This window comes from Pseudomonas sp. TWP3-2 (assembly GCF_049897765.1).
In the GTDB taxonomy this organism is placed as follows: Bacteria; Pseudomonadota; Gammaproteobacteria; order Pseudomonadales; family Pseudomonadaceae; genus Aquipseudomonas.
Window position 1 is genome coordinate 339,070 of the sequence record NZ_JAFCWW010000002.1, and the last position, 112,966, is coordinate 452,035.

At 60.3% G+C, this 112,966-nt stretch carries 102 protein-coding genes, 1 other RNA gene and 3 pseudogenes (2 of these 106 running past the window's edge); 65 read left to right on the forward strand and 41 right to left on the reverse strand.

Annotation, left to right across the window (positions count from 1 at the left end):
- The 4 genes from ACP7EE_RS04710 to ACP7EE_RS04725 form a co-directional block, all read left to right on the forward strand.
- A protein-coding gene (locus tag ACP7EE_RS04710) for an acyltransferase family protein (protein WP_426233758.1) crosses the window boundary here: on the forward strand, positions 1–1,680 show its 3' portion. The gene continues 276 nt to the left of window position 1, outside the view; only the last 1,680 of its 1,956 coding nucleotides appear in the window; its start codon lies beyond the left edge, outside the window; its stop codon occupies positions 1,678–1,680.
- 79 nt (positions 1,681–1,759) lie between these two features.
- A complete protein-coding gene (ubiD, locus tag ACP7EE_RS04715) occupies positions 1,760–3,226 on the forward strand; it encodes a 4-hydroxy-3-polyprenylbenzoate decarboxylase (protein WP_420647461.1) in 1,467 nt (488 codons plus the stop codon).
- The gene (locus ACP7EE_RS04720) at positions 3,226–4,194 is read left to right on the forward strand and encodes a CDP-6-deoxy-delta-3,4-glucoseen reductase (protein ID WP_426205331.1); all 969 of its coding nucleotides are present in this window, start codon (positions 3,226–3,228) and stop codon (positions 4,192–4,194) included. Before ubiD ends, ACP7EE_RS04720 begins: the two co-directional genes overlap by 1 nt.
- 219 nt (positions 4,195–4,413) lie before the next feature.
- On the forward strand, positions 4,414–5,085 hold the full coding sequence (locus ACP7EE_RS04725) for a gamma-glutamylcyclotransferase (RefSeq protein ID WP_426205330.1): 672 nt from the start codon (positions 4,414–4,416) through the stop codon (positions 5,083–5,085).
- Here the strand turns inward: ACP7EE_RS04725 and glpT are convergent.
- From glpT to ACP7EE_RS04740, 3 genes are all read right to left on the reverse strand, one after another.
- Positions 5,058–6,410, reverse strand: coding sequence for a glycerol-3-phosphate transporter (glpT, locus tag ACP7EE_RS04730; RefSeq protein WP_420647458.1), 1,353 nt, complete (start codon positions 6,408–6,410; stop codon positions 5,058–5,060). The genes ACP7EE_RS04725 and glpT overlap by 28 nt on opposite strands.
- A 269-nt stretch (positions 6,411–6,679) precedes the next feature.
- Complete coding sequence (locus ACP7EE_RS04735; protein WP_426233759.1) at positions 6,680–7,018, reverse strand: hypothetical protein; 339 nt, start codon at positions 7,016–7,018, stop codon at positions 6,680–6,682.
- Between the two features lie 172 nt (positions 7,019–7,190).
- The gene (locus ACP7EE_RS04740) at positions 7,191–8,168 is read right to left on the reverse strand and encodes an NADPH:quinone oxidoreductase family protein (protein ID WP_426205328.1); all 978 of its coding nucleotides are present in this window, start codon (positions 8,166–8,168) and stop codon (positions 7,191–7,193) included.
- A 150-nt stretch (positions 8,169–8,318) separates the two neighbouring features.
- Here ACP7EE_RS04740 and ACP7EE_RS04745 point away from each other — a divergent pair, with 150 nt between their 5' ends.
- Positions 8,319–8,726 (forward strand): flagellar basal body-associated protein FliL, encoded by a 408-nt coding sequence (locus tag ACP7EE_RS04745; protein WP_426205327.1) that lies wholly within the window; start codon positions 8,319–8,321, stop codon positions 8,724–8,726.
- Positions 8,727–8,882: 156 nt separating this feature from the next.
- Here ACP7EE_RS04745 and ACP7EE_RS04750 read toward each other — a convergent pair whose 3' ends face one another.
- The gene (locus ACP7EE_RS04750) at positions 8,883–9,335 is read right to left on the reverse strand and encodes an EVE domain-containing protein (protein WP_426233760.1); all 453 of its coding nucleotides are present in this window, start codon (positions 9,333–9,335) and stop codon (positions 8,883–8,885) included.
- A gap of 196 nt (positions 9,336–9,531) precedes the next feature.
- Between ACP7EE_RS04750 and ACP7EE_RS04755 the strand changes: the two genes are divergently transcribed.
- The gene (locus ACP7EE_RS04755; protein ID WP_420647453.1) at positions 9,532–9,687 is read left to right on the forward strand and encodes a hypothetical protein; all 156 of its coding nucleotides are present in this window, start codon (positions 9,532–9,534) and stop codon (positions 9,685–9,687) included.
- Between the two features lie 35 nt (positions 9,688–9,722).
- On the opposite strand, the gene ACP7EE_RS04760 is transcribed toward ACP7EE_RS04755, so the two are convergent.
- The 4 genes from ACP7EE_RS04760 to ACP7EE_RS04775 all read right to left on the reverse strand — a co-directional run bounded on the left by ACP7EE_RS04760 (position 9,723) and on the right by ACP7EE_RS04775 (position 11,141).
- On the reverse strand, positions 9,723–10,328 hold the full coding sequence (locus ACP7EE_RS04760; protein WP_426205325.1) for a 5-formyltetrahydrofolate cyclo-ligase: 606 nt from the start codon (positions 10,326–10,328) through the stop codon (positions 9,723–9,725).
- Positions 10,329–10,408: 80 nt separating this feature from the next.
- Positions 10,409–10,587: non-coding RNA, 6S RNA (ssrS, locus tag ACP7EE_RS04765), on the reverse strand.
- 30 nt (positions 10,588–10,617) lie between these two features.
- Complete coding sequence (locus ACP7EE_RS04770; RefSeq protein ID WP_426205324.1) at positions 10,618–10,935, reverse strand: cell division protein ZapA; 318 nt, start codon at positions 10,933–10,935, stop codon at positions 10,618–10,620.
- Positions 10,932–11,141: a TIGR02449 family protein gene (locus ACP7EE_RS04775; protein ID WP_157712350.1), complete on the reverse strand. Its 210-nt coding sequence runs from the start codon at positions 11,139–11,141 to the stop codon at positions 10,932–10,934. The genes ACP7EE_RS04770 and ACP7EE_RS04775 overlap by 4 nt, the downstream gene beginning before the upstream one ends.
- A 120-nt stretch (positions 11,142–11,261) precedes the next feature.
- Between ACP7EE_RS04775 and ACP7EE_RS04780 the strand changes: the two genes are divergently transcribed.
- From ACP7EE_RS04780 to gcvP, 10 genes and pseudogenes are all read left to right on the forward strand, one after another.
- Positions 11,262–11,822 (forward strand): YecA family protein, encoded by a 561-nt coding sequence (locus ACP7EE_RS04780; RefSeq protein ID WP_420647450.1) that lies wholly within the window; start codon positions 11,262–11,264, stop codon positions 11,820–11,822.
- A 27-nt stretch (positions 11,823–11,849) separates the two neighbouring features.
- Positions 11,850–13,184, forward strand: coding sequence for a Xaa-Pro aminopeptidase (gene pepP / locus ACP7EE_RS04785; RefSeq protein ID WP_426233761.1), 1,335 nt, complete (start codon positions 11,850–11,852; stop codon positions 13,182–13,184).
- A complete protein-coding gene (gene ubiH / locus ACP7EE_RS04790; RefSeq protein WP_426233762.1) occupies positions 13,181–14,368 on the forward strand; it encodes a 2-octaprenyl-6-methoxyphenyl hydroxylase in 1,188 nt (395 codons plus the stop codon). Before pepP ends, ubiH begins: the two co-directional genes overlap by 4 nt.
- Before the next feature lies 1 nt (position 14,369).
- Positions 14,370–14,504: pseudogene (locus tag ACP7EE_RS04795) on the forward strand (tetrameric acyl-CoA thioesterase); the annotation flags it as partial.
- A 9-nt stretch (positions 14,505–14,513) separates the two neighbouring features.
- Entirely contained in the window at positions 14,514–15,731 is a 1,218-nt protein-coding gene (locus tag ACP7EE_RS04800) for a 2-octaprenyl-3-methyl-6-methoxy-1,4-benzoquinol hydroxylase (RefSeq protein ID WP_426233836.1), read from the forward strand.
- A gap of 107 nt (positions 15,732–15,838) precedes the next feature.
- Positions 15,839–16,843, forward strand: coding sequence for an extracellular solute-binding protein (locus ACP7EE_RS04805; RefSeq protein ID WP_426205321.1), 1,005 nt, complete (start codon positions 15,839–15,841; stop codon positions 16,841–16,843).
- Positions 16,844–17,088: 245 nt separating this feature from the next.
- Entirely contained in the window at positions 17,089–18,705 is a 1,617-nt protein-coding gene (locus ACP7EE_RS04810) for an ABC transporter permease (RefSeq protein ID WP_426233763.1), read from the forward strand.
- Between the two features lie 156 nt (positions 18,706–18,861).
- The gene (gene gcvT, locus ACP7EE_RS04815) at positions 18,862–19,944 is read left to right on the forward strand and encodes a glycine cleavage system aminomethyltransferase GcvT (protein WP_420647445.1); all 1,083 of its coding nucleotides are present in this window, start codon (positions 18,862–18,864) and stop codon (positions 19,942–19,944) included.
- Between the two features lie 50 nt (positions 19,945–19,994).
- A complete protein-coding gene (gene gcvH / locus ACP7EE_RS04820) occupies positions 19,995–20,378 on the forward strand; it encodes a glycine cleavage system protein GcvH (protein ID WP_420647444.1) in 384 nt (127 codons plus the stop codon).
- A 132-nt stretch (positions 20,379–20,510) separates the two neighbouring features.
- Positions 20,511–23,384, forward strand: a complete 2,874-nt coding sequence (gcvP, locus tag ACP7EE_RS04825) for an aminomethyl-transferring glycine dehydrogenase (protein ID WP_426233764.1) — start codon at positions 20,511–20,513, stop codon at positions 23,382–23,384.
- Positions 23,385–23,574: 190 nt separating this feature from the next.
- Here the strand turns inward: gcvP and ACP7EE_RS04830 are convergent, their stop codons facing one another.
- The 3 genes from ACP7EE_RS04830 to ACP7EE_RS04840 form a co-directional block, all read right to left on the reverse strand.
- A complete protein-coding gene (locus tag ACP7EE_RS04830) occupies positions 23,575–23,892 on the reverse strand; it encodes a DUF2388 domain-containing protein (protein ID WP_420647442.1) in 318 nt (105 codons plus the stop codon).
- A gap of 68 nt (positions 23,893–23,960) precedes the next feature.
- Complete coding sequence (locus tag ACP7EE_RS04835; protein WP_426233765.1) at positions 23,961–25,745, reverse strand: GspE/PulE family protein; 1,785 nt, start codon at positions 25,743–25,745, stop codon at positions 23,961–23,963.
- A 90-nt stretch (positions 25,746–25,835) separates the two neighbouring features.
- Positions 25,836–26,174, reverse strand: coding sequence for a hypothetical protein (locus tag ACP7EE_RS04840; protein ID WP_426233766.1), 339 nt, complete (start codon positions 26,172–26,174; stop codon positions 25,836–25,838).
- A gap of 126 nt (positions 26,175–26,300) precedes the next feature.
- On the opposite strand from ACP7EE_RS04840, the gene ACP7EE_RS04845 reads away from it, so the two are divergent.
- A complete protein-coding gene (locus ACP7EE_RS04845) occupies positions 26,301–26,765 on the forward strand; it encodes an Lrp/AsnC family transcriptional regulator (protein WP_426233767.1) in 465 nt (154 codons plus the stop codon).
- A 124-nt stretch (positions 26,766–26,889) separates the two neighbouring features.
- Here the strand turns inward: ACP7EE_RS04845 and ACP7EE_RS04850 are convergent, their stop codons facing one another.
- On the reverse strand, positions 26,890–28,260 hold the full coding sequence (locus ACP7EE_RS04850) for an inorganic triphosphatase (protein ID WP_420647438.1): 1,371 nt from the start codon (positions 28,258–28,260) through the stop codon (positions 26,890–26,892).
- Between the two features lie 156 nt (positions 28,261–28,416).
- On the opposite strand from ACP7EE_RS04850, the gene argE reads away from it, so the two are divergent.
- Entirely contained in the window at positions 28,417–29,574 is a 1,158-nt protein-coding gene (gene argE, locus ACP7EE_RS04855) for an acetylornithine deacetylase (protein ID WP_426233768.1), read from the forward strand.
- Positions 29,575–29,709: 135 nt separating this feature from the next.
- Complete coding sequence (gene argA / locus ACP7EE_RS04860; protein ID WP_420647436.1) at positions 29,710–31,008, forward strand: amino-acid N-acetyltransferase; 1,299 nt, start codon at positions 29,710–29,712, stop codon at positions 31,006–31,008.
- A 134-nt stretch (positions 31,009–31,142) separates the two neighbouring features.
- Here argA and tauA read toward each other — a convergent pair whose 3' ends face one another.
- Positions 31,143–32,129 carry a taurine ABC transporter substrate-binding protein gene (gene tauA, locus ACP7EE_RS04865; RefSeq protein ID WP_426233837.1) on the reverse strand — a complete coding sequence of 329 codons (987 nt, stop codon included), beginning with the start codon at positions 32,127–32,129 and terminating at the stop codon, positions 31,143–31,145.
- 368 nt (positions 32,130–32,497) lie between these two features.
- On the opposite strand from tauA, the gene ACP7EE_RS04870 reads away from it, so the two are divergent.
- The 9 genes from ACP7EE_RS04870 to coaA all read left to right on the forward strand — a co-directional run bounded on the left by ACP7EE_RS04870 (position 32,498) and on the right by coaA (position 40,734).
- Positions 32,498–33,859 (forward strand): OprD family porin, encoded by a 1,362-nt coding sequence (locus ACP7EE_RS04870; protein WP_426205313.1) that lies wholly within the window; start codon positions 32,498–32,500, stop codon positions 33,857–33,859.
- A gap of 294 nt (positions 33,860–34,153) precedes the next feature.
- Complete coding sequence (locus tag ACP7EE_RS04875) at positions 34,154–34,792, forward strand: peroxiredoxin (protein WP_426233769.1); 639 nt, start codon at positions 34,154–34,156, stop codon at positions 34,790–34,792.
- Positions 34,793–35,005: 213 nt separating this feature from the next.
- The gene (ssuE, locus tag ACP7EE_RS04880) at positions 35,006–35,599 is read left to right on the forward strand and encodes an NADPH-dependent FMN reductase (RefSeq protein ID WP_420647433.1); all 594 of its coding nucleotides are present in this window, start codon (positions 35,006–35,008) and stop codon (positions 35,597–35,599) included.
- A 91-nt stretch (positions 35,600–35,690) separates the two neighbouring features.
- Positions 35,691–36,656 carry a sulfonate ABC transporter substrate-binding protein gene (locus ACP7EE_RS04885; RefSeq protein WP_426233770.1) on the forward strand — a complete coding sequence of 322 codons (966 nt, stop codon included), beginning with the start codon at positions 35,691–35,693 and terminating at the stop codon, positions 36,654–36,656.
- 25 nt (positions 36,657–36,681) lie between these two features.
- Positions 36,682–37,830: an FMNH2-dependent alkanesulfonate monooxygenase gene (gene ssuD, locus ACP7EE_RS04890; protein WP_426233771.1), complete on the forward strand. Its 1,149-nt coding sequence runs from the start codon at positions 36,682–36,684 to the stop codon at positions 37,828–37,830.
- A gap of 9 nt (positions 37,831–37,839) precedes the next feature.
- Complete coding sequence (gene ssuC, locus ACP7EE_RS04895; protein ID WP_426233772.1) at positions 37,840–38,622, forward strand: aliphatic sulfonate ABC transporter permease SsuC; 783 nt, start codon at positions 37,840–37,842, stop codon at positions 38,620–38,622.
- Positions 38,619–39,425, forward strand: a complete 807-nt coding sequence (gene ssuB, locus ACP7EE_RS04900) for an aliphatic sulfonates ABC transporter ATP-binding protein (RefSeq protein ID WP_426233773.1) — start codon at positions 38,619–38,621, stop codon at positions 39,423–39,425. The genes ssuC and ssuB overlap by 4 nt, the downstream gene beginning before the upstream one ends.
- A gap of 27 nt (positions 39,426–39,452) precedes the next feature.
- Positions 39,453–39,668: a TOBE domain-containing protein gene (locus tag ACP7EE_RS04905; RefSeq protein WP_003229256.1), complete on the forward strand. Its 216-nt coding sequence runs from the start codon at positions 39,453–39,455 to the stop codon at positions 39,666–39,668.
- Positions 39,669–39,780: 112 nt separating this feature from the next.
- On the forward strand, positions 39,781–40,734 hold the full coding sequence (gene coaA, locus ACP7EE_RS04910) for a type I pantothenate kinase (protein WP_426205307.1): 954 nt from the start codon (positions 39,781–39,783) through the stop codon (positions 40,732–40,734).
- 3 nt (positions 40,735–40,737) lie between these two features.
- Here coaA and ACP7EE_RS04915 read toward each other — a convergent pair whose 3' ends face one another.
- Together ACP7EE_RS04915 and ACP7EE_RS04920 are read right to left on the reverse strand one after the other, a co-directional pair.
- The gene (locus ACP7EE_RS04915; RefSeq protein WP_426233774.1) at positions 40,738–41,379 is read right to left on the reverse strand and encodes a TetR/AcrR family transcriptional regulator; all 642 of its coding nucleotides are present in this window, start codon (positions 41,377–41,379) and stop codon (positions 40,738–40,740) included.
- 227 nt (positions 41,380–41,606) lie between these two features.
- Positions 41,607–42,983, reverse strand: coding sequence for a glutamine synthetase family protein (locus ACP7EE_RS04920; protein WP_150604743.1), 1,377 nt, complete (start codon positions 42,981–42,983; stop codon positions 41,607–41,609).
- 726 nt (positions 42,984–43,709) lie between these two features.
- Between ACP7EE_RS04920 and ACP7EE_RS04925 the strand changes: the two genes are divergently transcribed.
- The 7 genes from ACP7EE_RS04925 (at position 43,710) to ACP7EE_RS04955 (ending at position 52,074) form a co-directional block, all read left to right on the forward strand.
- Positions 43,710–45,068, forward strand: coding sequence for a glutamine synthetase family protein (locus tag ACP7EE_RS04925; RefSeq protein WP_426233775.1), 1,359 nt, complete (start codon positions 43,710–43,712; stop codon positions 45,066–45,068).
- A gap of 57 nt (positions 45,069–45,125) precedes the next feature.
- Entirely contained in the window at positions 45,126–46,490 is a 1,365-nt protein-coding gene (locus ACP7EE_RS04930) for an aspartate aminotransferase family protein (RefSeq protein WP_426233776.1), read from the forward strand.
- Positions 46,491–46,663: 173 nt separating this feature from the next.
- A complete protein-coding gene (locus ACP7EE_RS04935) occupies positions 46,664–47,776 on the forward strand; it encodes a polyamine ABC transporter substrate-binding protein (protein WP_426233777.1) in 1,113 nt (370 codons plus the stop codon).
- A gap of 187 nt (positions 47,777–47,963) precedes the next feature.
- On the forward strand, positions 47,964–49,061 hold the full coding sequence (locus ACP7EE_RS04940) for a polyamine ABC transporter substrate-binding protein (RefSeq protein ID WP_420647421.1): 1,098 nt from the start codon (positions 47,964–47,966) through the stop codon (positions 49,059–49,061).
- Between the two features lie 66 nt (positions 49,062–49,127).
- Positions 49,128–50,270, forward strand: a complete 1,143-nt coding sequence (locus ACP7EE_RS04945; protein ID WP_420647420.1) for an ABC transporter ATP-binding protein — start codon at positions 49,128–49,130, stop codon at positions 50,268–50,270.
- A 35-nt stretch (positions 50,271–50,305) separates the two neighbouring features.
- Entirely contained in the window at positions 50,306–51,187 is an 882-nt protein-coding gene (locus tag ACP7EE_RS04950) for an ABC transporter permease subunit (RefSeq protein ID WP_426233838.1), read from the forward strand.
- Positions 51,184–52,074 carry an ABC transporter permease subunit gene (locus ACP7EE_RS04955; protein WP_426205302.1) on the forward strand — a complete coding sequence of 297 codons (891 nt, stop codon included), beginning with the start codon at positions 51,184–51,186 and terminating at the stop codon, positions 52,072–52,074. The genes ACP7EE_RS04950 and ACP7EE_RS04955 overlap by 4 nt, the downstream gene beginning before the upstream one ends.
- Before the next feature lie 147 nt (positions 52,075–52,221).
- Here the strand turns inward: ACP7EE_RS04955 and ACP7EE_RS04960 are convergent, their stop codons facing one another.
- Entirely contained in the window at positions 52,222–52,863 is a 642-nt protein-coding gene (locus ACP7EE_RS04960) for an HD domain-containing protein (protein ID WP_426233778.1), read from the reverse strand.
- A gap of 307 nt (positions 52,864–53,170) precedes the next feature.
- Between ACP7EE_RS04960 and ACP7EE_RS04965 the strand changes: the two genes are divergently transcribed.
- Positions 53,171–54,136, forward strand: a complete 966-nt coding sequence (locus ACP7EE_RS04965; RefSeq protein WP_426233779.1) for a GlxA family transcriptional regulator — start codon at positions 53,171–53,173, stop codon at positions 54,134–54,136.
- Positions 54,137–54,345: 209 nt separating this feature from the next.
- Here the strand turns inward: ACP7EE_RS04965 and ACP7EE_RS04970 are convergent, their stop codons facing one another.
- Together ACP7EE_RS04970 and ACP7EE_RS04975 are read right to left on the reverse strand one after the other, a co-directional pair.
- The gene (locus ACP7EE_RS04970) at positions 54,346–56,754 is read right to left on the reverse strand and encodes a penicillin acylase family protein (RefSeq protein ID WP_426233780.1); all 2,409 of its coding nucleotides are present in this window, start codon (positions 56,752–56,754) and stop codon (positions 54,346–54,348) included.
- Positions 56,755–56,857: 103 nt separating this feature from the next.
- Positions 56,858–57,436 (reverse strand): DUF6436 domain-containing protein, encoded by a 579-nt coding sequence (locus tag ACP7EE_RS04975; protein WP_426205298.1) that lies wholly within the window; start codon positions 57,434–57,436, stop codon positions 56,858–56,860.
- A 100-nt stretch (positions 57,437–57,536) separates the two neighbouring features.
- On the opposite strand from ACP7EE_RS04975, the gene ACP7EE_RS04980 reads away from it, so the two are divergent.
- The gene (locus ACP7EE_RS04980) at positions 57,537–58,484 is read left to right on the forward strand and encodes an alpha/beta hydrolase (RefSeq protein WP_426233781.1); all 948 of its coding nucleotides are present in this window, start codon (positions 57,537–57,539) and stop codon (positions 58,482–58,484) included.
- A 497-nt stretch (positions 58,485–58,981) separates the two neighbouring features.
- On the opposite strand, the gene ACP7EE_RS04985 is transcribed toward ACP7EE_RS04980, so the two are convergent.
- Positions 58,982–59,734 carry a hypothetical protein gene (locus ACP7EE_RS04985; RefSeq protein ID WP_426233782.1) on the reverse strand — a complete coding sequence of 251 codons (753 nt, stop codon included), beginning with the start codon at positions 59,732–59,734 and terminating at the stop codon, positions 58,982–58,984.
- A 108-nt stretch (positions 59,735–59,842) separates the two neighbouring features.
- On the opposite strand from ACP7EE_RS04985, the gene ACP7EE_RS04990 reads away from it, so the two are divergent.
- Both ACP7EE_RS04990 and ACP7EE_RS04995 read left to right on the forward strand, forming a co-directional pair.
- On the forward strand, positions 59,843–60,475 hold the full coding sequence (locus ACP7EE_RS04990) for a 2OG-Fe(II) oxygenase (RefSeq protein ID WP_426233783.1): 633 nt from the start codon (positions 59,843–59,845) through the stop codon (positions 60,473–60,475).
- 1 nt (position 60,476) lies between these two features.
- Complete coding sequence (locus ACP7EE_RS04995) at positions 60,477–60,962, forward strand: DUF523 domain-containing protein (RefSeq protein ID WP_426233784.1); 486 nt, start codon at positions 60,477–60,479, stop codon at positions 60,960–60,962.
- Positions 60,963–61,080: 118 nt separating this feature from the next.
- Here ACP7EE_RS04995 and ACP7EE_RS05000 read toward each other — a convergent pair whose 3' ends face one another.
- On the reverse strand, positions 61,081–61,665 hold the full coding sequence (locus tag ACP7EE_RS05000; protein ID WP_426233785.1) for a transporter substrate-binding domain-containing protein: 585 nt from the start codon (positions 61,663–61,665) through the stop codon (positions 61,081–61,083).
- A 135-nt stretch (positions 61,666–61,800) separates the two neighbouring features.
- Between ACP7EE_RS05000 and ACP7EE_RS05005 the strand changes: the two genes are divergently transcribed.
- On the forward strand, positions 61,801–62,226 hold the full coding sequence (locus ACP7EE_RS05005; protein WP_426233786.1) for a DUF4399 domain-containing protein: 426 nt from the start codon (positions 61,801–61,803) through the stop codon (positions 62,224–62,226).
- 62 nt (positions 62,227–62,288) lie between these two features.
- On the opposite strand, the gene serA is transcribed toward ACP7EE_RS05005, so the two are convergent.
- The gene (gene serA, locus ACP7EE_RS05010; RefSeq protein WP_150602030.1) at positions 62,289–63,518 is read right to left on the reverse strand and encodes a phosphoglycerate dehydrogenase; all 1,230 of its coding nucleotides are present in this window, start codon (positions 63,516–63,518) and stop codon (positions 62,289–62,291) included.
- 204 nt (positions 63,519–63,722) lie between these two features.
- Here serA and ACP7EE_RS05015 point away from each other — a divergent pair, with 204 nt between their 5' ends.
- The 4 genes from ACP7EE_RS05015 to ACP7EE_RS05030 all read left to right on the forward strand — a co-directional run bounded on the left by ACP7EE_RS05015 (position 63,723) and on the right by ACP7EE_RS05030 (position 68,071).
- Positions 63,723–65,117: an FAD-binding oxidoreductase gene (locus tag ACP7EE_RS05015; protein ID WP_426233787.1), complete on the forward strand. Its 1,395-nt coding sequence runs from the start codon at positions 63,723–63,725 to the stop codon at positions 65,115–65,117.
- A gap of 37 nt (positions 65,118–65,154) precedes the next feature.
- Positions 65,155–65,820: a fumarylacetoacetate hydrolase family protein gene (locus tag ACP7EE_RS05020; RefSeq protein WP_420647409.1), complete on the forward strand. Its 666-nt coding sequence runs from the start codon at positions 65,155–65,157 to the stop codon at positions 65,818–65,820.
- A 298-nt stretch (positions 65,821–66,118) separates the two neighbouring features.
- Positions 66,119–67,048 (forward strand): SdiA-regulated domain-containing protein, encoded by a 930-nt coding sequence (locus ACP7EE_RS05025; protein ID WP_426233788.1) that lies wholly within the window; start codon positions 66,119–66,121, stop codon positions 67,046–67,048.
- Positions 67,049–67,153: 105 nt separating this feature from the next.
- Positions 67,154–68,071, forward strand: a complete 918-nt coding sequence (locus ACP7EE_RS05030) for an SdiA-regulated domain-containing protein (protein WP_426233789.1) — start codon at positions 67,154–67,156, stop codon at positions 68,069–68,071.
- Between the two features lie 145 nt (positions 68,072–68,216).
- Here the strand turns inward: ACP7EE_RS05030 and rpiA are convergent, their stop codons facing one another.
- Complete coding sequence (gene rpiA, locus ACP7EE_RS05035; RefSeq protein ID WP_426205288.1) at positions 68,217–68,891, reverse strand: ribose-5-phosphate isomerase RpiA; 675 nt, start codon at positions 68,889–68,891, stop codon at positions 68,217–68,219.
- Between the two features lie 148 nt (positions 68,892–69,039).
- Here rpiA and ilvA point away from each other — a divergent pair, with 148 nt between their 5' ends.
- Both ilvA and ACP7EE_RS05045 read left to right on the forward strand, forming a co-directional pair.
- Positions 69,040–70,554 carry a threonine ammonia-lyase, biosynthetic gene (gene ilvA, locus ACP7EE_RS05040; RefSeq protein WP_420647405.1) on the forward strand — a complete coding sequence of 505 codons (1,515 nt, stop codon included), beginning with the start codon at positions 69,040–69,042 and terminating at the stop codon, positions 70,552–70,554.
- Between the two features lie 39 nt (positions 70,555–70,593).
- Positions 70,594–71,019 carry a DUF2269 domain-containing protein gene (locus ACP7EE_RS05045; RefSeq protein WP_426205287.1) on the forward strand — a complete coding sequence of 142 codons (426 nt, stop codon included), beginning with the start codon at positions 70,594–70,596 and terminating at the stop codon, positions 71,017–71,019.
- A 111-nt stretch (positions 71,020–71,130) separates the two neighbouring features.
- On the opposite strand, the gene ACP7EE_RS05050 is transcribed toward ACP7EE_RS05045, so the two are convergent.
- A complete protein-coding gene (locus ACP7EE_RS05050; protein ID WP_426205286.1) occupies positions 71,131–71,787 on the reverse strand; it encodes an HAD family hydrolase in 657 nt (218 codons plus the stop codon).
- A gap of 143 nt (positions 71,788–71,930) precedes the next feature.
- On the opposite strand from ACP7EE_RS05050, the gene ACP7EE_RS05055 reads away from it, so the two are divergent.
- Positions 71,931–72,410, forward strand: coding sequence for an RNA pyrophosphohydrolase (locus ACP7EE_RS05055; RefSeq protein ID WP_060543982.1), 480 nt, complete (start codon positions 71,931–71,933; stop codon positions 72,408–72,410).
- Between the two features lie 22 nt (positions 72,411–72,432).
- Positions 72,433–74,712 (forward strand): phosphoenolpyruvate--protein phosphotransferase, encoded by a 2,280-nt coding sequence (ptsP, locus tag ACP7EE_RS05060; protein ID WP_426205285.1) that lies wholly within the window; start codon positions 72,433–72,435, stop codon positions 74,710–74,712.
- Positions 74,713–74,836: 124 nt separating this feature from the next.
- Here ptsP and ACP7EE_RS05065 read toward each other — a convergent pair whose 3' ends face one another.
- The gene (locus ACP7EE_RS05065; RefSeq protein ID WP_426233790.1) at positions 74,837–75,583 is read right to left on the reverse strand and encodes an NRDE family protein; all 747 of its coding nucleotides are present in this window, start codon (positions 75,581–75,583) and stop codon (positions 74,837–74,839) included.
- A gap of 129 nt (positions 75,584–75,712) precedes the next feature.
- On the opposite strand from ACP7EE_RS05065, the gene ACP7EE_RS05070 reads away from it, so the two are divergent.
- The 3 genes from ACP7EE_RS05070 (at position 75,713) to ACP7EE_RS05080 (ending at position 78,412) form a co-directional block, all read left to right on the forward strand.
- Positions 75,713–76,495, forward strand: a complete 783-nt coding sequence (locus ACP7EE_RS05070; protein ID WP_426233791.1) for a sulfite exporter TauE/SafE family protein — start codon at positions 75,713–75,715, stop codon at positions 76,493–76,495.
- Between the two features lie 79 nt (positions 76,496–76,574).
- Complete coding sequence (lgt, locus tag ACP7EE_RS05075) at positions 76,575–77,390, forward strand: prolipoprotein diacylglyceryl transferase (protein WP_420647399.1); 816 nt, start codon at positions 76,575–76,577, stop codon at positions 77,388–77,390.
- A gap of 50 nt (positions 77,391–77,440) precedes the next feature.
- Positions 77,441–78,412: a thymidylate synthase gene (locus ACP7EE_RS05080; protein WP_426233792.1), complete on the forward strand. Its 972-nt coding sequence runs from the start codon at positions 77,441–77,443 to the stop codon at positions 78,410–78,412.
- A gap of 137 nt (positions 78,413–78,549) precedes the next feature.
- On the opposite strand, the gene cadR is transcribed toward ACP7EE_RS05080, so the two are convergent.
- A complete protein-coding gene (gene cadR, locus ACP7EE_RS05085; protein WP_426233793.1) occupies positions 78,550–78,999 on the reverse strand; it encodes a Cd(II)/Pb(II)-responsive transcriptional regulator in 450 nt (149 codons plus the stop codon).
- A gap of 85 nt (positions 79,000–79,084) precedes the next feature.
- Between cadR and ACP7EE_RS05090 the strand changes: the two genes are divergently transcribed.
- From ACP7EE_RS05090 to ACP7EE_RS05120, 7 genes and pseudogenes are all read left to right on the forward strand, one after another.
- Entirely contained in the window at positions 79,085–81,340 is a 2,256-nt protein-coding gene (locus ACP7EE_RS05090; RefSeq protein WP_426233794.1) for a heavy metal translocating P-type ATPase, read from the forward strand.
- 16 nt (positions 81,341–81,356) lie between these two features.
- Positions 81,357–82,220 carry a LysR family transcriptional regulator gene (locus ACP7EE_RS05095; protein ID WP_426233795.1) on the forward strand — a complete coding sequence of 288 codons (864 nt, stop codon included), beginning with the start codon at positions 81,357–81,359 and terminating at the stop codon, positions 82,218–82,220.
- Positions 82,221–82,478: 258 nt separating this feature from the next.
- A complete protein-coding gene (locus tag ACP7EE_RS05100) occupies positions 82,479–83,555 on the forward strand; it encodes a putative 2-aminoethylphosphonate ABC transporter ATP-binding protein (RefSeq protein WP_426233796.1) in 1,077 nt (358 codons plus the stop codon).
- Complete coding sequence (locus tag ACP7EE_RS05105) at positions 83,555–85,279, forward strand: putative 2-aminoethylphosphonate ABC transporter permease subunit (RefSeq protein ID WP_426233797.1); 1,725 nt, start codon at positions 83,555–83,557, stop codon at positions 85,277–85,279. Before ACP7EE_RS05100 ends, ACP7EE_RS05105 begins: the two co-directional genes overlap by 1 nt.
- A 40-nt stretch (positions 85,280–85,319) precedes the next feature.
- Complete coding sequence (locus tag ACP7EE_RS05110) at positions 85,320–86,345, forward strand: putative 2-aminoethylphosphonate ABC transporter substrate-binding protein (protein ID WP_426233798.1); 1,026 nt, start codon at positions 85,320–85,322, stop codon at positions 86,343–86,345.
- A gap of 182 nt (positions 86,346–86,527) precedes the next feature.
- Positions 86,528–87,691 carry a TIGR03364 family FAD-dependent oxidoreductase gene (locus ACP7EE_RS05115; RefSeq protein WP_426233799.1) on the forward strand — a complete coding sequence of 388 codons (1,164 nt, stop codon included), beginning with the start codon at positions 86,528–86,530 and terminating at the stop codon, positions 87,689–87,691.
- Between the two features lie 17 nt (positions 87,692–87,708).
- Positions 87,709–87,816: pseudogene (locus ACP7EE_RS05120) on the forward strand (phosphohydrolase); the annotation flags it as partial.
- A 127-nt stretch (positions 87,817–87,943) separates the two neighbouring features.
- Here ACP7EE_RS05120 and ACP7EE_RS05125 read toward each other — a convergent pair.
- Together ACP7EE_RS05125 and ACP7EE_RS05130 are read right to left on the reverse strand one after the other, a co-directional pair.
- Positions 87,944–89,320: a GTPase/DUF3482 domain-containing protein gene (locus ACP7EE_RS05125; RefSeq protein ID WP_426233800.1), complete on the reverse strand. Its 1,377-nt coding sequence runs from the start codon at positions 89,318–89,320 to the stop codon at positions 87,944–87,946.
- Positions 89,313–90,692, reverse strand: coding sequence for a DUF2868 domain-containing protein (locus tag ACP7EE_RS05130; RefSeq protein ID WP_426233801.1), 1,380 nt, complete (start codon positions 90,690–90,692; stop codon positions 89,313–89,315). The genes ACP7EE_RS05125 and ACP7EE_RS05130 overlap by 8 nt, the downstream gene beginning before the upstream one ends.
- Before the next feature lie 85 nt (positions 90,693–90,777).
- Here ACP7EE_RS05130 and ACP7EE_RS05135 point away from each other — a divergent pair, with 85 nt between their 5' ends.
- Positions 90,778–91,290 carry a dihydrofolate reductase gene (locus ACP7EE_RS05135; protein ID WP_426233802.1) on the forward strand — a complete coding sequence of 171 codons (513 nt, stop codon included), beginning with the start codon at positions 90,778–90,780 and terminating at the stop codon, positions 91,288–91,290.
- A gap of 104 nt (positions 91,291–91,394) precedes the next feature.
- On the opposite strand, the gene ACP7EE_RS05140 is transcribed toward ACP7EE_RS05135, so the two are convergent.
- The gene (locus tag ACP7EE_RS05140) at positions 91,395–92,786 is read right to left on the reverse strand and encodes an L-cystine transporter (RefSeq protein WP_420647387.1); all 1,392 of its coding nucleotides are present in this window, start codon (positions 92,784–92,786) and stop codon (positions 91,395–91,397) included.
- A 239-nt stretch (positions 92,787–93,025) separates the two neighbouring features.
- Here ACP7EE_RS05140 and ACP7EE_RS05145 point away from each other — a divergent pair, with 239 nt between their 5' ends.
- Positions 93,026–94,081 (forward strand): haloacid dehalogenase-like hydrolase, encoded by a 1,056-nt coding sequence (locus tag ACP7EE_RS05145; RefSeq protein WP_426205273.1) that lies wholly within the window; start codon positions 93,026–93,028, stop codon positions 94,079–94,081.
- Positions 94,082–94,286: 205 nt separating this feature from the next.
- Here ACP7EE_RS05145 and ilvD read toward each other — a convergent pair whose 3' ends face one another.
- The 5 genes and pseudogenes from ilvD to ACP7EE_RS05170 form a co-directional block, all read right to left on the reverse strand.
- Complete coding sequence (ilvD, locus tag ACP7EE_RS05150; RefSeq protein WP_420647385.1) at positions 94,287–96,128, reverse strand: dihydroxy-acid dehydratase; 1,842 nt, start codon at positions 96,126–96,128, stop codon at positions 94,287–94,289.
- Positions 96,129–96,384: 256 nt separating this feature from the next.
- Positions 96,385–97,550 (reverse strand): annotated as a pseudogene (locus ACP7EE_RS05155) (MFS transporter).
- Between the two features lie 58 nt (positions 97,551–97,608).
- Positions 97,609–98,571 (reverse strand): diiron oxygenase, encoded by a 963-nt coding sequence (locus ACP7EE_RS05160; RefSeq protein ID WP_426205271.1) that lies wholly within the window; start codon positions 98,569–98,571, stop codon positions 97,609–97,611.
- The gene (locus ACP7EE_RS05165) at positions 98,568–99,641 is read right to left on the reverse strand and encodes a SagB family peptide dehydrogenase (protein ID WP_426233839.1); all 1,074 of its coding nucleotides are present in this window, start codon (positions 99,639–99,641) and stop codon (positions 98,568–98,570) included. The genes ACP7EE_RS05160 and ACP7EE_RS05165 overlap by 4 nt, the downstream gene beginning before the upstream one ends.
- A 425-nt stretch (positions 99,642–100,066) precedes the next feature.
- Complete coding sequence (locus tag ACP7EE_RS05170) at positions 100,067–101,263, reverse strand: class I SAM-dependent rRNA methyltransferase (protein ID WP_420647382.1); 1,197 nt, start codon at positions 101,261–101,263, stop codon at positions 100,067–100,069.
- Between the two features lie 266 nt (positions 101,264–101,529).
- Here ACP7EE_RS05170 and ACP7EE_RS05175 point away from each other — a divergent pair, with 266 nt between their 5' ends.
- From ACP7EE_RS05175 to ACP7EE_RS05185, 3 genes are all read left to right on the forward strand, one after another.
- On the forward strand, positions 101,530–102,342 hold the full coding sequence (locus ACP7EE_RS05175; RefSeq protein ID WP_426233840.1) for an HDOD domain-containing protein: 813 nt from the start codon (positions 101,530–101,532) through the stop codon (positions 102,340–102,342).
- A gap of 12 nt (positions 102,343–102,354) precedes the next feature.
- The gene (gene mutM / locus ACP7EE_RS05180) at positions 102,355–103,167 is read left to right on the forward strand and encodes a bifunctional DNA-formamidopyrimidine glycosylase/DNA-(apurinic or apyrimidinic site) lyase (RefSeq protein ID WP_420647381.1); all 813 of its coding nucleotides are present in this window, start codon (positions 102,355–102,357) and stop codon (positions 103,165–103,167) included.
- Positions 103,168–103,237: 70 nt separating this feature from the next.
- Positions 103,238–103,561 (forward strand): multidrug transporter, encoded by a 324-nt coding sequence (locus ACP7EE_RS05185; protein ID WP_426233803.1) that lies wholly within the window; start codon positions 103,238–103,240, stop codon positions 103,559–103,561.
- A gap of 150 nt (positions 103,562–103,711) precedes the next feature.
- Here the strand turns inward: ACP7EE_RS05185 and ACP7EE_RS05190 are convergent, their stop codons facing one another.
- The 5 genes from ACP7EE_RS05190 to ACP7EE_RS05210 form a co-directional block, all read right to left on the reverse strand.
- Positions 103,712–103,963: a YfhL family 4Fe-4S dicluster ferredoxin gene (locus tag ACP7EE_RS05190; protein ID WP_420647379.1), complete on the reverse strand. Its 252-nt coding sequence runs from the start codon at positions 103,961–103,963 to the stop codon at positions 103,712–103,714.
- Between the two features lie 102 nt (positions 103,964–104,065).
- Positions 104,066–104,545: a pantetheine-phosphate adenylyltransferase gene (gene coaD / locus ACP7EE_RS05195; protein WP_123426410.1), complete on the reverse strand. Its 480-nt coding sequence runs from the start codon at positions 104,543–104,545 to the stop codon at positions 104,066–104,068.
- Between the two features lie 115 nt (positions 104,546–104,660).
- On the reverse strand, positions 104,661–106,256 hold the full coding sequence (locus ACP7EE_RS05200; RefSeq protein ID WP_426233804.1) for a GMC family oxidoreductase N-terminal domain-containing protein: 1,596 nt from the start codon (positions 106,254–106,256) through the stop codon (positions 104,661–104,663).
- 41 nt (positions 106,257–106,297) lie between these two features.
- On the reverse strand, positions 106,298–106,843 hold the full coding sequence (locus tag ACP7EE_RS05205; RefSeq protein ID WP_426233805.1) for a twin-arginine translocation pathway signal protein: 546 nt from the start codon (positions 106,841–106,843) through the stop codon (positions 106,298–106,300).
- Positions 106,844–106,867: 24 nt separating this feature from the next.
- Positions 106,868–108,298 (reverse strand): coniferyl aldehyde dehydrogenase, encoded by a 1,431-nt coding sequence (locus tag ACP7EE_RS05210; protein ID WP_426233806.1) that lies wholly within the window; start codon positions 108,296–108,298, stop codon positions 106,868–106,870.
- 147 nt (positions 108,299–108,445) lie between these two features.
- Here ACP7EE_RS05210 and ACP7EE_RS05215 point away from each other — a divergent pair, with 147 nt between their 5' ends.
- Positions 108,446–109,117 carry a TetR/AcrR family transcriptional regulator gene (locus tag ACP7EE_RS05215; RefSeq protein ID WP_426205266.1) on the forward strand — a complete coding sequence of 224 codons (672 nt, stop codon included), beginning with the start codon at positions 108,446–108,448 and terminating at the stop codon, positions 109,115–109,117.
- Positions 109,118–109,145: 28 nt separating this feature from the next.
- Positions 109,146–110,000 carry a sulfurtransferase gene (locus ACP7EE_RS05220; protein ID WP_426205265.1) on the forward strand — a complete coding sequence of 285 codons (855 nt, stop codon included), beginning with the start codon at positions 109,146–109,148 and terminating at the stop codon, positions 109,998–110,000.
- Here ACP7EE_RS05220 and ACP7EE_RS05225 read toward each other — a convergent pair.
- The 3 genes from ACP7EE_RS05225 to ACP7EE_RS05235 all read right to left on the reverse strand — a co-directional run.
- Positions 109,919–110,986, reverse strand: coding sequence for a hydrolase (locus ACP7EE_RS05225; RefSeq protein WP_426233807.1), 1,068 nt, complete (start codon positions 110,984–110,986; stop codon positions 109,919–109,921). The genes ACP7EE_RS05220 and ACP7EE_RS05225 overlap by 82 nt on opposite strands.
- 191 nt (positions 110,987–111,177) lie before the next feature.
- Entirely contained in the window at positions 111,178–111,789 is a 612-nt protein-coding gene (rsmD, locus tag ACP7EE_RS05230) for a 16S rRNA (guanine(966)-N(2))-methyltransferase RsmD (RefSeq protein WP_426233808.1), read from the reverse strand.
- A protein-coding gene (locus ACP7EE_RS05235; RefSeq protein WP_426233809.1) for a M16 family metallopeptidase crosses the window boundary here: on the reverse strand, positions 111,789–112,966 show its 3' portion. The gene runs 310 nt beyond the window's last position; 1,178 of the gene's 1,488 nt are visible here — the last part of the coding sequence; its start codon lies off the right edge, out of view — the gene reads right to left on this strand; it ends in the stop codon at positions 111,789–111,791. Before ACP7EE_RS05235 ends, rsmD begins: the two co-directional genes overlap by 1 nt.

The following is a 112,966-nucleotide window of genomic DNA, read 5'->3' on the forward strand; positions in this document are numbered from 1 at the left end:
TTGCTGACCGCCAAGGATTTCTCCGAGCTCGGGCGCACGGTTCGCTATCAGTCGCTGTTCATCTCGAACATTCTGTTCATGCGCGAGGACGGCTACTTCCAGCCGGCCTCGGACTTGAAGCCGCTGCTGCACACCTGGTCGCTGGCGGTGGAGGAGCAGTACTACATTTTCTTCCCGCTGCTGATGGTGGTGCTCATGCGCTACATCCGGCATTGGCGCTGGATGTTGTTTGCCGTGCTGCTGGTGTCGTTCGGGCTGAACATTGGCTACATCGAGCGCAAGCCGGACTTCGCGTTCTTCTCGTTGCCGACGCGTGCCTGGGAATTGCTTTGCGGGGCGATGCTCGCAGTGACGCCTGCGCCGAAACAGGCGCTGCGGCCGTGGCTGCCGCAATTCGTCGGTCTGGCAGGCCTCGCGGCGGTGTTGACGGCGGTGTTCACTTTTGACAAAGGCACGGTGTTCCCGGGCTGGGCGGCGTTGCTGCCGGTGCTCGGTACTACCGCGCTGATCTGGTCAGGTGCGCAAGGGCCGACCTTGACCGCACGCTTGCTGAGCATGCGTGCGCTAGTGTGGGTCGGCTTGCTGTCGTACTCGCTGTATCTGTGGCACTGGCCGATCTACGTATACGCCAATGCGATTTCGATCGACGGCATCCAGCCGCTGGAGGCGCTCGGCTGGATCGCGCTGGCGCTGGGCCTGGCTTGGCTGAGCCTGCGTTACGTCGAATTGCCGTTCCGTGAAAAGCGCCTGCTCGCGGGGCGCCGCGCAGTCTTGACTGGCGGTCTGGCGGCGGTTGTCGTGCTCGCCGTAACCGGTTCGGCCATCCGCTCGGCAGACGGTGTGCCCGGGCGTCTGACCGGCAAAGCGCTGGAATACGCGCAGTCGCGGGAATGGAAGGCCGGGCAGATGAAATGCATGCTGGTCACCTCCGACAAGTCGCTGGACAAGGCGTGTCTGGTCGGTGGCAAGCAGGATTTGCCTGCCACGCAGGCTTTTTGGGGTGATAGCCATGCGGCCGCGTTGTTGCCGGCCATCGAGAACAATGCCCAGCGCGAAGGGCGCTCGGTGTGGCTGTTCAGCATGAGCGCCTGTCCGCCGATCCTCAGCGATGATCCGCGTCAGCGTTGCAAGGATTTCAACGAGCAGACCATGGAGCGCGTGCGCAGCCTGGGGATCAAGGATGTGGTGCTGGCGTCCAACTGGAGCCTGTACGTGTACGGCCGCGAAGACGGCGACAAGAAGGTCTTGCTCAACTCCCATGACAACACCGCCCAGGCCGAACAGCGTATGGCTGCAGCCCTCAAGGCGCGGGTCGCGGCGTTGCGCGAGGCAGGAGCACAAGTCTGGCTGTTCAAAGAGGTGCCGTTGCAGCGCAAGGGCATCATCAGTCGCCTGACCAGCCTGGCGCGGGTCGGACGTTCGGCCGAAGGTTTGGGCCGTCCACTCGAGGAGCATCTGGCGCGCCAGCACTTCCTCGCGACCTTGTTTGACTCCATGAGCGCCGCCGACCCTGGTGTGCACGTGATCGATCCGACGCCGCTGATGTGCCCGGCCGGCATCTGCAGTATCGAGGTCAATGGTCATTCGCAGTACAAGGATGAGGATCATCTCTCGGATGTCGGCAGCGCCAGACTTACCCCATTGTTTGCCCCCGTGCTGCTGGGTGTAAGCCGCAATTGATCGATGGCGGGCACTGACGGGCTGCCAGCGGCCGGCATAGCAGGTAGGATGTACGCCTATTTTGAGGGTGCCATCGTCAATGAAATTCAAGGATCTTCGGGATTTCGTGCAGCAGCTTGAGCAGCGCGGAGAGTTGAAACGTATTCAGGTTCCCGTCTCGCCGGTGCTGGAAATGACCGAGGTGTGCGACCGCACACTGCGGGCCAAGGGCCCGGCGCTGCTGTTCGAGAAACCGACAGGTTACGACATCCCGGTGCTCGGCAACCTGTTCGGCACCCCGGAGCGGGTGGCCATGGGCATGGGCGCCGAGTCGGTCAGCGAACTGCGCGAAATCGGCAAGCTGCTGGCGTTCCTCAAGGAACCCGAGCCGCCGAAGGGCTTGAAAGACGCGTGGTCGAAGCTGCCGATCTTCCGCAAGATCATCGCGATGGCACCGAAAGTGGTCAAAGACGCGGTGTGCCAGGAAGTGGTCATCGAAGGCGATGACGTCGACCTCGCCATGCTGCCGGTGCAGACCTGCTGGCCCGGCGACGTCGGCCCGCTGATCACTTGGGGCCTGACGGTCACCAAAGGCCCGAACAAGGACCGGCAGAACCTCGGTATTTACCGCCAGCAAGTGATTGGCCGCAACAAAGTCATCATGCGCTGGCTCAGCCATCGTGGTGGCGCGCTGGACTATCGCGAGTGGTGCGAGAAGCATCCGGGCCAGCCGTTTCCAGTGTCCGTGGCGTTGGGCGCTGACCCGGCGACCATCCTCGGCGCCGTAACGCCGGTGCCGGACAGTCTGTCCGAATACGCTTTCGCCGGTCTGCTGCGCGGTAACCGCACCGAGCTGGTGAAGTGCCGTGGCAACGACCTGCAAGTGCCGGCTACTGCTGAAATCATCCTCGAAGGCGTGATTCATCCGGGCGAAATGGCCGATGAAGGCCCGTACGGCGACCACACCGGTTACTACAACGAAGTCGACAGCTTCCCGGTGTTCACCGTCGAGCGCATCACTCACCGGATCAAACCGATCTACCACAGCACCTACACCGGCCGTCCGCCGGATGAGCCAGCGATTCTCGGCGTGGCGCTGAACGAAGTGTTCGTGCCGATCCTGCAAAAGCAGTTCCCGGAAATCACCGACTTCTACCTGCCGCCGGAAGGCTGCTCGTATCGCATGGCCATCGTGACCATGAAAAAGTCGTATCCGGGCCACGCCAAGCGCGTGATGCTGGGTGTCTGGTCGTTTTTGCGACAGTTTATGTACACCAAGTTCGTTATCGTCACCGACGACGACATCAACGCGCGCGACTGGAATGACGTGATCTGGGCGATTACCACGCGCATGGATCCCAAGCGCGACACGGTGATGATCGACAACACGCCGATCGACTACCTCGATTTCGCTTCGCCGATCTCGGGGCTCGGCTCGAAAATGGGCCTGGATGCCACCCACAAGTGGCCGGGCGAAACCACTCGCGAGTGGGGCCGCGTCATCGTCAAGGACGACGCCGTGACCCAGCGGATCGATGCCATCTGGAATCAGTTAGGAATAGATTGATGCGTGTAACCCTGCAGCCCTCCGGAGCGGTGCTTGAGATACGGCCCGGCGAGCGGATTCTCGATGGTGCGCGGCGCTTGGGCTACGACTGCCCGCAAAGCTGCCGCAACGGCAATTGCCACGTCTGCGCGGCGCTGCTGGTGGAAGGCCGGGTCGAACAGGCCGGAACGGTGCGCGACCACGGCGAGTTCTACACTTGCATAGCCGAGCCGCTGGAAGACTGCGTCGTGCTGTGGGATGGCGTGCTCGCGCTGGGAGAATTGCCGGTGCGCAGCCTGTCGTGTCAGGTCATCGAATGCCTGGATGTGGGTGGCGACACCTGGCGCGTGCGTCTGCGCGCGCCAGCCGGCAAACCGCCGCGTTATCACGCGGGTCAGTACCTGATGATCGAGCGCGAGAATGGCGAGAAATCGGCGTTCTCGATGGCCTCGGCACCGCACGGCGGGCGCGATCTGGAAATCCACGTGCTGGCGCGCGAATCCAGTGCGTTGAGCCTGATCGAGCAACTGCAACGCAACCCGTTGGTGCGCATCGAGATGCCGTTCGGTGACACCCACCTCGCCGAATTGCCCGACGGACCGCTGGTGTTGGTCGCCGCCGGTACCGGCATGGGCCAGATTCACAGCCTGATCGAACACTGCCGCGCCGCCGGATTCAAACACCCGGTGCATCTGTATTGGGGCGTGCGCCGTCCTGAAGATTTCTACCAAATTGAACATTGGGATGAATGGCTGAAGTTGCCCAACCTGTTTCTGCACAAAGTCGTCAGCGATCAGTGTGGCTGGGAAGGGCGCTGCGGCATGCTGCACGAGGCGGTTTGTGAGGACTTCCCCGATCTGAAGCCGCTGCACGTCTACGCCAGCGGTTCACCGGCGATGGTCTACGGCACGCTGGATGCGTTGGTCGAAGCCGGGATGGATGCGCATCAAATGCGCGCGGATGTGTTCGCCTACGCGCCACGCTCTTGAGCCGCGTTCTGAGGCGTGAGCTAAATCCTTATAACTCTCTATATAGCTGATTGGTATTTATCTAATTGGGTAAATACCGCTAGGTTATATATCAATCAGGCAGTCAATTAAGAAATGTGCCATGGCACTCAAATTGCCTTAAAACATATGTGCCTTATTGTTACAGCGGTGCGTTCTATTAAGTAATTCTTCACCCGCGGGGAGCTAACGCTATTCGCCATGAGCGCCATTGAAAACGCTTTTCTGAACCTGGCTTACCCTCCGCGGCTCGATCTTGGGCCGCAGCTGACGCACGAACAACTTCTCGCCTCGATGCAATCGACCATGGCGCGCCACAAGGGCGGGCCGGTGTGGCTGTTCGCCTACGGTTCGCTGATCTGGCGGCCGGAATGCAATTCGGCACAGCGCATGCGCGGTCGGGTGCATGGCTACCATCGTGGCTTGTACCTGTGGTCGCACGAACATCGCGGCACGCCGGAAATGCCCGGGCTGGTATTCGGTCTGGATCGCGGTGGTTCGTGCAGCGGCTTCGCTTATCGCTTGCCGGAAGATGATCTCGACAGTGCGCTGTATGCGCTATGGAAACGCGAGATGCCGTTCCCGTCCTATCGCCCACACTGGCTCAACTGCCGCCTCGAAGATGGCAGCCAGGTGCAGGCTTTGGGATTTGTATTGGAGCGACACCTGCCGAGCTATGCCGGCAACTTGCCGGATCATGTGCTGCGACAGGTGTTCGAAAGCGCTTGCGGGCGTTACGGCACGACTCGCGATTATGTCGAGCAGACCGCGCACGCCCTGCGCAGCCACGCCATGCCAGACAAAAATCTGGAGGCGCGGCTCATGCGCTGCAAGTCAAAAGCCGATCAGGCGATCGCTTCTTCGCGGGTCTGACTGGCGGCCTGTTTGTGCCATAAGGTCGGTGCGAGGCAAACCATTGCCAGGATGCACGCGCCGATCAACAGCACGAAACCGCCGTCCCAGCCGAAATGGTCCACGGTGTAGCCCATCGCTGCACTGGCCGCGACCGAACCCCCCAGATAACCAAACAGACCGGTGAAGCCCGCCGCAGTACCGGCGGCCTTCTTCGGTGCCAGTTCCAGCGCTTGCAGGCCGATCAGCATCACCGGGCCATAGATCAGGAAGCCGATCGAGAACAGCGCGATCATGTCCACGGTCGGGTTGCCGGCCGGGTTCAGCCAGTAAACCAGTGTGGCTACGGTCACCAATGCCATGAACACCATGCCGGTCAGGCCACGGTTGCCACGGAAGATCTTGTCTGACATCCAGCCGCAGAGCAGCGTGCCGGGGATCCCCGCCCACTCGTAGAAGAAATAGGCCCACGAGGTTTTATCCACGGTGAAACCCTTGGCTTCCTTGAGGTAGGTCGGCGCCCAGTCGAGCACGCCGTAGCGCAGCAGGTAGACGAAGACGTTGGCCATGGCGATGTACCAGAGCATTTTGTTGCGCAGCACGTACTTGACGAAGATTTCCTTGGCGCTGAATTCGTCTTCGTGGCTGGCGTCGTAGCCTTCCGGGTAATCATTCTTGTACTGCTCGATCGGCGGCAAGCCAACCGATTGCGGGGTGTCGCGCATGGTCATGAAGGCGAATATCGCCACGGCCAAAGCCACGGCTGCCGGGACGTAGAACGCCGCGTGCCAGTCGTTGAACAGGCCCATGCCGAGCAGGAACAGCGGGCCGATCAGTCCGCCGCCGACGTTATGCGCCACGTTCCACACTGAAACCACGCCGCCACGTTCCTTCTGCGACCACCAGTGCACCATCGTGCGACCGCTCGGCGGCCAGCCCATGCCCTGCGCCCAACCGTTGATGAACAACAGGATGAACATCATGGTCACGCTGGACGTCGCCCATGGCGCGAAACCGAAAATGAACATCACGCCGGCCGATACCAGCAGACCAAATGGCAGGAAAAAACGCGGGTTGGAACGGTCGGACACCAGGCCCATGAGGAACTTGGACAAACCGTAGGCAATGGCGATGGCCGACATCGCCAGACCCAGATCGCCACGGCTGTAGCCTTCGTCGATCAGGTACGGCATGGCCAGCGAGAAGTTTTTGCGCAGCAGGTAGTAACCCGCATAGCCAATGAAAATACCGGCGAAGATCTGCCAGCGCAGGCGTCGGTAGGTGCTATCGATTTTTTCTTCAGGCAATGGAGCCTGATGTGCGGCAGGACGAAAGAAAGCAAACATTCAAGAGCTCCAGATTTCTTGTTTTGACTGCGGATGCGAATGTTACAGTTTCGTTACCGAAAATAGCACCGGTTCGCATCGCCGAAACAGCGGAAATGTGGCAGTTCGCGTGTTCCTTTATGAACATGTCGCTCAGATGTAAGTATGGGGCGGTGTGAGGAATGTTGCTTCGGCACCGTCCTGCAGGTTTTCGGGGTGTTGTAGGGCAGGTTTGCAGGACGTGTATTGCGAGGAATGCAGAAGGGGTAACGGCTAGTCTGTTGGCTGGTTTATATCTGGCTTGCTAACTCGCCAATTCTTCTTTGAACGTACTTGATCTTGCTCCAGCGTTTTTTGCGCCTTTGATAGTTGTGGAAATTTTTCACCGAGCGTTCGGCTTGCGATGCTTCAACATGCGCGGCGTAGAGCTCCTGATATTTGTATTTCATCCCGCGAACATTCTCGCTGGCCTCTACTGGCTGACTCAGAATCAGTCGGTTGAACAGGATGTCGAACCGATCCGAAGCTTCAGATGCGATTTCGCGCTTTTTCTGCTCTTCAGCTTTTTTCTCCACTTCGGTCATCGTTGGCGCTAATGGCTGGCCGGATTGCGAGTTTCGATCACTCATACAATGACTCCTTGTGTATGTAAGGGGCCAAACTACAGCGATCTGCTGAAGCGACTGCGGTATATAGCTACCACTTTTCAATTGCGGTTGATCGAGTGTGAAAGTTGTAAAAAACGACTGAAAAGGCCGGATGTATCCTGTGAGTCCACCCGGCCCTGATCATCAAAATCTCTCAGCGCACTTGCACCACAACCTTGCCCACAGCCTTGCGCTGCCCAAGATCATTGATCGCCTGCGCCGCTTCACTCAGCGGATAAACCTGCGACACCAGCGGTTTCAACTTGCCCTCGGCGAACCAGCCGAACAACTGCTGGAAGTTTGCCGCGTTGTCCTGCGGCTGGCGCTGGGCGAAGGAGCCCCAGAACACGCCGATTACCGCCGCGCCTTTGAGCAGGGCGAGGTTGACTGGCAGTTCGGGAATGCGTCCGCTGGCAAAGCCGACCACCAGCAGGCGGCCGTTCCACGCGATGGCACGGATGGCCTGGTCGAACAGGTCGCCACCCACCGGGTCGTAGATCACGTCGGCGCCCTGGCCATCGGTCAGGCGTTTGATTTCGTCCTTGAGGCTGGATTCGCTGTAGTTGATCAGTTCATCGGCGCCGGCAGCCTTGGCCACGGCGAGCTTTTCCGCGCTGCTGGCGGCAGCGATCACGCGGGCACCGAGGGCCTTGCCGATTTCCACGGCGGCCAGACCGACACCTCCGGAGGCACCGAGCACCAGCAGGGTTTCACCCGGTTGCAGGTTGCCGCGCTGTTTCAGCGCATGCATCGAAGTGCCGTAAGTCATGCTGAATGCAGCGGCGGTGTTGAAATCCATTGATGGCGGTATCGGCAGCACGTTATAGCCCGGCACTGCGACCTGTTCGGCGAAGCTGCCCCAGCCGGTCAGCGCCATGACCCGGTCGCCGACTTTCAAGTGGCTGACTTTTTCACCCACCGCGCTGACCACGCCCGCCGCTTCACCGCCCGGCGAAAACGGGAAGGGCGGCTTGAATTGATATTTGCCCTCGATGATCAGCGTGTCCGGGAAGTTGACCCCGGCGGCGTGCACGTCCAGCAGGATTTCGTTCTTCTTGGCGACAGGACTGGCGACGTCTTCCAGCACCAGCGATTCGGCAGGGCCGAAGGCTTTGCACAGCACGGCTTTCATCAGGGCTATTCCTTTGGGAGTGATGGCCGATAAGTGTAGGTGTGGCAGTCAACGGGTCAACGAGCATGCCCGACCCTGATAGTCCGCCATAAGCTTGTGCTTGCGCGGCGGGTCGTTATGCTAGGCCGCAAACCGGATAAGGAGCGAATTGTGAAAGCGTGGATCATGTTGTTGCTGGCCCTGTCTCTGCCTGTGGCAGCGCTGGCCGAAGAAGCCAAAGAAGGCGAAGCGCCGAAGGTCAGTTACATCAGCCTGAGCCCGCCATTTGTGGGCAACTACGGGCTGGACGGCACGCCGAAGCTCAAAGTGTTCAAGGCCGATGTGGCTTTGCGCGTAACCGGTGAAGAGTCGACCAAACTGGTCAAGGCCAACGAACCGCTGATCCGCAATCAGCTGGTGGCGTTGTTCACCCAGCAGACGACCGAGGCGATGGGTAGCATCGAAGGCAAAGAGAAGCTGCGCCAGGAAGCGTTGAAGCAGACGCAGCAAGTGATGAATGACGAAACCGGGAAACCGGTGGTTGAGGATCTGTTGTTCAACAACCTGATCATTCAGTAAGACATTGGTTGTCCGGGCGGGCCGCATCGCTGGCAAGTCGAATCGTCGCACCGCAGCTCCCACAGGTTTTTCGGTTGGTCACAAATTATGTGTTCACTGAAGATCTCTGTGGGAGCTGGCTTGCCAGCGATTGCATTTTGGCAGGCGACAAATTGATCAGGGTTTGAGCGCAATCACCGCTGCCCATTGCTCCGCCGTCACCGGCATCACCGACAACCGCGAACCCTTCTGCACCAGCGGCATCTCCGCCAACGCCGTCTGCTGCTTCAGATAATCCAGCTTCAACACCCGAGCAAACGTCTCGACATGCGCGACATCAATCGCGCTCCAGGCGTTTTTTTCAGGTGTAGCCTTCGGATCGAAGTAATGGCTCTCCGGCTCCAGCGCCGTCGGGTCTGGATAAGCCGCTTGGGTTATTTTGCCGACTCCGGCAATCCCCGGCTCCGGGCAACTCGAATGGTAGAAAAAGAACTCATCTCCCACGGCCATCGCGCGCAGGAAATTGCGTGCCTGATAGTTGCGAACCCCATCCCAGCGCGCTGTGCCGAGCTTCTCCAGGCTCTTGATCGAGAGCTCGTCGGGCTCGGATTTCATCAGCCAGTAGGCCATGGTTTTTGCTCCTCACGGGTTCAGTGGGCAAGTTGTCGGGCAATTTTATGACAAACCGACGGTCGGTTGACGCCAGCGTTTGCGCAGCGGTTCGCGTTGCCGCAAAATGCCGGCCTTTAAAGCTTGACGCTGCTGCACGGCTACGAATGGAAACCGCTGCTGTCATCGTGATGATGTGCCTTGAGGGGGGCAATCGATGAAACGCAAACCGGATTTGCTGTGGATCCTGGTAATTTTGTTCGGTCTGGGCGTCGTGACCACCGGTTATGCGCAGAGCCTGTGGGCCAACAAGACCGATGCTCCAATTGAAATAGCGCAACAAGTACAACAGTCGACAGCCTTCAAGCGCTGACACTGCCTTTGCGACGCCGTTGATTGATGCGGCGTCTACCCCGCGAAATACCATGCCTTGTCGGTGACCGTGCCCTGTAACGGGACATCCCAGCTCGCCTGCGCCAAACGCTCGACTTTCTGACATTCGTGGGCCAGACCCAGCAGCGTCGGCTTGCGCCAATTATTGCGTCGGCTCAGATACGCCAGGCTGCGGTCGTAAAATCCGCCGCCCATTCCCAGGCGCCCGCCAACATCGTCAAAACCCACCAACGGCAACAACACCAGATCCAGCGTCCAGACTTTGCGCTGTCGAGCCAGATTGGCCCGGGGTTCAAGAATGCGGAAGCGATTGGGTTTGAGCTTCTCGCCGGGACGCACGCGCTGAAAAACCATTTTGGTTCGCGGCCAGGCGCTGAGCACGGGCAGATAAGTCGCCTTGCCGCGGCGCTGGGCAGCGCGCAGCAGCAGACGCGGATCGATCTCGCCATCAGTGGGCAGGTACAGAGAAATGTGTTTGGCGCGGCGGAACTGCGGATGTTGTGCAAGCTGCTTGTACAGGCCTTCGGCAGCCTGGCGTTGCTGGCTCGGCGTCAGGGCGCGGCGGGCCTTGCGCAGCAAACGGCGCAATTGGGGGCGGGGCAGCAAAGCAGGTTCGGTCATGGTTCGGCTTCGGCAGGGTGGGGTCGAAAACGCACGCATAAAAAATCCGATGGCGGATTAACCGACATCGGATTCGAATCAGGCTCCCCGGATGAACCGCTGTCAACTTAGCCCTTGAACCCGAAAGTTCAAGGTGGAGGAAGCAGTAGACTTTAAGGCTTTCCGTCTGGCGGACATGCACACCAGCCCAACGTGCAACCTCCAGGGTATAGCAAATCGGCTCAGGGACATCGTCAACTGGCAAGCACCCCAGGGAGTGCGGCGAGTATACCCCAAGCGGCTCGGCGAATCAGCCCTTGGTCGCGGTCGGATCGTCGGCGAGCACCAGATCGACACGATCAAGCAAGTCGCGCACCTGTTCACGGGTCGAACCGCTGGCCTGCACATCCGGACGCTCTTCTTTGTGCAAGAGGTCGTGGGTGATGTTCAGCGCGGCCATCACGGCGATGCGGTCGGCGCCGATGACTTTGCCGCTGCTGCGGATTTCGCGCATCTTGCCGTCCAGGTAACGCGCGGCGCTCACCAGATTGCTGCGCTCTTCCTGCGGGCAGATGATCGAATATTCTTTGTCGAGGATCTGCACGGTTACGCTATTGCTTGAACTCATGAGTCTTGCTCCAGGGCCTTGAGGCGCGAAATCATCGACTCGACCTTACGCCGGGCGATTTCGTTTTTTTCAATCAGGTGCGCGCGTTCCTCGCGCCAGGTCTTTTCCTGAGCAAGTAAGAGTCCGTTTTGGCTCTTTAGTTGCTCGACTCGGCCAATCAGCAATTCGAGTCTGGCCATCAGCGCTTGCAGGTCGGTGTCTTCCATTGGGTTCACTGTCTGATGGGTGGTAGCTGGCGGACAGCCTTTAATAGTCTTGGCGAGTCTGTCGATGTAGGATACAAGGCCTTCATTCTAGACATAGCGCCGTCTGGCGCCTAGCTGCCCATGCCCATTCAGAATTCCCCGTACCAAGCCTTCGCCACCCTGCTGACCTCCAGCGGTCACAACGTCTCGCCTGCCGAACTGCACGGCCTGTTGCTCGGTCGCAGTTGCGCCGGCGCCGGCTTCACTGCAGAAGAGTGGCTGATCGATGCTGCCGAGCTGCTTGAAAGCGAGCCACAGGACAACGTCCGCGCCGCCCTGATCGGCCTGCAAGAAATGGTCAAAGGCGAACTGACCGGCGACGACGTGACCGTCGTGCTGCTGTTGCCGACCGATGACGCACCACTGGCCGAGCGCGCTATTGCGCTGGGCGAATGGTGCCAGGGCTTCCTCAGCGGTTTTGGCCTGAACTGCCGCGACAGCAGCATGTTGAGCACCGAAGCCACCGAAGTGCTGCAGGATCTGGCGGCCATCTCCCAGGTGCAAGACGCACTGGAAGAATCCGAAGACGGCGAAAGCGATTACATGGAAGTCATGGAATACCTGCGCGTAGCGCCGCTGTTGCTGTTCTCCGAAACCAGGAAAGCCGATGTGCCGCCAGCCGCCAAGCCGTCGCTGCACTGATCGCCTGACAGGGAAAGCCATCTGCCCATGATCCATATCCCCAGAGCGGAATACAGCCGGCGCCGCAAGGCGCTGATGGCGCAGATGGTCCCCAACAGCATCGCGATCCTGCCCGCCGCCGCAGTTGCCATCCGCAACCGCGACGTCGAGCACGTCTACCGTCAGGACAGCGACTTCCAGTACCTCAGCGGTTTCCCCGAGCCACAAGCGGTCATCGTGTTGATGCCCGGCCGTGAGCATGGCGAATACGTGCTGTTCTGCCGTGAACGCAACGCCGAACGCGAACTCTGGGATGGCTTGCGTGCAGGGCAGGAAGGCGCGATCCACGAATACGGCGCTGACGACGCATTCCCCATTACCGACATAGACGACATCCTGCCGGGCCTGATTGAAGGCCGCGATCGGGTGTATTCGGCGATGGGCAGCAACCCGGAATTCGACCGCCATCTGATGGACTGGATCAACGTGATCCGCTCCAAAGCGCACCTCGGCGCGCAGCCACCCAACGAATTCGTTGCGCTGGATCATCTGCTGCACGACATGCGCCTGTATAAATCGGCGGCAGAAGTGAAGGTGATGCGCGAAGCCGCACGCATCTCTGCCCAGGCGCACATCCGCGCGATGCAGGCCAGTCGCGCCGGGCTTTACGAGTACAGCCTCGAAGCCGAACTTGACTACGAATTCCGCAAGGGCGGGGCGAAAATGCCTGCTTATGGTTCGATCGTCGCCGCCGGGCGCAACAGCTGCATCCTGCATTACCAGCAGAACGACGCGTTGCTCAAGGACGGCGATCTGGTGCTGATCGACGCCGGTTGCGAGATCGACTGCTACGCCAGCGACATCACCCGCACCTGGCCGGTCAATGGCAAGTTTTCGCCCGAGCAGAAAGCGATTTACGAGTTGGTGCTGGCTTCGCAAGAAGCCGCGTTCGCTGAAATCGCTCCGAACAAGCACTGGAATCAGGCCCACGAAGCCACGGTTCGGGTGATCACTACAGGTTTGGTCAAGCTCGGTTTGCTGGTGGGCGAAGTCGACGAGTTGATTGCGTCCGAAGCCTACAAAGCGTTTTACATGCACCGCGCCGGCCACTGGCTGGGCATGGATGTACACGACGTTGGCGAGTACAAGGTCGGCGGCGAATGGCGCGTGCTGGAGGTTGGTATGGCGCTGACCGTGGAGCCGGGCATCTACATCGCCCCGGACAATCAGAACGTAGCGAAGAAATGGCGCGGCATTGGCGTGCGCATCGAGGACGACGTGGTAGTGACCAAGACCGGTTGTGAAATTTTGACCAACGGCGTGCCGAAAACCGTCGCCGAGATCGAAGCCCTGATGGCGCAAGCCCGGAGCCATGCGGCATGAGTCGGGTCAATCTGGCAATCATCGGTGGTGGTCTGGTCGGTGCCAGTCTGGCGTTGGCCTTGCAGGCCGGCGCAAAGGCACGCGGCTGGAAGATCGTGCTGATCGAACCATTCGCCCCCGGCGACAGTTGGCAGCCGAGCTACGACGCGCGTTCGTCGGCGCTGTCGTTTGGCTCGCGGCAGATTTATCAACGACTGGGCGTGTGGCAGGAAATCTCCCGCCGCGCCGAGCCGATCAAGCAGATCCATGTGTCGGACCGTGGCCGCTTCTCCACCGCGCGCTTGTCGGCGATGGAAGAAGGCGTGCCGGCGCTGGGCTATGTGGTGGAAAACGCCTGGCTCGGCCACTGCCTCTGGCAGCATGTCGACAAGGACGTGATCAGTTGGCGCTGCCCCGCGGAAGTCACGCGCATGGAACCCCTGGCCGACGGTTATCGCCTGACTCTGAATGATGAGACCACCCTCGAATGTGATCTGGCGGTGCTCGCCGATGGCGGCCGGTCCGGTCTGCGCGAGCAATTGGGTATCAACGTGCGTCAGCGGCCTTACAACCAGAGCGCGCTGATCGCCAACATCACCCCGAGTGAATCGCACAACGGCGTGGCTTTCGAGCGTTTCACGGATGACGGCCCGATGGCCTTGCTGCCGCTACCGGACAACCGCTGCGCGCTGGTCTGGACCCGTCTGGGCATGGACGCGCAACGCCTGGCGGATTTGAGTGATCGCGACTTCCTCAGCGAATTGCAGGGCGTATTCGGTTACCGCCTCGGCACGCTGAAACAGGTTGGCGCGCGGCACCTGTATCCGTTGTCGCTGGTCGAGGCCGAGGAGCAGGTGCGTTCGCATCTCGCAGTGCTGGGCAACGCCGCACACAGTCTGCATCCGATTGCCGGGCAGGGTTTCAACCTGTCGCTGCGCGATGCCAATGCACTCGCCGAAGCCTTGCTGACCAGCGATAAACCGCTGGGCGACTTCGCCACGTTGCAAGCCTATCGCGAGCGTCAGCGTCTCGATCAGGACCTGACCGTGGGCTTCTCCGATCAGGTCACGCGGCTTTTCGGCAGCACTCAGCCGCTGGTGTCGCTGGGCCGCAACCTCGGTCTGCTCGGTCTCGATCTGCTGCCGCCGGCCAAACGCTGGTTCGCCCGTCAGGCCATGGGGCTGGGGACGCGGCCGGATGCTTGATCGCCGGCAGACCGCCACTGAGGAGCAACACCCGCCGCAGTCGCAGGTCGACATTCATGACGGCGCCGGCAATCTGCTGGCGCAGGTCGGTAAAACCCTTTATGTGCGGCTCAAGCCGCAAGCGAGACAGGCTTAAAGCATGGAAATGCGCGCAGATCTGCTGATTGTCGGAGCCGGAATGGTCGGCAGCGCCCTCGCACTGGCGTTGCAGGACAGCGGGCTGGAAGTCCTGCTGCTCGACGGTAGCCCGTTGAGCGTCAAACCGTTCGAGGCCGACGCGGCGTTCGAGCCGCGCGTGAGTGCGCTGTCTGCAGCCAGCCAACGCATTCTCGAACGCCTTGGCGTGTGGGACGGCATCGCCAGTCGCCGTAGCAGTCCGTACACCGACATGCATGTGTGGGACGGCAGCGGCACCGGGCAGATTCATTTCTCGGCCGCCAGCGTGCACGCCGATGTGCTCGGTCACATCGTCGAAAACCGTGTGGTGCAGGACGCTTTGCTCGACCGTTTGCACGACTGTGATCTGGGCTTGCTGGCCAACGCCCGACTGGAACAGATGCGCCGCTCTGGCGACGACTGGCTGCTGACCCTGGCCGATGGCCGCACGTTGCGCGCACCGCTGGTAATCGCAGCTGACGGCGCCAACTCTGCGGTGCGACGCCTGACCGGTGTCGCGACCCGTGAGTGGGATTATCTGCACCATGCCATCGTCACCAGCGTGCGCAGCAGCCAGCCGCATCAGATGACCGCGTGGCAGCGCTTCACCGATCACGGGCCGCTGGCGTTTCTGCCGCTGGAGCGTGATGGGCAGCAGGATTGGTGTTCGATCGTCTGGTCGACCACGCCGAGCGAGGCCGAGCGTTTGATGGCGCTGGATGAGGCGGATTTCTGCCGTGAACTGGAGCGTGCCTTTGAAGGCTGCCTCGGCGAAGTGCTCAGCGCCGACCCGCGCGTCTGCGTGCCGCTGCGTCAACGCCATGCCAAGCGTTACGTGGCTGAAGGTCTGGCGCTGATCGGCGATGCGGCGCACACCATTCACCCGTTGGCGGGGCAGGGCGTCAATCTCGGCTTCCTCGATGCCGCGGTGCTGGCCGAAGTGCTGCTGCAAGCGCACGAGCGCGGCGAACGGCTGGCGGACGTGAAAGTCCTGAGCCGCTACGAGCGTCGGCGCATGCCGCACAATCTGGCGCTGATGGCGGCGATGGAAGGCTTTGAGCGGTTGTTCCAGGCTGATCCGCTGCCTTTGCGCTGGTTGCGTAATACCGGGTTGAAGATCGTCGAGCAGATGCCTGAGGCCAAGGCATTGTTCGTGCGTGAAGCGCTGGGTTTGACCGGCGACCTGCCGGCCCTCGCCAAGCCCTGAATCTCTCCGTGCAACATCCGGTAACTCCTTGGCGAAGTGATCGATTGAGCTGGCAAATGTGAGTCCTTATCATTTGGGCCACTTTTCCCGACCGAGAGATCACTCCCATGTTGGCATCCAAGCGTCTTCTGACCGCAATGGCCCTGACCCTGATCGGCAGCACTGCCGCCCAGGCCGCTGATGAGGTGGTGGTCTACTCGTCGCGCATCGACGAACTGATCAAACCGGTATTCGACGCCTACACCGCGAAAACCGGGGTGAAGATCAAGTTCATCACCGATAAGGAAGCGCCGCTGATGCAGCGCATCAAGGCCGAAGGCGAAAACGCCACCGCCGACCTGCTGCTGACGGTCGACGCCGGCAACCTGTGGCAGGCCGAGCAGATGGGCATTCTTCAGCCGTTCACCTCGAAAACCATCGACAGCAATATTCCCGCGCAATACCGCTCGTCCAGCCATGCCTGGACCGGTTTGAGCCTGCGCGCGCGGACTATCGCCTACTCCACTGAACGAGTGAAACCGGGCGAACTGACCACCTACGAGGCATTGGCCGACAAGAACTGGGAAGGGCGCCTGTGCCTGCGTACGGCGAAAAAGGTCTACAACCAGTCGCTGACCGCGACCATGATCGAAGTGCATGGCGCCGAGAAGACCGAAAAAATCCTCAAAGGCTGGGTCAACAACCTGTCCACCGATGTGTTCTCCGATGACGTCGCGGTGCTCGAAGCGATCAACGCTGGCCAGTGCGACGTGGGGATCGTCAACACTTACTACTACGGTCGCCTGCATAAGCAGAAGCCTGAACTGCCGGTGAAACTGTTCTGGCCGAATCAAGCGGATCGCGGTGTGCACGTCAACCTGTCGGGTATAGGTTTGACCAAGCATGCGCCGCATCCGGAAGCAGCCAAGGCGCTGGTCGAGTGGATGACCACACCTGAGGCGCAGAAGATTTTTGCCGATGTGAATCAGGAATTCCCGGCCAACCCGGCGGTCGCGCCTTCGGAGGAAGTGGCGGCTTGGGGCAAGTTCATTGCCGACACCTTGCCGGTAGAAGTGGCGGGCAAGCGTCAGGCAGAGGCGATTCGGATGATGGATCGGGCGGGGTGGAACTGAGTTTTTGTCGATTGCTGTGTTCGCTTAAGATCGCTGCCCTCACCCCAGCCCTCTCCCGGGGGGAGAGGGAGCCGATGTGGGTTGTTTTCTAGACTTGAGTTCGACTCGATATCTCAGGTCGATGTAACTCGAAAGAGCAACTCGGTCAGTCCCCTCTCCCTCCGGGAGAGGGCTTGGGTGAGGGCAACAATCCCGACCTGAAACAAGCAGCTCAAGAACACCCCTATCCCTCCAGAGTTCTAAAAGTGGCCCACCCCGCCCAACGCCGCTGGTACCCCATCGTCTTCACCATCGCCGCGTTGGTGCTGTTGCCCCTCAGCGTCCTGCTGTTGTCCTGGCAAACCATAGATCAACAAATCTGGTCGCACCTGTGGCAAACCCAGATGCCACGCCTGCTCGGCAACACCCTGACGCTGGTCTTGGGCGTCGGCGTCGGCGTAACCCTGATTGGCGTCAGCCTCGCCTGGCTCACCAGTCTCTGCGAATTCCCCGGTCGGCGCTGGCTCGACTGGGCGCTGATGCTGCCCTTCGCTATTCCCGCCTACGTACTGGCTTTCGTGTTTGTCGGCCTGCTCGACTTCGCCGGACCGGTACAAACCCTGTTGCGCGAGTGGTTCGGCAGCGGCCTGCGCCTGCCGCGTGTACGTTCCACCGGCGGGGTGATTGTGGTGTTGGTGCTGGTTTTTTATCCCTACGTCTACCTGCTAGCGCGCACTGCGTTTCTGGCTCAGGGCAAAGGCCTGATGGAAGCCGCGCGGGTGCTCGGCCAGTCGCCGTGGCAGGCGTTCTGGCGCGTGGCGTTGCCGATGGCGCGACCGGCAATTGGCGCGGGGGTGGCGCTGGCGTTGATGGAGACCCTGGCGGATTTCGGTGCAGTGTCGGTGTTCAACTTCGATACTTTTACCACCGCGATCTACAAGACCTGGTACGGCTTTTTCAGCCTGTCCAGCGCCGCGCAACTGGCCAGCCTGTTGCTGCTGGTGGTGATGCTGGTGTTGTACGGCGAACGCCGCGCGCGCGGGGCGAATCGCGCGAGTAACGAGCGACCACGGATCAAAGCGCTGTATCACCTACGCGGGCCCAAGGCTTGGGCAGCAACGGGTTGGTGCTCGCTGGTGTTCGCCTGCGCGTTCGTCATTCCGGTGCTGCAACTGCTGGCGTGGTTCTGGCAGCGCGGGCGTTTCGATCTGGATGAACGCTACGCCGGACTGATTCTGCACACGCTGTATCTGGGGGGCATGGCGGCGTTGATTACCGTGAGTGTCGCGCTGCTGTTGGCATTTGCCCGACGTCTGGCGCCGACCCGAGCGATCCGCTCCGGTGTCAGTCTGGCCAACCTCGGTTACGCCTTGCCCGGTTCGGTGTTGGCAGTGTCGATCATGCTTGCTTTCAGTTACCTCGACCGCGAGCTGGTGATTCCAGTGTCGGGTTGGCTCGGTGGCGCGGGCAAACCGTTGCTGCTGGGCAGTCTGGCGGCGCTGTTGCTGGCGTATCTGGTGCGTTTCATCGCTGTGGCATACGGCCCGCTGGAAAGCAGTCTGGCGCGTATACGGCCATCTTTGCCTGAAGCAGCACGTAGCCTGGGTGTCAGTGGGCCGCGACTGTTTTTCAAAGTGTATCTGCCGTTGTTGTTGCCGGGGACCTTGAGTGCCGCGTTGCTGGTGTTCGTTGATGTGCTCAAGGAAATGCCGGCGACCCTGCTGATGCGCCCGTTTGGCTGGGACACGCTGGCGGTACGCATCTTCGAAATGACCAGCGAAGGCGAGTGGGCGCGGGCGTCGTTGCCGGCGCTGAGCCTGGTTCTGGTCGGTCTGTTGCCGGTCATCGGATTGATCCGCCGTTCGGCGCATCGAAACGCTTAGGTGTCAGTCCTACATCATGCGGCTACAATGCGCGGCATTCGGTGCGGTCCGTCTGACAGACCCGGTTGCTGAAATCGGCTGAGAGCCTTCTATTTCAAGGCTTTCACGCTGTGCAGCGCCTGTCCGCACCTTCGCCACGCCCGGAAGGAGAAACCCATGGGACAGCGTACGCCTCTGTATGACCTGCATCTCGCCCTCGGCGCGAAGATGGTCGATTTTGGCGGTTGGGATATGCCATTGCACTACGGCTCGCAGGTCGAGGAACACCATCAGGTGCGCCGCGATTGCGGGGTGTTCGATGTTTCCCACATGACCGTGATCGATGTCAGTGGCCCCCAGGCCAAGGTCTGGCTCCAGCATTTGCTGGCCAACGACGTCGAACGCCTGCACAGCCCCGGCCGTGCGCTCTACAGCACCATGCTCAATGAACGCGGCGGCATCGTCGACGATATGATCGTCTACCGCCTCGACGACGGTTATCGGCTGGTGTTCAACGCCTCCACCCGCGATCAGGATCTGGCCTGGATGCAAACGCATCAGGCCGGTTTCGACGTGCACCTGCACGAACGCGCCGAGCTGGCGATGCTGGCCATTCAAGGCCCGCAGGCCCGGCACAAGATTGCCGAACTGGTGACCCAGTCCCGCGCGACGCTGATCCAGATGCTCAAACCTTTCGAAGGCCACGCCGACGGCGACTGGTTCATCGCGCGCACCGGTTACACCGGCGAGGATGGTCTGGAAATCGTTCTGCCGGCCAGTCAGGCTCCGGGATTTTTCAACGATCTGGTTGGCGCGGGCATTTCGCCGATCGGCCTCGGCGCTCGCGATACGCTGCGCGTTGAAGCCGGGATGAACCTGTACGGTCAGGACATTCATCAAGACGTTTCGCCACTGGCCTCGAACATGGCCTGGAGCATTGCCTGGGAGCCGGCCACGCGTCAGTTCATCGGTCGCGACGCTCTACAGGCCGAGCAAGCCGCAGGTGTGCAGCACAAACTGGTCGGTCTGGTGCTTGAAGAGCGCGGGGTTTTGCGCGCGCATCAGGTCGTGCGCATCGCCAATGTTGGCGAAGGGGAGATCACCAGTGGTAGTTTCTCTCCTACGCTTAGCAAGTCGATTGCCCTGGCGCGTGTACCGATGGCGACAGCCGACCGCGCCGAAGTGGAAATCCGTGGCAAGTGGTATCCGGTACGGGTGGTCAAACCGACCTTCGTCCGTCACGGCAAAACCTTGATCTAACTTATTTCCGGCGGACACCACCGCTGACCTACTTCTTGAGGACACCGAACATGAGCAACATCCCCGCCGACCTGCGTTTTGCCGAAAGTCATGAATGGGCGCGTCTGGAAGCTGACGGCACCGTCACCGTGGGCATCAGTGACCACGCGCAGGAAGCGCTGGGCGATGTGGTATTCGTCGAGCTGACGGAAGTGGGCAAAGTGTTTGCCGCTGAAGATCAGGCCGGAGTGGTTGAATCGGTGAAAGCCGCTTCCGACATCTACTCGCCGATCAGCGGTGAAGTGATCGCCATCAACGAAGAGCTGGGCGGTTCGCCTGAACTGCTCAACTCCGATCCGTACGGCGCGTGGATCTTCAAGCTCAAGCCAAGCGACAAGGCCGAGCTGGACAAGCTGCTCGACGCGGCCGCCTACAAGGCAGCCATCGGCGAATAAGCTGCACGCAACATCCCAAAGCCCCGACTCGTCGGGGCTTTTTTCTGTCCGGGATTCGCCCATGGCAGTGGCTGCTATGCTGGTTTGACCGTGTTGCATTGACGCCGAGCGCCAGCCAAGAGAGAGCCCGTCATGTCCCAGTTGCCGTCCCTGAGCCAGTTACGCGATCCCGAGGCTTTCCTGCGCCGCCACCTCGGCCCCGATGCCGCCGAACAACAGGCAATGTTCGACAGCCTAGGTCTTGGCAGTCGCGTCGAGCTGATCGAACAAACCGTGCCGCCGGGCATTCGCCTCAATCGCGCACTGGATCTGCCGCCAGCACTGGACGAGCAGGCGGCGCTGGCCAGACTGCGTGGCTATGCCGAGCAGAATCAGGTCTGGACCAGCCTGATCGGCATGGGCTACCACGGCACCCTGACGCCTGCGGTCATTCTGCGCAACGTGCTGGAAAATCCCGGCTGGTACACCGCGTACACGCCCTACCAACCGGAAATCGCCCAGGGCCGACTGGAAGCGTTGCTCAACTTTCAGCAACTGACCATCGACCTCACCGGCCTCGAACTGGCCAACGCCTCCTTGCTCGACGAAGCCACCGCAGCAGCGGAAGCCATGGCACTGGCCAAACGCGTGGCCAAGTCCAAAAGCAATCTGTTTTTCGTCGATGAAAACTGTCACCCGCAGACCATTTCCGTGGTGCAGACCCGCGCTGAAGGCTTCGGCTTCGAGCTGATCATCGACGCTGTGGATAACTTGAAGCAGCACCAGGTGTTCGGTGCCTTGCTGCAATACCCGGACACCCACGGCGAGATCCGCGACCTGCGCCCGTTGATCGATCAGCTGCACGCGCAACAGGCACTGGCGTGCGTCGCCGCCGATCTGTTGAGCTTGTTACTGCTGACCCCGCCGGGAGAGATGGGCGCGGATGTGGTGTTCGGCTCCAGTCAGCGCTTCGGCGTGCCGATGGGCTACGGCGGCCCGCATGCGGCGTTTTTCGCCAGTCGTGAGGAATACAAACGGGCGATTCCGGGGCGGATCATCGGCGTGTCGAAAGATGCACGCGGCAACGTTGCGCTGCGCATGGCCCTGCAAACCCGCGAGCAACACATTCGCCGGGAGAAGGCCAATTCGAACATTTGCACTGCGCAGGTTTTATTGGCCAACATCGCCAGTTTCTATGCTGTTCATCACGGGCCGGAAGGGCTGAAACGCATCGCCCAACGGGTGCATCGACTGACCTGCATTCTGGCTGCCGGGCTGGCTCGCCACGGTATCAATCGAGTCAACCAGCAATTCTTCGACACGCTGACGCTGGACGTTGGCGGCGCGCAGACCGCGATTATCGAAAGTGCCCAGGCCGCGCAGATCAACCTGCGGATTCTCGGCCGTGGCCGCTTGGGCTTGAGCCTCGACGAAACTTGCGACGAAAACACCGTGGTCAAACTGTTCGACGTGCTGCTCGGTGCCGATCATGGGCTGAACGTCGAGGAACTGGATGCCGAAGCGCTGGATTCCGGCATCCCGGACAATCTGCAAAGAACCACGCCGTACCTGCGCCACCCGGTGTTCAACGCCCACCACAGCGAAACCGAAATGCTGCGCTACCTCAAACAACTGGAGAACAAGGATCTGGCGCTCAACCAGTCGATGATCCCGCTCGGCTCCTGCACCATGAAACTCAACGCCACCAGCGAAATGATCCCGATCACCTGGCCGCAGTTCGCCAATCTGCATCCTTTTGTGCCGAGGGAGCAGGCAGTTGGTTACACGCTGATGATCGAAGAACTTGAGCAATGGTTGTGCGCGATCACCGGGTTCGATGCGATCTGCATGCAGCCCAACTCCGGCGCGCAGGGCGAATACGCCGGGTTGTTGGCGATCCGCAAATACCACGAGAGCCGGCAGCAGGGCGGACGCGATGTGTGCCTGATTCCGTCCTCGGCCCATGGCACCAATCCGGCCTCGGCGCAAATGGTTGGGTTACGCGTGGTGATAGTCGAATGCGACGAGGCCGGCAACGTTGATCTGGAAGACTTGAAGGCCAAGGCGGCTGAGGCCGGGGCCAAGTTGTCGTGCCTGATGGCAACCTATCCTTCGACCCACGGCGTCTACGAAGAGGGCATCAGCGAAATCTGCGAAGTTATCCACAAACACGGCGGTCAGGTGTACATGGATGGCGCCAACCTGAATGCACAAGTTGGGCTGACGCGCCCCGCTGACATTGGCGCCGACGTATCACACATGAACTTGCACAAGACTTTCTGCATCCCGCATGGTGGCGGCGGGCCGGGCATGGGGCCGATTGGCGTGCGCGCGCATCTGGCACCTTTTGTGGCCAATCATCCGGTGGTGCCGATTGACGGGCCGCAAGCGCAGAACACGGCGGTCAGTGCGGCGCCTTGGGGCAGCGCGAGCATTTTGCCGATCAGCTGGATGTACATCGCGATGATGGGGCCGCAACTGGCGGATGCCAGCGAGGTGGCAATCCTCGCGGCGAATTACCTGGCGCAGCATCTGTCCGGCGCGTTTCCGGTGCTTTACACCGGTCGCAATGGGCGAGTCGCACATGAATGCATTCTCGATTTGCGCCCGCTCAAGGCGTTGACCGGGATCAGCGAAGAAGATGTCGCCAAACGTCTGATGGATTACGGCTTTCACGCGCCGACCATGTCATTCCCGGTGCCGGGTACCTTGATGGTCGAACCGACCGAGAGTGAATCCAAGGCTGAGCTGGACCGCTTCATCGGCGCGATGCTCAGCATCCGTGCGGAAATCACTGAGGTGCAAAACGGCAACTGGCCGGCCGAGGACAATCCGCTCAAGCGTGCGCCGCATACCTTGGCCGATGTCACTGGCGTGTGGGAGCGGCCGTACAGTATCGAGCAAGCGATTACGCCGGATACGCACACCAGGGCGCACAAGTATTGGCCGGCGGTTAACCGGGTGGATAACGTTTACGGCGACCGCAATCTCTATTGCGCCTGCGTCCCGGTAGACGATTACCGCTAATTTGGATATCAACCACATACCCTGTGGGAGCGGGCTTGCCCGCGATAGCGGTAGTTCAGTCGACATCGATGCTGAATGTGCTGTCCTCATCGCGGGCAAGCCCGCTCCCACAGGGTTCTAGGGTGATTCTGAAGCTGTGGGCAAAAAAATGCCGCTCGATTGAGCGGCATTTTTCTTTTCGTCTGGAAGGTTATTCTGACGCCACGGCATTCTTCGCCAGAATGGCGTTGGCCAATTCCATGTCTGTCGCCTGCAACCCTGGGTTATCAGCGCGGACTTTCTGCATGGCGGCTTCCAGATACGGTCCACGGATACCGCCTTCGCTGGCAACGAAACTGCCGGCGTCATCCTGTGCAGCAACGATCAGCTTGTGATCCTTGAACGTCAGGTAAGTCGAGCCGGTGGTGGCGCCGGAGGAAATGACGTTACGCCAAAAGCTGTCGGCCATTGCCGAACCGACGGGCAGAGACAACAGGGCAACGGTAGCAACAGCAAGTTTGAGACGCATAAGGGGTGACTCCACTGATTTAACTACGGCGTTGGATCGCGATTTCCCCGATCCGGTTCCGTGAGAGCCTATTTCTGCTCGCTCTGCGGTGTCACTCGCAATACTTCTTCAATAGTTGTCAGCCCCGCCGCGACCTTCTGCGCGCCGGACAAGCGCAGGCTGCGCATGCCTTCCTTGAACGCCTGACGGCGGATTGCCGTCAGATCGGTGTCCGGGGTAATCAACGTTTTGAGGCCGTCGGTCAGCTGCATGATTTCGTAAACACCCGCGCGGCCGTGATAGCCGGTGTCGCGGCATTCCAGGCAACCGATTGCGCGTTGCGCATTGCTCGGCAGCGGTGCTTGCCACGGTCGCGTCAGGGTTTGCCAGTCTTCCTCGCCGAGGGTCAATGGTGCCTTGCAGTGCGGGCACAAGGTTCGCACCAGACGTTGCGCCATGACGCCGAGAACCGTGGCTTTGATCAGGTAATGCGGCACACCGAGTTCGAGCAGACGGCTGATCGCACTCGGCGCATCGTTGGTGTGCAGGGTCGACAGCACCAGGTGCCCGGTCAGCGCCGCCTGAATCGCCATCTCGGCGGTTTCCAGATCGCGGATCTCGCCGATCATGATGATGTCCGGGTCCTGGCGCATCAGCGCGCGCACCCCGGCGGCGAAGGTCAGGTCGATGTTGTGCTGCACCTGCATCTGATTGAAGGCCGGCTCGACCATCTCGATCGGGTCTTCGATGGTGCAGAGGTTGACCTCCGGCGTCGCCAGTTTCTTCAGCGTGGTGTATAGCGTGGTGGTCTTGCCCGAACCGGTCGGCCCGGTCACCAGGATGATGCCGTTGGGCTGGCCGGTCATGTCCTGCCAGCGCCGCAGGTCGTCGGCGGAAAACCCGAGCTGATCGAAATCCTTGAGCAGCACTTCCGGGTCGAATATCCGCATGACCATTTTTTCGCCGAACGCGGTGGGCAGAGTCGATAGCCGCAGCTCGACTTCGCCACCGTCAGGGGTTTTGGTCTTGACCCGACCGTCCTGCGGCTTGCGTTTCTCGGCGACGTTCATCCGGCCGAGGCTCTTCAAACGACTGACGATGGCCATGGTCACTTGCGGCGGAAATTGATAGACGTTGTGCAATACGCCGTCGATGCGAAAACGTACCGTACCCTGCTCGCGCCGCGGCTCGATGTGGATATCGCTGGCGCGTTGCTGGAAGGCGTACTGGAACAGCCAGTCGACGATATTGACGATGTGCGCGTCGTTGGCGTCCGGCTCCTGATCGCTGGCGCCGAGGTTGAGCAACTGTTCGAAGTTGCCGAGGTTGCCGCTTTGCTGATCGGCATTGGTAGCGCCACTGACCGATTTGGCCAGTCGAAAAAACTCGACGCTGAAGCGCTGGATATCCGCCGGGTTGGCCACCACGCGTTTGATCGGCAATTTGAGTACGTGGGTCAGATCAGCTTCCCAGCCAGTGACGTAAGGCTGGGCGCTGGCCACGGTAACCACGTCCCGGTCAACCGATACCGCAAGAATCTTGTGCCGCTGCGCAAAAGCGTAAGACATCAGCGGCGTGATTGCGGCAACGTTGATCTTCAGCGGGTCGATGCGCAAGTACGGCTGGCCCGCCTGCTGCGCGAGCCACAGGGTCAGGCTTTCCAGATCGAGATGTTTGCCCGGACGGCTGAGGTCGTCGAGTTGCTGGCTGGCGATGAACTCCAGCGGATGTTTCTGACCATGGGCTGCATGCCGACGACGGGCATTCAGGGCCTGCTCGGCCGCGTCCTGGCAGATAAACCCCTGAGCGACCAGTTCACGCAGAACATCGTTGAGATCCAGCCAGCGGTCCTGAGTGGCGAGTTGAACGGACATGCGGGCTCCTTTTGAACGACTGTGCGCAAAGGATAGTCGTGGCCGCACGGACTGCTGGGCCACTACCCGACGAAGGCGTTTCGATTTTTGTCAGCCGGCCGCTTGCTCGGGCGCAGCCCACGCCGCGTCGGCGTCTTGCAGGTTCACCGAGCACACGCTGATCAGGTTACGAAGTTTTTCCGCGATCACTTCGGCGCGGTGCCAACTGAGGCCATCGATGACGATGTCGAGCGACAGCAGATCGTCCAGCCGCTGGACGTTGACCTGCTGCGGCGTGAGGAACTGCAAGGCGAACAGATTGAGTGCCCGGCACAAAAGATCCGGTTCGGCTTCAGCGAGAATCTGATATTGCGCGCGGCAATGCGCATTGCTCACGTTCCACACATCGGCGCGGGGCGGTGGGGTGTTCACGGCTTCGAGATGCGACATGGTGAGTCTCCAAAATTACTGGAGGAATTTTTGCATTCGCCGGCGGGCATTTCTTATCTAAGATGGACGGAATTCGTGATTGATCGAAAAGATCAATTCGTCACGACTTAAGTTTGAGGAATAGTTATGCGCAGTGAGTTGGACAGCTACGACCGGCGCATTCTCGCCCTGCTACAGGAGGACGCTTCTTTGTCCAGCGCGCAGATCGCCGAGCAGGTGGGTCTGTCGCAATCGCCATGCTGGCGGCGGATTCAGCGGATGAAGGAGGAGGGGATCATTCGCGGGCATGTGACTTTGCTGGATCGCAAGAAAATCGGCCTGAACACGCAGATCTTCGCCGAGATCAAACTCAACGCCCACGGGCGGTCGAACTTCACGGAATTCACCGAGGCGATTCGCGGGTTTCCGGAAGTGCTGGAGTGCTATGTGCTGATGGGGGCGGTGGATTTTCTGCTGCGCATTGTTGCGGCGGACATCGAGGCGTATGAGCGCTTCTTCTTCGAGAAGCTGTCGCTGGTGCCGGGGATTCAGGAAGTGAATTCGATAGTGGCGCTGTCGGAGATCAAATCCACAACAAGCTTGCCGGTCTGAAGTGTTGCGGTGATTGTGCTGGCCTCATCGCTGGCAAGCCAGCTCCCACAGGTTTTTGTGTTGAAACACAATATGCGTTCCAACATCGAACCCTGTGGGAGCTGGCTTGCCAGCGATGGCGGACTTACATACGCAGGAGCATTTTCCAGGCACGATTCTGATACACGGCAATCGCCTGATGCTTGCGCGCATCCAGCAATTCGTCAGTGATCGTCGGTTCGTTGGCCAGTTGCGCCAGTTTGTTCAGCTCGCCGTACAGACGATCCATCTCCGGCACATCCAGCACGTTACGCGCGTGGTGCAGCCAGACCTGAATACGCTCGATGCGCGGCAGTTGTTCGGCCAGATCTTCCGGCTGCTGCTGATAACGCTGCAACTGCAGGGAAGTCGCTTCCTCACCCAGCAGACGCGGCAGCCAGCTACCGAGTTGCGCAGCGCCCTGACGATTGCCACGCGTGTTGCGGTCGGCAGTCCAGGTGCGAGCCAGCAACCAGCGTGAAGTATTCAGCGAGAACTGGCCCCAGCGTGGGTCTTCGAGTTCTTCGAGGAACTGCTCTGGCGCGGCTTTGCGCACGTCCTCGTCTTCCACACCGGCTTGAACCAGCGGACGCCAGTCTTCGAGCAATGCGTCCAGCGCAACGCGCAGATCGTGGGTCGATTGACGCGGTGCAGCCTGGCCGAGACTGCTGAGCAGAGCGCGCAGTTCAGCGAGGTTCTCGACCCAGTCCAGCAGCAAGCGCCAGTGGCCGTTGAAGCGATATTGCTCGGCCAGACGCTGACTGCTCGCCAGCAAATGCCAGCCCAGCGCGGCGAAAGCATCGTCCAGCGGCGTTTCGACGCTGATCGCCGGCGCAGGCAGGCTCAGCGAATAGCTGTTGGCATCGAACAAACGATAACCACGCTCAGCCTTGCTGATATCACATGGCATCAGCGCCAGGGTGGCGGCCAGTTCAGCAGCCAGTTCCAGCAGCGCGGCAGGCTCGCCTTCGCGCAGTTCCAGTTCCAGCTCGCAGATTTCTTCTTTCTGTTTACCAACCACTACGTGGCCGAGGTCCAGCGCGGCTTCGATGACCACTTTGGTCTTGCCACGGCCCCAGGCAATTTCGGCGCGTTCGCGGACGAAATCGGTGGTGAAGATCGGCTTCAGGGTTTTCTTGTCCAGCTCGGCCAGAGACTCGGGCCAGCATTCGCCGTCGAGTTTTTTCACGTCGAGCTTGGCTTTCGGCAGGATCCAGTCGTACTCGTTACGCTCGGACAGACCGGCAACGCTCTGGCCGCGGGTCTTGAGGGTCTGAATCACCTCTTCGCCATCCTTGCGCAGGCGCAGGGCGACTTTGGCCTGGGCCAGATCGCGCTCCGGGGTATCGAAGTACTGGTTCATCAACTCACGGCGTTCCCAGCCACTTTTGTTGCGTTTTTTCAGTAACGGGTGCTCGCGCAGCGCAGCGAGGGTTTCGCGGCTGACGCGGAGTTTGATTTCGGTTTCTTTTTGCATGGCCGGAAAATCCAGGATCGGGAGCGCAGCCGGGGGAATGTGTGGCTGCCAAGGTCGTGCAGTGTACAGGACTGAACCTTCCTACGCTTTGCGGCGGTTTATTCCTGGCGCCGGATGGCTCTATGATGGACTTCAAATCGGGAGTTGGAGTCAGCGATGCCTTTGCCGTCCATGCAAGACCAGTTCGCTGCGCTGATCGCCGCGCCGTCGGTCAGCTGCACCCAACCGAACCTGGATCAGTCCAACCGGGCGGTGATCGATTTGCTTGCCGGCTGGCTCGGCGATCTGGGTTTCGCCTGCGATATCCAGCAGGTCAGCCCCGGAAAATTCAACCTGCTCGCGAGTTTCGGCAGCGGCCCCGGCGGGCTGGTGCTGGCCGGGCACAGCGACACAGTGCCGTACGACGACGCACTGTGGCAGACCGATCCGTTGAAACTGACTGAAGTCGATGGCCGCTGGGTCGGACTCGGCAGTTGCGACATGAAGGGCTTTTTCGCCCTGATCATCGAAGCCGTGCAACCGCTGCTCGATCAACCGTTCAAGCAACCGCTGCTGATCCTCGCCACCTGCGATGAAGAAAGCTCGATGTCTGGCGCCCGGGCGCTGGCCGAAGCGGGCAAACCGCTGGGCCGGGCGGCGGTGATCGGCGAGCCGACCGGGCTCAAGCCGATCCGCATGCACAAAGGCATCATGATGGAGCGCATCGACATCCTCGGGCAGAGCGGCCATTCGTCGGACCCACGTCTGGGGCACAGCGCCCTTGAGGCGATGCACGATGCCATCGGCGAACTGCGTGGCCTGCGCCTGTTGTGGCAGCGCGAATTCCGTAATCCGCAGTTCAGTGTGCCGCAGCCGACCATGAACTTCGGCTGCATCCACGGCGGTGACAACCCCAACCGCATCTGCGGCCAGTGTTCGCTGGAATTCGATCTGCGACCGCTGCCGGGCATGGACCCCAAAGTCCTGCGGGCGGAGATTCTGCGCAAGCTCAATCCAGTGGCCGAGCGACATCAAGTGAAGATCGACTACGCGCCGCTGTTCCCGGAAGTGCCACCGTTCGAGCAGTCCGAAGACTGTGAATTGGTGCGGATCGCCGAAAAACTCACCGGCCATGCGGCCGAAGCGGTGGCGTTCGGCACCGAAGCGCCTTATCTTCAGCGCCTTGGCTGCGAAACCATTGTGCTCGGCCCCGGCGATATCGCCTGTGCGCACCAACCGGGCGAGTACCTTGAAATGTCACGTTTGCAGCCTACTGTGCAGCTATTGCGACAGTTGATTGAACATTACTGCCTGACCCCGGACAAACTTGTATAAATTGCCGGCAATTCAACCCGTATTCATGAGGAGAGCGCGCGTGTCGCCAAGCCTGTCCCGACGATAACCATCAGCCCGCTGTGCGTTTCCCGTTTTACCCTTCTTCCGGCTGCTATTTATTACAGGCCCAGGTTCATGCCCGAATACGTCAATTGGCTTCGTCACGCGTCCCCTTACATCAATGCCCACCGCGACTGCACGTTCGTTGTCATGCTGCCCGGCGACGGTGTGGAGCATCCGAACTTTGGCAACATCGTTCACGACCTTGTGCTGCTGCACAGCCTGGGTGTGCGACTGGTGTTGGTGCACGGTTCGCGCCCGCAGATTGAAACCCGCCTCGCCGCCCGCGGCCTGACTCCGCATTACCACCACGGCATGCGCATCACCGATGCGGCAACGCTGGAGTGTGTGATCGATGCGGTCGGTCAGCTGCGCATTGCGATTGAAGCGCGGCTGTCGATGGACATGGCTTCATCGCCAATGCAGGGCTCGCGTCTGCGCGTGGCCAGCGGCAATCTGGTCACCGCGCGGCCCATCGGCGTGCTCGAAGGCGTTGATTATCACCACACCGGCGAAGTGCGCCGGGTCGACCGCAAGGGTATCAATCGCCTGCTCGATGAGCGTTCGATCGTGCTGTTGTCGCCGTTGGGCTACTCGCCAACCGGTGAAATTTTCAACCTCGCCTGCGAAGACGTCGCCACTCGCGCCGCCATTGATCTGGGCGCCGACAAACTGCTGCTGTTTGGCGCCGACCTCGGTCTGATCGACGAGAACGGCAAGTTGGTACGCGAGCTGCGTCCGCAACAAGTGCCGGCGCATTTGCAGCGTCTGGGCAGCAACTATCAGGGCGAACTACTGGATGCCGCCGCCGAAGCCTGCCGTGGCGGCGTGGCGCGCAGCCATATCGTCAGTTATGCCGAGGACGGCGCGCTACTGACCGAGCTGTTCACCCGTGACGGTGGCGGTACGCTGGTGGCGCAGGAACAATTCGAGTTGGTGCGCGAGGCGGCGATTGAAGACGTCGGCGGTTTGCTCGACTTGATCAGTCCGCTGGAAGAGCAGGGGATTCTGGTGCGGCGTTCGCGCGAAGTGCTGGAGCGCGAGATCGAGCAGTTCAGCGTGGTCGAGCGTGAAGGCATGATCATCGCTTGTGCGGCGCTGTATCAGATCGCCGATTCGGATGCGGGTGAACTGGCGTGTCTGGCGGTGAATCCCGAGTATCGCCACGGCCGGCGCGGCGATGAGTTGCTGGAGCGCATCGAAACCCGCGCCCGGGCGCAGGGCTTGAAGACTTTGTTCGTCCTCACCACCCGCACCGCCCACTGGTTCCGTGAGCGCGGCTTCGAGCCAAGCAGCGTCGAACGCCTGCCAGCGGCACGCGCCTCGCTGTACAACTATCAGCGCAATTCGAAGATCTTCGAAAAAGCCCTCTGACGCAGTGGGCTCACCTGTGGCGAGGGAGCTTGCTCCCGCTGGGTCGCGAAGCGGCCCCGAAATCGGCATTCGCCAGGATCGGGAGTCCTTCGGCCTCCAGCGGGAGCAAGCTCCCTCGCCACAGAGTCCTGCGTTTAGTCAGTTACAAACTTCGCGCTGACATACGGCGAGTAATCCGCCAGCACCGTTTCAACCTTGCCCTGTTCCTGCAAAAACTTCGCCGTTTCGGCAATTGCCTTGGCCGTGCCGCCCTCCAGCAGCGCGCTGGATTGTTGTGCCTTGGCGTCCGGGAATGCCGAGCCGGCGAGTAATTCCGGTACGTCAGCGGCATTGGCTCCGGTCAGTTTGGCGATTTTCTGCACCGGCACCGAGTCCGCCGTCCAGCTGTCTTTATGGCTGGCGTAATCGGCAAACGAATCCAGCGTGACCTTGGCGAACTTGGCCACGACGTCCGGATGCTTCTCGGCGAAGTCCTTGCGCGCGACCCACACTTCGAAGGTCGGCGCACCCCATTGGCCAACCTGTGCCGCATCGGTCAGGGTCTTGCCGGTCTTGCGGATTTCACCCAGCGCCGGCGACCAGACAAACGCGCCATCAATATCGCCGCGTTTCCACGCAGCAGCGATTTCCGCCGGTTGCAGGTTCACCACTTTGACTTTCGAGGCGTCCAGGCCCCAGTGCTTGAGTGCGCCGAGCAGGCTGTAGTGCGAAGTCGAAACGAAAGGTGTGGCGATGGTCTTGCCGGCCAGGTCTTCAGGCTTGTTGATGCCGCTGCCGTTACGCACCACCAAGGCTTCAGCGGCATTGATCTGTGCCGAAACGATGAAAGCCACAATCGGCAAGTTACGCGAGGCGGCGGCAGCCAAAGGGCTGGAGCCGAGGTTGCCGATCTGCACATCCCCTGAAGCAATGGCTGTCACAACTTCCGGGCCGCTGTTGAAGCGGCGCCAGTCGATTTTCTCGCCGATGGTCTTCTCGTAGACCCCATCGGCCTGCGGCACTTTGCTCGGATCAATGCCGGTTTGATAACCCACCGTGAGGTTGGCTGCCTGGGCAGAAAAAGAAATCAGTGCTGACACACAAACTGTAACAAATTGACTAGATAGTGCGCGTTTGGCCATCATGGCGTCGCCTTTTCGATAGGGTTTGACGATTCGGGGTTGCGCCAAAGCTAATCGATCTAAAAAAAGGCTAACAAATACCATTTAGGAATGAGCTTAGTCGCCGATACGCTGTATCCCGGTGATGATGGCCACTACACGGCCATATTCCTGAATGGTATTAAAAAGGATGAATAAATTCTTTTTGGCTTTATCAGGAAGTCGTTACCCTGCAGGGACCAAATAACTGCGATTAGACCTTGGTCGTAGACACACAAGGTTACGATTGACTTGTCAGTCACGGTCTGGCGCTAATCGCGCATCTTAGGATCCAGGGGCATCAGACTCCGGACCAGGAACACAAGAATTAGAAACGAGAGGAGCGAAACATGAACAAGTCCACCTTGGCCCTGGCCGTGGCCGTAGGGGTTATGGCGCAGCAGGCAGGCGCCGCCGGTTTCATCGAAGACAGCAAGGCCACCTTGGGGCTGCGTAACTTCTACATCAACACTGACAACCGCGACAGCGCTGCCAAAACCGCTTCTGGCGTGCAGAACAAGAACGAAGAATGGGGCCAAGGCTTCGATCTGCGCTTCATCTCCGGTTACACCCAAGGCACTGTTGGCTTCGGTATCGACGCTATCGGCCTGCTGGGCGTGCGTCTGGATTCGGGCGGCGGCACCAACGGCGCGACCTCGACTTCCTACGGTGGCACTGTGTTCCCGAGCAAGTCCAACGGCGAAGCAGTGGACAACTTCTCCAGCCTGGGTCTGACTGCTAAAGCCAAGGTCTCCCAGACTGAGCTGAAGCTGGGTACCTTGCAGCCGAAAAACCCGGTAATCGTGACCAACGACGGTCGTCTGTTGCCACAAACCTGGCAGGGTGGCCAGATCACTTCCGGCGAGATCAAGGACCTGACCTTGGTCGGCGGTCAGATCGAAGCCGTGAAAGGCCGTAACTCGAGCAACAATGAGCAACTGTCCATCGGTGGTGCCAACAGCCCTACCGTTACCGGCCGCGACAGCAACAAGTTTATCTACGCCGGTGGTGACTACAAAATCACCAAAGACCTGACCGCCCAGTACTACTACGGCAATCTGGAAGACTTCTACAAGCAACACTTCCTGGGTCTGGTTCACAACTGGGCAATCGGTCCGGGCGTGCTGAAGTCCGACTTCCGTTACTTCAACAGCTCCGATGACGGCGCTAACGGTAACACCCCTGCTTACTACAGCAGCGGTAACTACACCGGTACCGCCAGTGGTCGCGGTAAAGTCGACAACAACCTGTACAGCGGCCTGTTCCTGTACACCGTTGCTGGTCACACCTTTGGTGGTGGTTATCAGGTGTCCAACGGTAGCAGCGACTTCCCTTGGCTGAACCAGGGCGACGGTTCGTCGAACTACACCATCACCGACATGCAAATCCAGAAGTTCGGCCGTGCCGGCGAACGCACCTGGCAAGCACGCTACTCGTATGACTTCGCCAAAGTCGGCCTGCCAGGCCTGACCGCCGGTATGGTTTACCTGCGTGGCGATAACATCGATACCGTCGCTAGCAACGGCCGCGAGAACGGCAATGGCCGCTCCGAGTGGGAACGTGACCTGACTGTTGGTTACGTAGTACCTGAAGGCCCGTTGAAGAACCTGGGCCTGATGTGGAAAAACGCTACCTGGCGCAACGATATCCCGGGTCAACGCGACCAGGACGAAAACCGCCTGATCGTCAGCTACTCGATCCCGCTGTTGTAATAGCGCGCTCAAGCTACTGATGTAAAAAAGCCCCGTCCGGCATCGCGCCGGACGGGGCTTTTGCGTTTTCGCGTCAGGCTCACCCCCGTAAGCCTGACGCGAATTTCCCTCTTTGCAGCAACTCAAGGCCTTCTCGAACCTTGCGACCGATGTTCGTCGCGATACCGTCGTGCGTCCAGTGAACAGATGTTTAATATTCTTTAAAGGTATAGATATCTAGTTATTTATTCTTTTTCAGAAGCATAAAAGCCGGGCTACAGTTGAGGTCTCCAACAACTCATAAGGAGCCGCACCATGAGCCTCAGACTTGGCGACATCGCCCCCGATTTCGAACAGGATTCCAGCGCCGGCAAGATTCGTTTTCACGAATGGCTGGGCGATAGCTGGGGCGTGCTGTTCTCCCATCCGGCGGATTTCACCCCGGTGTGCACCACCGAGCTGGGCTTCACCGCCAAGCTCAAGGATGAATTTTCCAAGCGCGGCGTCAAAGCCATCGCGCTGTCGGTCGACCCGGTGGACTCGCACCACAAGTGGATCGAAGACATCAACGAAACCCAGAACACCATCGTCAACTTTCCGATCCTGGCCGATGCCGATCGCAAGGTTTCCGATCTGTACGATCTGATCCACCCGAACGCCAGCGACACCCTGACGGTGCGCTCGTTGTTCGTGATCGATCCGAACAAAAAGATTCGCCTGACCATTACTTACCCGGCGAGTACCGGGCGCAATTTCCACGAAATCCTGCGGGTGATCGACTCGTTGCAACTCACCGACAACTACAAAGTGGCCACCCCGGCCAACTGGCAGGACGGCGACGAAGTGGTGATCGTGCCGTCGCTCAAGGACGAAGACGAAATCAAAAAACGCTTTCCGAAAGGCTATCGCGCGGTGAAGCCATACCTGCGCCTGACTCCGCAGCCGAACAAGTAATTTCCGAGGATTTGCAGCATCCGCAAAGCAGGGTTTCAGGCCGTTTTCACGGCCTGTTTTTTTGCCCGGTAGAAAGTTTTTCGCATATCTCCAGATCGCATAACCAAATGAATAAATATGATTTATGGATATATAAATCAGCTGGTAAGGTCACTCACATCGAAGCGAGATCGCAACCTGCGAATCGCCTGTAACGCGTAAGGAATCGTCTGAATGCTGGTCGTCTCACTCGGTGGCAGTCCAAGCCTGCGCTCCCGTTCCGGGGTGTTGCTGGAACGCTCGCAACGCTGGTTGCAACAGCAAGGGGTGGAAGTGGTGAGTTATCAGGTGCGGGACTTCCCGGCCGAAGACCTGCTCCACGCGCGCTTCGACAGCCCGAAGGTACTCGACCTGCTGCAACAGATCGAAAACGCCGACGGCCTGCTGATCGCTACACCGGTTTACAAAGCTTCGTTTTCCGGCGCACTGAAAACCGTGCTCGATCTGCTGCCGGAGCGCGCACTGAACCATAAGGTGGTTTTGCCGATGGCTACCGGCGGCAGCATCGCCCATATGTTGGTGGTCGATTACGCCCTCAAGCCAGTGTTGTCGGCATTGAAAGCCCAGGAAATGCTGCAAGGGATTTTTGCCGAGGACAGCCAGATCGCTTACGGCGAAGGCAGTGCCCAGGCGCAGTTGGCACCGGCGCTGGAGCAGCGTCTGCATGAAGCGCTGGATCAGTTCATCGGTGCCATGGCCCGCCGGCCGAAGCCGCTGGAACCGGGTCTGTTGAACGAACGTTTGTTGAGTGCTCGCTGGAGCATTTGAAGCTTCACCCGCATTTGAAGTACTCACCTTACTGGTCCGCTAACGGGCAAGCAGGTGCAGCCAAAACCCCACTGCAAATCAGGAGAGCGCTATGCGCACTGTATTTTTGCGTCGCGGTCTGGTCGCTCTGTTTGCTGCGGCTGTGACGTTCGGCGCCATCACTCAAGCCCAGGCCGAGACGCTGAGAATCGGCTATCAGAAGTACGGCACGCTAGTGCTGCTGAAGGCCAAGGGCACGCTGGAAAAACGCCTCGCGGCCCAAGGCGTCGACGTGCAATGGACTGAGTTTCCCGGCGGCCCACAGCTGCTGGAAGGCTTGAACGTCGGCTCGATCGACTTCGGCGTCACCGGCGAAACCCCGCCAGTCTTCGCGCAAGCAGCCGGCGCCGATCTGCTCTACGTCGCCTACGAACCGCCAGCGCCAAACAGCGAAGCGATCCTCGTACCGAAGGACTCGCCGATCAAATCGGTGGCCGATCTCAAGGGCAAGAAAGTCGCCCTGAACAAAGGCTCCAACGTGCACTACCTGCTGGTACGCGCACTGGAAGACGCCGGTCTCAGATACACCGACATTCAAACGGTATTCCTGCCGCCGGCCGATGCCCGCGCCGCGTTCGAACGTGGCAGCGTGGATGCCTGGGTGATCTGGGATCCGTACCAGGCTGCCGCCGAGAAACAATTGCAAGCGCACACCCTGCGTGACGGCAAAGGCATCGTCGACAACCACCAGTTCTATCTGGCGACCAAGCCTTATGCACAGAAAAATCCAGAGGTGATCAAGACCCTCATCGAAGAAGTGCGCGCAGTTGGCGAATGGTCCAAAGCCAATCCTGAAGACGTGACGCAACAGGTCGCGCCACTGCTCGGCCTTCCGGCAGACATCACCCTGACTTCAGTGAAGCGCCAGGGTTACGGCGCGCTGTTCCTGACCCCGGAAGTGGTCGCCGCGCAACAGAAAATCGCTGACACCTTCTTCGGGCTCAAGCTGATTCCCAAGCCGTTGAGCATCAAGGACGTGATCTGGACCCCTCCGGCCACTGTGGCTAAAGCGCAGTAATTCGAATCCCCAAGGAGACCACTCCATGAGCCTCAATATTTTCTGGTTCCTGCCTACCCACGGTGATGGCCATTACCTTGGCACCGCCGAAGGCGCCCGCGCCGTTGATCACGGTTATCTGCAACAGGTCGCGCAAGCGGCGGATCGTCTGGGTTTTGGCGGTGTGCTGATCCCCACTGGCCGCTCCTGCGAAGACTCGTGGCTGGTGGCAGCGTCGCTGATCCCGGTGACCCAGCGTCTGAAATTCCTCGTCGCCCTGCGTCCCGGGATCATTTCCCCGACGGTGGCAGCGCGTCAGGCTGCGACTCTGGACCGACTGTCCGGCGGTCGTGCGTTGTTCAACCTGGTAACCGGTGGCGATCCGGAAGAATTGGCTGGCGACGGTCTGTTCCTCAGTCACGAAGAGCGCTATCAGGCGTCGGTGGAATTCACCCGCATCTGGCGCCGCGTGCTGGAAGGCGAAACCGTCGATTACGACGGCCAGCACATCAGCGTGAAGGGCGCGAAATTGCTCTATCCGCCGATCCAGCAACCGCGTCCGCCGCTGTACTTCGGTGGGTCTTCCGAAGCGGCGCAGGATCTGGCTGCAGAACAAGTGGAAATGGTTCTGACTTGGGGCGAGCCGCCGGCAGCTGTGGCGGAGAAGATTGAACAAGTGCGCGCCAAAGCCGCCAAGCTCGGACGCACCGTGCGTTTCGGCATTCGTCTGCATGTGATTGTGCGTGAGACCAATGCCGAGGCCTGGCAAGCGGCAGACCGGCTGATCTCGCATCTGGACGACGACACCATCGCTCGCGCTCAGGCTTCACTGGCGCGTTTCGATTCGGTCGGCCAGCAACGCATGGCCGCATTGCACGGCGGCAGTCGCGACAACCTCGAAGTCAGCCCGAACCTGTGGGCCGGCGTCGGTCTGGTGCGCGGCGGTGCCGGTACTGCACTGGTCGGCGATGGTCCGACCGTGGCGGCGCGCGTCAAGGAATACGCCGATCTGGGCATCGATACCTTCATTTTCTCTGGTTATCCACACCTCGAAGAATCCTATCGCGTCGCGGAACTGCTGTTCCCGCATCTGGACATCGAACGTCCGGAACTGCCGAAAGGCGCGGGTTACGTCAGCCCGTTCGGCGAGATGGTGGCCAACGACATTCTGCCCAAAGCCGCGTCGCAGAGCTGAGGCGCGGCCATGAAGAAAATTATCCACAGCCTCGCGCCCTGGGCGTTGCCGGTGTTGTTGCTGGCGGTGTGGCAGCTTTCAGTGTCGGCGGGCTGGTTGTCGACACGGATTTTGCCGGCGCCGGTGGCGGTGATCGAGGCCGGCGTGAGCCTGGTGCGCAGCGGTGAAATCTGGACCCACCTGGCGATCAGCGGCTGGCGCGCGGCGCTGGGCTTCACCATCGGCGGCAGCATCGGTCTGCTGCTGGGCTTCATCACCGGCCTGTCGAAGTGGGGCGAACGCCTGCTCGACAGCTCGGTGCAGATGATCCGCAACGTGCCGCATCTGGCGCTGATTCCGCTGGTGATCCTGTGGTTCGGCATCGACGAGTCGGCGAAGATTTTTCTGGTGGCGTTGGGCACCTTATTCCCGATCTATCTCAACACTTATCACGGCATCCGCAACGTCGACCCGGCGCTGGTGGAAATGGCCCGCAGTTATGGCCTGTCCGGTTTCAGTCTGTTCTGGCAAGTGATTTTGCCGGGCGCGTTGCCCTCGATTCTGGTCGGCGTGCGCTTTGCGCTGGGCTTCATGTGGCTGACGTTGATCGTGGCGGAAACCATCTCGGCCAGCTCCGGCATCGGCTATCTGGCGATGAATGCGCGCGAGTTCTTGCAGACCGACGTGGTGGTGCTGGCGATCCTGCTTTATGCGGTACTCGGCAAACTGGCCGACCTCGCCGCCCGTGGACTTGAGCGCGTGTGGCTGCGCTGGCACCCGGCGTATCAAGTGGCGAAAGGAGGTGCGGCATGACTGCTCAACAACCTCCACGCCTGCTGCGCGGGATTCCGCTGGCGGTGCGCAATCTGCATAAGACTTTCGGCGCGCGGCAAGTGTTGCGCAACGTCGACCTGCACATTCCGGCCGGGCAATTCGTCGCCGTGGTCGGGCGCAGCGGTTGCGGCAAAAGCACCTTGCTGCGTTTGCTCGCGGGATTGGATCTGCCGACTGGCGGGGACTTGCTCGCAGGCTCTGCGCCACTCAGCGATGCGCGCGACGACACGCGCTTGATGTTCCAGGAAGCGCGTCTGCTGCCGTGGAAAAAGATCATCGACAACGTCGGTCTTGGCCTCAAGGGCAACTGGCGCCCGCAAGCCTTGCAGGCGCTGGAATCGGTCGGGCTGGCGGATCGTGCCAATGAATGGCCGGCAGCCTTGTCCGGCGGGCAGAAGCAGCGCGTCGCTCTGGCGCGCGCCCTGATCCATCAGCCGCGCCTGCTACTTCTCGACGAACCGCTGGGCGCGCTGGATGCCCTGACCCGCATCGAGATGCAGCAACTGATCGAACGCCTGTGGCAGCAGCACGGTTTCACGGTGCTGCTGGTGACCCACGACGTCAGCGAAGCGGTGGCGATTGCCGACCGGGTGATTCTGATCGAGGACGGCGAAGTCGGCCTCGACCTGCACATCGAACTGCCGCGCCCGCGGGTACGCGGTTCGCATCGGCTGGCGGCGCTGGAAACCGAAGTACTCAACCGAGTGTTGTCCCTGCCCGGCGAACCGCCGGCACCGGAACCCGTTTCACCCTTGCCTACGCAATTGCGTTGGGCTCAATAACTCAAGCAAACGACAGGAATCATTGCCATGACTATCAAAGCCATCAACGTACGCAACCAGTTCAAAGGCTCGATCAAGGAAATCGTGCTCGGCGACGTGCTGTCGGAAATCGACGTGCAGACCGCTTCCGGCATCGTCACTTCGGTAATCACCACACGCTCGGTCAAAGAGCTGGAACTGGTGGTCGGCAGCGAAGTGATTGCCTTTGTGAAATCCACCGAGGTTTCCATCGCCAAGTTGTAAGCCGGTGAGCAAAAACCAGCCCCGGAGGGTGTCAGCCTTTCGGGGTTTTTTATGCGTGTCTTTCGAGATCTGATATGTTCCGTGCTTTTGCGACAGCAGATACAGGACGCGTATGACGATCAACCGGGATGCAGCAGCGCAATTCCACGCCGGGCTCGGCTATCGGGAGTTCAGCCGCGAGCAGTGGGCGTCCTTTCGCGAGGAGGTGGAGATGAGCCTTTCGCCCGAGCAGATGAGTGCGCTGATCAGTCCTGCCCAGCCGATGGCCACGGAGGAGGTCGTGGATGTCTTGCTTCCGCTGTCGCGCTTGCTGCATCTGCACTGTGCGTCTGCGCAGTCGTTCGGCCAGGTACAAGCGGCCTTCATCGGCGAGCCTGAGTTCAAGGCGCCGTTCATCATCGGTGTTTCCGGCAGTGTCGCGGTGGGTAAAAGCAGTTTCGCCCGAGTGTTGGCAGCGCTGCTGGCCTCCTGGCCCGACTCACCGAATGTGCAACTGGTGACCACGGATTCGTTTCTGTTTCCGCTGGCAACGCTGGAACAGAAGAAGCTGTTGCATCGAAAGGGCTTCCCCGAGTCCTACGACAAATCACTGCTGCTGGATTTTTTGAGCTCGGTGCGCAATGAGGGCAAACCGGTCGACCTGCCGATTTACTCCCACGTGCGCTATGACATTCTGCCGAATGAAACCCAGCGGATCGAGGCGCCGGACATCATTGTCCTTGAGGGCTTGAACGTCCTGCAGGAAGACAAGTACCGCGGATTGAGTGTTCTGGATTTCATAGATTTCTCGATCTATCTCGACGCGACGACCGATGATATCCGCAAGTGGTATCTGCAACGGTTTGTGTACTTGAAGAACACGGCTTTCCAGTCGTCCGAGTCCTATTTCAACAAGTACAAACATCTGTCTGATGAAGACGCGCTGTCGATGGCTTCCGATACCTGGGATCGGGTCAACCTGAAGAATCTGGTCGAGAATATTCTGCCGACCCGTGACAGCGCGACGCTGATCATCAACAAGTCGTCAGATCATTCCGTCGACAAAGTGCTACTGCGCGCTCATTGACGTTCAGCCCGCCGGGGCCGGGCGTTTGGGCAGATACGGCGGCAGGTACAAACCGATATAAGCATCAAACACGCGCATGCCTTCCTCGGCCATGCGCGGGGTGATCTGCCCGTGCTGCTGTACCGAGCGTGCGTAGACGCGATCACCCAACTCCATCGCCAGGGCAAACACATCGACATCGTCCGGTAGCCTTGGCAGTTCGAAGTGATGATCGAACAGTTTGTGCATCAGGTCGCCCAGTTCGAGATCGTGCTGACGGTCGGCCTGGGTGACTTCAGTCAAACCGTGCTGCGCCAGAATCAGTTGGCGGGCGGCGGCGTCTTCGCCATAGATTTCCAGCATGCGTTGTTCGACCAGGCGCGACAGGTCACGCCAGTCGCGCAAGGTTTCGTGATCGATCGGCGCTTGCAGGCAGGCGCGGAATGCCGCGTGTACATCCGCTGTCAGCGCTTCGAGCAGTGCCGGGACGCTGGCGAAGAAGTGGTAGACCGAGGAGGGCGGAATCTGCGCGCGCTCGGCAACGCTGTAAATCGACAGGCTGGCCACGCCCTCGGTGGCGAGCAGCGTGCGCGCGGCATCGAGAATCGAATCGATCCGCGCCTGGCTACGGGCACGGGGTTTGCGAACGGGGGCGGGACGCGTCATGAAAGTCTCCTGCGGGGCAGCGGGCATTGTACGAGCCGGCTTGTGTGTTGTCTGCCACGACGCCATCGCTGGCAAGCCAGCTCCCACAGGTTTTGTGTTGTACTCAAAATCTGTGTCCGCCCCAGATCCCTGTGGGAGCTGGCTTGCCAGCGATCCGCCGCAGGCGGCCATAAAAAAACGCCGTTGGCTTCACAGCCCACGGCGTTTTTCATGTAACTGCAATCCGCTTAAACGGTATGCAGGTACCAGTTGTACTCAAGGTCGGAGATGGAGTGTTCGAACTCCTCCAGCTCACTTTCCTTGCAGGCGACGAAGATATCGATGTATTTCGGATCGATGTACTTGGCCATCACCTCGCTGTCGTCCAGCTCACGCAAGGCATCGCGCAAGTTGTTCGGCAGGCTTTGCTCGTTCTGCTCGTAGCTGTTGCCTTCGACCGGGGCGCCCGGTTCGATCTTGTTGGTCAGACCATGGTGCACGCCTGCCAGAACCGAAGCCATCAACAGGTACGGGTTGGCGTCGGCACCGGCAACCCGGTGTTCGATACGCACCGCATCAGCCGAACCGGTCGGCACGCGAATCGCCACGGTGCGGTTATCCAGGCCCCAGCACGGCGAGTTCGGCACGTAGAACTGTGCGCCGAAACGACGGTAGGAGTTGACGTTCGGGCAGAGGAAAGCCATCTGCGCGGGCAGGGTCTCGAGCACACCGCCGATCGCGTGACGCAGCGCGGCGTTCTGCTCGGGATCCTCGCTGGCAAAAATGTTTTTGCCTTCTTTGTCCAGAATCGAAATGTGTACGTGCAGACCATTGCCCGCCTGGCCCGGATACGGCTTGGCCATGAAGGTGGTGTCCATTTCATGGTCGTAGGCGATGTTCTTGATCAGGCGCTTGAGCAGTACCGCGTAGTCGCAGGCCTTGATCGGGTCGGCGACGTGGTGCAGGTTCACTTCGAACTGCGCCGGGGCACTTTCCTTGACGATGGCGTCGGCCGGGATGCCTTGCTCTTTGGCACCTTCCAGAATGTCCTGGAGGCAGTCGACGTATTCGTCGAGGTCGTCGATCAGGTAGACCTGAGTCGAGTGCGGGCGTTTACCGGAAACCGGCGAGCGTGGCGGTTGCGGACGACCGTTCACGTTCTCCTGGTCGATCAGGTAGAACTCGAGTTCGAACGCGGCGCAGATGGTCAGGCCCATTTCGTCGAACTTGCGCACCACGTTGGCCAGCACTTCACGCGGGTCGGCGAAGAATGGCTGGCCTTCGAGCTCGTGCATGGTCATCAACAGTTGCGCGGTAGGGCGCTTCTGCCATGGCTCGTTGCACAGGGTATCGGGGATTGGATAGCAGATACGATCGGCGTCGCCGATGTCCAGGCCCAGGCCGGTGCTTTCCACCGTCGAACCATTGATATCCAGAGCAAATAGAGAGGCCGGCAGGTTGATGCCTTTCTCGTAAACCTTGTGGAGGCTGGTGCGTTCGATGCGCTTGCCGCGCACCACACCATTCATATCCGCAATCAGAAGGTCGACGTACAGAACCTCAGGATGTTCCTTAAGGAACGCGTTCGCTTCGTTGAGCTGAACGGCACGCGGGGGTACCGACATGATGCAACACCTTTGTTGTTAAAAATATCAATCATTGATCTTTTCTGGTTTCAGTCAACCCGAACGGCCTGCCGAAGTCAAGCGAGGCCTTTTTTGCCCTAAAAAAGCGCCGCGAGGGCATTTATGGGGCAGTTTTGGGCGTTTTTTTACCTTCGCACGCTGCGCCATCCGCAGGCTTGAGCGGGCCGTGTTGTATTTTTTACGGGGGTGTTGTGTAAAAAAATGAACAAGGCTAAGCTCCGATCAAACCCATAACAGCAATAATACCGGGGTGCTTCATGTCTCGCCTGCCGATAATCGGCGTCACCGACTGCTCATTGCAGCGCGGTCTGCATGCTCATCACATCAGTGGCGATACGTCCGTCCACAGCGCAGCCAGCAAGGCGCGCGGCTTGTCAGCTATTTCCCGGTACAGGGCAGATCACGCGGCAACGTCTTCCATCCTGGACGCACGACCCAGCATCCTCTTTAGCGCTTCTCCCTTCAATATAGATCTGTTTCACATCTGCGGCCTGCGCGGTGCCTCTGGCCGTGCTCGTGATTCTGCACGCGCCGGATGTGCACAGGAAATGCAACGCCAGCGTAAAGGGCAGGTAAGCTCCTCTTTCATTGTCTTGGCGCGGTGCCCGGCGTAAGCCGACACTGCGCGCAAGCAAGCCCTACACGCGACGCCCGTGCGTCAAACTTTGCCTGACACGCGTCAGGAGACTCAGCCCAGAGGCATTTATGAGTACCAACCTCGACCAGCTCACCGATTGGTTGAAAGACCACAAGATCACAGAAGTCGAATGCATGATCGCCGACTTGACCGGTATCACCCGGGGCAAGATTTCGCCGACCAACAAATTCATCGCCGAAAAGGGCATGCGCCTGCCAGAAAGTGTTCTGTTGCAGACCGTGACCGGCGATTACGTCGAAGACGACATCTATTACGAACTGCTCGACCCGGCCGACATCGACATGATCTGCCGTCCCGACCAGAACGCCGTTTTCGTCGTGCCGTGGGCCATCGAGCCGACCGCGCAGGTAATCCACGACACCTACGACAAGCAAGGCAATCCGATCGAGCTGTCGCCGCGCAACGTGCTGAAGAAGGTTCTGAAACTCTATTCCGACAAGGGCTGGCAGCCAATCGTGGCGCCGGAAATGGAGTTTTATCTGACCAAACGCAGTGACGACCCCGACTATCCGTTGCAGCCGCCGGTCGGGCGTTCCGGGCGTCCGGAAATCGGTCGTCAGTCGTTCTCTATCGAAGCGGCGAACGAATTCGATCCGCTGTTCGAAGACGTCTACGACTGGTGCGAATTGCAGGAGCTGGACCTCGACACGCTGATCCACGAAGACGGCACGGCGCAGATGGAAATCAACTTCCGTCACGGCGACGCACTGTCGCTGGCCGACCAGATTCTGGTGTTCAAACGCACCATGCGCGAAGCGGCGCTCAAGCACAACGTGGCGGCGACCTTCATGGCCAAGCCAATGACCGGCGAGCCGGGCAGCGCGATGCACCTGCACCAGAGCATCATCGACATTGAAACCGGCAAAAACGTGTTCTCCAATGAAGACGGAAGCATGAGCCAGTTGTTCCTGCACCACATCGGTGGCCTGCAGAAACTGATCCCGGAATTGCTGCCGCTGTTCGCGCCGAACGTCAACTCGTTCCGCCGCTTCCTGCCGGACACCTCTGCGCCGGTGAACGTCGAGTGGGGCGAAGAAAACCGCACCGTCGGCCTGCGTGTGCCGGATGCCGGCCCGCAAAACCGTCGGGTGGAAAACCGCCTGCCGGGCGCCGACGCCAACCCGTACCTGGCGATTGCCGCGAGCCTGCTCTGCGGTTACATCGGCATGGTTGAAGGCCTCAACCCGAGCGCGCCAGTGGTGGGCCGTGGTTATGAACGCAGAAACCTGCGTCTGCCACTGACCATCGAAGACGCGCTGGAGCGCATGGAAAACAGCTCGACCGTCGAGAAATACCTCGGCAAGACCTTCATCACCGGCTACGTCGCGGTCAAGCGGGCCGAGCATGAAAACTTCAAGCGCGTGATCAGTTCGTGGGAACGCGAATACCTGTTGTTCGCCGTCTGATGCGCCCGGCGCGGCGCTCAAAACGCCGCGCCTTCACCGATAACAAGGAGAATTGGCATGACCAGCAACAACCCGCAAACCCGTGAGTGGCAAGCCCTCAGCAACGATCATCACCTGGCGCCGTTCAGCGACTTCAAACAGCTGAAAGAGAAAGGCCCGCGGATCATCACCAGCGCCAAGGGCGTGTACCTCTGGGATAGCGAAGGCAACAAGATTCTCGACGGCATGGCCGGCCTTTGGTGTGTGGCGATCGGTTACGGTCGCGATGAACTGGCCGATGCCGCCAGCAAACAGATGCGCGAGCTGCCTTATTACAATCTGTTCTTCCAGACCGCCCACCCACCGGCGCTGGAGCTGGCCAAGGCGATTGCCGACATCGCGCCAGAAGGCATGAACCACGTGTTCTTCACCGGTTCCGGCTCCGAAGGCAACGACACCATGCTGCGGATGGTTCGCCACTACTGGGCGATCAAAGGCCAGCCGAACAAGAAAGTCATCATCAGCCGCAAGAACGGTTATCACGGTTCCACCGTGGCCGGCGCGAGCCTCGGTGGCATGACTTATATGCATGAGCAGGGCGACTTGCCGATCCCGGGCATCGTGCACATCGCCCAGCCGTACTGGTTCGCCGAAGGCGGCGACATGTCGCCGGAAGAGTTCGGCACCTGGGCGGCCAATCAGCTCGAAGAGAAAATTCTCGAAGTCGGCGTGGATAACGTCGGCGCGTTCATTGCCGAGCCGATTCAGGGCGCTGGCGGCGTGATCATTCCGCCGGACAGCTACTGGCCGCGCGTGAAGGAAATCCTCGCCAAGTACGACATCTTGTTCGTCGCCGACGAAGTGATCTGCGGGTTCGGCCGTACCGGTGAGTGGTTCGGTAGCGATTTCTACGATCTCAAACCGGACATGATGACCATCGCCAAAGGCCTGACCTCCGGCTACATCCCGATGGGTGGCCTGATCGTGCGTGACGAAGTGGTCGCGGTGCTCAACGAGGGCGGCGATTTCAACCACGGTTTCACCTACTCCGGTCACCCGGTGGCGGCAGCGGTAGGTCTGGAAAACATCCGCATCCTGCGCGACGAAAAAATTATCGAGAATGCCCACGACGAAACGGCACCGTATTTGCAGAAACGTCTGCGGGAACTGAGCGATCACCCGTTGGTGGGGGAAGTGCGCGGCGTCGGTCTGCTGGGCGCCATCGAACTGGTGCAGGACAAGGCCACGCGCAAGCGTTACGAAGGGCGTGGCGTGGGCATGATCTGCCGGCAGTTCTGCTTCGACAACGGGCTGATCATGCGCGCGGTGGGCGACACCATGATCATCGCGCCGCCGCTGGTGATCAGCAAAGCGGAGATCGATGAACTGGTGACCAAGGCACGCAAGTGTCTGGATCTGACCCTGAGTGCGTTGCAGGGCTAAGTGCTAGGCTTCTGAGCGAAGGCTGCGCTGCAACTTCGCTCAAGGCTGTCATAAAGGCTGGTCTTTTCTTGAAAGACCGCCTTGGATCTTGCCAGACTAGCCGCGGTTCCAGTTGTCCGGGTTCGGCCGCTGAACAATGTGGTTCAAAAAAGAAAAATTTGGAGCATCAACGCATGAAGGCATTAGGCAAAAAGCTCGCTGGCAAGACTCTGCTCGCCATGTCCCTGATGGGCGTGATGGCGGGTGCGGTTCAAGCGGACGACAAGGTGTTGCACGTTTACAACTGGTCCGACTACATCGCACCGGATACGGTTGCCAAGTTCGAAAAAGAGTCGGGCATCAAAGTTGTCTATGACGTTTTCGACAGTAACGAAACCCTGGAAGCCAAGTTGCTCGCCGGCAAGTCCGGTTACGACATCGTGGTGCCTTCCAACAACTTCCTCGCCAAGCAGATCAAGGCTGGCGTGTATCAGGAACTGGACAAGTCCAAGTTGCCGAACTGGAAGAATCTCGACGAAGACCTGCTCAAGGCCGTCGGCGACGCCAGCGACCCGGGCAACAAACACGCCTTCCCGTACATGTGGGGTTCGATCGGCATCGGTTACAACCCGGAGAAGGTCAAGGCTGCACTGGGCATCGACAAAATCGATTCCTGGGATGTCGTGTTCAAGCCTGAAAACATCGAGAAGCTGAAAAGCTGCGGCGTGAGCTTCCTCGACGCGCCGACCGAAATGATTCCGGCGGCGCTGCACTATCTGGGCAAGCCGACCAACAGCAAAGACAAGGCTGACCTGAAAGCCGCCGAAGATCTGTTCCTGAAGATCCGCCCTTCGGTTGGTTACTTCCATTCCTCCAAGTACATCTCCGACCTGGCCAACGGCAACATCTGCGTGGCCGTGGGTTACTCGGGTGACCTCGAGCAGTCGAAAACCCGCGCCAAGGAAGCCGGTGACAAGGTCAAACTGGCCTACACCATTCCGAAAGAAGGCGCCGGTACCTTCTACGACATGGTTGCGATTCCGAAGGACGCCACCAACGTTGAAGCCGCCTACAAGTTCATGAACTACCTGCTGCAGCCGGAAGTGATGGCCGAGATTACCAACGCCGTGCGTTTCCCGAACGGCAACAAGGCCGCTACACCGCTGGTGGACAAAGACATCACCAGCGATGCGAGCATCTATCCATCGGCTGAAGTGAAGAAACAGCTCTACGCGATCAGCGATCTGGACGCGGCTACTTTGCGCCTGATCACGCGCAGCTGGACCAAGATCAAATCCGGTAAATAATCCGGTTTGAAGCAGCACCCGCTGGCCGTCGTCTGCGCGATGGCGGCCAGCGGAATAATTAAATGACGGAAAGTTTTGCTGGATCGGTTTTTCGAGGGTAAGTTGCGCGCCGGTTTTGTTGTCGGGCAGCCATGGCTGTCATGCAGCGCGGGGCAACTTGGGCCCAACTAATTTAGAGGACCTCCACGTGCCTGTTTTTTCTTCTTTGCGCAATGCCCTGCTGGTCACTGCCGGCCTGACAATCGCTGTCGGCGCCCAGGCTGCCGGTACGGTGCATATTTATAACTGGTCGGATTACATCGGCGAATCGACGCTGGCCGACTTCCAGAAGGCCACCGGGATCAAACCGGTCTACGACGTGTTTGATTCCAACGAAACCCTGGAAGGCAAGCTGCTCGCCGGGCGTACCGGTTACGACGTGGTCGTGCCGTCGAACCACTTCCTCGGCAAGCAGATCAAGGCTGGCGCGTTCCAGAAACTGGACAAGGCGCAGTTGCCTAATTACGCCAACCTCGACCCGATGCTGCTCAAGCGTCTTGAGCAGAACGATCCGGGCAACCTGTACGCCGTGCCGTACCTGTGGGGCACCAACGGCATTGGTTACAACGTCGATAAAGTGAAGGCGGTGCTTGGCGTCGACAAGATCGATTCGTGGGGCGTGCTGTTCGAGCCGGAGAACATCAAGAAGCTGCAAAGCTGTGGCGTGGCGTTCCTTGATTCGGCCGATGAAATGATGCCGACCGTGCTCAACTATCTGGGCCTGGATGCCAACAGCACCAACCCCAAGGATTACGAGAAAGCCACCGACAAATTGCTCGCCGTGCGCCCGTACGTGACCTACTTCCATTCCTCGAAATACATCGGCGATCTGGCCAACGGCGACATCTGCGTGGCCATCGGTTTCTCCGGCGATATCTTCCAGGCGAAGAACCGTGCCGCAGAAGCCAAGAAGGGCGTCAACATCGCCTACGCGGTGCCGAAAGAGGGCGGTGCATTGTGGTTCGACATGCTGGCGATTCCCAAGGATTCGTCGAACGTGAAACAAGCCCACGCCTTCATCAATTATCTGCTGAAACCTGAGGTGATCGCCCAGGTCAGTGACTACGTCGGTTACGCCAACCCGAATCCGGGTTCGGACAAGTTGATGGAGCAATCGATCCGCACCGATGAATCGGTGTATCCACCGCAGGCCGTAATCGACAAGGCTTATGTGTCGACCGAGTTGCCACCGAACATTCAGCGTCTGATGACCCGCAGCTGGACCAAGGTCAAGTCGGGCATGTAAGGCACAAACTATCCTGGGTTCGTCCGCTTGGGCGAACTGCACTGTTTTTTTCTGGGAGTTTTGTAAATGGCAGTTGCCTCCGGCGCCTATAAGAAAGCCCTCGAGGGCGACCAGACACCGAAACAGGTGTTGGTCAAAATCGACCGGGTCACGAAGAAGTTCGACGAGACGATTGCCGTGGACGACGTGTCCCTGGAAATCAAGAAAGGCGAGATTTTCGCCCTGCTCGGCGGTTCGGGATCGGGCAAATCCACCCTGCTGCGCATGCTCGCAGGGTTCGAACGGCCCACGGAGGGGCGCATTTTTCTCGACGGCGTAGACATCACCGACATGCCGCCGTACGAACGTCCGATCAACATGATGTTCCAGTCCTACGCGTTGTTCCCGCACATGACTGTGGCGCAGAACATCGCCTTCGGTTTGCAGCAGGACAAGATTCCCAAGGCCGAGGTCGAGGCCCGTGTGGCCGAGATGCTCAAGCTGGTGCAGATGAGTCAGTACGCCAAGCGCAAGCCGCATCAACTGTCTGGTGGTCAGCGTCAGCGCGTGGCACTGGCACGTTCGCTGGCCAAGCGGCCGAAGCTGTTGCTGCTCGACGAGCCGATGGGCGCGCTGGATAAAAAGCTGCGCTCGCAGATGCAGCTGGAACTGGTGGAAATCATCGAACGCGTCGGTGTGACCTGCGTGATGGTGACCCACGACCAGGAAGAGGCCATGACCATGGCCGAGCGCATTGCGATCATGCACCTGGGCTGGATCGCGCAGATCGGCAGCCCGATCGACATCTACGAAACCCCGACCAGCCGCCTGGTCTGCGAATTCATCGGCAACGTAAACATCTTCGAAGGCGAAGTGATCGACGACGCCGAAGGCTACGCGACCATCACCTGCAAGGATCTCGACCGGCAGATCTACGTCGGCCACGGCATCAGCACCTCGGTGCAGGACAAATCCGTGACCTACGCGATCCGTCCGGAGAAACTGCTGGTCACCGCCGAAATGCCGACCTGCGAGTACAACTGGTCGAGCGGCAAAGTGCATGACATTGCCTACCTCGGCGGCCACTCGGTGTTCTACGTCGAATTGCCGAGCGGCAAACTGGTGCAGTCGTTCGTGGCCAACGCCGAACGTCGCGGTGCACGTCCGACCTGGGGCGATCAGGTTTTCGTGTACTGGGAAGACGACAGCGGCGTGGTACTGCGCTCATGAACATGCGCAAGTTCAAACGGCGCATTAATCGAATAATTCCAAATGGCCGTCAGCTGGTCATCGGGGTTCCGTTCATCTGGCTGTTCCTGTTCTTCATGCTGCCGTTCTTCATCGTCCTGAAGATCAGCTTCGCCGAAGCCGACGTGGCGATTCCGCCGTACACCGAGATCTACACCTTTGCCGAGCAGAAGCTGCAACTGCTGCTGAACCTCGGTAACTACGCGATGCTCGGCGACGACGAGTTGTACATCGCCGCCTACCTCGGCTCGCTGAAGATGGCGCTGATCAGCACCGTCCTCTGCCTGGCGATCGGCTACCCGATGGCTTATGCCATCGCCAGCGCACGCAAAGAGATGCAAACCGTGCTGGTGCTGCTGATCATGATGCCGACCTGGACCGCGATCCTGATTCGCGTGTATGCGTGGATGGGCATCCTCAGCAACAACGGTCTGCTCAACGGTTTCCTGATGAGCATGGGCTTGATTGATGAGCCATTGCAGATCCTCAACACCAACCTCGCTGTGTATATCGGCGTGGTCTATTCGTACCTGCCGTTCATGATCCTGCCGCTCTACGCGAATCTGGTGAAGCACGACAACAGCTTGCTGGAAGCCGCGTCCGATCTGGGTTCGAGCACCTTCAACAGCTTCTGGAAAATCACCATTCCACTGTCGAAGAACGGCATCATCGCCGGCTGCATGCTGGTGTTCATCCCGGTCGTGGGCGAGTTCGTGATCCCGGAACTGCTCGGCGGCCCGGAAACCCTGATGATCGGTAAAGTGCTCTGGCAAGAGTTCTTCAACAACCGTGACTGGCCGGTAGCCTCCGCGCTGGCGGTGGTGATGCTGGCGATCCTGATTGTGCCGATCATCCTGTTCAACCGCAGTCAGGCCAAGGAAATGGAGGGTAAAGAATGAAGCGCATCCGTTTCTCCAGCCTGATGCTGGTGCTCGGCTTGTTGTTCATCTATCTGCCGATGCTGATCCTGGTGATCTACTCGTTCAACGCCTCGAAACTGGTGACGGTGTGGGGCGGCTGGTCGATCAAGTGGTACGTCGGTCTGCTCGATAACTCGCAACTGATGGGCTCGGTGCTGCGCTCGCTGGAAATCGCCTGCTACACGGCGGTGGCCGCCGTAGCGCTGGGTACGTTGGCGGCGTTCGTGCTGACGCGCATCACGCACTTCAAGGGCCGCACGTTGTTCGGCGGTCTGGTGACCGCGCCGCTGGTAATGCCGGAAGTGATCACCGGTCTGTCGCTGTTGCTGCTGTTTGTGGCCATGGCGCAGATGATCGGCTGGCCGCAGGAACGTGGCATCGTCACCATCTGGATCGCCCATACGACGTTCTGTGCGGCGTATGTGGCGGTGGTGGTGTCGGCGCGTCTGCGTGAGCTGGACCTGTCGATTGAAGAAGCGGCGATGGACCTGGGGGCGCGGCCGTGGAAGGTGTTCTTCCTGATCACCATCCCGATGATTGCGCCATCGCTGGCAGCGGGCGGCATGATGTCCTTCGCCTTGTCGCTGGATGACCTGGTGCTGGCGAGCTTCGTCTCCGGACCGGGTTCGACGACGCTGCCGATGGAAGTGTTCTCGGCGGTGCGTCTGGGCGTGAAACCCGAGATCAACGCCGTCGCCAGTCTGATTCTGCTGGCGGTGTCGATCGTGACCTTCATGGTCTGGTTCTTCAGCCGCCGCGCCGAAGAAGCACGCAAGAAAGCCATCCAGCAAGCCATCGACGAAAGCGCCGCCGATTCATGGAAACAACCGGACGTGCGCCGGGCACCGGCACCGGGAGCGGCGTAAGCAGTCATGGGGCTGATCACAAATGTGTGATCAGCCCCATTCCCTGTGGGAGCGGGCTTGCCCGCGATAGCGGCGTTCGATTCAACATTGATGTCGGATGTGACGACGTCATCGCTGGCAAGCCAGCTCCCACAGGTTTATCTGCGGTCAGTTAATCCAGGGGGATTTGCGGATGACTTCAACGAAGTTCATCGGCGTGAACCCCGGCTCCTGATCCTTCAGCACATCGGTCTTCACATTGCCGAACGTGGTCTGCGGACGATGCCGCAAGCCATCGGCAAACGCGCAGATGATGCACTCCTTGAAACCCTCTCCGCGTGGATGCGCATGCACCACGGCTTCGCGCTGCACTGTGCTGAACGCCGCGTAATCCATGCCCAACACGTCCATCTCCACACCCGCTGTCACCAGCGCCACGGTCGGGCGCAGATGCTTGGGCACGCCCGGCGTGGTGTGCAGGGCAATCGACAGCCACACCTGTTCAATGTCGTCATCGCTCAGTCCGTAAGGCTTGAGAAACGCCGCCGCCGCATTGGCGCCGTCCACTTCAAAACGCTCATCGTCACTGCGATGACCTTCGACCAGCCCGAGATCGTGGAACATCGCGCCGACGTACAACAACTGCGGGTCGTAGGCCAGTTGCTGCCGCTCACCGCTCAGCGCGCCGAACAGGAATACCCGGCGCGAATGGTGGTAAAGCAAATCGGATTCGATGTCGCGGATGTACTCGGTGGTGGCCCGGGCGAGGGCGCTGTCGGGGATCTGGATGCCGGCAATGGTCGTGCTCATGGGGTTTGTCCTCATCGCAAACGCCGGGGCGGCGCTGATGGGCAAAGTCTGTGCTTGCGTTACAGCGCGAACAATCGACGCATGGCTGCGATCCTTGCCAATCAACCGGTAAATCGTGCCAACTCGCAAATGTCGGGCGAGCGACTTACTGTGGCGAGGGAGCTTGCTCCCGCTGGGCTGCGAAGCAGACCCAAAACCTGCAACCACGTTCTTGCAGAAAATCCGTTCCAGCCGGGTTACGACTGCTGCGCAGCCGAGCGGGAGCAAGCTCCCTCGCCACAGGGGTTTATTGGAGATCTTTGGAACCATGAACAAAACCATCGCCATCGTGGTGTTCCCCGGCGTGCAGTCGCTGGATGTCAGCGGGCCCATGGATGTGTTCGCCGAGGCCAATCGCTTTCTGCCGTCCGAAGATCACTATCGGCTGGAAGTGATCGGCGTCGAGCACGGGCCGATGGCCTGTTCCAACGGCTTGACCCTGAGCGCTCATCAGCATTTCAGCGAGGCTGTGCAGGACTACGATTTACTGCTGGTGGCCGGCGGACCGCAGTTGCCATTCATGGACTTCGGCAAGACGTTTGATGTTTGGTTGCGTGATGCCTGCGCGCGGGCGCAGCGCTTCGGCTCGATCTGCAACGGTGCATTCATGCTCGCTCGCGCCGGGTTGCTCGAAGGACGCACCGTCACCACCCACTGGAACGACGCCGAAGCTCTGGCGCAGTTGTGCCCGACGACGCGGGTGGAAGCTGATCGGTTGTACGTCGAGGACGGTCAGCTCTACACCTCGGCGGGGGTCACGGCGGGGATCGATCTGTCGCTGTACCTGCTGGCGCGCGATCACGGCGCCGAGGTGGCGTTGAGCGTGGCCAAGCGGCTGGTGGTATTCACCCAGCGCTCGGGCGGGCAGTCGCAGTTCAGCCCGTTTCTGACGCCGCATGCCGAGCCGACCTCGGCGGTGGCGATGGTGCAGTTGTATGTATTGGCCAATCTGACCGGGGATCTGACGATTGCCGATCTGGCGAATGCGGCGAACATGAGTGCGCGCAATTTCTCGCGGGTGTTTGCGCGGGAGGCGAAGGTTACGCCGGCGGAGTTCGTCGAACGGGCGCGGGTGGATGCGGCGCGAGTGATGCTGGAGAGTACGGCGGCGGCGTTAAAGACCGTAGCGTATCAGTGCGGATTTCGTGATGCTCAGCATATGCGCGCGGTGTTCAACCGGCGGCTGGGGGTTACGCCGCAGCAGTTTCGGATGAATTTTTCGCTGGTGGTTTGAGGGTGAGGGCAGGCTTGAGATTGCCTGCCCTCACCCCAGCCCTCTCCCAGAGGGAGAGGGGGCCGATTGGGGGATATTGGAGGGATACGCCGACCTGAACGAGCTCGGCTGAATCCATAATCGACTCCAATCATTCAGGTCGATGTATGACGCAAGACACCTCGGTCGGCTCCCTCTCCCTCCGGGAGAGGGTTGGGGTGAGGGCGCTTTTACTGCGCCCGTGCAGGAAGCAGTTTCAACGTACTCCGCGTATTCGCCGTCACCTCTTCATCACTGAAATGCGCCTGCACATACATCCCGTCGACATACGCCTCCGCCTGATCCTCATAGTGACGATCAAACGGCACGCCACTCTGGCCAACCGGATTAATCGTCAAACTGTGCGCCGGGTCAGCAAAGTCCACCAGCCGCCGCGTCGACGGCCCGTAAGTCACCGGCCACGGCGCGGGGCCGATCTTGGCGGACAGGTTGTTCGGCACTTCATGGGAGCCGGGCGCCGCAAACGGGCCGACATTGAAGATCCGCTCCAGCGGCTTCTGCTGACCCAGCGGATGGCCATGGGTCACCGTGTGCGCCTTGCCCCACTGCCAGCCCGATGCGTCATCACCCAAGGTCGATTTCAGATGCGCCATGCTCGCCTGCCATGCGGCGCGTACGGTGTCGGTGCGGGTCTCTTTCGTCGGTGTGTTGCGGTTGTCCCACCACACTGAATCGGCATTCGCCGCTAGACGCGGCAACGCCGAATCAATCACTCTCGTCGACAGCAATGTCTCGAAGAAATCATTGCCCAGCTCATCACGCATCGCCGCATCCGCGAGGTCATAGAGAAACTGGTTGAACAGCGTCGCGTTGACCGAATCCAGCGGATAGTCGCCTTGCCACTGCGCCAGTTGCTCGACGAGTTTCAGCTCGGCCGGATTGCTCACCACTTCGCGCAGCACTGGCAGCAACGGCGCCAGCAAGCGCTGGCCGTAACCGGTGGTGGTGCCCAGTTGCAATTGCTGATTGGCCTCGTTGTCCCACCTCACGTTCTTGTCGCTGAGTTGGCGATTGAGTTGCTGGCCACGGTCGGCGAGGTTGTAGTAACCGGGAATCTCCATCCCGGTCGGCGAAACGGGCTGGAAGTTGGCCGAGACGATATAGCCGCGCGTCGGGTTTTCTTCCTGCGGGTTGGCGCTGAACGGGTAGTAGCCGTCCTTGTCCGCCTGATGGCTGCTGCCGTCGAGAATGAAACCCGGCTTCACCCCGGCCGGACGCTTGGGCAGCAACGCCGAGGCCCACCAGGCGATGTCACCCTTGGCGTTGGCGTAGACGATGTTCAGCCCCGGCGCCTGCACTTTGGCAGCGGCGGCGCGGGCCTTGGCCAGGGTGTCGGCGCGGTTGAGTTGATAGAAGCCTTCAAGGATCGGGTTCGGTGTTTCGAGGAACGCCCACCACATGGCAATCGGGGTTCTGCCGGCGGCGGTGCCGAGCGCGTCGTTGACGATCGGGCCGTGCGACGATTGGCGCAAAGTGATGGTGACCGGCGCCTGCCCCTTCACCGCAATCTGCTGTTGGGTGCTGAGCATGTCGGTCCACTGGCCGCGATGCCAGACTTGATTCGAGTTGTCCGGGTTGACCTTCTCGGCGATCAGATCGAGGTCATCGTTCTGGAACATGGTCAGGCTCCAGCCGAAATCCAGGTTGTGCCCGAGGAACGCGAACGGCACCAGCGCCTGATGATGCCCGTAGAGATCAAACCCCGGCGCCGACAATTGCGCCTCGTACCAGACCGAAGGCACCGAAAAGCGAATGTGCGGATCGCCGGCCAGCAGCGGCTTGGCGCTCTTGCTGCGGCTACCGGAGATGACCCAGGCGTTGCTGCCCTCGAACTGCGGCAAGCCGTTATCGATCAGCGCTTGCTGGCTGACGCGGGCGAGGGTGTTCAGATCGTTCCAGTCAGCGGCGGCAAGTACCGGGGCCGGGCTGGCGTGCCCTTTGACCAGCACACCTTTGGGCTGCCATTCAAGATCGAAGACATTCAGGTAATCGGCGCCGAGTTGATCGCGCACATAGGTCATCAGCGGCTCGGTGCGAAACGCCGCGGCGAAGCTGTAGGCCATGTAGCCGGCGACGCTGATGCTGTCTTCGGCGGTGAACGGCCGCTTGGGGATGCCCAGCACGTCGAACTCGACCGGCGCGGCGTGGCTGTCCTGATATTGGTTGACGCCGTCGAGATAGGCTTGCAGGGCCTTCCACGCCGGGGACTGTTTATCCAGATTGGCCACGTAAGTGGCAGCGCGCTCGCGAATGCGCAGGCTGCGGAACAGTTTGTCGGTGTCGAGCAGTTTCGGCCCGAGCACTTCGGCCAGTTCGCCACGGGCGAGGCGGCGCATAGACTCCATCTGGAACAGCCGATCCTGCGCATGCACATAGCCGAGGGCGCGATACAGATCGGTTTCGTTGTCGGCACGGATGTGCGGCACGCCGCGCTCGTCGTAACGCACGGTGACCGAACCTTGCAGGTTGCGCAGCTCTACCTGGCCCTGACGCGTCGGTTGCTTGCTGTACACATACCCGCCCACCGCGACGAGCAGCGCGACGATCAGCAAGCCAAGAACGGTGAAGACGCGTTTCATGGTGACTCCTTGTGCGATGCGGATGGTCATCCGTGCGGGCTGGCAACAATTAGCACAGACCCTGGCTGCTGCGCATCGCCGTCCTCGAAAAGTCCGGAATGCCTTACCTGGTTTCGGCCGGCCACGGGCAATAGCAACCAACCGCCAGCGTGTGCGTGGCATTCACCGGGCGATCATCGCTCAGAGCTTGCAGGATCGGTTCAATAAAACTGTTGCTGGAGTTGCAGGTCAGGCCTTCGCTATAGGGGCCGAAGTACGCGAGTTTGCCGCTACGGTCCCAGATCGCCACGGCCGGGCTGGCGGGAATCTGCTCGGCACCGGGCAGCACCGCGATGCTTTTCAGGCTGCTGAGGGTGGCGGGCAACTGGCCGTGGCTGCCGGGCCGCTGCACGGCAAAAAACTCCACGCCTTTGGCGCTGAACTGCTCGACCATTTCCGTCAGGTGCTGTTGATTGCCGACGTTGCACGGGCAGGCCGGGTCCCAGAAATGCACCAGACGAATATTGCCGGGGCCAGCCAGATCATCCGGCAGGCGCAGCGGATCACCGGAAAACACCGCTGTGTGCTCGCTGAATGCGCGCAGGTAACGCCACTGAAACCAGTCATACGCCGCCCACAATACCCCGCCGCAGACTAGTGCGATCAGGCTGGCAAACAGTGCGGTGCGGTACGGCGAACGCATGGTTTTCGATCCTTGAGAGATCGGCTAGCTTGCCATGCTTGCTCCGACAGATGAATATCGCAGGCCGATAAAGTCCGTTTACCGTTTTGGAATTTGCCTGATGCCTGCCACTTTCGATCTCGATCATTTACGCGCCAGCCTCAAGCCTTTGGCCGAGTGGCAGCCGTTGTCGGATGAGGCCAAGGCTTATCAACGCTTCTACCAGACCGATTTCCCGGATCGCGATGTATGGCGCGGCATGGGCCGCTTCGAGGTCAGCGGTTATGAACTGGTCAGCCATTGCTGGTGGCCGGAGAAGGCCAAAGCCACGCTGTTTTTGCTGCACGGTTATTACGATCACACCGGGCTGTACCGGCATCTGATCGAGTGGGCGCTGGATCAGGATTTTGCGGTGATCGCCTGCGACTTGCCGGGGCATGGACTGTCGAGTGGCGCGCGGGCCAACATCCGCGATTTCTCTGAATATCAGGATGCTCTTCAAGCTCTGTTCGCCGAGGCGCGTTCGATTGCGCTGCCGCAGCCGTGGCACTTGTGCGGGCAGAGCACTGGCGCAGCAATCGTGGTTGACCATGTGCTCAATCATGGCGAAGACAGTCCGGCGCAGGGGCAATTGATTCTGCTCGCGCCGCTGGTGCGTCCGCGCGCCTGGGGCTGGTCGCAGTTGAGTTATTACCTGCTGCGGCCCTTTGTTCGAGGGTTGCCACGACGGTTTAGCGAGAATTCCAACGACCCGGATTTTCTGCCGTTCCTGCAAGCCGATCCGTTACAGCCGTTGCGTTTGCCGACGGCGTGGGTCGGTGCGTTGTCGCGCTGGATCAGTCGGGTCGAGTATGCGAAGAAGAGTCCGCGCCGGCCGCTGATTATTCAGGGTCAGGCAGACATGACGGTGGACTGGCCGCATAACCTGCAAGTGCTGAAGTGGAAGTTTGACCGGCCGCAGATCTTGCTGCTGCCTGAGGGGCGGCATCATCTGGCGAATGAGACGGCGGAGATGCGCGAGGAGTATTTCGAGTTTTTGAGCAAGCGGATCAAGGGGCGGAATTCGTAGTGATGCTCTGGCTGGGTGCATATCCGTTGCTGCGGTAACGGCTTCTTGGGGTTCCGCCCTTACGGCGGGTCACCTTTTCCAGACGCCGAAAAGGTAACCCAAAAGGCTTTGCCCTGACGTTCGGCCCTCGCTGTGGCTCGGGTTCCTTCGCTCCGGGATCGATCCGGGGGCATCGCCTCCGGTTTGCTGCGCTGCACCTCCTCTCGATGTGTTTGGCTGCGCCAAACGGTCGCTGCGCTCCCACCCCCGGATCAATCCCTCCACTCAGCCTGCCGACGGGCGCTCGAGATCAAGAGCTGCAGCCGAGCTAACGCTCATCCTGTTGAGTGGGGCGGCTTTGCCGCATGGGTCGCACAAAAAATTGTGGGAGCTGCGGTGCGACGATTCGACTTGCCAGCGATGGCGGCCTACGAGCCGACCAGTCTCTGGCAGATGTACCCAGTTCCCACTGTGGGAGCCAGCCTGCTGGCGATGGCGGTCTGTCAGGCAACATAAATTTACTGGCTGAGGTTGGAGGTGCTTTGTCCAACCGCCAATCCCGCGCGAATCGCTGCCAGCGCCGCCTGGTAATAAGCCTTGCCTTCGGTCGACTCGGCAAAGGTCGCAAATTCTTCCAGTTCTTCATCCGACAGGTCGCGATAGACATACAGCAGCGTGTTGTTCAGATCGGCGCCAATCTGATCCATCAAACGCTGGCGCTGACCATTCAACATGTTTTGCGCCTGACCGCCGCCAAGCAAGCCAGGAATCATCGAACTCAAACTGTCCGCCGCCACACCGGCAATCGCCAGACTGACTTCAGCACCAGCCTCACGCGCCGGCAGCGCTTGGGCCAAATGCCCGATGATCAGCAGGCGGGTGTCGCTGGCCGGCATCTTCGGCAGGCCTTTGGCATTTTTCGCCAGTTGATCGCGGCGGGTCGCGAGCAATTCGGCGGCGACGACTTTCTTGCCCAGCACCGACTGGAAAAACCCCAGCGCCGGTTTCGGGTCGGCGAGGTTCTCGCGCAGTTGCGCTTCGGCGCGTTGATCCATCGGTTGCGGGGCGAAGCGCTGGTTGCTGTTGTTTACCAGCGCCTGAAACACCGCCGGTGGCAGGCTGTTCTGGTAACGCTGCTGCGCGGCGCTCAGGGCATCGTTGAAATGCGCGCGTTGTTCTGGCCAGCCGGCGACCTTGTAGAGCTGGTCGTAGCCGTCCGCCCAGGCGGGCAACACGCAGAACATCAACAGTGAAAAAAGCAAACGGCGCATAGGGACTCCTGTCAGCAGCGGACTATTCTCCGTGCGGTGCCAGTACTTGTCGAGAATTCGTAGCGAGCCGCCGCGTGGCTCTGTCGGATTTTTCGCCGCAGGCATACTATGCGCGCCATGCAAATATCCTCTGAACACCCGCTGCTGTTACGCATCGTCGACGACCTGGCCGAACATGGCTGGTCGCAGCAGAACATTTTCCTGCCCGCAGATCTGACCCGCGCGCTGGCGGCTGAGTGCCGTAAACGTGAAGCCGAGGGCGAACTGGCACCGGCGGGCGTCGGGCGCGGGCCGTTTTCGGAGGTTCGCGAGGGGATTCGTGGCGACCAGATTCAGTGGATCGAGCCGGGTGAGTGCGATGCCAGCGACCGTTATCTGGGCTTGATGGACAGCCTGCGCGAGGCGCTTAACCGCGGGTTGTTTCTCGGGCTGGAAGACTTCGAGTGCCATTTCGCCCTGTATCCGCCGGGCGCGTTCTATCGCAAGCATGTCGACCGGTTTCGCGATGATGACCGGCGCATGGTTTCGGCAGTGATCTACCTCAATGACGGCTGGCTGCCGGAGGATGGCGGGCAGTTGCGCATGTACCTCAAAAACGACCGCGTCCATGACGTGCAGCCTACGGGTGGGTGTCTGGTGGTGTTTCTTTCGGGTGAAGTGCCGCATGAAGTGTTGCCTGCCAATCGCGAGCGTTTGTCGCTGACGGGCTGGTTCCGTCGCCGTGGCAACGAGCCGTTCTGATATGCACAAGATTCTGGTCAGCCGCTGTTTGTTGGGCCATCGCGTGCGTTACGACGGTGGGGCGAGCGGGCCGTTTGATCTGCTGGAACAGTGGATCAGCGAAGGCCGGGTAGTGCCGTTGTGTCCCGAGGTTGCTGGCGGGCTGCCAACGCCACGGGCGGCAGCGGAGATTCCGGGCGGGCAGGGGGCAGAGGTTCTGGACGGACTGGCGTCAGTTATCACAACTGAAGGTGAGGACGTCAGTGCGCAGTTTCTCGACGGGGCGCGGCAGGCGCTGGAGCTGGTGCGAAAGCATGGGATTCGGGTTGCGGTGCTTAAGGCCAACAGTCCGTCGTGCGGGAATCTGCTGACGTATGACGGGACGTTCAGTGGGGTGAAGGTCAGTGGCGAAGGTGTAACCGCCGCGCTGCTCAAGCGCCATGGCGTACATGTCTTCAGCGAGCTGGAACTGGCGCAAGCCGCGAAAGCCCTGACACAACTCGACTAGTCATGCGCCACAAATCACTGTGGGAGCTAGCCTGCTAGCGATTGCATTGGGTCAGTCACCATCAGTCCTGACTGATCCACCGCTATCGCTAGCAGGCTAGCTCCCACAGGTTCGGAGTTCACTTAAGGTTTTCGGTGGCCTGCGCGCTAAGCCACTTCTTCGACAGTGCCTCCAACCGCCCATCCGCCTTGATCCGCCCCAGCGCACCCTCAAGACTCGCTTGAAACGCCGGATTGCCCTTTTGAAACGGAATCGCCAATTCCACCGGCGGCGTGACTTTCGGCTTTTCCTCGGTCAGCGTCTGTACCAGCAACATCGACCGTGGCTGCTCATCTTTTTTTGCCAGCAACTGCCCATCCACCTTGCCGTAAGGTTCGCTGAAGTCGAAACGATCCTTGAGTTCCGGGGTCAGTGCTATGTGGTTGAGCGCAACGTCGTACTTGCCGCTTTCAACGCCCTGGAGCATGTCGCTTTCATCGGTGACGATGAAGTCGGCGCGCACATCCAGCTCGTTGGCCAGCAGTTGCCCAAGCTCGACCTCGAATCCTGCGAGGGTGTCGCCTTCCTTGAAATTGAAGGGCGGTGTATTAGCCTCAATGGCGATGCGCAACTCGCCACGGTCGTTGACGTCATCAATCAGTTCGGCGTGAGCCAGAGGGCTCAGAAGGGGTAGCAGGCAGATCAGGCCAGGCAGAAAACGCATGGTCACTCCTTTGAAATCATTATCGCGATGCTCTGATTCAGGCTCGCTTTGCTATGGTTGTCGAGTTCCTTCGACAACGAATGGTCATGAAGTTGTCATGACCGTGCGGATTTTACGGAAAAACTGGAGAAGAAAATGAAAAGCTTTATGTCACGTGCAGCGTTGGCTGGTGTGCTGATGGGTGTTTCGGTACTGGCCAGTGCGGCCACCCCGGCACCCAAGGGCGCCGAAGTGTTCATCGTTTCTCCCGAAAGCGGGGCCACGGTTTCCCAGGAGTTCAAGGTCAAGTTCGGCACCAAGGACGTCGCGCTGGCGCCGGCCGGTGACGTCACCAAGAACACCGGTCACCATCATTTGCTGATCGACGTCGACAAATTGCCGGCCGCCGGTGCGCCGATTCCGAACGATGCCAACCACATGCATTTCGGCAAGGCGCAGACTGAAGCCACGATCAAACTGGCCCCGGGCAAGCACACCTTGCAGCTGGAACTGGGCGACAGCGGTCACATGCCGTTCGATCCGCCGATCGTTTCGAAGAAAATCACCGTCAACGTCGAATAACGTTTCCGCGTGCATGAAAAAGGGAGCCCGAAGGCTCCCTTTTTTTGTGGCTCAGCGCGAAATCAGAACAGCACGCGGCTACGGATGGTGCCGTTAACGTGTTGCAGCTTCTCTTGCGCCAGCTCCGAGTACTCGGCGTCGACGTCGATCACCACGTAGCCAACCTTCTCGTTGGTCTGCAGGAACTGACCGGAGATGTTGATGCCGTTTTCGGCGAAGACCTTGTTGATCTCCATCATCACACCCGGAATGTTCTCGTGGATGTGCAGCAGGCGATGCTTGCCAGGGTGAGCCGGCAAGGCTACTTCCGGGAAGTTCACCGACGATACCGAGGTACCGTTGTCGCTGTACTTGACCAGTTTTTCCGCTACTTCCAGACCGATGTTAGCTTGCGCTTCGGCGGTCGAGCCACCGATGTGCGGGGTCAGAATCACGTTGTCGAGGCCACGCAGCGGGCTTTCGAACTCTTCGTCGTTGGAGCGCGGCTCGACCGGGAACACGTCGATCGCGGCGCCGATCAGGTGCTTGTCCTTGATCGCGTCCGCCAGGGCGTCCAGCTCGACCACGGTGCCGCGAGCAGCGTTGATCAGAATGCCGCCCTTCTTGATGGCGCGGATTTCCTTCTCGCCGATCATCCACTGGGTCGCAGCGGTTTCCGGAACGTGCAGGGTGACGATGTCCGACATGCCCAGCAGCTCGTGCAGGTTGTTGACCTGCGTCGCGTTGCCCAGCGGCAGCTTGGTCACGGTGTCGTAGAAGTACACCTGCATGCCCAGGCCTTCAGCCAGAACCGACAGCTGCGTACCGATCGAGCCGTAACCGACGATGCCGAGCTTCTTGCCACGGATCTCGAAGGAGTTGGCCGCGGACTTGATCCAGCCACCACGGTGGCAGGAAGCATTTTTCTCAGGGATGCCGCGCAGCAGCAGGATCGCTTCGGCCAGCACCAGCTCGGCTACGGAGCGGGTGTTGGAGTACGGCGCGTTGAACACGGCGATACCGCGTTCGCGGGCTGCACTGAGGTCAACTTGGTTGGTGCCGATGCAGAAACAGCCGACTGCCACCAGCTTCTTCGCGTGATCGAAGATTTCTTCGGTCAGTTGCGTGCGCGAACGAATGCCGATGAAGTGCGCGTCAGCGATCTTTTCCTTGAGCTGGGCTTCCGGCAGAGAACCTGTGAGGTACTCGATGCTGGTGTAGCCCGCCGCCTTGAGGACGTCGACAGCCGATTGGTGGACGCCTTCGAGAAGAAGGAACTTGATCTTGCTCTTATCGAGAGAAGTCTTGCTCATCTGCGTAAACCTGTATCCCGGAGAAAAATGGCAGGAAATAGCCAGCAGACGCTGACCCGGACGGCAGGAAAGCCGTCACCGCAGAAAGGCCGTTGGGCACTGGCCTGCGGGGTCGGTATGCTAGCATAGCCACCCCGCTAAACACTCATTCCTGCGACGTGAAGCGTCTTCAGGATGACCATGAATTGTTCGAGAGTTCTGTCGATGACCAATCCTGCCCTGATTGATGAACTGAAGACCCTGGTTGAGCCTGGCAAAGTCCTGACCGATGCCGACTCCCTGAATGCTTACGGCAAGGATTGGACCAAACACTTCGCCCCGGCACCCAGCGCCATCGTCTTCCCCAAGACCATCGAACAGGTGCAGGCCATCGTGCGGTGGGCCAATGCCCACAAGGTCGCGCTGGTTCCATCTGGCGGGCGCACCGGTTTGTCGGCCGCCGCAGTCGCCGCGAATGGCGAAGTAGTGGTGTCGTTCGACTACATGAACCAGATTATCGAGGTGAACCTCACTGATCGCACCGCTGTGTGTCAGCCGGGCGTGGTCACCGAGCAGTTGCAGAACCGCGCCGAAGAACACGGCCTCTACTATCCAGTGGATTTCGCATCCGCCGGTTCCAGTCAGATTGGCGGCAATATCGGCACCAATGCCGGCGGGATCAAAGTCATTCGCTACGGCATGACGCGTAACTGGGTCGCGGGCATGAAAGTCGTGACCGGCAAGGGTGATGTGCTGGAGCTGAACAAAGACCTGATCAAGAACGCCACCGGGTACGACTTGCGCCAGTTGTTCATCGGCGCCGAAGGCACTCTGGGGTTTGTGGTCGAAGCGACCATGCGTCTGGATCGCGCACCGAAGAACCTCACGGCGATGGTGCTCGGCACCGCCGATTTCGACTCGATCATGCCGGTACTGCACGCCTTCCAGGGCAAGCTCGACCTGACTGCATTTGAATTCTTTTCCGACAAGGCGCTGGCCAAAGTCATGGGCCGTGGCGACGTACCGGCGCCGTTCGACACCGACTGCCCGTTCTACGCGCTGCTGGAATTCGAAGCGACCACTGAAGAAGTGGCCAACAGCGCTCTGGAAACCTTCGAACATTGCGTCGAGCAGGGCTGGGTGCTGGACGGCGTGATGAGCCAGAGCGAAACCCAGCTGCAAAACCTGTGGAAACTGCGCGAGTACATCTCCGAAACCATCTCGCACTGGACGCCGTACAAGAACGACATCTCGGTCACCGTCTCGAAAGTGCCGGCGTTCCTGAAGGAAATCGACGCGATTGTCGGCGAATACTACCCGGACTTCGAAATCGTCTGGTTCGGTCACATCGGCGACGGCAACCTGCACCTGAACATCCTCAAGCCGGACAACCTGAGCAAGGACGAATTTTTCGCCAAGTGCGCCACCGTCAACAAGTGGGTGTTCGAGACCGTCGAGAAGTACAACGGATCGATCTCCGCCGAGCACGGCGTGGGCATGACCAAGCGCGATTACCTGACCTACAGCCGTTCGCCGGTTGAGATCGAGTACATGAAAGCGGTAAAAGCGGTGTTCGACCCGAATGGCATCATGAACCCGGGCAAGATCTTCGCTGTTTGATTTTCGAACTTAAGCGCTACGAATCAGGAGTCGGTCAATGAGCTATCAGCACCAGTATGTCGACGGCACGCGTATCCATTTTCCGCTGGGGAAAGTGGTGTGCATCGGCCGTAATTACGTCGAACACGCCAAGGAACTGGACAATCCGGTGCCAACCGAACCGTTGCTGTTCATCAAACCGGGCAGTTGCGTAGTGCCGCTGGAAGGTGGTTTCAGTATTCCGACCGAGCGTGGCTCGGTGCATTACGAAGCCGAGATTGCCGTGTTGATCGGCAAACCGTTGTCGACCAAGCCGAGCCGCGAAGAAGTGCTGGACGCGATCTCCGGTTTCGCCCCGGCGCTGGATCTGACCTTGCGCGACAAGCAGGGCGAGCTGAAAGCCAAAGGTCTGCCGTGGGAAATCGCCAAGTCGTTCGACGGCGCGGCCGTGATCGCGCCATTTGTGGTCGGCAGCACTTTCGCTGACCTGACCGACATCGGCATCCGCCTGACCATCAATGGCGAAGTGCGCCAGGACGGCAACAGCAGCGCGATGCTCAACCCGATCGTGCCGATGATCCAGCACATGGCTGGCTGCTTCTCGCTGCAGGCCGGTGACGTGATCCTGACCGGTACGCCGGTTGGCGTCGGCCCGCTGAATGTCGGCGACGAGATCGTGCTGGAACTGCCGGGTGCTAGCAGCTTCACTAGCTCCGTCCTCTAACCTGTAGAGATGACACCGAACTGTGGCGAGGGAGCTTGCTCCCGCTGGACTGCGCAGCAGGCCCCCTGCTTTTTGCAGTGAAAAGCAGGGCCGCTTCGCGCCCCAGCGGGAGCAAGCTCCCTCGCCACAGGTGCCCATTCCACATTTAGATCTGTGATCGCTCCTGCAAACCCATAAGGCAATCGCGCCATTTGCCGTTTTTTTCACATCCTCTCTGGATAATTCCGCGGATTCTGGCGTCTGAGCCACCCCTGTTGTGCTATTACCTTTAGCCTGAATTTCTGGAACGCGTCCCTTGATGGCCTCTCAACCGCTGCCCAAGCTCAAAACTGTCCGCCGTTCGCGCTTCGCGATGCGCTGGTATTCCTGGCTATTGCTGGTGGCTGCGGCCGTTTATGGGCTGGCGTTTGCCATGCACTGGGACGATCGTGGTGTGCTCTGGGTATTGGAGCGTTTCGAGAGTCCGACCGAGAAAAAGGAAAGTGTCTGGCTGCCGGATTACCGGGTGGTGATCGACGCCAAACAGCTGCCCGGAATGGAGAAGGACGAGGCGTCCGACCTGTCCTATAACCCACAGACCAAAACCCTGTTTTCGGTGATGGGCAAAAACCCGTTTCTTGTTGAACTGAGCCTGCAAGGTGACGTGCTGCGCAAGATGCCGCTAGTGGGCTGGAGCAATCCTGAAGGCCTGACAGTGATGGAAAACGGTCTGCTGGCCATCGTCGATGAGCGCGAGCACTTGCTGTCGATCGTCAGGATCGATGCCGATACCCGCGAATTGAAGCGCGATGACTACCCGAAATACGACCTCGGCCCGTCGAAAGACCAGAACAAAGCCTTTGAAGCCATCGCCTGGGACCCACGCAACGAGCAGCTGTTGCTCGGCGAAGAACGGCCGCCGGCGCTGTTCACCTGGAAAAGCGATGGCAGCCAGATCCTCAAGGGCGACAAGCAGAAGCTGTTCAGCGATGAACTGGACATCCGTAACCTATCGGCTCTGGCCATCGACTCGCGCACTGGCCACACACTGGTGCTGTCCGCTGACTCGCACTTGCTGCTGGAGCTGGACGAGAAGGGCGAGCAGGTCAGCTTCATGACCCTGCTCGGCGGTTTCAACGGCCTGAAAAGCACCATCCCGCGCGCTGAAGGCGTGACCATGGACGACAGTGGCACGCTGTACATGGTCAGCGAGCCGAACCTGTTCTATCGCTTCGAAAAGCAAAAATAACCGCAGCCACAGGGTTTGCTTGTGGTCGCAGGCAAGTGGCCATTAAGCTTCAGTTCAGACACGCGTGATATTTCATCCGCCTGTTTTGATTCCGAGCCCGCCCGCATGCGTCGACTTGCCCGTCCCAAACCACTGATTCTGATCCTGTCGATGATTGCCCTGATCGCATTGATTGCGCTCGGCCAATACATGCGTCTGTTCGAGCGTGCCTGGTTCAATCTGCATACCCTTTGGCAACCGCACAGCGTTGAATCCATCGCCCTCGATCAATATCGGGTGGAGATCGAGTCACAGGTCATCGAAGGCCTGAATGACGATGTCTCGGCGCTGACTTACGATCCGGTGCGCAAAAGCCTGTTCACCGTCACCAACAAGGACTCCGAGCTGATCGAGTTGTCGCTGGACGGCAAGCTCCTGCGCCGCATCGCGCTGATCGGCTTCGGTGATCCAGAGGCGGTGGAGTTCATCAGCGCCGACACCTACGTGATCACTGACGAGAGTCAGCAGCGGCTGATCAAGATCCATCTGGAACAAGACACGACTTTCCTCGATGCGGCCGACGCCGAGCAGATGACTCTTGGCGTGCACTTGAGCGGCAATAAGGGGTTCGAAGGTCTGGCCTATGACTCGGTGGGCAAGCGCCTGTTCGTGGCCAAGGAACGCGACCCGATGCTGATTTACGAAGTGCATGGTTTTCCACACTTCAATCCGGAAAAGTCTTACGCAGTGCACGTAATCAACAATCCCAAGCGCGATGCCGGGATGTTCGTGCGCGATCTGTCGAGCCTGCAATACGATGAGCGCAGCGGGCATTTGCTGGCGCTTTCAGATGAATCGCGGCTGATTCTGGAACTGGATGTGGACGGACGTCCGTTGAGCACGATGTCGCTGAGCAAAGGCCGGCAAGGCTTGCAGAAAACCGTGCCGCAGGCGGAAGGCATTGCGATGGACGATGACGGGACGTTGTATCTGGTGAGCGAGCCGAATCTGTTCTACGTGTTCAAAAAACCCGCGCAACCTTAACTCACACCAAAAAACACTGTGGGAGCTGGCTTGCCAGCGATGAGGCCATCACTTTCAACATCGATGTTGACTGGCTGGCCGCCATCGCTGGCAAGCCAGCTCCCACAGGTTTATTGGTATGCCCATCATTTGTGGGTTACCAGGTTTACTCAGCCTTCAGCGTCTTCACACCTTCACTAGTCCCGAGCAACAGCAAATCCGCCGGACGCGCCGCGAACAGGCCATTGGTGACTACGCCGACAATCGCATTGATCTGCGCTTCCAGCTCGACCGGGTTGGTGATCTGCATGTTGAACACGTCGAGGATGATATTGCCGTTATCGGTCAGCACGCCTTCACGGTAGACCGGGTCGCCGCCGAGCTTCACCAGCTCGCGAGCGACGTGGCTGCGGGCCATCGGAATCACTTCGACCGGCAGCGGGAATTCGCCGAGTACCGACACCAGTTTGCTGCCGTCAGCGATGCAGATGAAGGTCTTGGCCACGGCCGCGACGATCTTCTCGCGGGTCAGGGCTGCGCCGCCGCCCTTGATCAGGTTCAGGTGCGCGTCGCTTTCATCGGCGCCGTCGACGTAGAACTCCAGATCGCTGACCGTATTCAGCTCGTACACCGGAATCCCGTGGCCCTTGAGGCGCGCGGCGGTGGCTTCGGAGCTGGCGACCGCGCCATCGAACGCGCCCTTGTGCTTGGCCAAAGCGTCGATGAAGCAGTTGGCGGTGGAGCCGGTGCCGACGCCGACGATGCTCTTGTCGTCGAGTTTCGGCAGGATGAAGTCGACGGCGGCCTGGGCCACGGCCTGTTTGAGTTGATCCTGGGTCATGCGGGCTCCGGAAGCGGGCAGAGGGAAAACGGAAAGGCCGGCATTATAGCCTCAAGACCGGCTAAAACCTCTGGATTCGTGTGGTCGCCCGGACAAAAGCCGGGTTAGACTCCTTGGCCCTGCCCAACTCGCTCAGTGATGCTTTCCGATGCTCGAACAGTACGTCAAAAAGATCCTCACCTCGCGCGTTTATGACGTTGCCGTAGAAACCCCGCTGCAGAACGCTCGCCAGCTCTCCGAGCGGCTGGGCAATGACATTTGGCTCAAGCGCGAAGACTTGCAGCCAGTGTTCTCGTTCAAGATTCGCGGCGCCTACAACAAGCTGACGCAGTTGAGCGACGAAGAGCGTGCGCGCGGCGTGGTCACGGCGTCGGCGGGCAACCATGCGCAGGGTCTGGCGCTGGCGGCAAAAGTCCTCGGCGTGAAAGCCACTATCGTCATGCCGAAAACCACCCCGGAGATCAAGGTCGAAGGCGTGCGCTCGCGCGGCGGCAAAGTGGTGCTGCACGGTGACTCGTTTCCGGAAGCCCTGGCCTACTCGCTGAAACTGGTGGATGAAAAAGGCTACGTCTACATCCACCCGTACGACGACCCACACACGATTGCCGGGCAGGGCACCGTGGCGATGGAAATTCTGCGTCAGCACCCGCAGCCACTGGACGCGATCTTCGTGCCGGTCGGCGGCGGCGGGCTGATCGCCGGCATCGCGGCGTACGTGAAGTACCTGCGCCCGGACATCAAAGTCATCGGCGTCGAGCCCGACGATTCCAATTGCCTGCAAGCGGCGATGGCCGCTGGTGAGCGCGTGGTACTGCCGACCGTGGGCATTTTCGCCGACGGCGTGGCCGTGGCGCAGATCGGCCAGCACACCTTCGACATCTGCAAGGATTACGTCGACGAAGTGATCACCGTCAGCACCGACGAGATCTGCGCGGCGATCAAGGACATCTACGACGATACCCGCTCGATCACCGAGCCGGCCGGTGCGCTGGGCGTGGCCGGGATCAAGAAGTACGTCGAGCAGCGTGGCGTCAGCGGTCAGACCTTCGTCGCCATCGACTCGGGGGCCAACGTCAACTTCGACCGCCTGCGCCACGTCGCCGAGCGCGCCGAGCTGGGTGAAGGCCGCGAGGCGATCATCGCCGTGACCATCCCCGAGCAGGCCGGCAGCTTCAAGGCCTTCTGCGAAGCTATCGGCAAGCGCCAGATCACCGAATTCAACTACCGCTACAACACCGGCAGCGAAGCGCACATCTTCGTCGGCGTGCAGACGCATCCGGACACCGATCCGCGCAGCGCACTGCTGGCGAGCCTGACCGAGCAGGGTTTCCCGGTGCTCGACCTGACTGATAACGAGCTGGCCAAACTGCACATCCGCCACATGGTCGGCGGGCGTGCGGCGCAAGTGGTCGATGAAGTGGTGCTGCGCTTCGAGTTCCCGGAACGCCCGGGCGCGCTGTTCAACTTTCTCAATAAGCTCGGCGGGCGCTGGAACATCTCGATGTTCCACTACCGCAACCACGGCGCAGCGGACGGTCGCGTGGTCGCCGGCCTGCAAGTACCGCACGACGAACGTCATCTGGTGCCCGCAGCCCTTGAGGAAATCGGTTACCCGTACTGGGACGAAAGCGACAACCCGGCCTATAAGCTGTTTCTTGGCTGAGGGGCTACGCTGATTTGCACGGACTGAGGAAATCGAACCATGGAAACGTTATCCGCCCTGAAAGCGGCGCACATGCTCGCCACTGCGGTGTTGCTGATCGGCGCGTTGGGCCTTGGAATCTGGGTCTGGCGTGCGCGGCGCAACGGTGATGCAACAGCCGGTAGCCGTACGTTGCAGCGACCACGGGTGTTCGTCTGGCTTTTGATCGTGCTGGCGCTGCTGAGCATGCCCTTCACCGGCTGGTGGATGGTGCATCTGGTGGGCTGGCCGTTGGGACAGACGTGGATTCTGGCGTCGAGCGTGCTTTACACCGTGGCGGCGTTGGCGTGGTTCTGGCTGCTGGTGCGCTTGAATCGGTTGCGCAAGGCGCCGGGCGGGATTGGCAAGTTCAGTCTGGGGTTGGCGTTGTTTGGGCTGGTGTGTTTTGTGGCGATTGCCGGGTTGATGGGTGCCAAACCTGTTTAAGGCGAACAGCTCGCAGCCTGCGGCAGCTCCTACACAGGTTTGTGTCGAACCCGATATTGTGGGCTGACACAAACCCTGTAGGAGCTGCCGAAGGCTGCGATCTTTTGATCTTTAGCCGCGCAGGCTAATCACCGGCCAGCCACGCTTCTCGGCTTCAGCGCGCAAATTCGGATCAGCATCCACCGCCACCGGATTCGCCACTTGCTCCAGCAACGGCAAGTCATTCATCGAGTCGCTGTAGAAATAGCTGTCGTCCAGCGAATAGCCGGTCTCTTCCAGCCAACGATTCAGCCGCGTCACCTTGCCTTCGCGGAAGCACGGCACGTCGGTGCTGCGCCCGGTGTAGCGGCCATCGACCATCTCGCACTCGGTGGCGATCAGGGTTTCAACGCCCAGTCGTTCGGCGATCGGCGCGGTGACGAAGCGGTTGGTGGCGGTGATGATCACCAGTTTGTCGCCGGCGTCGCGGTGCTTTTGCAGCAGTTCGAGGGCCTTGGGCAGAATGATCGGCTCGATGCAATCGCGCATGTAATCGCGGTGCCATTGATCGAGCACGGCGATCTCGGTGCGGCCAAGAATCTCCAGGCAGAAGTTCAGATAGGCAGCGTTATCCAGTTTGCCCGCCAGGTAATCCTGATAGAACTCGTCGTTGCGCGCCTTGTATGCGACCTTGTCGAGAAAGCCGCGCTCGCACAGGTAATCGCCCCACGCGTGATCGCTGTCGCCGCCCAGAAGGGTGTTGTCCAAATCGAATAAAGCCAGGCGCATTGCAGTTACCCGCTGATAAGTCAGTAAAAAGGCGCCCAGAATACGGTCTTTTCACAAGAGTGCACATAAGGTAGGAAGCTTCATTGCTGCCTTCACAATCTTTGTGGAACAATGCGGCGACATGCGTTTGCGAGGTTGTTGCCGTGATCGACCCCGATGGTTTCCGTCCCAATGTCGGGATCATTCTGACGAATGACGCCGGCCAGGTGCTATGGGCTCGCCGTATCAATCAAGATGCCTGGCAGTTTCCGCAAGGGGGAATCAACCCTGAAGAGACGCCGGAAGACGCCTTGTATCGCGAGCTGAACGAAGAAGTTGGCCTTGAACGTGAAGATGTTGAAATACTCGCCTGTACCCGGGGCTGGTTGCGCTATCGTTTGCCGCAACGTCTGGTGCGTACCCACAGCCAACCGCTGTGCATCGGCCAGAAACAGAAATGGTTTCTCCTGCGCCTGATCTCCAACGAGCAGCGGGTGCGGATGGATTTGACCGGTAAACCGGAGTTCGATGGCTGGCGCTGGGTCAGCTATTGGTATCCGTTGGGCCAGGTGGTGACATTCAAGCGCGAGGTATATCGCCGCGCTCTCAAAGAGCTTGCCCCGCGCCTTTTAACGCGCGACTGACGACGGAGTTCGACCCCGAGCCATGCTCAATACGCTGCGCAAGATCGTCCAGGAAGTTAACTCCGCCAAGGATCTCAAGGCGGCGTTGGGGATTATTGTGTTGCGCGTCAAAGAGGCCATGGGCAGCCAGGTCTGCTCGGTCTACCTGCTCGACCCCGAAACCAACCGCTTCGTGCTGATGGCCACCGAGGGCTTGAACAAGCGCTCGATCGGCAAGGTCAGCATGGCGCCCAACGAAGGTCTGGTTGGCCTGGTCGGCACGCGTGAAGAACCCCTGAACCTCGAAAACGCTGCGGATCACCCGCGTTATCGCTACTTTGCCGAGACCGGTGAAGAGCGTTACGCCTCGTTCCTTGGTGCACCGATCATTCACCACCGCCGCGTCGTCGGCGTGCTGGTCATCCAACAGAAAGAACGCCGCCAGTTCGATGAAGGTGAAGAAGCCTTCCTCGTGACCATGAGCGCGCAGCTCGCCGGGGTTATTGCCCATGCCGAGGCCACCGGTTCGATCCGCGGTCTGGGCCGGCAGGGCAAAGGCATTCAGGAAGCCAAGTTCGTCGGCGTACCGGGTTCGCCGGGTGCGGCAGTCGGTACTGCGGTAGTCATGCTGCCGCCGGCTGATCTCGATGTAGTGCCGGACAAAACCGTGCGCGACATTGAGGCTGAACTCGGCCTGTTCAAGACCGCCATTGAAGGCGTGCGCGCCGACATGCGCGCGTTGTCGGCCAAGCTTGCCACTCAGTTGCGCCCCGAAGAGCGCGCGCTGTTCGACGTCTACCTGATGATGCTCGCCGACGAGGCGCTGGGTAGCGAAGTCACCACTGTGATCAAGACCGGTCAGTGGGCTCAAGGCGCGCTGCGTCAAGTCGTGACCGATCACGTCAATCGTTTCGAACTGATGGACGACGCCTACCTGCGTGAGCGCGCGTCGGACGTCAAGGACCTCGGCCGACGCCTGCTGGCTTACCTGCAAGAAGAGCGTCAGCAGAATCTGGTCTACCCGGAAAAAACCATTCTGGTCAGCGAAGAACTGACGCCGGCGATGCTCGGCGAGGTGCCGGAAGGCACGCTGGTCGGTCTGGTTTCGGTACTCGGCTCGGGTAACTCGCACGTTGCGATTCTGGCGCGCGCCATGGGCATACCGACGGTAATGGGTGTGGTCGACTTGCCGTACGCCAAGGTCGATGGCATTCCGCTGATCGTCGATGGCACCAAGGGCGAGATCTACACCAACCCGAGCGAGGTGCTGATCAAGCAATTCGCCGAAGTGGTCGAAGAAGAGAAACAACTGGCGCTGGGTCTCGATACCCTGCGCGATCTGCCGTGCATTACCCTCGATGGGCACCGCATGCCGCTGTGGGTCAACACCGGCCTGCTGGCGGACGTGGCGCGTGCGCAGAAACGTGGCGCTGAGGGCGTGGGTCTGTATCGCACCGAAGTGCCGTTCATGATCAACCAGCGTTTCCCGAGCGAGAAGGAACAACTGGCGATCTACCGCGAGCAGCTCGCCGCGTTCCATCCGCAACCGGTGACCATGCGCAGCCTGGACATCGGCGGTGACAAGTCGCTGTCGTACTTCCCGATCAAGGAAGACAACCCGTTCCTCGGCTGGCGCGGCATTCGCGTGACCCTCGACCACCCGGAAATCTTCCTGGTGCAGACCCGTGCAATGCTCAAGGCCAGCGAAGGCCTGAACAACCTGCGCATTCTGCTGCCGATGATCTCCGGCACCCACGAACTCGAAGAAGCGCTGCACCTGATCCACCGCGCCTGGGGCGAAGTGCGCGACGAAGGCACCGACGTGCCGATGCCACCGATTGGCGTGATGATCGAGATTCCGGCAGCGGTGTATCAGACCAAGGAACTGGCGCGGCAGGTGGACTTCCTGTCGGTCGGCTCCAACGACCTGACGCAATATTTGCTGGCGGTCGATCGCAACAACCCGCGCGTGGCGGATCTCTACGACTACCTGCACCCGGCCGTGCTGCAAGCCCTGCAAAACGTGGTGCGCGATGCACATGCCGAGGGCAAACCGGTGAGTATCTGCGGCGAAATGGCCGGTGATCCGGCGGCGGCAGTGCTGTTGATGGCGATGGGCTTCGACAGTCTGTCGATGAACGCCACCAACTTGCCGAAGGTCAAGTGGATGCTGCGTCAGGTCAATCTGGGCATGGCCAAGGAGCTGCTGGCGGAGTTGATGACGATTGATAATCCGCAGGTGATTCACAGCTCGCTGCAACTGGCGCTGAAGAATCTTGGGTTGGCGAAGATGGTTAGTCCGACTGCGGCCAAGGTCTCCTAAACGCTGCCGGCCTCATCGCTGGCAAGCCAGCTCCCACAGGTTTCTCGGGTATTCACCAACTCTGTGTTTACTGGAGATCATTGTGGGAGCTGGCTTGCCAGCGATGGCGTCAGTGAAATCACCACTAAATGATGATCTCCACCTCGCCCAAACGCCCACCAAACGGCCCAAAACTCCGCTCCACCATCCACCGCCCCCCATCCGCCCGCACCACCAGCGCCGTACTCGCCCGCGTCCCATAACTCTGGCTGGCAATAAACACACTCGACAACAACGTCTCGGTTGCCAACCCCACACCGGTATCCGGCAACTCGGCAAACGGTGCCGTCTGTGCATCAGCCAAAATCTCCAGCAAACGCTGCGGCTGCGGATCATCCAGCACCGCGCTCAACGCCGCCCTGGCCTTGAGCAACTTGGGCCACGGCGTATCCAGCCCGGCGTTGGACAGTCCATAAACTCCCGGCTGCAACATCACCGGCTCCGACGATCGCGCATTGAAATGCCACAGCTCATGGGTATTGCCCAGCAGCAGATTGAACCCGGCGTAATCCGGCGAGCGGCCGACCACCTCAGCCAGATAATCCTCCAGCGACTGCTCCCCGGTGAGAAACCCGGCCACCAGCTCCCCCCGCGATTTACGCGCCGGCGGCTGGTGCGGATCGCGAATGTTGGTCAGCGCCGCAAAGCGCCCATTGGCGCCGATCCCCAGCCAGGTACCACCAGCCTCCAGATCACGCCCGGCATGCACGTGCGGCGACTCCGGCCATTGCGCCAGCGGCAGGCTCGGCCGGGCGTAGAATTCGTCACGGTTGGCCGCGACGATCAGCGGTTGGGCATGCCCCGGCCGCCAGGCAAAAACGATCAGGCACATAAGGTAGTCCTTGTGTGTTTTTTGCTCACTTTACGCAGACATCGCCCGTGCATCCATCGACAGTTCCTCGTCGGGCCATGCATCCGTTACCATGCCGCTCCGGTTTAGGGATGCGTCTGGGAGACGGTCATGGAATTTCTGCTGTATCTGGCGCTGGGCGCCTGTGCTGGCGTGTTGGCCGGGTTGTTCGGGGTTGGCGGCGGGATCATCATCGTCCCGGTGCTGGTGTTCAGTTTCACCTTGCAGGGTTTCGATCAGTCGATCCTCACGCATCTGGCGGTCGGCACTTCACTGGCGACGATCATCTTCACCTCGGTCAACGCCGTGCGTGAGCATCATCGACGAGGCGCGGTACGCTGGCCGATATTCGTGTGGATGGCGGTGGGGATTCTGGTCGGCGCCGGTTTTGGTGCGCTGACGGCTGAGGCGATTTCCGGTCCGAACCTGCAAAAGATCATCGGTGTGTTTGCGTTGGTGATTGCTGTGCAGTTGGCGCTGGACTTCAAACCCAAGGCCAGCCGAACCGTGCCGGGCAAGCTCGGTCTGGCGGCTGCAGGTAGCGTGATTGGCTGGGCCTCGGCGATTTTCGGGATTGGCGGCGGGTCACTGACCGTGCCGTTTCTGACCTGGCGCAGCGTGCCGATGCAGCAGGCCGTGGCGACCTCGTCGGCCTGTGGCTTGCCGATCGCGCTGGCCAGTGCTTTAAGTTTCATGATTCTGGGCTGGCACGATCCGTTGCTGCCGGCCCATAGTCTCGGTTTTATTTACTTGCCGGCGCTGTTGGGGATTGCCCTGACCAGCATGGTCTTCGCCCGCATCGGCGCAAAGCTGGCGCACAAGCTGTCGGCCAGGTTGCTGAAAAGAATGTTCGCCGCTTTGCTGTTCTGCGTCGGTCTGAGCTTTTTGCTTTAGCCGCGTCGCAATACTGACTTAATCCTGAGGTGACAGCGTCGCTCGGGAATTCCGGTTTCAACTCTAACGAGGAGTCGCAATGCTGCCTTACCCGCAGATCGACCCGGTGGCCCTGGCCATCGGTCCGCTGAAAATCCACTGGTACGGCCTGATGTACCTCGTCGGTATCGGCGGCGCATGGCTGCTGGCGTCGCGCCGGCTCAACCGGTTCGACCCGACCTGGAGCAAGGAAAAGCTCTCCGATCTGATCTTCTGGCTGTCGATGGGCGTGATTGTCGGCGGACGTCTGGGCTATGTGCTGTTCTACGATCTGAGCGCCTACCTTGCCAACCCGACGCTGATTTTCGAAGTGTGGAAGGGCGGCATGTCGTTCCACGGCGGATTTATCGGGGTGATGCTCGCGGCCTTGTGGTTCGGCAAACGTAACGGCAAGTCGTTCTTCCAGTTGATGGACTTCGTCGCGCCGATGGTGCCGATCGGTCTGGGTGCCGGGCGCATTGGCAACTTCATCAACGCCGAGTTGTGGGGCAAGGCGACCGACGTGCCGTGGGCCATGGTGTTCCCGCCGTTCAGCGATCCGGCACAGCTGCCGCGTCACCCGTCGCAGCTGTATCAGTTCGCGCTCGAAGGCGTGGCGCTGTTCCTGATTCTGTGGATTTTCTCGCGCAAGCCGCGTCCGACCATGGCCGTTTCCGGCATGTTCGCGCTGTTCTACGGGATCTTCCGTTTCATCGTCGAATTCGTCCGAGTTCCGGATGCGCAACTCGGCTATCTGGCCTGGAACTGGCTGACCATGGGTCAGGTACTCTGCGTACCGATGATCCTCGGCGGGCTGTTCCTGATCTGGCTGGCCTACCGCCGCGCCCCGGCGACCCCGGTTGCACCGACAGCTTAAATATTCGAACCCCGGCACGCGATGCCGGGGCTCAAGGACACAGGTAACTCATGAAGCAATATCTCGATCTGGTGTCGCACGTCATCAACAACGGCACCAAGCAAGCCAACCGTACCGGCGTGAACACCATCAGCTTTCCGGGCGCCATGCTTCGCTTTGATTTGCAGGAAGGTTTTCCGGCGATCACCACGCGCAAGATGGCTTTCAAATCGGCCATCGGCGAGATGTGCGGCTTTTTGCGTGGCGTGAACAACGCTGCCGAATTCCGTGCGCTGGGCTGCAAGGTCTGGGATCAGAACGCCAACGAAAACGCGCAGTGGCTGGCCAACCCGTTCCGCCAAGGCGATGACGACCTCGGCGAAATCTACGGCGTGCAATGGCGCAAATGGCCGGCGTACAAGCAGATCCCGCTAAGCAACACTGCCGCCATCGAGCAAACCTTGAGCAACGGCTACAAGCAAATCGCTCAGGGCGAAGAAGACGGCCAGGCCTACGTGGTGCTGTACAAAGCCATCGATCAGGTGCGCCAGTGCATCGACACGATCATCAATGATCCGGGTAGTCGGCGGATTCTGTTCCACGGCTGGAACTGCGCCCAACTGGATGAAATGGCCCTGCCGCCGTGCCATCTGCTGTATCAATTCCACCCGAACGTCGAGACCAAAGAGATTTCTCTGACCCTCTACATCCGTTCCAACGATCTGGGGCTGGGTACGCCGTTCAACCTCACCGAAGGCGCTGCGCTGCTGAGTCTGATCGGTCGCCTGACCGGTTACACGCCGCGCTGGTTCACCTATTTCATCGGTGATGCGCACGTCTACGAAAACCACCTGGACATGCTCAACGAACAGCTCAAACGCGAGCCGTTCGCCATGCCCAAGCTGAAGATCTCGGATCGCGTGCCGGAGTTTGCCAAGACGGGCGTGTACCAGCCGGAGTGGCTGGAGCTGGTTGAGCCAAGCGATTTTTCGCTGGAAGGCTATGAACACCATGCCCCAATGACCGCGCCGATGGCGGTCTGACGAGCAATACAAAAACCTGTGGGAGCGGGCTTGCCCGCGATGACGGCGGCACATTTAACATTAATGTGTCTGACCGACCGCTATCGCTGGCAAGTCGAATCGTCGCATCGCAGCTCCCACAGGGATATTCGGTGTATTCAATGGCCGTGACTGCGGCCTACATGCGAATGCTCAACTTCCGTCGCCACAACCCCGCCACTCACTTCCAGTCGCTGCAATATCCCGCACTGATCCGCCCCCGGCCCTTCGCCACAGCGTTGGCGCAGGTCGAACAACTGTGTCTGCAACGCCAATAACCCATCGATCCGCGCCTTCACGTGCTGAATGTGCTCGTCGATCAACGCATTGACGCTTTCGCATTGATCCTGCGGGCTGTCGCGCAATGTCAGCAGGCTGCGGATTTCCTCTAGCGTCATGTCGAGGGTGCGGCAGTTGCGGATAAAGGTCAGGCGTTCGGCGTGGGCCTGGGTGTAGACGCGGTAGTTGCCGTCACTGCGGGCCGGCGCCGGCAGCAGGTTTTCGCGCTCGTAGTAGCGGATGGTTTCCACGGCGCAATCGGTCAGTTTCGCAAGCTCTCCGATCTTCATGACGGCGTTCTCCAAAAAGGGTGCTTGACCCTATAGTGGCTACAGGGTCTTTACTTGGCAACAGGCACCTTCATGGACGCAACCGATGAGCGATTCCCAGCACACCCACAAGCCCGGCGACGGGCACGATCACAGTCATAAATTGCAGCCTGTGCATAAGCACTCCCACGGCGGTGGTTCTTGCTGCGCGTCGAAAGCCGCCGCGCCATCGCTGGTGCGACTGAGCGATGCGCCGAGCGCCGACGCGCGTTTGAGCAGTTTCCGCATCGAGGCGATGGACTGCCCGACCGAGCAGACGCTGATCCAGAACAAGCTCGGCAAACTCACCGGGATTCAGACGCTGGAATTCAACCTGATCAACCGCGTGCTCGGCGTGACCCACACGCTGGCGGACACCACGCCGATCATCGACGCAATCAAATCCATCGGCATGCAGGCCGAGCCGCTGGAGGCGGGCGTCGAATCGCCGGCACCGGCGCCGGTGAAAAAACACTGGTGGCCATTGGCGCTGTCCGGTGTCGGCGCGCTGGCCGCTGAAGTTATCCACTTCACCAGCGCCGCGCCGAACTGGGTAGTGGCGATCATCGCGCTGGTGTCGATCCTCAGCGGCGGCCTGACTACTTACAAAAAGGGCTGGATCGCCCTGAAGAACTTCAACCTCAACATCAATGCACTGATGAGCATCGCCGTGACTGGCGCGATCCTCATCGGGCAGTGGCCGGAAGCGGCGATGGTGATGTTCCTGTTCACCGTCGCCGAGTTGATCGAAGCACGCTCGCTTGATCGTGCGCGCAACGCGATCAGCGGCCTGATGCAGATGACGCCCGAGAAGGCGACCGTGTTGCAGGCTGACGGCACCTGGCTCGAACTGGAGGTGAAAAGCATCGATCTCGGCGCCCGCGTGCGGGTCAAACCGGGCGAGCGCATTGCGCTGGACGGTGAAGTGCTCAGCGGCAACTCGACCATCGACCAAGCACCGATCACTGGCGAAAGTCTGCCGGTGGAGAAAGCTGTCGGTGACAAAGTGTTCGCCGGCACCATCAACCAGGCCGGTTCGCTGGAGTACGCGGTCACCGCTGCGGCGAATAACTCGACGCTGGCGCGGATCATTCACGCCGTCGAACAGGCGCAAGGCGCGCGGGCGCCGACCCAGCGTTTCGTCGATCAATTCTCGAAAATCTACACCCCGGTGGTGTTCCTGTTCGCCATCGCGGTGGCGGTGATTCCGCCGCTGTTCATGGGCGCGGTGTGGTTCGACTGGATTTATCGTGCGCTGGTATTGCTGGTGGTCGCGTGCCCCTGTGCGCTGGTGATTTCCACCCCGGTGACCATCGTCAGCGGCCTCGCGGCTGCGGCGCGCAAAGGCATTCTGGTCAAGGGCGGCGTGTATCTGGAGGGCGGTTTCAAGCTCGACTACCTGGCGTTGGACAAGACCGGGACGATTACTCACGGCAAACCGGTGCAGACCGATTACCTGTCCCTCGACCCGACAGCCGACGCCACCGCTCCAGCGATCGCAGCGGCGCTGGCCGGGCGTTCCGATCACCCGGTGTCGCTGGCCATCGCCAAAGCCGCTGTGGATAAAAACTTCGCGCCGTTGATTGTGGATAACTTCGAAGCGCTGGGCGGGAGGGGAGTAAAAGGCGAAATCAACGGCCAGACCTACCACTTGGGCAATCACCGTCTGGTTGAAGAATTGGGCCTGTGTTCGCCAGCGCTGGAAGAAAAGCTCTTTGCGCTGGAGAAACAGGGCAAATCCGTGGTGTTGCTGCTCGACAACTCTGGCCCGCTGGCGCTGTTCGCCGTGGCCGACACGGTCAAGGAAACCAGCCGCGAGGCGATCCGTCAGCTCCACGCAATGGGGGTGAAAACCCTGATGCTGACTGGCGACAACGTGCACACCGCACAAGCGATTGCTCAGCAGGTCGGCATCGATCAGGCGCGGGGCGACTTGCTGCCGACCGACAAACTGCAAGCCATCGAAGACCTGTACAAGCAGGGGCATCGGGTCGGCATGGTCGGCGACGGCATCAACGATGCGCCGGCACTGGCCCGGGCCGAGATTGGTTTTGCGATGGCCGCTGCGGGAACCGACACGGCAATTGAAACCGCCGATGTCGCCCTGATGGACGATGATCTGCGCAAGATTCCCGCGTTCATCAGCCTGTCGCGCAACACCGCCAGCATCCTGAAACAGAACATCGCACTGGCGCTGGTGATCAAGGCTATCTTTCTTGCGGTAACCTTCGCCGGACTCGCCACCATGTGGATGGCGGTGTTCGCCGACATGGGCGTTAGCTTGTTGGTGGTGTTCAACGGTTTGCGCCTGCTGCGCAAATAACTGAAGAGGAACGGTTGTGCTGAGTGCCGAGCTGAAGGCGTTTTACATGGTGGCCCGTCTGGGCAGCATCACGCTGGCAGCGAAGAAACTCGGCCTCAGCCAACCGACCGTGACCACGCAGATTCGCAATCTGGAAAGTCAGTATTCGGTCGAGCTGTTCTACCGTGGCGGCCGGCGACTGAGTGTCAGCGACGAAGGCGCGCGGCTGTTGCCGATGGTCAAGGCGCTGTTGCAGCAGGAGGCCGACATCGAGTTCTTCCTGCGCAACAGCGGCCAGGTTCAGGGTACATTGCGCATCGCCGCCACCGCGCCGTATTACATTCTCGATCTGGTGAAGACCTTCCGCGAGCGCCTGCCGCAAGTAGAGGTCTCGGTGGAAATCGGCAACTCGCAGCAAGTGCTCGAAGCGCTGGAGGATTACCGGGTGGATGTGGCGGCGTCGTCGCAGTTGCTTGAAGATCCTCGGCTGATTCGTCGGGTACTGGGTACTGATCCGCTGGTGCTGGCGGTGCACCGCAATCATCCGCTGGCGGTGCATGAGCATGTGCCGCTGAGTGCCTTGGCCGGGCATACCTTGTTGATGCGCGAGTGTGGCTCGACCACGCGGCGGCTCACCGAAGAGTTGCTGGCCAGCGTCGGGGTGAGTTTCGGGCCGTTGCTGGAGATTGGCAGTCGTGAATCGATTCGTGAGGCGGTGCTGCGCAATATCGGCATCAGCATCATTGCCCGTCAGGAAGTGCCGCACGATCCGCAGTTGCGCGTGTTGACGCTGGAGAATGCGCCGCAGATTCCCGAGTACCTTTATTGCCTCAAGGAAAGGAAAGGTGCCCGGCTGCCGGCGGCGTTTCTCGGCCTGGCACAGGAAATGTCCCCGGCCTGACCTCTTCATTGCCCTTATTGGCCTCATCGCTGGCAAGCCAGCTCCCACAGGTTTCAATGGTGTTCACAAAATCTGCATTCACCGGAGATCCCTGTGGGAGCTGGCTTGCCAGCGATGAGGCCAGACCAGGCAACACATGCCCTGAATCTTGTGAACCAAAATCCCTGAATACCACTATCAGCCGTTTTTGCCTCGCTGCCACATGACGGACGCATTACAACTCTAGGATTGGCCTCATCTGCTCGATGAGATCTGTCCATGAACCCTGCAATCGCTACTGCCCTGACCAACCCCGGTGCGCCGATGAAGGTGCGCAATGTGCAAAAGCGCTTCGGCGCTTTCACCGCACTGGATAACGTCTCGCTCGACGTGGCGGCCGGTGAGCTGGTGTGTCTGCTCGGCCCGTCAGGTTGCGGCAAGACCACATTGTTGCGCTGCATCGCCGGTCTGGAAAAACAGGACAGCGGCGAGTTGTACCTCGGTGAGCGCGACGTTTCCCACCTCGCACCGCAGGCTCGCGACTACGGGATTCTGTTCCAGTCTTACGCGCTGTTCCCCAATCTGACCGTCGAAGCGAACATTGCCTACGGCCTCGCCGGCAGCGGTCGCGACGAAGTGCGCCATCGCGTCGGTCAGATGCTGGAACTGGTGGGGCTGATCGGCAGTGAGAAAAAGTACCCGGGCCAATTGTCCGGCGGCCAGCAACAACGGGTCGCACTGGCCCGCGCCTTGGCCCCGGCCCCTTCGCTGCTGTTGCTCGACGAGCCGATGTCGGCCCTCGATGCCCGGGTACGCGAACATCTGTGTACCGAGCTGCGCCAACTGCAACGCAACCTCGGCATCACCACCCTGATGGTCACGCACAATCAGGATGAAGCGATGTTGATGGCCGACCGGATTGCGGTGATGAACAACGGCCGCGTCGAGCAGTACGCCACTCCGCAGGAAATCTACAACCGCCCGGCCACGCCGTTCGTCGCGGAGTTCGTTGGCCAGGGCAACTGGCTGCCATTCCAGCGCAGCAGCGACAGCCACGCTCAGGTCGGCGGGATGAACATGCGTCTGGCCGACGGCAGCGTCAGCGGCGCCTCGGGCCGCTTGTTCTGCCGCCCGGAAGCGATCAGCGTCAACCCGCTGGTGCATGAGGAAAACCTGTTCCCGGCCAAGGTGCGCGAGATCACCTTCCTCGGTAATCGCTGCCGCATGAGCTTCGAACTCGATCAATTGCCCGGCCATGCACTGCTCGCCGAACTGGCGCCAGAAGCCATGCCGCGCCTCGGCGCCCAGCAAATAATGGTCGCTTTGCCGCCGCGCAGTTTGCAGGTGTTTGCCTGATGAACCGCAATATTGCGCTGCCGTTACCGCACAAGCAGGTACGGCAGGTGTCCCGCGCCGAGATCGGCGACCGCATCTTTGTGGTCGGTGGCAAACTTCTGCTGTTGGTGTTGCTCGGTGTTGCAGTGCTGATGCCCTTGCTGGCGATCTTCTGGCGCGGCTTCAGCAGCGAGGCCGGGCAGGGCGGTGGCTGGGTCGCGGCCAAGGAGCTGGTGAGCAGTGAAAACTTCCACTGGCTGCTCGGCAACAGCCTGAAAGTTTCCCTCAGCGTCGCGGCCATTGTCGTACCGCTGGCCTACCTGTTTGCCTACGCGCTGCAACGCACACTGATTCCGGCCAAGGGCATCTGGCGCGGGATTTCCCTGCTGCCATTGATGGCGCCGTCGATGCTGCCGGGGATTGCGCTGGTCTACCTGTTCGGTAACCAGGGCATGTTGCGCGGACTGCTGTCGGACAACATCTACGGGTTCTGGGGAATTGTGCTGGGCGAGGTGATCTACACCTTTCCGCATGCGCTGATGATTTTACTCTCTGCCTTGTCGCTGGCCGATGCGCGCTTGTTTGATGCGGCGTCGAGCATGGGCGCCAGTCCGGCCAAGGCTTTTCGCAGCATCACCTGGCCGGCGACTCGCCAAGCCGTGTTCGCCGCGTTCTGTCTGGTGTTCACCCTGACCATCACCGATTTCGGCGTACCGGTGGTGGTCGGCGGCGACTATCAAGTGCTGGCGCTGGAAGCTTATAAAGCCGTGGTCGGCCAGCAACAGTTCGGGCGCGGCGCGTTGATCGGCATGGTGTTGCTGCTGCCGGCACTGTTCAGCTTCGGAGTGGACGCCTGGCTGCGTCGGCGTCACGGCGACTCCATGAGCGGCCGCGCCCAGGTGTTCAAACCGGCGCCGTCGAAGCTGCGCGACAGCTGCTATCTGGCGATCGTCCTGCTGATCAGCGCCGCGTTGCTGCTGGTGTTCGGCATGGCGGTGTTCTCATCGTTGGTGAAGTTCTGGCCGTACAACCTGTCGCTGTCGCTCAATCACTACCAGTTCAACGAAACCGCTGGCGGTGGTTGGCTGGCCTACAGCAACAGCCTGAAAATGGCGTTGGGGACGGCGTTGATCGGCAGCGTGCTGATCTTCACTGGCGCGTACCTGATGGAAAAGACCCGCAGTCAGCGCGGGCTCAATCTGACCTTGCGCATGCTCAGTTTCATTCCGATGGCGGTGCCGGGTCTGGTGCTTGGCCTAGGTTACGTCTTCTTCTTCAACCTGACCGGCAACCCGCTGCACGTGCTGTACGGGACGATGACGCTGCTGATCGTCTGCACCATTGCTCACTATTTGACCACTGCGCAGATGACCGCGACCACCGCGCTGCGCCAGCTTGACGCCGAGTTCGAAGCTGCGGCGCTGTCACTCAAGGCGCCGCTGTATCGGCATTACCTGAAAGTTACCGTGCCGATCTGCCTGCCGGCGCTGCTGGACATCGTGCGCTACCTGTTCGTCTCGGCGATGACCACCGTGTCGGCAGCGATCTTCCTCTACAGCCCCGACACCATCCTCGCAGCGGTCGCGGTGCTGAACATGGATGACGCCGGCAACGTCGGCGGCGCGGCGGCGATGTCGACCCTGATTCTGTTCACCTCGGCGGGCGTGTCCTTGCTGCTGGCGTGGGCTTCGCGCGGCTTGTTGCGCCGCTCCCAGGCCTGGCGGCAGAACGCGCCCGGTCACTGATTTTCCCTAACCCTCAACTCCAGAAGACAGGAAAACGATCATGTTCAAGCCTATGGCCCTGGCCGCTGCTGTGCTCGCAACTTTCAGCCTGAACGCCTTCGCGGCGAAAACCGAGTTGACGGTGTACACCGCCCTCGAAGCTGAGCAATTGAAGACTTACAAACAAGCCTTCGAAAAGGCCAACCCGGAGGTCGAGATCAAGTGGGTGCGTGATTCCACCGGGATCATCACCGCCAAACTGCTCGCCGAAAAAGACCGCCCGCAGGCTGACGCGGTGTGGGGTCTGGCGGCGTCCAGCCTGGCGATTCTCGATCAGCAAGGCATGCTGCAAAGCTACGCGCCGAAGGATCTGGGCAAGATCGGCGCGAACTACCGCGACGCCGCCAATCCGCCAGCCTGGGTCGGCATGGACGTGTGGGCCGCGACCATTTGCTTTAACACTGTCGAGGCGGAAAAGCAGGGCCTGACCAAACCGGTGAGCTGGCAGGATCTGACCAAGCCTGAGTACAAGGGCAAGATCGTCATGCCCAACCCGGCGTCGTCCGGCACCGGTTTCCTCGACGTCAGTGCGTGGCTGCAAACCTTCGGCGAGAAGCAGGGCTGGGCTTACATGGATGGCCTGCACCAGAACATCGGCCAGTACGTTCACTCCGGCTCCAAGCCTTGCAAACTGGCGGCGGCGGGGGAGTTTCCCATCGGTATTTCCTTTGAATACCCAGCCGTTCAGCTGAAACGCCAGGGCGCGCCGCTGGACATCATCCTGCCGAAGGAAGGCCTGGGTTGGGAGATCGAAGCGACTGCCGTGATCAAAGGCACGCCGCATGCAGACGCCGCGAAGAAACTGGCTGACTTCTCTGCCAGCGCTGAGGCGATGGATTTGTATAAAGAGAACTTCGCGGTTCTGGCGCAACCGGGCATTGCCAAGCCGCAGACTGAATTGCCTGCGGATTACGAGCAGCGCCTGATCAAGAACGACTTCGCCTGGGCCTCGAAGAATCGCGACGAGATCCTCACCGAGTGGCGCAAGCGCTATGACGGCAAGTCCGAGAAAGTCGTCGCCAAGTAAGATCTTTTTCGACTGTCAGGGCCTCATCGCTGGCAAGCCAGCTCCCACAGGTTTCAAGGTGTCCCCGCAATCGGTGTTCACCACAAAATCTGGGGGAGCAGGCAAGCCAGCTCCCATATTGACCGGTGCGGAACATACATTTTGTGGACACCGCTGAACCTGTGGGAGCTGGCTTGCCAGCGATGACGGTCTCTCATTCAGAGCACCTCCAGATGACCCAACACAAAGACCTGCTCATCGTCGGCGCCGGAATCCTCGGCCTGTCCCACGCCTACGCCGCCGCCAAACGCGGCCTCAAGGTCGCGGTTTTCGAGCGCACCGCCACGCCGCTCGGCGCTTCGGTGCGCAACTTCGGTCAAGCGCTGGTCACGGGCCAGCCACCCGGGCCGATGCTCGAACTGGCCAAGGCCAGCCGCCAGATCTGGGGCGATTGGGCGCAGCTCGCCGGCCTGCAACTCAAGCGCAACGGCTCGTACCTGTTCGCCCGCACCGAAGCTGAAGAACTTTTGCTGGAAGCCTTTTGCGCCGGTCGAGCGGTTGAGCACGACTACCGCGTCGAGCTGCTGCGCGGTTCCGCATTGCGCGATCTGTATCGCGGCCAGTTCAGCCATCACCGCGCCGCTTTGCACGGGCTGGATGATCAACAGGTGTATTCGCGCGAAGCAATTCCGGCGCTGATCGAGTATCTGCGTCGCGAACTCAACGTCGAGTTTCATTTCTCGACACTGGTGCGTGACGTCGAACCGGGCCGTCTGCACAGCACTGCTGGCGTGTTCATGGCCGAACACATCATCGTCTGCTCCGGCCACGATTATCAGACCCTGCTCGCCGAACCCATCGCCGCGCTCGACCCGCAAATCTGCCGTCTGCAAATGCTCCGCGCCCGGCCGCAGGTCAATCTCAACCTGCAACACGCCTTGCTCACCGGCCTCAGCTGCGTGCACTACGGCGCCTTCGCCGATCTGCCGGAAGCGACGGCGGTGCAGGCGCAGATCCTGCGCGAAGAGCCGCACTTGCAGGAACACGGCATACACCTGCTGATCAGCCCGACACCCTATGGCGAGCTGATCATCGGCGATTCGCATCACTACGGCAGCGATCCGTCGCCGTTCAACGCCGAGCAGGTCGACGACTGGATGCTCGAACTGGCCGAGCAAACCCTTGGCTGTAAAGTCCAAGTGGTCGAGCGCTGGCAGGGCGTGTATGGATCGCGCGGGCCGGGGCCGTTTTCGTTCTTGCGTCCAGCGCCGGGTTTGAGCGTGGCGCTGATGCACACCGGGGTCGGCATGAGCGTCGGCCCGGCCATGGCTGAGCGCAATATCGCGCAGGTGTTGGGGGAGATTTGATGACGCGTCACGAGCAAGTCAGTTTGCGTATGCGTCAGTGGGATGAAATGGCCAAAGAAATGGCGGTGCCAGTGATCGACCTTGCGGTTTTGAAGGATAAAGCGGCGCGCCTTTTGGCTGTATAAGCTTCACACCGAGTCGCTGCCATCGCTGGCAAGCCAGCTCCCACAGGAATTTTGGTGTTCACAAGATCTGTGTTCATCGAAGAACACTGTGGGAGCTGGCTTGCCAGCGATGGCGCCAGATCAGACACTACAAATCTGCAGCAAGAGACTCGATCTGATCCTGTCTTTCCGCCTGATTCAACTTCGAATGCGGATTCAACGAAGACCACTGCGGATGCGCCCGCGCCTTCTTCAATGCCTCGGGCAACTTGCCTTCGCGCCAGGTCTTGTCCTGCGGCGTCGCCACTTGAATGCTGTCCAGCGCCGCATGGCCTCGGGCATTCAACGCTTGCAGCAGCTGCCGTTGACGAAGCGCCAACAGGCGCAAAACATTGTCATCGACGGTCAGTTCACGCTGGCCTTTGATCTTGCCCAGCAAGCGATTGCCGTAACTACGCGCAGTTTGCAGCGCGCCACCGGCAATCGCCCCGGCCAGTGCCGCAGCGCCAAGCGTAATGCCGCCGACCAGCAAATCCACCCCGGCGCCGGCCGCCGCACCCGCAGCGATGCCGCCACCCACACGCACGCCAAGTTGCTTGAGGGTTTCCGGGTTGAACAGGTCATCACCCCAACGCCCGTCGAGCAACGGCAAATCACTGGCCGCCGCATCCTGTGGACGAAATGCGTAGAGCTTGAGCAGCGCCTCGACGCAGCGTTGCTCGCGCTGACGCACGGCTTTGCGCAGTTCGCTGATCGCCTGTTGTTCCTGCGCGGCGTCACTGGCCACGCTACGTCGGCACGCGGCGCAGTCGATCAACAATTCGGCGATCAGCCGCGCGGCGCTTTGCTCGCGGGCCAAGCGCTGTGCCTGTTGATCGGCGATCAAGCGTTCAAGTTGCGGGCGGGCATTTTCCAGCAGCAGTGCGAGGCTTTCGTACAATCGGCGCTCGCCATCCTCCGGCGGGGCAACGCTGTCGAAACGCACCAGCGCATGCAGACCGAGGCGCGCCAACGCTTCGCGCCAGTCCGGTTCGCGATGGCTGGCGCTGCTGACGAAATTCAGCACCGGCAGCAGCGGTTTGCCGCAACTGGCCAACACTTCCAGTTCATCGCGGTACTTGGCCAACACCGGTTCGCGGGCGTCGATCACGTACAGGCCCGCGTCGGAAGCCAATAGCTGGCGCAACACTTTGGCTTCCTGTTCGAAACGCTGGCGGGCCTCACTACCGTCGAGAAAACGTGCCAATCGTGCTGGACCGTCGAGACGTTCACCGGGGCGCTCCAGCCGTTCAAGAAAGTCGAGCAGGGCGATGGCGTCTTCCAGTCCCGGCGTGTCGTACAGATCGAGCAACGGCTCGCCGTCCACCGACAGCCGCGCGCCCTCGACATGCCGGGTGGTACTCGGCCGGTGCGAGACTTCGCCGAAGCCGACATCGCGCGTCAGCGTGCGCAGCAGCGAGGTTTTGCCGACGTTGGTGTGGCCGACCACCGCGAGTTTCAGCGGCGCTTTGCGGGCGTCAGTCATGTCCGTTCTCCAGCCAGTTCAGCGGCGCACTGTCGGCAAACGGCAGTTCGAGTTGTTGCAGCGCCACATGCCAGTCGCCCAGACGCTCGGCGTCCAGCGCCTGGCCCTGCGGCGGTTGCAGTAGCCAGATCCGCGTGGCCGTGGCATTGCGCGCCAGTTCGGCGATCAGCGCGAGACTGCCGCGATCCGGTGAGCGCTGTGGGTCGCAAGCGATGGCCAGACGCGCGGGCGGGAAGCGGCTGAGTTGTTCGAGGAGTTTATTGCGCGATTCGCGGCTGTCGAGCACGCCGGCATTGCTGACGTTTTTCGGCAGCGCGGGCGGCCATGGACGTTGATCGTCGAGTTCGATGGCCACCAGCAACGCACCCTCGCTGGCGTGTTCGCCGACGCTGTTTTCGACACGGTGCAGATGCTCTGGCGCGGCGTCGGTGATGCCGAGGCGTTCGCTGGTCGGCATCAGGCGTTCGCGCAATTGCACGTAGCCGGGCAGGTTCAAATCCAGACGCAACGCGGATTTGCCGCTGCTCCAGCGCCAGAAGCACAACAGCGCCAGCAGCAGCCGCGGCAACACGCCGAACACCACCAGCACGCCGACCAGCCAGGTCGCCCAGGCTTGCCGCGCACTTTCGATGTCGAGCGCGCCGTCGCCGCTGGCGCGGATCATTTCAACGGTCGGAACATTGAAGCCGAGAAGCGCCGGCAGCGCGCCGAGGCTCTGGGTCATGTTGATGAAGGTGTCGCCGCTGAGGATCGTGGTCTCCCAGACAAAGCCGTAGCGCCGTGTTGCCATCAGCGTCAGCAGCAAGATCAGCGCACTGAGCATCGCCAACAGCCACAAGCCGTTGACCAAAGTGCCGAGCGCCCAGCGATTGAGTTTCTGCCGTTGCAGCAACAGCAGCAGGGCCGGCGCCAGTTGCGCGGCTTTGGCGTCGCGAGCGAGTTTTTCGCTGAGCCACAGCCACAAACGGCCGAGCGCGGCGCCGTGCTCGCCGGCGAATACCAGCCCCAGCGCCCAGCTCAACAGCAGAAGCAGATTCAGCCCGAGCAGACTGCCCAAGGCCCAGAACACGTTGACCGGCGTCTGCCCGTCGCCCAGCGCGGCGAATGCCAGCCCGGCGCCGGCGACGATCGCTAACACCGCCAGCACGATCAGCGCCAGTCGCGCGCCTTGCAGCCAATGCGTGAGGGCAGAAGTCAGCCCGTCACGCTCGGCCAGCCACAAAGCGCGGCGTTGAACACGGCTCGGCAGATCGCCGCCGGCCGCACGGGCGAGGCGATTGGCTTCGAGATCGTCCAGAGGCCCGGCGTGTTCTTCACGCAGGCGGATGGTTTCAGTCAACCAGAGGTTTTGCAGTGGAGTCAGTTCAGTCACGCGGCATCCCGTCGCTCAATTGAGCCGTGAGCATAACCGCTGTGGCGCTTATCCGGGTAAGCACGGCTCTGGTATCCTCGCCGACATGACTAAATCACTCCCCCTCAGCCTGATTGCAGCCCTCGGTGAAAACCGCGTGATCGGCGTCGACAACAGCATGCCCTGGCACCTGCCGGGGGACTTCAAATACTTCAAGGCCACCACGCTCGGCAAGCCGATCATCATGGGGCGCAAGACCTGGGATTCCCTCGGACGTCCGCTGCCGGGACGCTTGAACATCGTGGTCAGCCGTCAGGCCGATCTGGTGCTGGAAGGCGCGGAAGTTTTTTCGTCGCTGGAAGCTGCGGTGGTGCGCGCCGAAGAATGGGCAAAAGCGCAGGGCGTCGATGAGTTGATGCTGATTGGCGGCGCGCAGCTGTATGCGCAAGGGCTGGCGCAGGCGGATCGTCTGTACCTGACCCGTGTGGCGCTGAGTCCGGAAGGCGATGCGTGGTTTCCGGAGTTTGATCTGGACCAGTGGAAACTGGTGTCGAACGTGCCGAACCCGGCAGTCGATGACAAGCCGGCGTACAACTTCGAAGTCTGGGAAAAAGCCTAAATCTGTGGCGAGGGAGCTTGCTCCCGCTGGGCTGCGCAGCAGCCCAAAAATATCAGGGTCGCTTCGCAACCCAGCGGGAGCAAGCTCCCTCGCCACAAGATCATTTAAGCCTGCGCCAACTCCGCATGCTCATCCGCATCCAGCAACGCTTTATCCGTCTGCTGCATCACCTGACTGGTAATCGCACCCGCGGTAATCGAACCACTCACGTTCAACGCCGTGCGACCCATATCAATCAGCGGCTCGACCGAAATCAGCAACGCCACCAGTGAAACCGGTAAGCCCATCGCCGGCAGCACGATCAGCGCCGCGAACGTTGCGCCGCCACCGACCCCGGCCACACCGGCCGAACTCAGCGTCACAATCGCCACCAGCGTCGCGATCCACAGCGGATCCAGCGGATTGATGCCCACGGTCGGCGCCACCATCACTGCCAACATCGCCGGATACAAACCGGCGCAGCCGTTCTGGCCGATGGTCGCACCGAACGACGCGGCGAAACTCGCAACAGATTGCGGAATGCCCAGGCGGCGAGTCTGCGCTTCGATGCTCAACGGAATGCTCGCCGCGCTGGAGCGGCTGGTGAACGCGAAGGTCAGCACCGGCCAGATCTTGCGGAAGAAGCGCAGCGGGTTGATGCCCGCCGCCGACACCAGTAAGCCATGCACCACGAACATCAGGCCCAGACCGAGGTACGACACCACCACGAAACTGCCGAGCTTGATGATGTCTTGCAGGTTGGAACCGGCCACCACTTTGGTCATCAGCGCCAGCACTCCATACGGGGTCAGCTTCATCACCAGACGCACCAGACGCATCACCCAGGCTTGCAGGGTGTCGATGGCGTTGATCACTTTTTGACCTTTCTCTACGTCATCCTTGAGCAGTTGCAGCGCCGCTACTCCAAGGAACGCAGCGAAAATCACCACGCTGATAATCGACGTCGGCTTGGCCCGCGCCAAGTCGGCGAACGGGTTCTGCGGGATGAACGACAGTAGCAGTTGCGGCACATTCAGGTCGGCGACCTTGCCCGCGTAGTCGTTCTGAATGGTTTGCAGACGAGCCATTTCCTGGGTGCCGGCCACCAGACCTTCAGCGGTCAGGCCGAACAGGTTGGTCAGGCCGATCCCGATCAGCGCCGCAATCGCGGTGGTGAACAGCAGCGTGCCGATGGTCAGGAAGCTGATCTTGCCCAACGACGACGCGTTGTGCAGACGCGCTACCGCGCTGAGAATCGAGGCGAATACCAGCGGGATCACGATCATTTGCAGCAGTTGCACGTAACCGTTGCCGACCAGATCGAACCAACTGATGGAGGCTTTGAGCACCGGGTTGCCAGCACCGTAAATCGTGTGCAATGCGACACCGAACGCAACGCCGAGCACCAGCGCGAGCAGGACTTTTTTCGCCAGACTCCACGAAGTGTGGCGGGTTTGCGCCAGACCGAAGAGCAGGGCGAGGAACACCAGCAGATTGAGGATCAGCGGCAGATTCATGAAAACTCCGATATGACTGTGTCAGTCGCATTCTTGGGCAACTGCGAACCGGCAAGCCTAACAGCTTGATTTCCATTGATTTAATACCTAAATCGCAGGTCGTCCGTCGTTTTTGGAATAAGCGCGTGTCGTTCTCGGGGATGCATTTGGCGCGATGGGGACGTGGACGGTCGCTGACAGGCGAGGACTGTCACACATATTTGTTAGCGTCGATCTCTTTGAGTCAGGGAGATCCATTGATGAAATTTGCACCGAAATTTCTCGCCGCAGCGCTGTGCCTTGGCCTCGCCGGCCAGGTGTTCGCCACCGACCTCAAGCACTGGCCGGCAGATCAGGCCAAGGCGCTGGACGCGATGATCGCGGCCAATGCCAACAAGGGTAACTACGCGGTGTTCGACATGGACAACACCAGCTACCGCTACGACCTCGAAGAATCGCTGCTGCCGTTCATGGAAAACAAGGGCCTGATCACCCGCGACAAGCTCGATCCCTCCCTGAAACTGATGCCGTTCAAAGACACTGCCGAGCACAAGGAAAGCCTGTTCAGCTACTACTACCGTCTCTGCGAAGTCGACGACATGGTCTGCTATCCGTGGGTGGCGCAGGTGTTCTCCGGCTTCACCCTCAAGGAACTCAAGGGCTACGTCGATGAGCTGATGGCCTCGGGCAAACCGGTGCCGGCGACTTATTACGAAGGCGACGTGGTGAAGACGCTCGACGTCAATCCGCCGAAGATCTTCACCGGGCAAAAAGAGCTCTACAACAAGCTGATGGAGAACGGCATCGAGGTCTACGTGATGACCGCCGCTTCCGAAGAACTGGTGCGCATGGTCGCGGCCGATCCGAAGTATGGCTACAACGTCAAACCGCAGAACGTGATCGGCGTGACCACGCTGCTGAAGAACCGCGAGACCGGCGAACTGACCACCGCGCGCAAGCAGATCACCGCCGGAAAATATGACGAGAAAGCCAATCTCGGCCTCGAACTGACGCCCTACCTGTGGACACCCGCGACCTGGATGGCCGGCAAACACGCGGCGATCCTGACCTACATCGACGAATGGAAAAAACCGGTACTGGTGGGTGGCGACACCCCAACCAGCGATGGCTACATGCTGTTCCACGATGTTGACGTGGCCAAGGGCGGCATCCACTTGTGGATCAACCGCAAGGACAAGTACATGACCCAGCTCAACGGCATGATGGCCAAACACGCGGCGGCGCAGGCCAAAGAAGGCTTGCCGGTGACGGCGGACAAGAACTGGGTGATCGTCAAACCAGAAGAAATCCAGTAAAACCGGGGCGCTCCCATCGCTGGCAAGCCAGCTCCCACAGGACCTGTGGTACTCACAAAATTTGTGTTCCACCTCGATACCTGTGGGAGCTGCGGTGCGACGATTCGACTTGCCAGCGATGGGGCACTCACGGTTACGCATAAAATCGATCGGGCAAAAAAATGCCCCGCATTTGGCGGGGCATTTTTGTTTCTGCGATTGACGCTTACAACCCGTCGAGCATCGCCTTGTCACGCACAGCACCCTTGTCGGCACTGGTCGCCAGCAGGGCGTAGGCCTTTAGGGCGGTGGTGACTTTGCGTGGACGGATCTCCACCGGCTTCCAGCCTTTCTTGTCCTGCTCGACCCGGCGTGCGGCCAGTTCTTCGTCGCTGATTAACAGATTAATCGAGCGGTTCGGAATGTCGATCAGCACTTTGTCGCCGTCCTGCACCAGACCAATCGCACCGCCGGCTGCGGCTTCTGGCGAAGCGTGGCCGATCGACAGACCGGAAGTACCGCCGGAGAAACGGCCATCGGTGAGCAGAGCGCAAGCTTTGCCCAGACCTTTGGATTTCAGGTAAGACGTCGGGTAGAGCATTTCCTGCATGCCCGGGCCGCCCTTCGGACCTTCGTAGCGAATGATGACGATGTCGCCTTCCTTCACTTCGTCGGCGAGGATGCCGCGCACTGCGCTGTCCTGGCTTTCGAAGATCTTCGCATTGCCTTCGAATACGTGGATCGACTCGTCGACACCGGCGGTTTTGACCACGCAGCCATCGAGGGCGATGTTGCCGTAGAGCACGGCCAAGCCACCTTCTTTCGAATAGGCGTGTTCGAAGCTGCGGATGCAGCCGTTTTCACGGTCGTCGTCGAGGCTTTCCCAACGGGTCGACTGGCTGAAAGCCGTCTGCGTTGGAATGCCCCCCGGGCCGGCCTTGAAGAAGTGATGCACGGCTTCGTCGTCAGTCTGGGTGATGTCCCACTTGGCGATGGCTTCTTCCATGCTGCGGCTGTGCACGGTCGGCAGGTCGGTGTGCAGCAGGCCACCACGGGCCAGCGAACCGAGGATGCTGAAGATGCCGCCAGCACGGTGCACGTCCTCCATGTGGTACTTCTGGATGTTCGGCGCGACTTTGCACAGTTGCGGCACGATGCGCGACAGGCGATCGATGTCGCGCAGGTCGAAGTCGATCTCGGCTTCCTGGGCGGCAGCGAGCAAGTGCAGGATGGTGTTGGTCGAACCGCCCATGGCGATGTCGAGCATCATCGCGTTCTCGAACGCCTTGAAGTTGGCGATGTTGCGCGGCAATACCGACTCGTCGTTCTCGGTGTAGTAGCGCTTGCACAGCTCGACGATGGTGCGGCCGGCCTGCAGGAACAGTTGCTCGCGGTCGCTGTGGGTGGCAAGGGTCGAACCGTTGCCGGGCAATGCCAGGCCGAGGGCTTCGGTCAGGCAGTTCATCGAGTTGGCGGTGAACATGCCGGAGCACGAACCACAGGTCGGGCAAGCGCTGCGCTCGTACTCGGCAACCTTCTCGTCAGAAGCGCTGGAGTCGGCGGCGATGACCATTGCATCGACGAGGTCGAGGCCGTGGCTGGCCAGTTTGGTCTTGCCGGCTTCCATCGGACCGCCGGAAACGAAGATCACCGGAATGTTCAGGCGCAAAGCAGCCATCAGCATGCCCGGGGTGATCTTGTCGCAGTTCGAGATGCACACGATGGCGTCGGCGCAGTGGGCGTTGACCATGTACTCGACAGAGTCGGCGATGATCTCGCGGCTCGGCAGCGAATAGAGCATGCCGTCGTGGCCCATGGCGATGCCGTCATCGACGGCGATGGTGTTGAATTCTTTCGCTACGCCACCGGCACGTTCGATTTCACGGGCAACCAATTGACCGAGATCCTTCAGGTGCACGTGCCCCGGAACGAATTGAGTGAACGAGTTGGCAATGGCGATGATCGGCTTTTTGAAGTCGTCATCTTTCATCCCGGTGGCGCGCCACAGTGCGCGGGCGCCGGCCATGTTGCGGCCGTGGGTGGATGTTTTCGAGCGGTAATCTGGCATGGAGCACTCCGGGCGGCTAATCACATAACAAAGGGGAGTGAGCTTCTATTGACGTCTGGAACACTCAGAAATGGCCGTGTGTCCTGATGTTGCCGATGACGTTGCGGGATCGCCGCTGGTCTCAGCCTGAGCTCATAAACCCGCCGGGGGATGAATGGCGATGAATCTGGCGATTCTACACCGCTGGCGTCAGGAGGGAATGGCGCAAAGCGTGCTTCCAGCGGTGACGCAGCGTGTGAGATGACGACCGGCAGGATTAATCGCTGCCCGGTTGCGCGATGGAATTTGCCTCGGAGCTTTTGCCGCGGCGGCTAATCTGGCTGTTCAACGCCAGTGCCACGCTGCTGAGAATGACGAAGCAGTAGCCCAGCGTAGATTGCAGATTCGCCGGACTCAGGCTGATCAACGCGCTGATCAAACCGCCGCAGATAAAGATCAGCGTACTGCCGGCCGACGCCGAGGTGCCGGCATTGTCGGGGAACATGCCCATTGCTCGGGAGGTGGCGGCCGGACGCGCGATAGTGGTGCCGGCGGTGCAGACCAGCATCGGAATCAGCACGGTGGCCGCTGCCAGTTCGAAGTTGGCTGCGAGATAGAGCATGATCAGTCCTGACAGCAGGATCAGGCTCAACCCGACGACAATCTGCTGACCCGCAGCGATCCTTCTACTGAGCACGGTGGCGATGATGCCGCCGACCACATATGCCGCACCGTAGATAAGCAGGATCAATGAAAAGTCATAGGCCGACATTTGCAGATGATCCATGAAAATCAGCGGTGAAATCACGATGAAAGAAAAATGGCAGGCAAACGCGAACGCCGAGATCAGCCAATAGCCGACGAAATCAAAATCGCCCAGCACGCGGCGATAGGCCTTGAGAAGTTTGTGCGAGTACCGCGGACGGCAGGACGGCTGTTATCCAGAAATAGCCACGCCTTGATCAATACCAGCGCCGCCAACACGGTGAAAACCCAAAAACTGCCGCGCCAGCCGAGGGTCGCCTGAAGAAACGTGCCGGCCAACGGGGACACCGAGATGAAGACCCCGGTGGCGGTGACCATCAGGATACGCAGGCGGTCACGTTCTTCACCTGCAAACAGATCCTGCACCAGTGCCTGAGACAGAACGAAACAGCCGCAACCCAATGCCTGCACCACGCGGAACATCAGGAACAGCGAGTAATCATTGGTCATCACACATCCCATGGCACCCAGCATCGAAACCGTCATGCCCGCGAGCAACAGACCTTTGCGTCCGATCACGTCGGACAGCGGGCCGATCAGCAATTGCGCAAATGCAATGCCGACGGCAAACAGGCTGATCGACAGTGCGATGTCTGCCGGCGTGCGACTGAAGTGTTCTGCCAGTGCCGGAAACGACGGTAGCAGGACATCCAGCGGAAACACGCCGAGCAAGACCATCGCCAACAGCAGACTGACCGCCGCACGGCGTTGCCCTGGAGTTACCGCAGATTGTCCGTCATCCATGGATCAGTCCTGCCTTGGCAAAAAGTGTCTGGTTTTGAGGCGACGCGAAAAATCCGGCTTTTCTCAGGGCGTCTAGCGTAGCGATGGCGCCAGAACGTGCGCGCAAGCGACAGGCTTGCTCAGTGGCCATGCCACCGACAATTTGCAGCAGCGCATTGTCGGCAATCCCGGCACCGCTCAGGCTTTGTTGCAGCCAAGGCTCATCGACCTCAAAGAATATGCCGATGATTTCCAGCAGCATTCTTGCGGTGAAGGTTCGCTGGCGGCTGTCGAGGCCGGGCCACAGGTGCTGAAACACCTCGGCGAAATACCGGCTGTGCCGGGCCTCGTCGGTGAGGTGATCGCGCAGCATCTCGCTGACATTGGATACCAGACTGTCGCGGCACACGTCGAGCAGCTCGCGAGCAATGATGGTTTCCGAGACGAAACCGAGCAGAAACCAAGCCAGTGATTTGTGCTTTTGCGGTGTGCGAGCGATCAGCGCGTTCATGCGGGTAATGCGTCGGGGCATCGCCGGACGGTCGCTGATGCCATAGAAGTCGGCAATCTGCTCGGCAACCTGACTGGAAAACAATGCGTGGTAGCCCTCGTCGGTGTACAGCTGCAGCGCAGCGGTTTTCATCTGTAACGGAACGGCGGCAGGCAGCTCGCCGTGGACAATCACTTCCACGGCGCGATTGACGATGCGGTGTTCGAGCAACGTGGTGTAGTCGAGAAAGTGCACCAGATGATTGGCTGTCAGCCGGTGCAAGACGCTGGGACCGGCTTGCTGGATGATCGGGTGCGCCAGATAAGGCAAGAATCCAGGGGGGAACCAATGGCGGGTTTTCAGTTGCAGCTCCACGTCGTCCGGCAACTGGTAGTCGTGGACACTGATGCGTACCGAGGCGCGGTTATTCCAGTCCCCGAGTGTGAAGCGCTGCGCTGCGTCCGGGACCTCCTTGAAGGCACTCACGGCTGCGCCACTTGCAGCAAGTCGCGCATTTCCTGACACATCGCCTGTCCATCGCTTGCACCGCAACCGACGAAGAATAATGGTTGTTCCGCGCTGCTCGAGGTTTTCAACAATGCTTCGACCTGATCATCGGCGAATGCACCGGTGAGCCAGGTGTTCATGCCAAGTGCTGTGGCCACCAGTTGGAAGGTCTGTGACAGATGCCCGGCTTCAACGAAGGCCATTCGATAAGCACGCGAATGCTGGTACTTCCACCAGAGACGATCAAAGCGGGCGGTGATGAACAGACCCAGCGGCAGGTTGTTGATGAAATGCTGGCCAGCCAGGAGATTGCCCAGCGGCTCGCTCGGCAATTGATCGACGAAGCTCAAGGCGTGCTCTGCGGGATGATAGGCGTAGACCCCGGGTGCCAGTCCATCGACGTGTTGCACCAGCAGAAAGCCGTTGCAGGCATTGAGACCGCCGCCGGAAGGACTGCTTCGGCGCGCACTCAGGCCTTCGGCAATGCTCGGGTCGCAAGCGCTATCGCGCTCGCGCAAATAGCCGAGGGTCAGGTAGAGCAGGGTGCCGACGTCTTGCAGGGAAATCGCGGCGCCAGTGAAGGAACGGCAGGTTTTTCTCTGCATCAGCGCGTTCCGAAAACTGTCGTTGTTCAGCGCGGCGAGTGCGGGTAAAGCGATAAGGTCTCGCGGAGAATGATCCGCGCGAACTGGCGCAGCAGGTGAAGTGGCTAGCACCTCTGTGCAATGTTCCAGATATTGCCTGGACCATTCTTGAATATTTTGTGGGGTATGTTCGCAGGGAATATTTTGCGTGCCGATATGATAAATCTTCGACAGTTCATCCCAGCCCCAGGCAGGGCAGTCAATTTTAGATGTGGTCAGTATTTGTGCATCTAAAAGTTCTGTATCAATAATGTTATTGATATCAAACAAGTTCGGGTTGTTAATGAGTTGTGCCAGGCGAGTGGAGTAATTCAGATCAAGTTCATGTTGCGTGTGATCTTTGTAGTTCCAGACTATTTGGCCGGGTGTGCAGGGCAATATGAATAAATAAGGATTTATGTGCATGTTCATACAAGGCGCTCTGGATTGGGTATAAGGCGCTGGGGCGCCGGCCGTCCCCAGCGTCTCTATTGCTTAGCGGGCTTTAGGCGCAACCAGAAAAGCCAGGTTTGCGATTTTGCCGGATTCCAGAGTAATTGCTTTCATGTGTGAACTCCTTGTTCATTGATTAGTTGAGCCACCTCGTGGTGACAACTCAATCATAGTTTGTAATGGATTAATGGCGAGCAGATATTGAGTAGGAATATTCCAGTAATTTTGTCGGAGTGATCTTTGGTTTGGAATAGTTGTGTCAGTTAAATATGAGTAATTAACAAATTTAAGGAAATGTCCTGCACGCCATCAGGACGACTAGTGTAGGAACACAAAGTAGTAAAAAGCAGAAAGGGAGCCCGCAGGCTCCCTTTCTGGTGTCATCAATCCCGCAGGAATCAGCTGTTAGGCAGCAGGCGGCAGGTGATGCTCTTGATGTAGCGGGTTTCGGCAATCGCCGGGTGCACCGGGTGATCCGGGCCCTGACCGCCACGCTCCAGCAACTGAATATTACGATCCAGGTGACGGGCGCTGGTCAACAGGATGTTCTGCAGGTCGTCTTCCGGCAGGTGCATCGAGCACGAAGCGCTGAACAGAATGCCGTCCTTGGTGAGCAGGCGCATGGCTTGCTCGTTCAGACGACGGTAAGCGCCTTCGCCGTTTTTCATGTCCTTCTTGCGTTTGATGAATGCAGGCGGATCGGCAACGATCACGTCGAAGCGTTCTTCGCTGGCTTTCAGCTCTTTAAGGGCTTCAAAGACGTCGCCTTCGATGCAGGTCATTTTCTCGGCAACGCCGTTCAGCGCAGCGTTGCGCTCAACGCCGTCAAGGGCGAAGGCCGAAGCGTCGACGCAGAACACTTCGCTGGCGCCGAATGCGGCAGCCTGCACGCCCCAGCCACCGATGTAGCTATAGAGGTCGAGCACGCGCTTGCCCTTGGCGTAAGGCGCCAGGCGCGCGCGGTTCATGCGGTGATCGTAGAACCAGCCGGTTTTCTGACCCTGAATCACCGGGGCTTCGAATTTCACGCCGTTCTCTTCCAGCGCAACCCACTCCGGCACCAGGCCGAATACGGTTTCGACGTAGCGGTTGAGGCCTTCGGCATCACGCGCAGCGGAGTCGTTCTTGAACAGAATGCCGCTTGGCTTGAGCACTTGGGTCAGTGCAGCAATCACGTCATCTTTATGCGCTTCCATGGTCGCGGAGGCGATCTGCACCACGAGGATGTCGCCGAAACGGTCGACTACCAGACCCGGCAGCAGGTCGGAATCGCCGTAAACCAGGCGATAGAACGGCTTGTCGAACAGGCGATCTCGCAGCGAGAGAGCGACGTTGATGCGGTGCACCAGCAGCGACTTGTCCAGCGGCAGCTTGATATCGCGCGACACCAGACGAGCGCAGATCAGATTGTTCGGGCTCATCGCGACGATGCCCAGCGGCTTGCCGCCGGCAGCTTCGAGGATGGCCTGGTCGCCGGCCTTGAAGCCGTGCAATGGCGTGGCAGCCACGTCGATTTCGTTGCTGTAGACCCACAAGTGGCCGTTTCGCAGGCGTCGGTCGGCGTTGGCTTTGAGGCGCAGGCTAGGCAGGGACATGACGTCGCTCCGGAAAAAAGAGCGGGAGTATACCGTGTTGCGCCGCGTGCAGGTTCGGCGCAGGACATGCGGCATCCGGGGCGGCCCGCAAATCGGGTCAGGCGAAATCCTCGGCATGGTCTTGAATGAAAGTTTTGCGCCGATCTGCCGCTCATTTGTCGCCTGTCGGTTTTTAGCGGTTAGAATCGCCGCCTGTCCCAGAGTGTGTACTTATGTCCCAAGAGCTGACCACCGAACAGATTCAACAATCCCTGCAAGGCATCAGCGTGCCGGCGCAGCCGCAGATCATGGTGGATCTGCAAATGGAGCAATACATGCCCGACCCGGACCTGGAGGTGATCGCCAAGCTGATCGCCCAGGATCCCGGCCTGTCCGGTGCGCTGCTGAAAATCGTCAACTCGCCGTATTACGGCTTGAGCAACAAGATCACCTCGATACAGCGCGCAGTGAATCTGCTGGGCAGCCGCTCGATCATCAACCTGATCAACGCGCAGTCGATCAAGGGCGAAATGAATGACGACACCATCGTCACCCTCAACCGTTTCTGGGACACCGCCCAAGACGTGGCGATGACTTGCCTGACCCTGGCCAAGCGCATCGGCACTCAGGCTGGCGACGAAGCCTACGCCTTGGGTCTGTTCCACGATTGCGGCGTGCCGTTGATGTTGCAGCGCTTCCCCAACTACATGCAGGTGCTGGAAAAGGCTTACGCCAATGCCAGCGCCGAATGCCGGGTGGTGGATACGGAAAACAGCGAATTCAACACCAACCACGCCGTGGTCGGCTATTACACCGCCAAATCCTGGCGCCTGCCGGAACACGTCAGCGCGGCGATTGCCAATCACCACAATGCGCTGGCGATTTTCACCGATGAGTCGTCGCGCAACAGTCAGATGAAGAACCTCTTGGCGATTCTGAAAATGGCCGAGCACATCTGCGCGTCGTATCGGGTGCTGGGCGGTCAGACCGAAGACTTCGAATGGAAGGCTGTCGGGCCGCTGGTGCTCGATTATGTCGGCCTGTCGGAATACGATTTTGAAACCCTGAAACAAACGATCCGCGACCTCGGCGCGCATTGATTCGAGAAGCCCATGCCTGAATTGCCGGAAGTCGAAACCACCCGTCGCGGCATCGCCCCGCATCTGGAAGGCCAGCGCGTCAGCCGGGTGATCGTGCGCGACCGGCGGCTGCGCTGGCCGATCCCGGAAGACCTCGATGTGCGCCTGTCCGGGCAGCGCATCGTGCTGGTAGAGCGGCGGGCCAAGTATCTGTTGATCAAGGCCGAAGTCGGTACGTTGATCAGCCACTTGGGCATGTCTGGAAATTTGCGTCTGGTCGAGGCCGGGCTGCCGGCGGCCAAGCATGAGCATGTGGATATCGAACTCGAATCCGGTCTGGCGCTGCGTTATACCGATCCGCGACGCTTCGGCGCGATGCTCTGGAGCCTCGATCCGCTCAATCACGAATTGCTGATCCGCCTTGGGCCGGAGCCGTTGACCGATCTGTTCGACGGCGAAAGGCTGTTCCAGCTGTCGCGCGGGCGCTCGATGGCGGTCAAGCCGTTCATCATGGACAACGCGGTGGTGGTCGGCGTCGGCAATATTTACGCGACCGAAGCGCTGTTTGCCGCCGGGATCGACCCGCGCCGCGAAGCCAAGAGCATTTCCCGCGCGCGCTATCTGAAACTGGCGATCGAGATCAAACGCATCCTGGCGGCGGCCATCGAGCGCGGCGGCACCACATTGCGCGATTTCATCGGTGGCGACGGTCAGCCGGGGTATTTCCAGCAGGAGTTGTTTGTCTATGGCCGCGGCAACGAGCACTGCAAAGTCTGCGGCACCGGTCTGCGCGAAATGAAGCTCGGGCAACGCAACAGCGTCTGGTGCCCGCGCTGCCAGACTTGAGCGCAAACGGCTGAAAAAGTCCTACGGTCTATAGTGAGTTGTCTCACTGTTCAGCCCGAAGGATCGCGCCATGAAGTGCTTGCAAGCCCTGTTTCTCGCAGCGCTGCTGTGTTCCAGCCTGGTAGTTCAGGCCGCGGAAAGCGGTAGCGGTGATCCGCGTTACACCATTCAGAATCCACCGGCCTACGCCATGCTCGGCGACTTGCTGATTGCTCGCCCGTTATTGGTAGCGGCAACGGTGATTGGTGCGGGGGCGTTTGTCGTGTCGCTGCCGTTTACCGCGCTGGGTGGCGGGATTGGCGATGCGGGACAGGCGTTGGTGGTCGAGCCGGCGAAAGCGGCTTTTGTGCGGTGTCTGGGCTGTATCGGGGAGGGGTTTGAGCAGCGTGAGTGAGCTGATCAGATTTGGTGGTGTTGCTGAGGGCCCCATCGCGGGCAAGCCCGCTCCCACAGGGTCCCGTGTAATACATAAATTTTGTGAGCACCACAAATCTCTGTGGGAGCGGGCTTGCCCGCGATGGCGTCGGAACAGACGCCGAGGGATTCAGGCCTTGCCGGTAATCTTGTGGTACTTCTCCAGCAACTGTTCAGCAGTCTCCGGATGCGCTTCGTCCAGCGGAATGCAATCCACCGGGCAGACCTGCTGGCACTGCGGCTCGTCGTAGTGACCGACACACTGGGTGCACAGGTTCGGGTCGATCACGTAGATCTCTTCGCCTTGGGAGATCGCGGCGTTCGGGCACTCGGGTTCGCAGACGTCGCAGTTGATGCAATCGTCGGTGATGATCAGGGACATGCTTGCTCCAGCCGGGGCGCATGGCCCGGGCACTATCTATCAATGCGCGCAATTGTGCCGCATTGACGCCCGCAGTGCACGCGGGCGCCGTTTCAACGGTCGCTACTTCTTGAAGCGTTGGGTCAGCGCGTCAGCCACCACCGGGTGCACGAACTTGGTGATATCACCGCCAAGCGCCGCAATTTCCCGCACCAGCGTCGAGGAAATGAACGAGTAACGCTCGGACGGGGTGAGAAACAGGCTCTCGACGTCCGGGGCCAGTTGGCGGTTCATGTTGGCCAGCTGGAATTCGTATTCGAAGTCCGACACCGCGCGCAGCCCACGCAGGAACACGTTGGCATTCTGCTCTTTGGCGAAATGCGCCAGCAGCGTCGAGAAGCCGACCACTTCCACGTTCGGCAGGTGTTTGGTGACCTCGCGAGCCAGTTCCACCCGTTGTTCCAGCGGGAACAGCGGGTTTTTCTTCGGGCTGGCAGCGACGGCAATGATCACGTGATCGAACAGGCGCGAGGCGCGTTCGACCAGATCGCCATGGCCCTTGGTAATAGGGTCGAAGGTACCTGGGTACAACACTCGGTTCATCGCGTCGTCCTGGCGGGAGTCCGTTGGGGAGTCGGATGGTATCGCAGCCGTCCCGGTCGGGAAAGTCGCCTGTTGGGTAAGAAAGCACTATAGACGTCAGGAATTTTCTGCTTTTTCACGAATTTCTCAGCCGTTCGGCGAGGGACGTCGCCAGTTGCGCCGTCAACCCGTACACGGACAACTGCGGATTGGCGCCGATGCTGGTGGGGAACAGTGAGCCGTCGTGGATCGACAGATTGCGCAGTTGATGATGGCGACCGAGGCTGTCAGCGACAGCGGTTTTCGGGTCTTCACCCATCGCGCAACCACCCATGACGTGGGCACTGCCCAGACGCGTGCGATACAGCTCAAGGCTCAAGCCGTCGATCAGACTGCGGGCCTCGGCCAGGCTGTTCACGTAACGCGCGTCGGCGTGCATCGGCATTACCGCTTTGGCGCCGCCGGCGAACTGGATCTCGGCCATGCTGTGAAAGGCCCGGCGCAAACCGTCCCAGGCGTAGGGCGAAACCTGATAATCGAGGACCGGCGATCCGTCGCCGCGCAGTTCGACACTGCCACCGGGGCTGTCCGGATGAAAGCCGTCGCGCAGCAACGCGAGCATGGCGTGGGTGTGCGGCAGGTCGGCCATGTGCCGTGCGCTTTGCTCGCCGAAACCACCGAGCAATGTGGCGGCGAGCGCCGGGTGCAGCGGCGGCACTTCGAGTTTGTAGGCCATGTGCCCGGTGGCACCGTCCTTCCACTGGAAATGGTCGGAGTAGATCGACTGCGGCGCGCCGTAAAACGGGTTGATCACCTCGTCGAACAGCGCGGCAGACATGTTCACCAGATGCAGAAAAGTGCGCTTGCCCAAGCTTTCGTGCGGATCTGGCGCATCCGAACGCAGCAGCAACGCCGGGCTGTTGATACCGCCACCGGCCAGCACGTAATGCCGCGCTTTGACCGTGATCGTACGGCCGGTCGATTCGACACAGCGCTCGTCCATCGCCACGCAGTGCAGGCCGGTAACCTTGTCGCCACTGATCAACAGCTTTTCGGCGCGCGCCAGGTAAAGCAGTTCGCCGCCCTTTTCCAAAGTAGCGGGAATGGTCGTGACCATCATCGATTGCTTGGCGTTGGTCGGACAGCCCATGCCGCAGTAGCCGAGGTTCCAGCAGCCGCGCACGTTACGCGGGATCACGTGCCAGCCGTAGCCGAGTTGCTCGCAGCCTTTGCGGATCACGTCATTGTTGGCGTTCGGCGGTACCATCCACGGCGCGACGCCGAGGCGTTGTTCCATTTTCTCGAACCACGGTGCCATCTCGGCGACGCTGTGACCTTTGACGTTGTGCTCCCTGGCCCAGTGTTCGAGGGTCGGTTCCGGAGTGCGAAAGCTTGAGGTCCAGTTGATCAACGTGGTGCCGCCGACCGCACGGCCCTGGAGGATGGTGATCGCGCCGTCCTTGCTCTGACGGCCGATGCCTTCCTGATAGAGGCTGCTGTAGGCCTGATCTTCCATCATCTTGAAGTCGCTGCTGGTTTTCAGCGGGCCTTCTTCGATCAGCAGCACTTTATAGCCAGCGGCGCTGAGGATTTCCGCCGTGGTGCCACCACCGGCACCGCTGCCGATGATCGCAACGTCGGCTTCCAGCGTCAGGTCGTCGGTGAGTTGCGCGCCGTTGTAGGTTTTCCAGCCACGGGCGAGGCCTTCGCGGAACGGGTCAGGTACGGGCATCGATCAGATTCTCTTATTATTTTTGGAGTGCGGCGCAGCTGTTAAACAGTCGGCGGGCCGGGATAAGCGCAATGCGCCCAGGATTCGCTGCGGGCGTACCAGGCCATCATGACCATTTGCAGCAATGAGCTGTGGCCCATGCGCAACAGGCTCAATGAGCTGTTTTGCCAGCGCTGCAGAAAGTGACTCATCGCCTCGGGGCTGGCGTTTTCCCAACTGCCCCAGATTCCGGTCAATGGCCCGCGCGTCACGGCCATGCCCAGCACGTCGAACAACTGCCGGGTGAGCTTGAGCATTTCCGGCGACAGGTGATCAAGGCTGCGATCCATAGATTTCAGCGTGCCATCGACGGCCGCAGGCATGGCCGCGCTGGCCACGGCACCCTCAAGCATCACCGGAATCAACGCCCGCAGAAACAGCAGATCGCCGCTGCGTAACGTGACAAATCCATTGGCCGCGACGCTCGACGAGCAGCCGCTGAGGCTGGCACCAAGGCCAGCGGTGGCGAGAAACGCGCTGGCGCCGAGGCTGAATTTCAGCAGGCCACGGCGCGACAGTGCAGGTGTTTCGGTCAGGCTTGGGTGCATTATTTTTATTACCCGGCGGCGACGTTAACGAATGAACAGTTTCTGGATCAGCTTCTGAATGGCTTTGCCGTAAGGCGGATAAATCAATTTGGCCGCGTTGAAGCGCTGTTTGACCAGCACGCCTTTGGCCTTGCTGAAGGTCAGAAATCCTTCGTGGCCATGGTAGTGACCCATGCCGGAAGGGCCGACGCCGCCGAACGGCATATCGTCCTGCGCCACATGCAGCAGCGTGTCGTTGAGGCACACGCCGCCGGAATGGGTTTCGTGCAACACGCGCTGTTGTTCGCGTTTGTCGTAGCCGAAGTAGTAAAGAGCCAGAGGTCGTGGCCGCTTGTTGATGTAAGCGAAAGCCTGATCGAGATCCTGATACGGCACGATCGGCAGCAACGGGCCGAAGATTTCGTCCTGCATCACCAGCATCTCGTCGCTGACATTCAGTAACAGGCTGTGGGCCATGCGTCGGCCCTGTCCCTGATCGAACAGCGGAATCAGCAGCGCACCCTTGCTGGTGGCGTCGCTCAGGTAACTGCTGAGCCGCGCCAGTTGGCGATCATTGATGATTGCCGTGTAGTCCGGGTTGTCGGCGAGCGTCGGATAGAACCCGCGTACGGCCTGTCGATAGGCTTCGACAAAGGCGCCGACGCGGTCTTCCGGCACCAATACGTAGTCCGGCGCCACGCAAGTCTGCCCGGCGTTGAGGGTCTTGCCGAAGGCGATGCGCTCGGCGGCGTCCTTCAGCGGAACATCGCGGGAGACGATGGCTGGCGACTTGCCGCCCAGCTCGAGCGTCACCGGTGTGAGGTTTTCCGCCGCCGCGCGCATCACGTGTTTACCGATGCTGGTAGCGCCGGTGAACAGCAGGTGATCGAAGCGCAACCGCGAGAAGGCCACGCCGATATCGGCCTCGCCGAGCACCACGCAAACCAGATCTTCGGGGAAGATCCGCCCCAGCAATTCCTTGAGCAACAGGCCGGTGGCTGGGGTCGATTCGCTGAGTTTGAGCATCACCCGGTTGCCCGCCGAGAGCGCCCCGACCAGCGGGCCGATGGCCAGAAACAGCGGGTAATTCCACGGCACGATGACGCCGACCACGCCTAGCGGTTGGTAAATGACTTTGGCCGAGGCTGGCTGAAAAGCGATCCCTACCTTGCGTCGCGACGGCTTCATCCAGCCCTTGAGATTACGGCTGGCGTAGTGGATGCCGTGCAGGCTCGGCATCAGTTCGGCGAGCAGCGTTTCATCAGCGCTGCGGTGGCTGAAATCGGCGCTGATCGCCTCGACCAAGGCTTGCCGTTCATTGCTCAACAGCTCACGCAGAGACTTGAGCCATTGCTGGCGTTGCGCGGCGGGCGGCATCGGGTTGGCGGCGTAGGCGGCCCGTTGCGCATCGAACTGACGGTTGAGTTCTTCCAGCGGCTGTTGCAACGTTTGCAGGTAGGCAATATCGGCAGTCATCGTCGGCTCCGGTTTTTGTTGTAATGATGAACTTTTTAGAGTCGATGCTCTAGAAAGTCAAATGACTTCCTTGCGCGCGATGGTTTTATCCAATTCCGGATAGGTCGTAAGATGCCCCTCAACGCACTCTGAATTAAAGCTCAAGCCATGGCCCCACGGATCAAAACCAGCGAGCGCATCGTGCAGAACAGCCTCGAACTGTTCAATCAGCAGGGCGAGCGCAGCATCAGCACCAATCACATTGCTGCCCACATGGAGATTTCTCCGGGCAATCTGTACTACCACTTCCCCAACAAGCAGGCGATCATCGCCGTGCTGTTCAGTGAGTACGAAAGCCTGGTGGACAGCTTCCTGCGCCCGCCACAGGGCCGCCCGGCGACGGTCGAGGACAAGCGCTTCTACCTCAAGGAGTTGCTGTCGGCGATGTGGCGCTACCGGTTTCTGCACCGCGACCTTGAGCACTTGCTTGATAGCGATTCGGAGTTGGCCGCGCGTTACCGGCGCTTCTCTCAGCGCTGCGTAATCCAGGGCGCGGCGATCTATGAAGGCTTCGTCGCCGCCGGGATCCTGAAAATGGATCGGGTGCAGATTGAATCGCTGACGCTCAATGCGTGGATCATCCTCACCTCGTGGGTACGTTTTTTGTGCACCACCCGCGAGAACTCCAATCACCTCAGCGAGCAGGCCATCAAGCGTGGCGTGTATCAGGTGCTGGTGCTGGAAGCCGGGTTCGTCACCGATCAGGCGCGTGAAGCGGTCAATGCATTGTTCGAAGAATTTTACGTGCCGCTGGCGCAGGCCCTCGAAGACAAACCGTAAACGTATTCGCCCACAGGAGTCGTCCGCTATGCCGATTGCGCAACTGATCAGCCCGCAAGCTCTGGATGCCCGCAAGGATCAGCCGGGGTTGGTGATTCTCGATTGCCGCTTTGCTCTGGAAGATCCGGACTATGGCCAGCGCAGCTATGCCGAAGGGCATATCGCCGGGGCGAGTTACGCCGATCTTGAGCGCGACCTCAGCGGCAAGGTGATCAAGGGTGTGACCGGACGCCATCCGCTGCCCGAACCGGTCGAGTTGGTCGAGCGTCTGCAAGCGTTCGGCATCAATGCCGACAGCGACGTGGTGCTGTATGACGACGGCCCCGGTGCTTTTGCGGCGCGCGCATGGTGGTTGCTTGCGTGGCTGGGCAAGCGTGACGGCGTGTTGATTCTCGATGGTGGGCTCAAGGCCTGGCATGCGGCGGGTTTGCCGCTGAGCCTCGACGCGCCTTCCGGGACTCGCGGAAATTTCACCGGACAGCCGGACATGAGTTTGTTGCTCAGCGCCGAACAACTGCAGCAACGCCTCGGTCAGCCAGCGCTGACCCTGCTCGACGCGCGCGCACTGCCGCGTTTCAAAGGCGAAGTGGAACCGATTGATCCGATTGCCGGGCACATCCCCGGCGCGCAGTGCGCGGCGTTCAGCGACAACCTCGACAGCGACGGACGTTTCCTGCCAGCCGATCAGCTCAAGCAGCGATTCGCGGCGAAGCTCGCCGGGCGCTCGCCGAATGATCTGGTGGCATATTGCGGTTCCGGGGTGACCGCGTGCCACAACCTGTTCGCGCTGTGTCTTGCCGGTTATCCGCTGGGATCGCTGTACGCCGGGTCTTGGAGCGAGTGGATCAACGAGCCTGCGCGCGGTGTCGCCACCGGCGAATAAACGTCCGTCAGCCACTGGGGAATGCGTCTTTCAAGGTAATAACCTGGCTGACGCACGGTGCCGTCGACGAAGCCGACATGCCCGCCTTTGGCCTGCAGTTCAAACTGCGTCGACGCTGACAGTTCGCTGGCCTGCGGCAAGCTGTGCGGGAACACGAATGGATCGTCCGCCGCCTGAATGATCAGGGTCGGCGTGCGGATTTCGCCGAGGAAATAGCGGCTCGATGCGCGGCGATAGTAATCCTCGGCATCGACGAAGCCGTGCAGCGGTGCGGTGATCCTGCCGTCGAAATCCCAGAAGGTGCGCATGTTTTCCAGTGAGCCGAGCGCCGCCAGCGCGGCGAGTCCATCTTCACGACCGTCATGCTGGAACTGGCGTTGCTTGTTCTTGATGTAGGCGACCATCTCGCGCATGAAGTGCGCCTGATAGACCTTGGAAAAGCCTTGGCCGATTCGATCTGCACACTGGTCAAGACGAAACGGTACCGACACCGCCACCGCGCCGAGCACGCCACTGTCAGCACCGGTTTCCCCCAAATGCTTGAGCAACACGTTGCCGCCCAGCGAATAGCCGACTGCATACAGCGGCGCCAATGGCCGTTTGGCCTTCAGATGTCTGATCGCTTCGGCAAGGTCTTCGCTGGCGCCGGAATGGTAGCTGCGCGGCAGCAGGTTCGGCTCGCCCGAGCAGCCACGCCAGTTCAGCGCAACACTGGCCCAGCCTTGCGCGGCCAGTGCGGGCTGGATTCCGGCGATGTACGGCGAATTGGATGAACCGGTCAGCCCGTGCAACAGCAGCACCAACGGTGCTTCGGCGCTGTGCGGGCCGTGCCAGTCGAGGTCGAGGAAATCACCGTCGTCCAGCCACAGCCGTTCGCGCTCGCGATCAAGGTGTACGGTTTTGCGCCACAGCGGCCCCCACAAGGTTTGCAGGTGCGGATTGCCGAGGCCGAAGGCGGGGCGGAACGGATCTGAAGAAGGGGACACGATTGCTCTCGATGCAGAGGCGACCAGATCGCTTTTGTGGCGAGGGAGCTTGTCGGATCGCCGCACCGTCCCGCTGGGTCGCGAAGCGGGCCTTTTCTACCTGATAGAAGAAGGGGCCTGCTGCGCAGTCCAGCGGGACGGTGCGGCGATCCGACAAGCTCCCTCGCCACGGTTTGTTCTCAAGCTTTAGGTTAACCGGCGATCTCTGCCGTACGTTGCCACAACGCGTAGTACACCCGCCCGGATTTCTGCTCGCGGTGCAGGCGCCAGTTGCCCGGCAGGCCGAGGGTCGATGGCGCGTTTTCGCTTTCAGTGTAGATCCACGCATCCGGTGCCAGCCACTCGCGCTCTTCGAGCAAGGTGCATACGACTGGCAGCAGGTTCTGGTTGAACGGTGGGTCGAGGAACACCAGATCGAACGCGCTGGCAGTCTGGGTTTCCAGATAGCGCAGGGCGTCGGCGGTCTGTACCTGACCTGTGGTGCAACGCAGGGTGCCAAGATGTTCTTTCAGGCTGGAGACCGCGATGTTGCTCGCGTCCAGTGCCTGGCCCATGGCTGCGCCGCGCGACAGCGCTTCAAGAAACAGCGCGCCGCTGCCGGTGAACGGATCCAGCACCTTGGCCCCGGCCACGTACGGCGCGAGCCAGTTGAACAGGGTTTCGCGCACGCGATCCGGCGTCGGGCGCAGGCCCGGCGCATCGGGGAAGCTCAGCTTGCGGCTGCCCCATTCACCGCCAATGATGCGCAGCTGGTTCACACCGTTGTGTACGTTGTGCACAGGTTTTTTTGGACGAGTAGCCATTAATGCTCCGGAACCCCGAGCGGTTGCTCGGCAGGTTTATCAGATGGGGCCGGTAACGGCTTTTGCGGCACGGTCGGGCCAGCGGTGACGATGACCAGTTTGTCCGTGCTCAAGTGTTTGTTCAGTGCGCTTTTGACTTGTTCGACGGTCAGGCTCTGGGACTGACGCATGAAGTCATCCAGATAGTTTAGCGGCAGGTTGTAAAAGCCCATCGCGCCGAGCTGACCAACGATGTCGGCATTGCTCGCGGTGGACAGCGGGAAGCTGCCGGCCAGTTCGCGTTTGGCGTCGTCGAGTTCTTTCTGGGTCGGGCCGGTTTTCAGGTAATCAGCGAGCACGTCCTGCACCAGTTTCAGGGTGCCTTCGCTCATTTCCGCGCGGGTCTGCAGGTTGATCATGAACGGGCCGCGCGCTTGCATCGGGCTGAAACCCGAATACACGCCGTAGGTCAGGCCACGCTTCTCGCGCACTTCGCTCATCAGCCGCGTACCAAAACCGCCACCGCCGAGGATCTGGTTGCCCATCGACAACGCCGCGTAGTCCGGGTCGTCACGGTCGATACCCAGTTGCGCGATCATCAGGTTGGTCTGTTTCGATGGAAACTCGATGTGACCGACGCCGGCTTTCGGTTCAACCGGATCAGCGATTTTCGCCAGCGCCGGGCCTTTCGGCAGGGCAGCGGAGATCTGCTTGGCAATCGCTTCGGCATCGGCGCGGGACAAATCGCCAACCAACGCGATCACCGAGTTACCGGCCGCATAAGCCTTGGCATGGAACTCACGCAGTTGCGCCTGGGTGATTTTCGGCACGCTTTGCGCGCTGCCGTCGCTGGAATGCGCGTACGGGTGATCGCCGTACAGACGCTTCATCAGCTCGAGGCTGGCGAGTTTGCCGGGGTTCTGTTTCTGATATTCGAAACCGGCGAGCAGCTGATTCTTGATGCGCGCGAAGGAATCGTCAGGGAAGGTCGGCTGGCCCACCACGTCGCTGAACAGCTTCAGCGCCGGTCCACGTTGCTCAGGCGCACTCAGGCTGCGCAGCGACGCGAGGGCCATGTCCTTGAATGCGCCGTTGCCGAAATCGGCACCGAGGCTTTCGAAGCCTTCAGCGATGGCGCTGACGTCCTTGCCGGTTACGCCTTCATTGAGCATGGCGTTGGTCAGCACCGCCAATCCCG

What these genes read in the sequence shown, in the direction of transcription:
- ACP7EE_RS04905 (WP_003229256.1), top strand. Translation starts at nt 39,453, where the DNA reads ATGACTATCAAAGCCATCAACGTACGCAACCAGTTCAAAGGCTCGATC.
- mutM (WP_420647381.1), top strand. Translation starts at nt 102,355, where the DNA reads ATGCCTGAATTGCCGGAAGTCGAAACCACCCGTCGCGGCATCGCCCCG.
- ACP7EE_RS04720 (WP_426205331.1), top strand. Translation starts at nt 3,226, where the DNA reads ATGCGTGTAACCCTGCAGCCCTCCGGAGCGGTGCTTGAGATACGGCCC.
- ACP7EE_RS04925 (WP_426233775.1), top strand. Translation starts at nt 43,710, where the DNA reads ATGAGTACCAACCTCGACCAGCTCACCGATTGGTTGAAAGACCACAAG.
- ACP7EE_RS04930 (WP_426233776.1), top strand. Translation starts at nt 45,126, where the DNA reads ATGACCAGCAACAACCCGCAAACCCGTGAGTGGCAAGCCCTCAGCAAC.
- ACP7EE_RS04960 (WP_426233778.1), bottom strand. Translation starts at nt 52,863, where the DNA reads ATGAGCACGACCATTGCCGGCATCCAGATCCCCGACAGCGCCCTCGCC.
- ACP7EE_RS04830 (WP_420647442.1), bottom strand. Translation starts at nt 23,892, where the DNA reads ATGCGTCTCAAACTTGCTGTTGCTACCGTTGCCCTGTTGTCTCTGCCC.
- ACP7EE_RS05110 (WP_426233798.1), top strand. Translation starts at nt 85,320, where the DNA reads ATGTTCAAGCCTATGGCCCTGGCCGCTGCTGTGCTCGCAACTTTCAGC.
- ACP7EE_RS04775 (WP_157712350.1), bottom strand. Translation starts at nt 11,141, where the DNA reads ATGGAAGACACCGACCTGCAAGCGCTGATGGCCAGACTCGAATTGCTG.
- ACP7EE_RS05185 (WP_426233803.1), top strand. Translation starts at nt 103,238, where the DNA reads ATGAAGTGCTTGCAAGCCCTGTTTCTCGCAGCGCTGCTGTGTTCCAGC.
- ilvD (WP_420647385.1), bottom strand. Translation starts at nt 96,128, where the DNA reads ATGCCAGATTACCGCTCGAAAACATCCACCCACGGCCGCAACATGGCC.
- ACP7EE_RS04850 (WP_420647438.1), bottom strand. Translation starts at nt 28,260, where the DNA reads ATGCAAAAAGAAACCGAAATCAAACTCCGCGTCAGCCGCGAAACCCTC.
- ACP7EE_RS04840 (WP_426233766.1), bottom strand. Translation starts at nt 26,174, where the DNA reads ATGTCGCATCTCGAAGCCGTGAACACCCCACCGCCCCGCGCCGATGTG.
- ACP7EE_RS05220 (WP_426205265.1), top strand. Translation starts at nt 109,146, where the DNA reads ATGCCGATTGCGCAACTGATCAGCCCGCAAGCTCTGGATGCCCGCAAG.
- ACP7EE_RS05200 (WP_426233804.1), bottom strand. Translation starts at nt 106,256, where the DNA reads ATGCCCGTACCTGACCCGTTCCGCGAAGGCCTCGCCCGTGGCTGGAAA.
- ACP7EE_RS05020 (WP_420647409.1), top strand. Translation starts at nt 65,155, where the DNA reads ATGAGCTATCAGCACCAGTATGTCGACGGCACGCGTATCCATTTTCCG.
- coaA (WP_426205307.1), top strand. Translation starts at nt 39,781, where the DNA reads ATGACGATCAACCGGGATGCAGCAGCGCAATTCCACGCCGGGCTCGGC.
- ACP7EE_RS04945 (WP_420647420.1), top strand. Translation starts at nt 49,128, where the DNA reads ATGGCAGTTGCCTCCGGCGCCTATAAGAAAGCCCTCGAGGGCGACCAG.
- gcvH (WP_420647444.1), top strand. Translation starts at nt 19,995, where the DNA reads ATGAGCAACATCCCCGCCGACCTGCGTTTTGCCGAAAGTCATGAATGG.
- ACP7EE_RS04800 (WP_426233836.1), top strand. Translation starts at nt 14,514, where the DNA reads ATGCGCGCAGATCTGCTGATTGTCGGAGCCGGAATGGTCGGCAGCGCC.
- ACP7EE_RS05105 (WP_426233797.1), top strand. Translation starts at nt 83,555, where the DNA reads ATGAACCGCAATATTGCGCTGCCGTTACCGCACAAGCAGGTACGGCAG.
- argE (WP_426233768.1), top strand. Translation starts at nt 28,417, where the DNA reads ATGCCTTTGCCGTCCATGCAAGACCAGTTCGCTGCGCTGATCGCCGCG.
- ssuB (WP_426233773.1), top strand. Translation starts at nt 38,619, where the DNA reads ATGACTGCTCAACAACCTCCACGCCTGCTGCGCGGGATTCCGCTGGCG.
- ACP7EE_RS05145 (WP_426205273.1), top strand. Translation starts at nt 93,026, where the DNA reads ATGAAATTTGCACCGAAATTTCTCGCCGCAGCGCTGTGCCTTGGCCTC.
- ACP7EE_RS05170 (WP_420647382.1), bottom strand. Translation starts at nt 101,263, where the DNA reads ATGTCCCTGCCTAGCCTGCGCCTCAAAGCCAACGCCGACCGACGCCTG.
- rpiA (WP_426205288.1), bottom strand. Translation starts at nt 68,891, where the DNA reads ATGACCCAGGATCAACTCAAACAGGCCGTGGCCCAGGCCGCCGTCGAC.
- ACP7EE_RS05080 (WP_426233792.1), top strand. Translation starts at nt 77,441, where the DNA reads ATGAAGCAATATCTCGATCTGGTGTCGCACGTCATCAACAACGGCACC.
- ssuE (WP_420647433.1), top strand. Translation starts at nt 35,006, where the DNA reads ATGCTGGTCGTCTCACTCGGTGGCAGTCCAAGCCTGCGCTCCCGTTCC.
- ptsP (WP_426205285.1), top strand. Translation starts at nt 72,433, where the DNA reads ATGCTCAATACGCTGCGCAAGATCGTCCAGGAAGTTAACTCCGCCAAG.
- ACP7EE_RS05065 (WP_426233790.1), bottom strand. Translation starts at nt 75,583, where the DNA reads ATGTGCCTGATCGTTTTTGCCTGGCGGCCGGGGCATGCCCAACCGCTG.
- ACP7EE_RS04725 (WP_426205330.1), top strand. Translation starts at nt 4,414, where the DNA reads ATGAGCGCCATTGAAAACGCTTTTCTGAACCTGGCTTACCCTCCGCGG.
- ACP7EE_RS04975 (WP_426205298.1), bottom strand. Translation starts at nt 57,436, where the DNA reads ATGCGTTCGCCGTACCGCACCGCACTGTTTGCCAGCCTGATCGCACTA.
- ACP7EE_RS05115 (WP_426233799.1), top strand. Translation starts at nt 86,528, where the DNA reads ATGACGGTCTCTCATTCAGAGCACCTCCAGATGACCCAACACAAAGAC.
- ACP7EE_RS04780 (WP_420647450.1), top strand. Translation starts at nt 11,262, where the DNA reads ATGCCCATTCAGAATTCCCCGTACCAAGCCTTCGCCACCCTGCTGACC.
- ACP7EE_RS04935 (WP_426233777.1), top strand. Translation starts at nt 46,664, where the DNA reads ATGAAGGCATTAGGCAAAAAGCTCGCTGGCAAGACTCTGCTCGCCATG.
- ACP7EE_RS05005 (WP_426233786.1), top strand. Translation starts at nt 61,801, where the DNA reads ATGAAAAGCTTTATGTCACGTGCAGCGTTGGCTGGTGTGCTGATGGGT.
- ACP7EE_RS05000 (WP_426233785.1), bottom strand. Translation starts at nt 61,665, where the DNA reads ATGCGTTTTCTGCCTGGCCTGATCTGCCTGCTACCCCTTCTGAGCCCT.
- ACP7EE_RS04870 (WP_426205313.1), top strand. Translation starts at nt 32,498, where the DNA reads ATGAACAAGTCCACCTTGGCCCTGGCCGTGGCCGTAGGGGTTATGGCG.
- gcvP (WP_426233764.1), top strand. Translation starts at nt 20,511, where the DNA reads ATGTCCCAGTTGCCGTCCCTGAGCCAGTTACGCGATCCCGAGGCTTTC.
- ACP7EE_RS05125 (WP_426233800.1), bottom strand. Translation starts at nt 89,320, where the DNA reads ATGACTGACGCCCGCAAAGCGCCGCTGAAACTCGCGGTGGTCGGCCAC.
- ubiH (WP_426233762.1), top strand. Translation starts at nt 13,181, where the DNA reads ATGAGTCGGGTCAATCTGGCAATCATCGGTGGTGGTCTGGTCGGTGCC.
- glpT (WP_420647458.1), bottom strand. Translation starts at nt 6,410, where the DNA reads ATGTTTGCTTTCTTTCGTCCTGCCGCACATCAGGCTCCATTGCCTGAA.
- ACP7EE_RS04750 (WP_426233760.1), bottom strand. Translation starts at nt 9,335, where the DNA reads ATGGCCTACTGGCTGATGAAATCCGAGCCCGACGAGCTCTCGATCAAG.
- ACP7EE_RS04755 (WP_420647453.1), top strand. Translation starts at nt 9,532, where the DNA reads ATGAAACGCAAACCGGATTTGCTGTGGATCCTGGTAATTTTGTTCGGT.
- ACP7EE_RS04735 (WP_426233759.1), bottom strand. Translation starts at nt 7,018, where the DNA reads ATGAGTGATCGAAACTCGCAATCCGGCCAGCCATTAGCGCCAACGATG.
- ACP7EE_RS04980 (WP_426233781.1), top strand. Translation starts at nt 57,537, where the DNA reads ATGCCTGCCACTTTCGATCTCGATCATTTACGCGCCAGCCTCAAGCCT.
- ACP7EE_RS04770 (WP_426205324.1), bottom strand. Translation starts at nt 10,935, where the DNA reads ATGAGTTCAAGCAATAGCGTAACCGTGCAGATCCTCGACAAAGAATAT.
- ACP7EE_RS05135 (WP_426233802.1), top strand. Translation starts at nt 90,778, where the DNA reads ATGACTAAATCACTCCCCCTCAGCCTGATTGCAGCCCTCGGTGAAAAC.
- ACP7EE_RS05205 (WP_426233805.1), bottom strand. Translation starts at nt 106,843, where the DNA reads ATGCACCCAAGCCTGACCGAAACACCTGCACTGTCGCGCCGTGGCCTG.
- ACP7EE_RS05090 (WP_426233794.1), top strand. Translation starts at nt 79,085, where the DNA reads ATGAGCGATTCCCAGCACACCCACAAGCCCGGCGACGGGCACGATCAC.
- ACP7EE_RS04990 (WP_426233783.1), top strand. Translation starts at nt 59,843, where the DNA reads ATGCGCGCCATGCAAATATCCTCTGAACACCCGCTGCTGTTACGCATC.
- pepP (WP_426233761.1), top strand. Translation starts at nt 11,850, where the DNA reads ATGATCCATATCCCCAGAGCGGAATACAGCCGGCGCCGCAAGGCGCTG.
- ACP7EE_RS04920 (WP_150604743.1), bottom strand. Translation starts at nt 42,983, where the DNA reads ATGTCGGTACCCCCGCGTGCCGTTCAGCTCAACGAAGCGAACGCGTTC.
- serA (WP_150602030.1), bottom strand. Translation starts at nt 63,518, where the DNA reads ATGAGCAAGACTTCTCTCGATAAGAGCAAGATCAAGTTCCTTCTTCTC.
- lgt (WP_420647399.1), top strand. Translation starts at nt 76,575, where the DNA reads ATGCTGCCTTACCCGCAGATCGACCCGGTGGCCCTGGCCATCGGTCCG.
- ACP7EE_RS05045 (WP_426205287.1), top strand. Translation starts at nt 70,594, where the DNA reads ATGGAAACGTTATCCGCCCTGAAAGCGGCGCACATGCTCGCCACTGCG.
- ACP7EE_RS04760 (WP_426205325.1), bottom strand. Translation starts at nt 10,328, where the DNA reads ATGACCGAACCTGCTTTGCTGCCCCGCCCCCAATTGCGCCGTTTGCTG.
- ACP7EE_RS04805 (WP_426205321.1), top strand. Translation starts at nt 15,839, where the DNA reads ATGTTGGCATCCAAGCGTCTTCTGACCGCAATGGCCCTGACCCTGATC.
- ACP7EE_RS04875 (WP_426233769.1), top strand. Translation starts at nt 34,154, where the DNA reads ATGAGCCTCAGACTTGGCGACATCGCCCCCGATTTCGAACAGGATTCC.
- ACP7EE_RS04915 (WP_426233774.1), bottom strand. Translation starts at nt 41,379, where the DNA reads ATGACGCGTCCCGCCCCCGTTCGCAAACCCCGTGCCCGTAGCCAGGCG.
- ilvA (WP_420647405.1), top strand. Translation starts at nt 69,040, where the DNA reads ATGCTCGAACAGTACGTCAAAAAGATCCTCACCTCGCGCGTTTATGAC.
- ssuD (WP_426233771.1), top strand. Translation starts at nt 36,682, where the DNA reads ATGAGCCTCAATATTTTCTGGTTCCTGCCTACCCACGGTGATGGCCAT.
- ACP7EE_RS04970 (WP_426233780.1), bottom strand. Translation starts at nt 56,754, where the DNA reads ATGAAACGCGTCTTCACCGTTCTTGGCTTGCTGATCGTCGCGCTGCTC.
- ACP7EE_RS04740 (WP_426205328.1), bottom strand. Translation starts at nt 8,168, where the DNA reads ATGAAAGCCGTGCTGTGCAAAGCCTTCGGCCCTGCCGAATCGCTGGTG.
- ACP7EE_RS04885 (WP_426233770.1), top strand. Translation starts at nt 35,691, where the DNA reads ATGCGCACTGTATTTTTGCGTCGCGGTCTGGTCGCTCTGTTTGCTGCG.
- ACP7EE_RS04985 (WP_426233782.1), bottom strand. Translation starts at nt 59,734, where the DNA reads ATGCGCCGTTTGCTTTTTTCACTGTTGATGTTCTGCGTGTTGCCCGCC.
- ACP7EE_RS05015 (WP_426233787.1), top strand. Translation starts at nt 63,723, where the DNA reads ATGACCAATCCTGCCCTGATTGATGAACTGAAGACCCTGGTTGAGCCT.
- ACP7EE_RS05210 (WP_426233806.1), bottom strand. Translation starts at nt 108,298, where the DNA reads ATGACTGCCGATATTGCCTACCTGCAAACGTTGCAACAGCCGCTGGAA.
- gcvT (WP_420647445.1), top strand. Translation starts at nt 18,862, where the DNA reads ATGGGACAGCGTACGCCTCTGTATGACCTGCATCTCGCCCTCGGCGCG.
- argA (WP_420647436.1), top strand. Translation starts at nt 29,710, where the DNA reads ATGCCCGAATACGTCAATTGGCTTCGTCACGCGTCCCCTTACATCAAT.
- ACP7EE_RS05190 (WP_420647379.1), bottom strand. Translation starts at nt 103,963, where the DNA reads ATGTCCCTGATCATCACCGACGATTGCATCAACTGCGACGTCTGCGAA.
- rsmD (WP_426233808.1), bottom strand. Translation starts at nt 111,789, where the DNA reads ATGGCTACTCGTCCAAAAAAACCTGTGCACAACGTACACAACGGTGTG.
- cadR (WP_426233793.1), bottom strand. Translation starts at nt 78,999, where the DNA reads ATGAAGATCGGAGAGCTTGCGAAACTGACCGATTGCGCCGTGGAAACC.
- ssuC (WP_426233772.1), top strand. Translation starts at nt 37,840, where the DNA reads ATGAAGAAAATTATCCACAGCCTCGCGCCCTGGGCGTTGCCGGTGTTG.
- ACP7EE_RS04835 (WP_426233765.1), bottom strand. Translation starts at nt 25,745, where the DNA reads ATGTCCGTTCAACTCGCCACTCAGGACCGCTGGCTGGATCTCAACGAT.
- ACP7EE_RS04965 (WP_426233779.1), top strand. Translation starts at nt 53,171, where the DNA reads ATGAACAAAACCATCGCCATCGTGGTGTTCCCCGGCGTGCAGTCGCTG.
- ACP7EE_RS05070 (WP_426233791.1), top strand. Translation starts at nt 75,713, where the DNA reads ATGGAATTTCTGCTGTATCTGGCGCTGGGCGCCTGTGCTGGCGTGTTG.
- ACP7EE_RS05215 (WP_426205266.1), top strand. Translation starts at nt 108,446, where the DNA reads ATGGCCCCACGGATCAAAACCAGCGAGCGCATCGTGCAGAACAGCCTC.
- ACP7EE_RS04845 (WP_426233767.1), top strand. Translation starts at nt 26,301, where the DNA reads ATGCGCAGTGAGTTGGACAGCTACGACCGGCGCATTCTCGCCCTGCTA.
- ACP7EE_RS05025 (WP_426233788.1), top strand. Translation starts at nt 66,119, where the DNA reads ATGGCCTCTCAACCGCTGCCCAAGCTCAAAACTGTCCGCCGTTCGCGC.
- ubiD (WP_420647461.1), top strand. Translation starts at nt 1,760, where the DNA reads ATGAAATTCAAGGATCTTCGGGATTTCGTGCAGCAGCTTGAGCAGCGC.
- ACP7EE_RS05165 (WP_426233839.1), bottom strand. Translation starts at nt 99,641, where the DNA reads ATGCACATAAATCCTTATTTATTCATATTGCCCTGCACACCCGGCCAA.
- ACP7EE_RS05100 (WP_426233796.1), top strand. Translation starts at nt 82,479, where the DNA reads ATGAACCCTGCAATCGCTACTGCCCTGACCAACCCCGGTGCGCCGATG.
- coaD (WP_123426410.1), bottom strand. Translation starts at nt 104,545, where the DNA reads ATGAACCGAGTGTTGTACCCAGGTACCTTCGACCCTATTACCAAGGGC.
- tauA (WP_426233837.1), bottom strand. Translation starts at nt 32,129, where the DNA reads ATGGCCAAACGCGCACTATCTAGTCAATTTGTTACAGTTTGTGTGTCA.
- ACP7EE_RS04995 (WP_426233784.1), top strand. Translation starts at nt 60,477, where the DNA reads ATGCACAAGATTCTGGTCAGCCGCTGTTTGTTGGGCCATCGCGTGCGT.
- ACP7EE_RS05140 (WP_420647387.1), bottom strand. Translation starts at nt 92,786, where the DNA reads ATGAATCTGCCGCTGATCCTCAATCTGCTGGTGTTCCTCGCCCTGCTC.
- ACP7EE_RS04955 (WP_426205302.1), top strand. Translation starts at nt 51,184, where the DNA reads ATGAAGCGCATCCGTTTCTCCAGCCTGATGCTGGTGCTCGGCTTGTTG.
- ACP7EE_RS05030 (WP_426233789.1), top strand. Translation starts at nt 67,154, where the DNA reads ATGCGTCGACTTGCCCGTCCCAAACCACTGATTCTGATCCTGTCGATG.
- ACP7EE_RS05050 (WP_426205286.1), bottom strand. Translation starts at nt 71,787, where the DNA reads ATGCGCCTGGCTTTATTCGATTTGGACAACACCCTTCTGGGCGGCGAC.